Origin of the sequence: Eubacterium sp. AF36-5BH (assembly GCF_003460505.1) — a bacterium.
GTDB lineage: Bacteria > Bacillota > Clostridia > Lachnospirales > Lachnospiraceae > Eubacterium_G.
On record NZ_QTVG01000009.1, the window covers coordinates 1 to 103656 of the forward strand.

At 34.9% G+C, this 103656-nt stretch carries 71 protein-coding genes and 8 tRNA genes; 2 read left to right on the plus strand and 77 right to left on the minus strand.

Annotated features, from left to right (window positions below; translation table 11 throughout):
* Positions 1-420: 420 nt before the first annotated feature.
* From DW006_RS09900 to mtaB, 32 genes are all read right to left on the minus strand, one after another.
* A complete protein-coding gene (locus tag DW006_RS09900) occupies positions 421-990 on the minus strand; it encodes a type IV secretory system conjugative DNA transfer family protein (protein WP_118000216.1) in 570 nt (189 codons plus the stop codon).
* A 3-nt stretch (positions 991-993) separates the two neighbouring features.
* Positions 994-2106, minus strand: a complete 1113-nt coding sequence (locus DW006_RS09905) for a PcfB family protein (RefSeq protein ID WP_118000218.1) — start codon at positions 2104-2106, stop codon at positions 994-996.
* Positions 2107-2111: 5 nt separating this feature from the next.
* On the minus strand, positions 2112-2507 hold the full coding sequence (locus DW006_RS09910; protein WP_118000220.1) for a hypothetical protein: 396 nt from the start codon (positions 2505-2507) through the stop codon (positions 2112-2114).
* A gap of 9 nt (positions 2508-2516) precedes the next feature.
* Entirely contained in the window at positions 2517-3710 is a 1194-nt protein-coding gene (locus tag DW006_RS09915; RefSeq protein ID WP_118000222.1) for a hypothetical protein, read from the minus strand.
* Between the two features lie 88 nt (positions 3711-3798).
* Positions 3799-5241: a relaxase/mobilization nuclease domain-containing protein gene (locus DW006_RS09920; RefSeq protein ID WP_243002612.1), complete on the minus strand. Its 1443-nt coding sequence runs from the start codon at positions 5239-5241 to the stop codon at positions 3799-3801.
* Positions 5228-5560 carry a MobC family plasmid mobilization relaxosome protein gene (locus DW006_RS09925; RefSeq protein ID WP_118000335.1) on the minus strand — a complete coding sequence of 111 codons (333 nt, stop codon included), beginning with the start codon at positions 5558-5560 and terminating at the stop codon, positions 5228-5230. Before DW006_RS09925 ends, DW006_RS09920 begins: the two co-directional genes overlap by 14 nt.
* Positions 5561-5575: 15 nt before the next feature.
* Positions 5576-6004 carry a multidrug transporter gene (locus DW006_RS09930; protein WP_118000224.1) on the minus strand — a complete coding sequence of 143 codons (429 nt, stop codon included), beginning with the start codon at positions 6002-6004 and terminating at the stop codon, positions 5576-5578.
* A gap of 394 nt (positions 6005-6398) precedes the next feature.
* Positions 6399-7376: a DUF3991 and TOPRIM domain-containing protein gene (locus tag DW006_RS09935; protein ID WP_118000227.1), complete on the minus strand. Its 978-nt coding sequence runs from the start codon at positions 7374-7376 to the stop codon at positions 6399-6401.
* A gap of 5 nt (positions 7377-7381) precedes the next feature.
* On the minus strand, positions 7382-7921 hold the full coding sequence (locus tag DW006_RS09940; RefSeq protein ID WP_243002613.1) for a JAB domain-containing protein: 540 nt from the start codon (positions 7919-7921) through the stop codon (positions 7382-7384).
* A gap of 111 nt (positions 7922-8032) precedes the next feature.
* A complete protein-coding gene (locus DW006_RS09945) occupies positions 8033-9070 on the minus strand; it encodes a DUF5688 family protein (protein WP_118000231.1) in 1038 nt (345 codons plus the stop codon).
* Positions 9071-9259: 189 nt separating this feature from the next.
* Positions 9260-10108 (minus strand): hypothetical protein, encoded by an 849-nt coding sequence (locus DW006_RS09950; RefSeq protein ID WP_118000233.1) that lies wholly within the window; start codon positions 10106-10108, stop codon positions 9260-9262.
* A 52-nt stretch (positions 10109-10160) separates the two neighbouring features.
* Positions 10161-10871, minus strand: a complete 711-nt coding sequence (locus tag DW006_RS09955) for a class B sortase (RefSeq protein ID WP_118000235.1) — start codon at positions 10869-10871, stop codon at positions 10161-10163.
* Positions 10861-15246 carry a SpaA isopeptide-forming pilin-related protein gene (locus tag DW006_RS09960; RefSeq protein WP_118000237.1) on the minus strand — a complete coding sequence of 1462 codons (4386 nt, stop codon included), beginning with the start codon at positions 15244-15246 and terminating at the stop codon, positions 10861-10863. The genes DW006_RS09955 and DW006_RS09960 overlap by 11 nt, the downstream gene beginning before the upstream one ends.
* A 73-nt stretch (positions 15247-15319) precedes the next feature.
* A complete protein-coding gene (locus DW006_RS09965) occupies positions 15320-16219 on the minus strand; it encodes a CAP domain-containing protein (protein ID WP_118000239.1) in 900 nt (299 codons plus the stop codon).
* Between the two features lie 166 nt (positions 16220-16385).
* Positions 16386-16565 carry a hypothetical protein gene (locus tag DW006_RS09970; RefSeq protein ID WP_118000241.1) on the minus strand — a complete coding sequence of 60 codons (180 nt, stop codon included), beginning with the start codon at positions 16563-16565 and terminating at the stop codon, positions 16386-16388.
* 9 nt (positions 16566-16574) lie between these two features.
* The gene (locus DW006_RS09975) at positions 16575-17006 is read right to left on the minus strand and encodes a hypothetical protein (RefSeq protein ID WP_118000243.1); all 432 of its coding nucleotides are present in this window, start codon (positions 17004-17006) and stop codon (positions 16575-16577) included.
* Entirely contained in the window at positions 16999-17931 is a 933-nt protein-coding gene (locus DW006_RS09980) for a ParM/StbA family protein (RefSeq protein ID WP_118000245.1), read from the minus strand. Before DW006_RS09980 ends, DW006_RS09975 begins: the two co-directional genes overlap by 8 nt.
* A 29-nt stretch (positions 17932-17960) precedes the next feature.
* Entirely contained in the window at positions 17961-18248 is a 288-nt protein-coding gene (locus DW006_RS09985; protein ID WP_118000247.1) for a hypothetical protein, read from the minus strand.
* A gap of 871 nt (positions 18249-19119) precedes the next feature.
* Complete coding sequence (gene tsf, locus DW006_RS09990; protein WP_118000249.1) at positions 19120-20214, minus strand: translation elongation factor Ts; 1095 nt, start codon at positions 20212-20214, stop codon at positions 19120-19122.
* Between the two features lie 34 nt (positions 20215-20248).
* Complete coding sequence (gene rpsB, locus DW006_RS09995; RefSeq protein ID WP_118000251.1) at positions 20249-20971, minus strand: 30S ribosomal protein S2; 723 nt, start codon at positions 20969-20971, stop codon at positions 20249-20251.
* A gap of 427 nt (positions 20972-21398) precedes the next feature.
* On the minus strand, positions 21399-23468 hold the full coding sequence (topA, locus tag DW006_RS10000; RefSeq protein ID WP_118000253.1) for a type I DNA topoisomerase: 2070 nt from the start codon (positions 23466-23468) through the stop codon (positions 21399-21401).
* 23 nt (positions 23469-23491) lie between these two features.
* Complete coding sequence (dprA, locus tag DW006_RS10005; protein ID WP_118000255.1) at positions 23492-24580, minus strand: DNA-processing protein DprA; 1089 nt, start codon at positions 24578-24580, stop codon at positions 23492-23494.
* The gene (locus DW006_RS10010) at positions 24581-26086 is read right to left on the minus strand and encodes a YifB family Mg chelatase-like AAA ATPase (RefSeq protein WP_118000257.1); all 1506 of its coding nucleotides are present in this window, start codon (positions 26084-26086) and stop codon (positions 24581-24583) included. It abuts the gene before it with no gap.
* Between the two features lie 48 nt (positions 26087-26134).
* Positions 26135-26770: an RNA polymerase sporulation sigma factor SigK gene (gene sigK, locus DW006_RS10015; RefSeq protein ID WP_118000259.1), complete on the minus strand. Its 636-nt coding sequence runs from the start codon at positions 26768-26770 to the stop codon at positions 26135-26137.
* A gap of 235 nt (positions 26771-27005) precedes the next feature.
* Complete coding sequence (locus DW006_RS10020; protein ID WP_118000261.1) at positions 27006-28232, minus strand: U32 family peptidase; 1227 nt, start codon at positions 28230-28232, stop codon at positions 27006-27008.
* Between the two features lie 63 nt (positions 28233-28295).
* Positions 28296-28940, minus strand: coding sequence for an O-methyltransferase (locus tag DW006_RS10025; RefSeq protein ID WP_118000263.1), 645 nt, complete (start codon positions 28938-28940; stop codon positions 28296-28298).
* Between the two features lie 89 nt (positions 28941-29029).
* Complete coding sequence (locus DW006_RS10030) at positions 29030-29449, minus strand: endolytic transglycosylase MltG (RefSeq protein WP_118000265.1); 420 nt, start codon at positions 29447-29449, stop codon at positions 29030-29032.
* Positions 29450-29461: 12 nt separating this feature from the next.
* Entirely contained in the window at positions 29462-31123 is a 1662-nt protein-coding gene (locus DW006_RS10035) for a ribonuclease J (RefSeq protein ID WP_022165737.1), read from the minus strand.
* 80 nt (positions 31124-31203) lie between these two features.
* On the minus strand, positions 31204-31476 hold the full coding sequence (locus DW006_RS10040) for a DUF1292 domain-containing protein (RefSeq protein WP_022165738.1): 273 nt from the start codon (positions 31474-31476) through the stop codon (positions 31204-31206).
* Positions 31477-31541: 65 nt separating this feature from the next.
* A complete protein-coding gene (ruvX, locus tag DW006_RS10045) occupies positions 31542-31955 on the minus strand; it encodes a Holliday junction resolvase RuvX (RefSeq protein ID WP_118000267.1) in 414 nt (137 codons plus the stop codon).
* A 238-nt stretch (positions 31956-32193) separates the two neighbouring features.
* Entirely contained in the window at positions 32194-32454 is a 261-nt protein-coding gene (locus DW006_RS10050; RefSeq protein WP_022165740.1) for an IreB family regulatory phosphoprotein, read from the minus strand.
* A gap of 58 nt (positions 32455-32512) precedes the next feature.
* On the minus strand, positions 32513-33808 hold the full coding sequence (gene mtaB, locus DW006_RS10055) for a tRNA (N(6)-L-threonylcarbamoyladenosine(37)-C(2))-methylthiotransferase MtaB (RefSeq protein WP_022165741.1): 1296 nt from the start codon (positions 33806-33808) through the stop codon (positions 32513-32515).
* A gap of 127 nt (positions 33809-33935) precedes the next feature.
* Here mtaB and DW006_RS10060 point away from each other — a divergent pair, with 127 nt between their 5' ends.
* Complete coding sequence (locus DW006_RS10060; protein ID WP_118000269.1) at positions 33936-34163, plus strand: HPr family phosphocarrier protein; 228 nt, start codon at positions 33936-33938, stop codon at positions 34161-34163.
* A 209-nt stretch (positions 34164-34372) separates the two neighbouring features.
* On the opposite strand, the gene thiI is transcribed toward DW006_RS10060, so the two are convergent.
* From thiI to DW006_RS10160, 20 genes are all read right to left on the minus strand, one after another.
* A complete protein-coding gene (thiI, locus tag DW006_RS10065) occupies positions 34373-35551 on the minus strand; it encodes a tRNA uracil 4-sulfurtransferase ThiI (RefSeq protein ID WP_118000339.1) in 1179 nt (392 codons plus the stop codon).
* Between the two features lie 183 nt (positions 35552-35734).
* On the minus strand, positions 35735-36889 hold the full coding sequence (locus DW006_RS10070; protein WP_118000271.1) for a cysteine desulfurase family protein: 1155 nt from the start codon (positions 36887-36889) through the stop codon (positions 35735-35737).
* 1 nt (position 36890) lies between these two features.
* Complete coding sequence (locus DW006_RS10075; RefSeq protein ID WP_118000273.1) at positions 36891-37628, minus strand: 16S rRNA (uracil(1498)-N(3))-methyltransferase; 738 nt, start codon at positions 37626-37628, stop codon at positions 36891-36893.
* Between the two features lie 17 nt (positions 37629-37645).
* On the minus strand, positions 37646-38611 hold the full coding sequence (gene prmA, locus DW006_RS10080) for a 50S ribosomal protein L11 methyltransferase (RefSeq protein WP_118000275.1): 966 nt from the start codon (positions 38609-38611) through the stop codon (positions 37646-37648).
* A 722-nt stretch (positions 38612-39333) separates the two neighbouring features.
* A complete protein-coding gene (gene dnaJ, locus DW006_RS10085) occupies positions 39334-40500 on the minus strand; it encodes a molecular chaperone DnaJ (RefSeq protein ID WP_118000277.1) in 1167 nt (388 codons plus the stop codon).
* An 8-nt stretch (positions 40501-40508) separates the two neighbouring features.
* Positions 40509-42362 (minus strand): molecular chaperone DnaK, encoded by a 1854-nt coding sequence (gene dnaK / locus DW006_RS10090; protein WP_118000279.1) that lies wholly within the window; start codon positions 42360-42362, stop codon positions 40509-40511.
* A 42-nt stretch (positions 42363-42404) separates the two neighbouring features.
* A complete protein-coding gene (gene grpE, locus DW006_RS10095; RefSeq protein ID WP_118000341.1) occupies positions 42405-43031 on the minus strand; it encodes a nucleotide exchange factor GrpE in 627 nt (208 codons plus the stop codon).
* 19 nt (positions 43032-43050) lie between these two features.
* A complete protein-coding gene (hrcA, locus tag DW006_RS10100; protein ID WP_118000281.1) occupies positions 43051-44094 on the minus strand; it encodes a heat-inducible transcriptional repressor HrcA in 1044 nt (347 codons plus the stop codon).
* A gap of 305 nt (positions 44095-44399) precedes the next feature.
* Positions 44400-45233 carry a DegV family protein gene (locus DW006_RS10105; protein WP_118000283.1) on the minus strand — a complete coding sequence of 278 codons (834 nt, stop codon included), beginning with the start codon at positions 45231-45233 and terminating at the stop codon, positions 44400-44402.
* Between the two features lie 106 nt (positions 45234-45339).
* Positions 45340-45876: a TIGR00730 family Rossman fold protein gene (locus DW006_RS10110; protein ID WP_118000286.1), complete on the minus strand. Its 537-nt coding sequence runs from the start codon at positions 45874-45876 to the stop codon at positions 45340-45342.
* A gap of 230 nt (positions 45877-46106) precedes the next feature.
* Positions 46107-46487 carry a hypothetical protein gene (locus tag DW006_RS10115; protein ID WP_118000288.1) on the minus strand — a complete coding sequence of 127 codons (381 nt, stop codon included), beginning with the start codon at positions 46485-46487 and terminating at the stop codon, positions 46107-46109.
* 227 nt (positions 46488-46714) lie between these two features.
* Positions 46715-47986 (minus strand): radical SAM family heme chaperone HemW, encoded by a 1272-nt coding sequence (gene hemW, locus DW006_RS10120; RefSeq protein ID WP_243002614.1) that lies wholly within the window; start codon positions 47984-47986, stop codon positions 46715-46717.
* 172 nt (positions 47987-48158) lie between these two features.
* The gene (gene lepA / locus DW006_RS10125) at positions 48159-49973 is read right to left on the minus strand and encodes a translation elongation factor 4 (RefSeq protein ID WP_118000290.1); all 1815 of its coding nucleotides are present in this window, start codon (positions 49971-49973) and stop codon (positions 48159-48161) included.
* A gap of 12 nt (positions 49974-49985) precedes the next feature.
* The gene (locus DW006_RS10130; RefSeq protein WP_022165079.1) at positions 49986-50510 is read right to left on the minus strand and encodes a DUF4364 family protein; all 525 of its coding nucleotides are present in this window, start codon (positions 50508-50510) and stop codon (positions 49986-49988) included.
* Between the two features lie 3 nt (positions 50511-50513).
* Positions 50514-51113 (minus strand): ribosome biogenesis GTP-binding protein YihA/YsxC, encoded by a 600-nt coding sequence (yihA, locus tag DW006_RS10135; RefSeq protein WP_022165078.1) that lies wholly within the window; start codon positions 51111-51113, stop codon positions 50514-50516.
* Between the two features lie 32 nt (positions 51114-51145).
* The gene (lon, locus tag DW006_RS10140) at positions 51146-53458 is read right to left on the minus strand and encodes an endopeptidase La (RefSeq protein WP_118000292.1); all 2313 of its coding nucleotides are present in this window, start codon (positions 53456-53458) and stop codon (positions 51146-51148) included.
* 36 nt (positions 53459-53494) lie between these two features.
* Positions 53495-54769, minus strand: a complete 1275-nt coding sequence (gene clpX / locus DW006_RS10145; RefSeq protein ID WP_118000294.1) for an ATP-dependent Clp protease ATP-binding subunit ClpX — start codon at positions 54767-54769, stop codon at positions 53495-53497.
* A gap of 65 nt (positions 54770-54834) precedes the next feature.
* Complete coding sequence (gene clpP / locus DW006_RS10150) at positions 54835-55416, minus strand: ATP-dependent Clp endopeptidase proteolytic subunit ClpP (RefSeq protein ID WP_118000296.1); 582 nt, start codon at positions 55414-55416, stop codon at positions 54835-54837.
* Between the two features lie 35 nt (positions 55417-55451).
* The gene (gene tig / locus DW006_RS10155) at positions 55452-56732 is read right to left on the minus strand and encodes a trigger factor (RefSeq protein ID WP_118000298.1); all 1281 of its coding nucleotides are present in this window, start codon (positions 56730-56732) and stop codon (positions 55452-55454) included.
* A 161-nt stretch (positions 56733-56893) separates the two neighbouring features.
* Positions 56894-57439: a DJ-1 family glyoxalase III gene (locus tag DW006_RS10160; protein ID WP_022165072.1), complete on the minus strand. Its 546-nt coding sequence runs from the start codon at positions 57437-57439 to the stop codon at positions 56894-56896.
* Positions 57440-57814: 375 nt separating this feature from the next.
* On the opposite strand from DW006_RS10160, the gene DW006_RS10165 reads away from it, so the two are divergent.
* Positions 57815-58267: a CYTH domain-containing protein gene (locus DW006_RS10165; RefSeq protein ID WP_118000346.1), complete on the plus strand. Its 453-nt coding sequence runs from the start codon at positions 57815-57817 to the stop codon at positions 58265-58267.
* A 109-nt stretch (positions 58268-58376) separates the two neighbouring features.
* Here DW006_RS10165 and DW006_RS10170 read toward each other — a convergent pair whose 3' ends face one another.
* The 25 genes from DW006_RS10170 to DW006_RS10290 form a co-directional block, all read right to left on the minus strand.
* On the minus strand, positions 58377-59045 hold the full coding sequence (locus DW006_RS10170; RefSeq protein WP_118000300.1) for an ABC transporter ATP-binding protein: 669 nt from the start codon (positions 59043-59045) through the stop codon (positions 58377-58379).
* Between the two features lie 3 nt (positions 59046-59048).
* On the minus strand, positions 59049-60203 hold the full coding sequence (locus DW006_RS10175) for a hypothetical protein (RefSeq protein ID WP_118000302.1): 1155 nt from the start codon (positions 60201-60203) through the stop codon (positions 59049-59051).
* A gap of 2 nt (positions 60204-60205) precedes the next feature.
* Entirely contained in the window at positions 60206-61243 is a 1038-nt protein-coding gene (locus DW006_RS10180; protein WP_118000304.1) for an FtsX-like permease family protein, read from the minus strand.
* An 88-nt stretch (positions 61244-61331) separates the two neighbouring features.
* Positions 61332-61532, minus strand: coding sequence for a hypothetical protein (locus tag DW006_RS11975; RefSeq protein ID WP_147337650.1), 201 nt, complete (start codon positions 61530-61532; stop codon positions 61332-61334).
* Positions 61533-61680: 148 nt separating this feature from the next.
* Positions 61681-62397, minus strand: a complete 717-nt coding sequence (gene srtB / locus DW006_RS10190; protein WP_118000308.1) for a class B sortase — start codon at positions 62395-62397, stop codon at positions 61681-61683.
* A 162-nt stretch (positions 62398-62559) separates the two neighbouring features.
* Positions 62560-63924, minus strand: a complete 1365-nt coding sequence (locus DW006_RS10195) for an ABC transporter substrate-binding protein (protein ID WP_158561117.1) — start codon at positions 63922-63924, stop codon at positions 62560-62562.
* 47 nt (positions 63925-63971) lie between these two features.
* Positions 63972-87890, minus strand: a complete 23919-nt coding sequence (locus DW006_RS10200) for an SdrD B-like domain-containing protein (RefSeq protein ID WP_118000312.1) — start codon at positions 87888-87890, stop codon at positions 63972-63974.
* Positions 87891-88326: 436 nt separating this feature from the next.
* Positions 88327-90594, minus strand: coding sequence for a hypothetical protein (locus DW006_RS10205; RefSeq protein WP_118000314.1), 2268 nt, complete (start codon positions 90592-90594; stop codon positions 88327-88329).
* 76 nt (positions 90595-90670) lie between these two features.
* A complete protein-coding gene (locus tag DW006_RS10210; RefSeq protein WP_118000316.1) occupies positions 90671-92314 on the minus strand; it encodes an NAD(P)/FAD-dependent oxidoreductase in 1644 nt (547 codons plus the stop codon).
* Between the two features lie 128 nt (positions 92315-92442).
* Positions 92443-92522 (minus strand) — tRNA-Leu (locus DW006_RS10215).
* 115 nt (positions 92523-92637) lie between these two features.
* Positions 92638-92710: transfer RNA gene (locus DW006_RS10220), tRNA-Lys, on the minus strand.
* Positions 92711-92748: 38 nt separating this feature from the next.
* Positions 92749-92820: transfer RNA gene (locus DW006_RS10225), tRNA-Gln, on the minus strand.
* A gap of 8 nt (positions 92821-92828) precedes the next feature.
* A tRNA-His gene (locus DW006_RS10230) sits at positions 92829-92902 on the minus strand.
* Between the two features lie 28 nt (positions 92903-92930).
* A tRNA-Arg gene (locus tag DW006_RS10235) sits at positions 92931-93004 on the minus strand.
* 28 nt (positions 93005-93032) lie between these two features.
* A tRNA-Gly gene (locus tag DW006_RS10240) sits at positions 93033-93103 on the minus strand.
* A 6-nt stretch (positions 93104-93109) separates the two neighbouring features.
* A tRNA-Pro gene (locus DW006_RS10245) sits at positions 93110-93184 on the minus strand.
* Positions 93185-93305: 121 nt separating this feature from the next.
* Entirely contained in the window at positions 93306-93788 is a 483-nt protein-coding gene (locus tag DW006_RS10250) for a metallophosphoesterase (protein WP_118000318.1), read from the minus strand.
* Positions 93789-93792: 4 nt separating this feature from the next.
* Positions 93793-94386 carry an XTP/dITP diphosphatase gene (locus tag DW006_RS10255; RefSeq protein ID WP_118000320.1) on the minus strand — a complete coding sequence of 198 codons (594 nt, stop codon included), beginning with the start codon at positions 94384-94386 and terminating at the stop codon, positions 93793-93795.
* 245 nt (positions 94387-94631) lie between these two features.
* The gene (locus tag DW006_RS10260; protein ID WP_118000322.1) at positions 94632-96356 is read right to left on the minus strand and encodes a lectin like domain-containing protein; all 1725 of its coding nucleotides are present in this window, start codon (positions 96354-96356) and stop codon (positions 94632-94634) included.
* Positions 96334-97506, minus strand: coding sequence for a class I SAM-dependent RNA methyltransferase (locus DW006_RS10265; protein ID WP_118000324.1), 1173 nt, complete (start codon positions 97504-97506; stop codon positions 96334-96336). Before DW006_RS10265 ends, DW006_RS10260 begins: the two co-directional genes overlap by 23 nt.
* A gap of 223 nt (positions 97507-97729) precedes the next feature.
* Complete coding sequence (locus tag DW006_RS10270) at positions 97730-98014, minus strand: rhodanese-like domain-containing protein (RefSeq protein WP_022164855.1); 285 nt, start codon at positions 98012-98014, stop codon at positions 97730-97732.
* Between the two features lie 160 nt (positions 98015-98174).
* Positions 98175-98396, minus strand: a complete 222-nt coding sequence (locus DW006_RS10275) for a hypothetical protein (protein ID WP_118000329.1) — start codon at positions 98394-98396, stop codon at positions 98175-98177.
* A 537-nt stretch (positions 98397-98933) separates the two neighbouring features.
* On the minus strand, positions 98934-101642 hold the full coding sequence (locus DW006_RS10280; protein ID WP_118000331.1) for an ABC transporter ATP-binding protein/permease: 2709 nt from the start codon (positions 101640-101642) through the stop codon (positions 98934-98936).
* Positions 101643-101964: 322 nt separating this feature from the next.
* Positions 101965-102038: transfer RNA gene (locus DW006_RS10285), tRNA-Arg, on the minus strand.
* 220 nt (positions 102039-102258) lie between these two features.
* The gene (locus tag DW006_RS10290; RefSeq protein ID WP_118000333.1) at positions 102259-103506 is read right to left on the minus strand and encodes a GH25 family lysozyme; all 1248 of its coding nucleotides are present in this window, start codon (positions 103504-103506) and stop codon (positions 102259-102261) included.
* Positions 103507-103656: the final 150 nt, after the last annotated feature.

A 103656-nucleotide genomic window follows, 5' to 3' on the forward strand; every position in this document is an offset into this window, starting at 1 on the left:
TATCCTTAGGTTCCTTCTATGAGCCTGTTACCTTGACACTGCCTGTAGCAATGTATGGACTTTCATAAAGGCGGAGTCTTACTCGCCCACAGTAACGACACTATTTGTGCCACTATGCATTTCTACATAGTCCCGATATAGACCCGTACATTCGAAGTTTCGTCAGAAGAGCTTAACTCTCTTCATTCTCACCATAGATAGTTTATAGACCCCCGGCATATAGGATACACATCTCACCTCTGAAATGCTTTCGACATCTAATCTGTTTCGGTATCTCTCTGCCGACTTCACCGAGCTTCTTACACTTTAGTTTCTACTAACTTAGGTGCAAGTCGGAGGATTAGGGTTGCCTTTCAGGACGTTACTCCATCATTCGACATATCGTGTGTTTAGTTCTCCGATTTACTACTATTTTTTTATTCAATTATTAGTTGTAATCGTGCCATAGCTTTTCTCTATGGAACGTTTCGCACCTCCCTTTGGATCAGTCACGATAAATGAACACTTATCGGGCATCTGCATAAGGTTCGGCTTTACCTCATAAAATGTCTTTCCTGCACCGGAACCTCCGATAATCAGAACATTGTTATTAAGCTTTGTCTTTCTTGTATCAAGACTCATTCTGACATTCTGGCTTAAAATTCTATTTTTCCTATCATCCTTATCCCGTAGACTTTTGTTTACCTGTGACAAATTTGCAAACTTTGCCGTACCGTATTCTTTGCCCGGCATAAGATTTCTCTGACTTGTATAATACATAGTTATCATCACGGCATATATAAGAATAGCCATAAGAACTGCCTTAACCGTAGCTGCACCCTTATAGTAATCTGCAATGGGATTTGCAAGTACCTTATTGATGGAATCCATAAATTCACTGATGTTCATTCCCTTAGTCCATGCACCATTTACAAGATATCCGAAATATGCTGACAGCAAAGCTCCAATAACAAGAAGAACAACAGAAGGCTTTTTCTTCTTATCCGTCATTTATCATTTGCCCCTTCCCTGTTCTTCCATTATCTTTGATACGCTTTTTTCTGCTGACATCTTTTCATATCTCTTTCTTACTGCGGCTTCCACACTGTCATAATGTTTTGAATACAACGTGCTTCCCTTTACTGTCTCTGCCACTCTGTTATTTTTGTCATAAAGCTTGTATTCTTTTTCCGAATCAAGAAATGTAAGCAAAGTCTTTCCGTTATTAATTTCCATAATGTTCTCTTTTCTTATCCAGACATATCGTACATTCTCTCCCCATGTACCGGGAACCCTTGTCTTGACTGCTACTGTGCTTTCTTCTTTTATCAGTGTCTTTGATATTGTAATGTCCGTGAGATTCCTGTTCTTTGACATTGAAACTGCCTGAATTCTCTCTGCAATACTTCGGTAGCTTTTAATTCTTTTTTTTAAGGAATCCCTGTCCATAACTGCCTCATACTTATTCTCTGTTTCTGATTTTTCAATTGCACCGATTGTGACAAGTTTTCCGATAATCTCCTTTGCATCATCATTTCCAATTTCAAACTCATTCTTTATGGAATCCACGCTTACACTTTTATTTTCCACAGCATAAAGCCCGACCTTTTCGATAAGTCCCTGCATTATCTCTCCTGCCTTTTCAGCTTCTTCACTTTGGAATTTTTCATTGCCTTCCTTTTGTTTCTGAAAAAACTCAAGCAGTTTGTTCTTCCCATCTGTGTCACTCTTTTTTACATAATCGTCGAATGTCGTAATCTGTCCTGATTTCATTTTCTGTAGCATTACATTGATACGTGGCACAGCCTCTGAATGAAATATTATCTCCGTCTGGTTTTTATTGATGTTTGGCATTATGGAATAAAGTATTCCATATTTTTTTGCAAGCCTCTTTACCTTTCCTATTTCAGAATTATCAAACTGCAATACCTGTAAGTCTCCGCCTCTCATAAGAAGTTTTCTCATGGAAGTTCTTCCAAGATTTTTCTCATAATCAAGCATTCCCTTAAGTACAACAAACACTTTTTTTACTGCACTAAGTCCGTCGCTTCCTATCTTCATTGCAATTTCGATACCGTCATACGCCACCCTTATTATCTGTACTGCCTCTGCTATTTCATCTGCCATTTTTCTCACCTTCCCTCATAATTGTGTTCTCTTACTTTTTCTCTTATTTCATTAAGTTTTCTGTTTTCAATATCATCCCTGCTTACATTTACTCCGTATGCATTTAATATTCTCTCAAGACTGTTAAGAGCTTTTTCTTTCTGTATCCTGTACATTTCAAGAGCTGCAATAAGGGATTCTGCTTTTTGATCCCACTCAGGTCTGATACCTATCATTGCGTTATATCTCTTTTTAATATTTTCAAAATACCTGTCTTTTGATTTCAGTTCTTCAATAAGACTGTTAATCAGTTCCTTGTCGTGGCTCTGAAATCCAAAATCAAACACAAACCTCATCTCTTCCTCTGTAAGCCCTGACATTCTCTTTTGAATCCACTGTGCTGTTTCATTTATCTCTAGCATATCTGCCTCCTATCCCTGCATGCTGTTTTCAAGCTCTGCAATCTCAACTATTTCTTTCATTCTGTCTGCGGGTACCCTGCTGTTTATAATGTCCTCAAGCTGCCTTTCAGTCAGACCTTTTTCTATGGCACTTTTAATCTGAACAAGTTGGTTTATGTCAAGTTCTCCGGCTATTACAAGTTTCACAATATTTCTCCTGCTCTTTTTCTTAATGCCAAGTCTTGTAAAAAATCCTACAGTAGCGTTACTGTTTCTGCGTACTGTTCTTTCAATGTCATTACTGTAAATCCTGGTATAACTGCCACCATATCCTCTATCCTGCACTCTCTGACTTGAAGTTTCCGGATACTGTCTTTTTGCAGTCTCTCTGTCATGAGATTTTGAATATTGACTACTTGCAAACTCCCTATCCGAAGATTTCGGATATTGACCATTTGTAAATTCTCTGTTAGAAGATTCCGGATGTTGACTATTCGATGTCATATTTTCTGCATCCTCTTTACCTTTTTCCTCAAACTCCCTTATCTTCTTTTTTAGAGTTTCGTTTTCTTCTTTAAGCATCTCCACCTCTTTTCTGTTCTCTGACGCCTGCGAATAGGCTTTGTTAATCTCATCCTGCTTCTGCGACAACAAAGTGTCTTTTTCCTGATTTTCTTTAAGAACCTTGTCAAACTCCTCCTCATCCCTTCTGCTTTGCATAAGGGATTTCAGCACTTCTGCAATATCATCAAATTTTTTATCCGTATTTCCAATGCTCAAGACGACTTCCTGAATATGCTCTGCTATCTTCTTTACATACTCAGGCTCCGTTTCTGCCGCATTGTAAACACTGTCTGTCATATCGAGAATTTCCTCATAACGCTTTTTCATTACCGCTGCCTTTTCACCACTTTTGGTAATCGCCTCAATGTCCTCTTCTGGCACACCTTTTTTATAAAATTTAAGTGCCATCTGCATCTGTGCTTTGCTAAGTCCGTCTGCCATAATAATTTTGATAATACTGTCCTCATAACCGTTTCTAAGACATTCCGAATAAATCCTCATACGGTCAATATCCATCTTTTTATCTGCATACTTTGCTATCTGCTCTCTTGTAAGACCATAATCGGCATCATCACTTATCAGTGCAATTACCTCGCCTCTTAATCCCTTATTTTTAAAGCTCTGTACAATCATATTTTTGTCTCTTATATCACTGCTCATCTATAACCTCCTCATTTTGTTTTTTATTACAGCTCAGCCATCAGCTCTTTACATCTAACAGATGAACTTCAAAGCAAAAAAATACAACCTATTTTACCGGCTGTCTGTCTTTTTTCTGTATTCTGTTTTCTTCTTTTTTCTCTGCAATTTGTCTTTCAGATTTTTTACTTTCTTCCCTGATTAACTCCTCTGCAATTTTAAGCTCTCTTTTTACAACTTTTATTCTGCTTCTCTGTTTGGCATACTCACTGCCATAATAATCTTTTAACTTTCTTACTTCCTCTATGGTATATCCATGACTTTCGATTTCACCGATAAATTTCACATACTGCTCATGCTCTTCATAAAAAAACTCATCACCTTTCCTGTAGCAGTTCTCACTATTTTCTAATTCATCAATCATATTTAATGCTTCAAACAACTTCCCGGCTGCTTTCTCTGCCCTGCGTATTCTTCCAATATCTTTGTTGATACTTTTCTTTTTATCTGCAAGAACATCTGCCATATCATTTAGTCCACTAACATCTGTAATTCCATGTTTTGACAGAAAACTGTATTGGTCATGTAACTTATGCATCTTTTTGATTTCATCACGATATTTCCACGCCTGTGAATAAGGTCTCTTTTTAAGTTTTCCTGTCCGGTAAAGTTTTGCAAAGTATTTTTTCTGTAACCCGGTAAGTTCTACCCTTCGATACCTTTTAAATTTACAGTAAACAATTCTTGGTGGGCATTTTGCTGTATCCTTTCTGTAAGTTTCAATTCCTTCATTTTTGATCCTTTCCAAAATACTTTTCTTCGTATACGCATCACCAAAAGTATCAATTCTCATATACCGCTTCATTCCTTGCATAAATACCGCCATATGTTTTCCCTGCTTAATCGTATATCCTTTTTCTTTCAAAAGTCCTAGAAAATCTTCATAAGTAACTGCCTGAATAATACATGAATCGACATCTCTTATTACCATATCTCTCCATACAATTTTTTCGTCACGGTATTTGTTCCGCTCCTTATATCTTTCATTGATGCCTTTTCCATCAGCATCTATGTCTATTTCCGACAAACCATATTCACTGCACAGCCTGTTTGTAAGTGGCTGTATATGCTTTGCCCAGTCACCTTTTTCGTAACGGTATTTCTTACCTGTTTTTACGCTTACACTGTTAAATATGATATGCCCATGCTTGTGATTCGTATTATTGTGTACTGAAAATACGACTTCATAGTCATCTCCGATATACTCTCTTGCAAACTTCTCCGTTATCTCAAATGCCGTATCATCATCCACCTCACCTTCCTCAAAAGATATGATAAAGTGATATGCCTGTCTTTTGTCTGTTTTGCCAAATTTCACTTTCGTGCTTTTCATCTTATCGTAGGCAAAGTCTGGCTGACAATTAATGCCTCCGACAAGTCTCCCACCATCCGTTTTTTCAAAATCTTTAATATAATCAATTGCTGCCTTTAAATGTTTTCCGTGATAACCGCTTCCGCAGTCTCCTATATTTAATACCTTAGTAATCGCCAATCTTCTCTTCCGCTTTTCTTGTAGCGTTAATAAGTTTTTTCATATATGCTCTTAAACTATCCATGTCATCACGGCTGTAAAATCCTGCATTATTCTTTCTTGCAATCTGGTTAATGTTGTTTCCGATATGATTTACTTCATTTATCAGATTGGAAATCAGCAGCCTTATTTCGGGATAATCCAAAGGCTTCTGGCTTAAAAGAAAACGCATATAATCAGCATCCGTCATACCGTATTCCTTTGCACGATTTTTTAATAAATCCGCCTCTGCTCTGGTAAATTTGAAAGTCTTTACCACATTATGTCTGTTATCTGCCATATACATCATCCTCTCTCATTTTGTCAGAGATACCTTTTTAAAAGCAGAAGCCATTGCCTTACCGTAAACAGTCCGGTCAAACATTTTCTCTATTATCCGCTCGTCTTCTAAAAGGCTCTCATATCTTTCCTGCTTTTTGCAGAAATCAATAAAGTTATCAGGATTTTTTCTTTCCTTATCTGCTTCCGTTATAAGCTCATAATTCCAGTCAAATACCGAATCTATTACATCATCTATTGAATAATCCTCCACTATATTCTCTGTTTCGGTTATATCAATTCTCACAAGCCTGTTTTCTCTTACACCGATACCGTAGCCATGAGCTTCCATATACGAAATAAGTACTCCTGCCTCTTTATCTGTAAGGTTCATAAGAATGTCATTCTCATCAAGCCATTCAATCAGTTCCTCTGCCTTTGTAAATACCTCATTTTCATCTGCCACCTGTAATCTCACCTCCTCTTATCCGTATTCTGTTAAGCCTAAAAAAGCCTTTGTCCCCGGTAACAACCTGTCTGTCGCAAGATACGCATTTGGTATTACCAATGCTATTCTTGTTAGGGAAAAATCCCCTAAAACCCCTGATATATCCATATTTTTATAAAACCGTTGTAAAATTTTGTTATGATTCAGGCTTCCTCTTATGCTTTTTCGTTATGAAAGCCTTTTTCATATCCACTTTTTACAACGGATTTTTTTGACTGTTTTTTTGAAATTTCTTTTTTCCGTTGTAAATTTTTGTTATGATTTAGGCTTCTCATTATGCTTTTTCGTTATGGAAGCTATTTCCATATCCACTTTTTACAACGGTTTCTGTTTTCATTAAGATATGGTAATTTCACCTTGCCCGTCTTGTATATGACCGCTTCATCATTTCTTTTTTCCTTATCATTTTGAGCCAGTCATTGTAATCTTTGTAATCCCTTGGTGGTGGAAGTTCCAAAACTTTGTAGCCTTTTTTATCATACTTTTCCCTAAGTGTTGCGGATGCCTTTCTTCCCGGCTCATCATTATCAAGGCACAGCTTAATAGTCCTTATTCCCGGATGCTCCCTAAGAAAAGTTTCAAGTGGTGCGTCAGATATCATTCCAAGTGCCAGCTTGTTTGTTTCAAAATCATCATATATGTCACAGTAACTTAAAAGGTCGATTGCTCCCTCAAACACTTCAAGTTCATCGTTGCTTTCATTTACAACATTAAAACCGTATGTCTTGTCATTGCCTCTTACATCACACTTAAAAGCATGACCATCTTTATCAAACACTCCCCTCATGCTTGCAAATCTTGTGTTTCCTTCCTTATCATTTCCCTTAAATACAATGTTGTGATAACCTGATGATTCATAAATAAGCTTCTTATTAACAAAAAAGTCCACACACCTTTTGCTTATCATCCTCTCACCTGTCAGATACGAATAAAGATAGTGAAAATCTCCTGATGATGTCGGCAGTATGAACTCTTTCTTTTCTTCTTTTTTCATATCAGATTTAACCTGATGTCTTAATGATTTTTTATCCATTGTTTCATCACACCTCTTCACTCCTGCAAAATCAAGTAGCCAGAATACTGCTTCCTTAACGTCCATTCCTGCAAATATCCTTAAGAAATCTATCTGCGAACCTCCATTACTTCCCTTTTCATTCTGTCTTGACCATCGGTACCAGTTGGTTCTGTTATATATCCGTATAGAATCCATCTCCTTTAAGGTATGGTATTTTCCGATCTTCCTTACGGTATATCCAAGCGTTGAAGCCACTGCACACAGATCAACTGACTTTGCAATCCTTAATTCCTCATCCGTAAATCTTCCATCCACATATATCACCTGCTTCTTTCTTTTTCAGCAACCATGACACTGCCTTCAAACTTAAGATTGTTATAATCCTGCTCATAACATTCCCTTTCATGCCTCATCAGTTTCTTTTCCCGCATACTGAAATATTCTATGTTGTTTCCTCCAATGATAATGTGGTCAAGAAGTGTAATCCCTACAAGTCCTGTCAGTTTTATCATCCTGTCAGTAACCGATATATCTTCTTTTGAAGGCTGTAGATTTCCTGAAGGATGGTTGTGGATTAGTATCATATTTGCCGCATTTGACAATATACTTGCCTTTAACATCTCCCTTGGATTTGCTATTGACTGGTTAAGTGCTCCGATACTGACCATCGTACAGTTAATCGGTGTATTATCACTTTTAAGATTAACTACACACAGGACTTCCCTGTCCATTTCGCACAGATATTTTCCAAGTAGTTCAACCGCAGCATCCGGCGTTGTGATTTTAATATCTGAAAGAATGGAGGCATCCTTTACAAGCCTTACCGATACAACATCCAGTTTAAAATCATTGTTTATCACTGCAATCATCCTCCCACTCCAGTCTTATGATAAAATCTCCTTCTATGGAATTTATCACCTCTGCCAGTTCCTCCAATTTTTCAATTTTTATTACAACTTTCATAACATCACCTATATAGTTCTCTCTGGCGTATCGTAACGAAACTGTTCAGATTCTGATTTTCCATCGAGCCTTTTATTAGGTGCATCCGATGCAATGGTAAGTTCCCTTTTATTTCTGTCGTAATGATATACTTCATTAGAAAGTCTTTCCTCAAGACTGACCTCATTCATATTAACTTCATTTACCATTTCCTGTAGCTCACTTGCATCTTTTCCTTCAGCAGATACTGCAATAATTTCATGCACAGATGACGGGATAATATAGATATCTGAATCGAACTTTGCTGAGAGTTTATCAAGATTTTCGGGAAAAAGAATTTCAGCCGCACCGTTAATTTTTTCTCTGTTTGTCATAACATACATAGAAAGTTCATCATCTCCTTTTGCTTCATTAAGCATCTCCATTGTTCCATCCATACTCATTTCTTGACCGACAGCCATTGCTTCTCCCATAATTATCTCACATATAATTTCTTCCATTGGTTTAATGGTTGCTGGAAGCAGTTTGGGTGTGTTTTTCATCGCAGTTTCATAAAGTTGCGCCTCGCTCATTTCCATTCTCGATGCCATTTCATTCGTTATTACGGCTGTTCCCATTCCTTCTTTGTCTATGCTTACGACAGATTTATATATAATTGAAAGATCTAGAAATTCCCTGTGTGGAATTCCTTTCAGATATTCCTCATTCTGTGCTGTATTTACAAGTGTAGCAACTACACTGTCTTTTAATCTTTCAATATCTATTTCATCACCTTTCATAATTTCCGGTACATATTCATATCCTCTTTTTATTGTATCTGCCGCATGTCTGATTACATCATCAAGACTTTCTCCCTTCTTATACATTTCATAATAATTCTCAACATAAATCGTTGGTGAACCACCTGCTCTCCTGTTCTCTCCAGAAGGAAACAAATTTATCGCATCCTTTTCACAGTTCACCTTATACACCTTATGCTCCACTGCCTTGTAATTTTTGAATTCATCAGGCATATAGTCCATTAATTTTCCTTTAAATACTTCTTTGAATATTTCGTAATTCATCATTTTAAAAATTCCTCCTTAAACTAAAATAAGGGAAAATGCGAACCGGCTCACATCTTCCCTTATTTTTTTAACTTATCTTCTTTTTTCATTTTCTTTATATGCACCATTTATTTCAGTATATATGATTGTTACATTCTCGAACAATTTGGTCACATCAAAAAACCTTAAAATTCTAAGATTTTATCATTTTCAAACTTGCACTTCCCATATTACTCCATCTGGAAATTCTGGGCTTTTTTCTACACAACGGCCTACTTTATAGTTTTGAATTTCAAGATGAACATAAGCTTCTCCTTCTTTATGCACTACAGTATCTGACATTGACATAATGAATAATTCCATTTTTTCACGATAAGGCTCGTCAAGTCTATTATTAACATAGAACTCTACTTCGATGGCTTTTCCTAATTGAGATTCAAAAACTTCTTTATCTGCATAAAAATATATACATTTTTTTTCAGATGGAGCCAAACCAATTTTTCGCGAAGTTGCACTTGTCATAGAATTTGTCCATTCAAAAGAACCATCTTTCGCAATTGCGCTGTTAAAACCAATAGTTTCATATCCTGAAGAAATATTAAAAAAAGTTAGTTTTAGTCCCCATGCTTCTTTTTCTGAATATTCTCCTATTTGTATACTGAAATCATCTGGTCTCAAACTAGTCCTTTCAAAAGATTTAATTGGTGCACTCCATTCAGAAATAACAAAAGCTGGGCGTAAATCTAATCTCTGTCTTGTTATTTCTAATTGAAGAAGCTGTTCTGATATTTCATTCGCTTTTTTAGCTATATTAGATGCATCTACTGACATCTTATTTGCATCTTCAGCAATATTGTTAGCTTTGTTCGTTTGCCATATGGCTACAAGAGCAATAATAATCGTTGGTATTGCTGCAATACCATTTCCCATATAATCCAAGATTCCATCTGCGGATAGTTCTGAAGTCATAGATGGTGAAAAAACATGAATTGTAATAGGTGTTATTACCATAGTTAATACAGTAATCACTATAAATATTGTCCATAATATCTTTTTCATAATCATTCTCCAAGTTATTTTTAATAATTATAGCAAATCCGTATCACTAATTCTACCTATTCACTCCCCAAATTACAAACCTATAATCATTTCCCCTACTATTATCACAAGTAGAAAGTGTTATCATTTTCTCTCCATACTTTGGTGTAATCCCCATATCATATAAACTATACTGTTTTACCTTATCTACAAACTCATCATAATCATTTTCATCCTGTGCCATAATAAACTTCCAGTATGGGAACTCGTACTTATTAACACTAATAACAGCAAATATTTCATACTTACTCTTCTCTCTAATTGTAAAATAAATCTTCTTATGCTTCTGATAAAAACCTTCATCTTTATACTGCGTCAATGCTCCAAACATTCTGCCGCCATTGATGTTATGACCGTAAATTATCAAATTGTCCGACTTCTCTAAATCACAATACGCTGACAGATAAGGAGTACCATAAAAGCTGTAATTCCTGTCAATGTCATGATTCAGATAAAAGTCCGGATTATTTTTTGACTGCATCACCGGATAACTGATTGTTGTATCAGGGATTTCCAGATATCCTATCACATCACTGTTTCTTTTCTTTAGCTTGCTAAGAATGTCATCATCTGATCTTTCCACCACTTTCTGAATATCATTAAAAGTCCTTTCTTCCGCATAATCCTCTTTTAACAGCTTTACAGCCATTCCGGCTGTGATAACCAGAATGGCTGCTACAAATAAAAAGACTATTACTTTAAGAATCGATTTCTTACTCTTCATCCTTTCTCTTCTTTCCATGATTTACTCTAATACAAGAGTAAGTTGTAAGTCCACCAAGCATTGCAAGTAAAGCAAATAAGATTCCATATCTGCCTGCTCCAGTCTGTGGTGTATTCGGCACTTCAGGAATACGCTCATCCACTGCCTTTACCTTCCGTACTTTTCCTGTATCCTTAACAGTAATCTTTACATCCTTTGCTTTCTTATAATGCTCCGGCACCTTTGATTCTACAAACGTATATGTTTCTCCTGCCTTTAAGATACCATCAATCATAACTGCCTTATCAGTAGTCGTAAACTCATATACCTTTTTACCCTTACTGTCTAATACCTTATACTTTGCACCCGGCAACATCTTCTTTGTATCTGATGCAATCTTTGAAAACTCAATCTTTGTTGTGTCATCTTTCATTGACACTCCCTGAACTTTTCCTGTATCAGCAATGGTAAATTCCACACTGTCAGCAGTTACAAAACCATCTGCTGGTCTCTTCTCCGTCATGACATATGTTTTTCCTACAACATACTTACCTTCTGTCATATGCTTATGCTTTGTTGATGTCCACTGGTCCATAACCTTACCTGTGTCCTTATCAGTTACTTCCAAGTCACATCCCGGTACTTCCTTTTCGCCTGTAATGTCTGTCTTTGAAAATTCCACCTTTGTGGTATCATCATACATCACAACCTTATTGTTATTACTGTTAACGTAATTTCCGTTTTCATCCATAACAGAAACTTTCGTTGTAACTTCTCCCTCATCATTTACCATTTTGTCTAGTCTGAACTTGATGTCAGATGCAGTTACATAACCGTCTGCCGGCTTTCTTTCAGATAAAGTATATTCCATGCCATGCAGCAGACCATTAACAATAATATTTCCCTTTTCGTCAACAGATGCAGCTAAGTTCTCATATCCAAGTTCTTCCGCTTTTTCAGTAATTATCACAGACTCTGAGTCACCTGATATCCAGCTTACGATATCATTTCCATCTTTATCCGATACTACTAAATGACAGTCAGAAAGTTCAACACTTGATGCAATCATCATCTTATCAATTTCAACTTCTGTCTGAGTGTTTTCCATAACTGCCTCTGCTTTAATAACTTTTGTATCCTGATCCTTATATTCCACATGAACGAATATTGGTTCTTCATCAATAAAGTAACTGTCAGAGATTGATTCTTCAAGGAAAAAGTAATCGCCTGAATTTAATCCTGCATTTACATCATCCAAAACTTCTTCATCTTTTGTTTCTGTTTCATCTTCACCGGTCACAGTTTCGGTTGTTGTTTCACCTTCAGCTTTTTCTTTTGCTGCTTCACCTGTAACCGCTTCTGTCTGCTTTTCTACATTTTCATCTGTTACTGTAGTTTTTTCTGTCACATTACTAGTCCCTGCTGTAGGTGTTTCTCCTTCAACATTTGCTTTTTGATATCCTTCTGACATCAGTGGCACGGAAAATGGTACTTTTGCAATACCGTTTTCATCTGTGATTACAGTGGCAATCTTTTCTCCTGCATTAACTATAACATTTCCGTTTCTGTCATAGATATTATCTTTGGAATAGAATCCAAACACTGTACCTGGCACTGCCTTTTCTGATTTGCTGTCTTTCTTTATGATAGAAATATAAGTCTTTGGAAGTTCGTTTTTAACTTTTAAGATACCATTATCCGTATTTCCTGAAATGTCATACACATACTTCTCTGTCTGGCTGTTCCACTTAAACTCTAAATCCCATGAATTTACTTCTGGTAACACATATCCATATATTGTGTTTATCTCTTTTAATTCATATTTTCCAAGTGGAAGATTCATTGTTACATTACCTGTTTCCTTATCTACTGTATAGGAACATATGCCATTGCAGTCTTTTGTAAACTCTGCACCCTTTCCTGTGGTAATGGTTGCAACTTTTTCTCCAGCATCAAACCAGTTTGTACCCTGATTATCCTGTGTTACAATGTCTTCCTTTGCATAAAGTTCAAATACAACATCATTAAGAAAAATATCTTCATAAGTAAACTCTTTATTATTTAAGATATTTCCTTCAATGCTGTTATCCAACACATCTGTTGTTTTGATTTCCTCAAATCCAGCTACGCTCGGACCTGTCTTTTCAACGGTAAACTTACCATAAGTTTCATTGTTGAAATATTCACATTCAGCATACTTGTACTCATTACCTTCTGCATCCACTGCTGTCTTATAAGATTTGTTTGTAATCTTAATATCAACAAACTTATTCTCATTGTAAGTACCTTCCGGTCCCTGTACTTCACGGATTCTGTATAATCCTGCTGCAAGCGGCTTATATGTGATAATCTCACCGCTCTCATCCGTTACAAACTTATCTACAGTTTCAATCTTATTACCATTGCTGTAAGACTGTTTTACGATGGTTTCCTTTCCGTTTTCATCTACTTTAAAAATCTGATATGTTGTACCTGCCTTTAAGACAGTTTTCTTTGTCTGTACATCCTTTTTCACAACTTTCAAGTATGCTGTAAATGACGGATTGTTTAAGATATACTTGTATGTCTTACCGTTTTCTTTCACATCAACATAGAAGTCTGAAACATACTCTGTTTCGTCTGCACCTTTTACCTGATGAACAATATAAGTTCCATAAGGTAAATCCTTGCTCTTGGCATAACCATAAGCATCTGTCTTGAGATAATCTTTCTCTGTAGCTTTTGCCTTATTGTAACTTCCTGCACTTGCAAGATAAATCTGGAATTCTGCATTTATTTCCGGCTTTGTAATACCAACAGCACCGTTTGTCATAATCTTAGTGATGTCCACATTTCCTTTAATTACATCTTCGCCTAATTCCTGTTTTGTTTTTGCACTGTTGTACTCTGCTGTATACTGCTTTCCATCCTCATGAATTTTATAAACCTTATCATTTTTAAGGTAGCCTGTCGGCGGAGTGATTTCCTTTAAATAATAGTCAAAACCACATCTTACATAATCCGTCTCAAACTGATTATTTTTATCAGTCATATATTTTTTCATCAGTTTTGTACAGCCTGCATCTTCATACATTCCATACACTGCCCCTTCCAATGTTGCGTCACCCTGAGCCACGTTTCCCGTCTCATTATCAATTTTTAGTGCGGTAAGTTTAACCTTTTTATACTTATTTGTTACCGAAAGTTGATATGCTTTTGCATAATTACCTTTACCATTAACTGTATCCGGCCATACTCCTTCAACCTTTGTCCAACTTTTATCAGACTTGATTGTAACTGTTATGCCTTCCGCAATGGAACCATTGGCAATGATATTATTATTGTTTGTGTTGACTTCTCTCAAAATATATTTGTTGTTAACTTCTTTAAGCTGCTTCTCTAAATCTTTTTCTGCAAGTTCTTCTGCTCCCTCTTTTGTCAAATTGTTTGCATACTTGTATCCTTTGCTTTTTAAGTCATCTTTTACTTTTATCTTGTCATCTGTTGACATTTTCTCTAAATCACTATCACTGTAGTAATAGTAATCTTCTGACTGTAACTGATAATCAAACTTAAAAGTTATTCTTCCGTTTTTGTCTGTCAATACATCAGCAACAAACTTTGTATCATCATCGTCTACATCGCCACTTTCAGCATCACCCCATCCATTATACTTATATGAATAGAGTTCTTTAACATTTTTTGCCTCCAATGTAAACTCTACCTGTGACAAAGGCTTTCCATCTTCATCCGTCTTATCAAGCGTAATTCTCTGTCTGTATCTTAATTTTTTATCAATACAGTCCGGCTCTACTTCTTCATCTCCGGATGTTACCTGCATAAGTCTTTGAACATACTTTTCATCAGCTTTTCCTGAATATTTCCACTGAATAACATCACAATATACAGTTGCATCCCCTCCAAAAATATCTGAATACAGGTTATTACCTGAATAATATCCAGTATTTTTCTTTACCTGACTGATAATGTCTTTCAATCCGCTTTCGCTTGTAATACCTTCTTCGACACCCCATATCAAGCACTGTGCATATACCCATGCCATTGTAGATGATTTCTTTGTTACAGCATACCAATATCCAATCTGTGCTTTTAAGGCTGTTACTTTATTCTTGCTGTCACTTGATAATCTTTCCTCACTTGACTCATAAACGTAACCTGTGTGACACGATTTTCCTAAATCCAGACAAAAAGCTGCTTTACCATTGACTTTTGTTTTTAACCATATACCACTTTCACTCTTATTTCCTATATTTACCGTTCCAAGATTTCCTAAGTTAGAAAGGGATGCCGATCCCTGTGCCGCCATAACGTATACCTGACTTTGTGGCATTACTGTTATAATCATAAGCAACGCAAGAACTACTGATAAAATTCTTTTAATTCTTAATCTCTTCATTCTAATAATCCTCAATTTTCTAAAAAAAGGACTATTACCACTTGGCAATAATCCTTTATTCTAATCTGCTATTCTATTTTGATAGTTTTACTTTTCCATACTTGTCATTAAACTCCACAAGTTCTTCTGACGCATACTCTTCAAATACTGCAACCCAGTACCAGCACTCCCCAGAATAATATGCTGCAATTGCCCCAGTCTTCCACTTTTCATTTTTAAGTGCATTATAATGACCACTGCTGTTCTTCCATCCGTTCATGGCTTTCTTTGGTGTTTCATAACCACTTGCTATATTTTCCCCACCAAATCTTACACCATCATAACCATTTCCAAAGTAATTACAAACTGTTGTAGTGTCATGCCTATAATCTTTAGAAATCTGTTTTGCTCGAATTTTACATATTTTATACAGATTTTCATTCCACTTAATTTCAGATACACCTGAATGCTTTCTTAATTTATTCTGTATAATGAATGCTTCCTCTGCAGCAAATCTGTCCATCTTTTCAGGCTCAACTGGATTATAGTATTTATCCGTCTTAATTACATAGTAATCTTTCTTCGGCTTTATCACAAACTTCTTTGACCATTTAGAATAAGCTTTGTTCCTATAACTTCTGATACGAATTTTATAGGTAACTCCCTTATCCACGTTTGTTAGAAGATACTGTGGTTTCTTTACCGTTTTCTTACGGATACACACCCATTTTGCTCTGACCGGTGAATATCTGTAAACTTCTGCCTGATATTTCTTGAATTTCTTATCTGTCTTCCAACTTATCATAATGCCTTTTTTGTATCTAATTTTTGAAAGTTTATCAGCAGATAACCAACTTTTATAAGTTCCTGTTACCTCTTTCTTCTTAATGTTTTTGATTAAAGTTCCCTCAACCTGTACTTCCCCAATTAAATCACTACATAACAAAACTACAACTAAAAGTAAAACTATTATGTGTTTTATTTTCTTTTTCATCAATACCTACCCTTCCATAAGATGGACAGGCCTCCGTGTTATACCTAATCCGCTCTTATTTCTGCGAATTCATTTCAGTTACAACACGAGATGATAAAATTGGTTCATCCCGTATTCTGTTCATTTTTACCTCCTTGATTATACTATAAGTTACTTAACTTTACATTCATTTTCTGTGTCCTATAAGCATCACGGCAAGAAACATCTTTAATACCACTTCACAGATAAGAAATAATATGTTTATTATTGCAAGAAGCATCTGCATAATTGTTATAACTGTTTTTCCTACTATCTTTATCCCTGCCGTTCCATAATATCTGATTCCATATAAAATATTTCCTGCCATGTGTACCTCCTATTCTCCCCACATTTCTGCAAGTCCAAGCAGTGTGGTATTTTCGTTTAAATCATCATTGTCTTTATCAATAGTTTTCAAATTGTCTGCTACAATTCCTTTTGCCATATTACCGCTGAAATTTCCAAGAATAGAGATCATTTCTTTCTGTACTTCTTTCACAACTTCATTTTTAATGTTTTCTTTTAATAACTCCAGTTCACCTTTTGTAACATATGTATTCATCTTCTGCTTCTTTATATTTTCACTGTTGGTCATTGTATCATTTTCCAATGCGTTGATATAATACTCCAAAGCATCCGCAATAAACTGGTTCTTTGAACGGTACACATCTTTATTCAGGTCTGACAAAATCTCATTAATTCTTATGTGGATTGGATTTCTTCTACTCAGCCTGAAATTGTGATACATTCCGTCGTCATTTCTAGCCATTAAAAACCCCCCTTCTTGATTTTGATATCATAAATGCCTTTGCAAGATATTCAAATCCTTTGGCATTTGCCTTGACGTCTTCTATATAGGAAATATTATTTCCTTCAACATCACCATACATTTTCATCACTGCCGCCCCACCTCCAACAAAAGTTATCGGAGTAACATCGGTATTTATTTTAAACTCTCTTAACATATTCCATACCTTATCTGTAAATTTTTTTAATTCGCTTTCAATGACATTTCTGTATTTATCATTCATTTCACACATACCAGTTTTCATAATATATTCCAATTCTGCCTCGTCTATCTCGCTATTAAACTTAGCAACACATTCTTTATTGATAGAATGCATACATGTAATAAGCCCCATAGGTCTTGTATCACACTCAGAAAGTTCCGGTGTCATGTTTCTTATAGTCATAAGATCAATTGTCCATGAACCAATATCAACAATTATATGTTTTCTTCCATACTGTGAAAGCCTGTCTGATACTGCTGCATAACACTGTGGAAAAACAGATACTTTTATAATATTGATTCTGTATGTCTCCTGTTCAAACTTAAAAACTACTTCCTTTTTTCTTGATAAGTATTTAATAAAATTCTCCTTTTCAGCTCCAAATCTTGTAAGCGGAAGTCCTACTGATAAAAATATATCCACATTATAGATTCCTCTTGTTTTAAGTTCTTTAGCTATTGCTGCAAGTGTTAGAAGATAAAAATTATCATCTGTAACCTTTGTATCTTTTACCATAAGTCGCTTTCCTCCAATAGAATAGTACTTTCCTTCATATTCAAGGATATTGTCAAATACTCCCGGTTCATTTGCAATATGACTCACAGCAGTTGTAAATACTGTATTTGCAGTTTTAATATTTGACCATCCGTGGTCTATTCCAACAATCTCCAATTTATTATTCATCTTAGTATATCTCCTTGATTTCTTCGTCATTATGATTCCTTCTTTCCCATTAAATCTTTTATGCACGGAAAACAATATGTACTGTTTCTTCCATATGGACATCCATAACATTTACTTTTTTTCTTTTCTTCTTGAGCAGCTTTTTGTTCATCTGTAATCCTACCTGAGCATTCCTTATTCTTAATGCATCTGTTGTTATTTCCATAAAAAAATTTACACTGCATGCAACTTTTCAAATCACGCTCTAGCTTCTCTTTTGGATCTGTTTCTTTTTTTTGGGATTTTTTTTTGCCAGACCCTTTTATGTTAATTCCCACGTTTTCTCTCCTTTCATCTTATATTCATAGTTGTTTATCTGGTGGGGTATTAACTATGTATGTGTACATGATTTCAGTTGAAATCTCCTCATCGCCCTGTACACTGGGAATTACAAACGAGCCGCCCCGTGGCGTTCACGACGCTTCGCCTTTCGGTTCTGCTATCTCCTCTCATGCCATTTCGAGGATAGGGAATTACTCTCTTCCCTTGTGGTTTATTATCCTTCCGAGTACATTAAATCTACTCTGCATGCTACATTTTCACCCTTCGGTCCATCAACTCTCTTTGCAAGCTTTAACTGATTTTTGTCTGAGTAGGTGCATCGGAATTTTACTCCTTACATCAATATTCCATGTAAGATATGAAATTTTTATTTCATAAATCTGTAATTGCTATTCAATTTTCATTATTCATTTTTAGAGCTTTTTGCTCTCTGCATGCTTATGATAACTCAGATATTCATTTTCTAATACAGACTAAAAGTACTTATATTCACTAATTTACATACTATTCTGCACTTTTTTAATAATCTTCTATTGCCATCCTCTTCGACTACTTCTAATAGAACGTTGTTCCCTTCTGCACTTCTTCTTTTTAATCAAATCACTACTCTACCCAATATTTCATGATAACCTCTAATTTTCAAATTTTGTCTAACTACTCACAATCTAAGAATCAAGCAAACTTTTCTTTTAAAGTTGGACCATTTAATTTCGTCCAACTTTGGTCCAATTTTGGTCCAACTTTTGTGATTAGTTGCGATATTTTGTGATAAGTTATGATTTCTCTTTAAACAACAAAAAACCCTTTAAACATAGCGATTTGCCTATGTTTAAAGGGTTTCTTTATACCTTAATAAACTGTTAAAATTTATTTCATCTGTGCAGCAACTTCTTCTGCGAAGTTTTCTTCTTTCTTTTCGATACCTTCACCAGTTTCGAAACGAACGAATTTCTTAATTGCTACAGTAGCACCAACTTCTTTTGATACTTCATCAAGATACTTAGCAACTGTCTGCTTTCCATCAGCAGCCATAACGTATGTCTGATCAAGAAGACATACTTCTTTTAACTGCTTAGATACACGACCTTCTACTAAACCGTTGAAGATCTTGTTTTCCATGATTTCAGCTTTCTTAGCCATAGCAATTGAGCTTAATGCTGCCTTTGCTTCTTTTGAAAGGAAGTTGAATAAATATTTGTCATTCTGCTTTTCTTCGTAGATAGCTTTGTCTTCATCGTTGAATACATTCTGGCTTAAAGCTTCTGCAAAGATATCCTTCTGGATTGGCTTTGGAAGTGAATCTGGTTCATTTAAAGCACTGTCAATTGTGATTTCTCTCATCTTAGCAAGTTCGTCTGCTGAAATGTCGTTTCTTGAAATATACTGTGGGTTCATAGCTGCAATCTGCATAGCAATTGTCTTAATTGCTGCTGTTACAGTGTCATTTTCAGGAGCATCAGCTTCAACTAATACACCAATCTTTCCACCTGCATGAATGTATGATGCGATAACACCGTCTGATTCGATTCTTTCAAATCTTCTGATGTTCATGTTTTCTCCGATTACTGCAATCTGTGATACTAATTCGTCTTTTACAGTCTTTGTAGTATCAAGTTCCCATGGTTCAGCCATGAATGTATCCATATCAGTTGCTGATGAATCAACAATCTGGTTTGCAACGTTAGCAACGAATGTCTGGAACTTTTCGTTCTTAGCAACGAAGTCTGTTTCTGAGTTAACTTCAACGATTGCTGCCTTACCGTCTTTAACTGTTGTGTATACGATACCTTCAGCTGCGATTCTACCTGATTTCTTTACAGCTGTAGCTTCACCTTTTTTTCTTAAAACTTCGATAGCTGCTTCCTGATTACCATCAGTTTCAACTAAAGCTTTTTTACAAGCCATAACACCAGCGCCTGTTAATTCTCTTAATTCTTTTACCATTGCTGCTGTAATTGTCATATTTCTATTCCTCCTAAAATCAAAAATCTGTTAATTATTCAGCATCTGCTGCAGCTTCTTCAGCAACCATTTCTTCACCCTGGTTAGCTTCGATAACTGCGTCAGCCATCTTAGAAACAATAAGTTTTACTGCTCTGATAGCATCATCGTTACCTGGGATAACGTAATCTAATTCTTCTGGATCACAGTTTGTATCTGCAATACCGATTAACTTAATTCCAAGTGCATGTGCTTCCTGAACACAAATCTTTTCCTTCTTAGGATCTACAACGAAGATTGCATCTGGGATTCTCTTCATTTCCTTGATACCACCAAGGTTCTTTTCAAGCTTGTCCCATTCCTTCTTGATGTTTACAACTTCCTTCTTAGGAAGAACATCAAATGTACCATCTTCTGACATTCTTTCGATATCTTTTAATCTCTTAATTCTTGACTGGATAGTCTTGAAGTTTGTAAGCATACCACCTAACCATCTTTCGTTAACGTAGTACATACCACATCTCTGTGCTTCTTCCTTAACAGCTTCCTGTGCCTGCTTCTTTGTTCCTACGAAAAGGATTGAACCACCATCAGCTGCGATGTCTGATACTGCTTTGTAAGCTTCATCTACTTTACCTACTGACTTCTGTAAGTCGATGATGTAGATACCATTTCTTTCTGTGTAGATGTATGGAGCCATCTTAGGGTTCCATCTTCTTGTCTGATGTCCAAAATGAACACCTGCTTCTAATAACTGTTTCATTGAAATAACGCTCATTTTAATACCTCCTGGTTTTTAATAATTATTTTTGGTATCGTTCCGTAAACCTACGGCAAATACCATACCTTCCATCTGCTTCCCCGAATCAGACAACCCCGAGCAAGGGCACCCGCCTGTATCTCCACAGATGTGCTTAATGCAACTCAAGTATCATAACACAAAAACAGGACCGGTGCAACAACTTTTTACGTTATGTATTAGTTGTTTTTACCAGTCCCATATTTTAATTTTATTTAATGCTGCTTACATTAATCCTACAATCTTATTTAATGCTGCTCGCATTAATACTTCAATTTCATTTTTTTGCTATTCACATCAAACATGTAACTTTATCTTACTCAACTCCGCATATCCTATACCAGATACCGAAACCTGCCAGTTTGGCTCCATGACCCTCCATATCCAACACCGAGCATTGAATCTACTAATTTGTCTCCTTCTTTGGCTCTACATATCCACACTGGGCATCAGCACATGCCAACTTATTTCCTTTTTCTACCATGTAGCCACCGCACTGTGGACACTTCTTAGTTGATGGTTTCTGCCATGACATAAAATCACATTCAGGGCCGTCAATACATCCGTAGTAACGTCTGCCTTTTTTTGTCATGCGGTATACCACGTCTTTGCCACATTTTGGACAAGGAACACCAACCTTTTCAAGATAAGGTTTTGTATTTCTACATTCAGGGAATCCCGGACATGCAAGGAATTTTCCATGTGGTCCGTATTTAATAACCATTCTTCTGCCACATTCCTCACAAATTTCATCTGATTCTTCATCTGCTATCTGAATCTTTTCAAGTTTCTGTTCAGCGTTCTTTACCATTAATTCCAAATCAGGGTAAAAGTTTCTGATAATTGTCTTCCACTCAATCTTGCCTTCTTCAACAGAGTCCAAAAGTGATTCCATGTTCGCTGTAAATTCTGTATCTACGATAACGCTAAATGCTGTTTTCATTACATTGTTTACTGCTTCCCCTAATTCTGTAACATAAAGATTCTTCTTTTCCTTTGTTACATATCTTCTGCCAACAATAGTTCCGATTGTTGGTGCATAGGTACTTGGACGACCAATGCCCTGTTCTTCCATTGCCTTTACTAAAGCCGCTTCTGTAAAATGAGCAGGTGGCTGTGTAAAATGCTGATTTTCTTCAAACTTAACAAATTCTAACTCTGAGTCTTTGTCAAGTTTTGCAATTGTATTGTTTGTTACAACTTTTTCGTTGTCGCTGTCTGTGTATATTTTCATAAAACCGTCAAAACCGATTTTTGAAGTTGATGCATTAAATACATATTCTCCTGCACCGATTTTCACATTAAATGTATCATAGACTGCATTTTTCATTCTGCTTGCAACAAATCTTTTCCAAATCAACTGATAAAGTCTGAACTGGTCTCTTGGAAGCTGTGCTTTTACCATGTCAGGTGTAAGTGATACGTCTGTAGGTCTGATGGCTTCGTGAGCGTCCTGAATTTTTTTAGATGACTTCTTAGAAACAATTTCTGTTGCCATATAATCATCACCGTAGTTGCCTTCAATAAATTCCTTTACCTGTGCTTCTGCTGTTTCAGATACTCTTGTGGAATCTGTACGAAGGTAAGTAATAAGACCTATGCTTCCACGCCCTTTTATCTCCACACCTTCATATAACTGCTGTGCTATACGCATTGTTTTCTGTGTTGAAAAATTAAGTGCTTTTGAAGCTTCCTGCTGCATTGTACTTGTTGTAAATGGAATAGGTGCTTTTCTTGTACGGTTTCCTTTTTTTATGTCATTTACAGAGAACTTGCTGTCTTTTATCTGTTCGATAATTTTATCAAGCTGCTCTTTTCCTGTAATTTCTACTTTTCCTTTTTTATCACCGTAAAAACTTACAGTGAATTCTTTGTTTTTGTATTTTAAAACGGCATCCATGTCCCAATATTCTTTTGGTATAAATGCGTTTATTTCTTCTTCTCTGTCACATAACATTCTAAGTGCTACTGACTGAACACGACCTGCACTAAGTCCTCTTTTAATTTTCATCCATAAAAGTGGGCTGATGCTGTAACCAACCATTCTGTCCATTACACGTCTTGCCTGCTGTGCGTCTACAAGATTCATATTAATTTCTCTTGGATGTTTTAGTGACTCCTTAACTGCCGGTTTTGTAATTTCGTTAAATGTTATTCTTGCACTTTTTTTGTTTTCTAATTTCAAAGCCTTTGATAAATGCCATGAAATTGCTTCTCCCTCGCGGTCCGGGTCAGTTGCCAAATATACTTTGTCCGCTTTTTTTACACAGCGACGAAGTTCTGCTAACTTCTCACCCTTTCCTCTGATTGTAATATATTTTGGTTCATAATCATTTTCAAAGTCAATTCCCATTGTGCTTTTTGGCATATCCCTTACATGTCCGTTTGAAGCTACAACTTCATAATTTGAACCTAAGAATTTTTTAATTGTTTTAACTTTTGCTGGTGATTCCACGATCACAAGATACTTTGCCATAAATACTCCTTTTTGAAAAAATATCAACTCAGCCTTGAATAATAATTGTATGATGGTTGTTCCACTAGCCCTTTCAATTGTAATTGTAACAACATCTCAACTAGCTTTTCATACTTTAATCCTGTGTTTTCCATTAATTCATATATATTTTTCGGCTGTAAACCTAACTCACTATACAACATCAAAAATTCTTTTTCAAGTATTTTTTCTTCGGTATTTTTCTCATCAGCCTTATTAAATACGAAGTATTTAAGCTCAGATATTATATCATTTGCCGATGTTACAATACCTGCACCATTCTTAATTAACCTGTTCGTGCCACCACTTAATCTGTCCCCAACTCTACCGGGAACTGCCATAACATCCCTTCCCTGCTCCAACGCCCATTCAACAGTTATAAGGGAACCACTTTTTTCTTTTGCTTCAACTACAACAACCTTGTGGGACAAACCGCTTATTATTCGATTTCTTTGTGGAAAATGCCACGCTAAGGCTTTACTACCCGGCGGATACTCAGATATAATTCCACCTTTTTTCAATATGTCATTATACAATTCTATGTTTTCTGTTGGGTAGCACACGTCCACACCTGTTCCAACTACCGAAAAAGTTCCCGTTTCTCCCACAATGGCTCCTAATTGACTATATGTATCAATTCCCCTAGCCATACCACTAATTATCTGCACACCTGCTTTTGACAAATCTTCTGCAAGCTTTTTTGCCATGTTTCTGCCGTAACCTGAACAGGCTCTCGCCCCTACCATTGCCACAATTGGTTTGTTACAGTCAGGCAACCTTCCCTTATAAAATAAATAATATGGTCTGTGGTCGTAAGGTTTCAAATTTTCCGGATAATCTTCATCTTCAACGGTCACAAATTTTATGTCTTTTTGCTTTAGCTTTTCATAAAAATCTTCCTTATTAAATTTATCCCTTGATTCAACAATATTTCTTATATCTTCCGGTGACATTCTATCATCTGACATTAACTTCTTTTCGCTAATATTATATAAATTTTCCGCTGTGCCATACACTTTTAAAATCTTCTGTATTTTATCAAAATAAAAGTATTCGTTTGATGCAAGCCACGCCCAATAATCTCTCTTTTCCATTTACCCCACACTTTCTATTGTCTTAAAACTAATGGCCTCTGCCAAATCTTCTGTTGATATTTTATTTTTTCCTTTTAAATCCGCAATTGTTCTTGCTACTTTTAATATTTTTTCGTAAGCTCTCACGCTTAAATTCATTTTCTCATAAACGTCTTTTATGAGTTTCTCTTCTTTCCTGTCCAAGGCACAGTATTTCTCTATAAACTCCCCTTGTAATTGACTATTATAATTAAAGTTTTCGTATTTATACCTTTCCCTTTGAATAGCCGCCGCCAAATCCACACGTTTTCTGATTTCTTCTGAAGATTCCTGCTCTTTGTCACTTTTTATTTCCATAAAAGAAACCGGGTTCATGTGTACGCACAAATCCATTCGGTCCAGTATTGGCCCACTGACTTTTTCTAAATATTTTTTCACGTCATTTTCAGTACAGTTACATTTGTTTCTATCAGGATAGTAGCCACACCTGCAAGGATTCATTGACGCCATCAAAACAAAATCCGCCGGGAAACTGTAAGTGCCGTTTGCCCTTGAAACTACTATTTTTCTATCCTCTAGCGGCTGTCTTAAAGTCTCCATTACCGCTCTTGAAAATTCAGGGAACTCGTCCATGTACAAAACACCGCCATGTGCCAATGTCATTTCACCGGGTTTTGGATTAATGCCACCACCTGTAAGTGCCGTAACTGTTGTTGTGTGATGTGGACTTCTAAAGGGTCTTTTGGTAACAAGTCCCTCTTCTAAAATACCTGCAATACTTTGTATTTTTGATATTTCAATTATTTCCTCTTTCGACATTCTGGACAGGATTGTAGGCAGCGCTTTTGCGATGGCTGTTTTTCCTGTTCCAGGTGGTCCCACCAGTAAAAGATTATGCATTCCTGCTGCTGCAATCTCAGCGCCTTTTCTGCCCTGCACCTGACCTTTTATGTATTTAAAATCTTTGCCTGCATACTCGCTTTGGCTGTTTATTTTTACTTTATGAATTGGTTCGTATTTCCCTGTAGTCAGCATCATTACAAGCTCGTTAAGATTCTCCACTCCGATTACTTTTATCCCTTCTACAAAACTACATTCATTTACGTTTGCTTTCGGCACAAAACACTCTTTGATTCCGTTTTCAAGCCCATGCAACACAATTGGTAAAATTCCGTTTACAGAAACAACTCTACCATCCAAGCTTAGTTCCCCAACAAACATTTTACCCTCCACGTCACATTGTAAAATCTCCAAAGCCTTCAATATAGAAACTGCTATTGGCAGGTCAAAATAAGTTCCTGTTTTTCGAATATTTCCCGGTGAAAAATTTATTGTTATTCTTTTCGGCAGTATCATAAAACCTGAATTCTTAATGGCGGTTCTAACTCTTTCTCTTGATTCTTTAATATCTGATGATAAAAGACCTACCATATCAAATGATGGTAGGCCATTACATATATCAGTCTCCACAATAACCGGCAGTACGTCTACCCCTGTTATTGTGGCACAATTAATTCTGCATACCATAAGTCCCTCCTTGTTGTTTTAACGCAACATTTTGTTTTTATGATATTATCACATAGTATTTGTATTGTCAAAGGCTTTTTTTAATTTTTCTAAAGCTTTTTTCTCAATTCTACTTACATAGCTTCTGGATATCCCCATTTCTTCTCCTACTTTTCTCTGGGTTACAGGTGCTTCTCCATTTAAGCCGTATCTTTTATTAATTATTTCTCTCTCCCTTTGATTTAAATTTTTCTCCACATACTGTCTAACCCGTACTATATCCTCGGCTTTTTCTATTGCGTCTAACGCCCCTGGTTCATCCATTTCAACCACATCCAGCAAATTAATGGTATTGCCCTCTTTATCCATTCCTATTGGCTCATTTAAGGAAACTTCCCTGCTTTTCTTTTTCTCTCCACGAAGCATCATTAAAAGTTCGTTTTCAATGCATTTTGCAGCATAGGTTGCAAGACGGCTTCCTTTTCCTGCATTAAAAGTATTAACCGCCTTTATCAACCCGATTATGCCAATGGAAATTAAGTCGTCATTATCTCTATTTTCACTACTATATTTTTTGGCAATATGAGCAACCAGCCTTAGGTTCCGTTCAATTAGTATGTCTTTAGCTTCTTTATCTCCCTTTTCAAGTTTTTCTATCCACACTCTCTCTTCCGCAGGTGTCAAAGGCTCTAAAAAAGTCTTCACACATTTCACCTCGCGACATACTTAATTATATTTTATGATAGGCTACAGTTTCTCGTGCATGTCTAGAAATGTTTAGTTATTTTTTCAATGTCATCGCTAGGGCATCCTTTTAACTCTTGCCGCTTGCTTTTGGATGCCCTTTCTTGTTTTGACTTCATACAACTTTCCTCTAACACACAAAAAGGGCATCCAAACAACATATAAAAATGCCATTTGGTTGCCCTTGCTATTCTTTCTACTGTTCTTTAACTCTCAAGATATCTCCCTTACTTAATTCGATTCCAAGGTTAATCTTAAGTTTCTGTTTTGGATGTGGACAGCTTTCCATTTCGTTGCCTTCTTCGTCCTTAATTGAAACAACTTCCACTTCTATATCGTTTCCGTCAGCTTTCATTACTTCAATTTTCTGTCCCTGATAGAATTTGTTTTTCTGCTCAAGGCTGTATTCCATTTTGCCAACTTGGTCGCCTACAATTCCTAAGTACACGTAATCTCTTTCGTATACATTGCAATCGTATATCTGTGTAGTTTCATCAGGTTTTCCAAAGAAAAATCCTGTTGTGTACTGTCTGTATGTGCACTGTGAAATAAATGTTCTATACTTTGGCAAATTCATTTCGTACTTTTTAGGATCTTCTAAATAATCGTCAATTGCCATTCTGTATGTTCTTGCAACTGTGGCAACGTACAAGGCTGTTTTCATTCTGCCTTCGATTTTAAAACTGTCAATTCCTGCATCAATTAATTCAGGTATATGTTCTATCATGCACAAGTCTTTTGAATTGAAAATATAAGTTCCTCTTTCATTTTCTTCAATTGGCATATACTGTCCCGGGCGGTTCTCTTCCATTACCGCATATTTCCAACGGCATGGGTGAGTACAGGCACCTTTGTTGGCATCTCGTCCTGCCATAAAACTGCTAAGAAGACATCTTCCTGAATATGAAATACACATTGCTCCATGAACAAAAGTTTCTATCTCCATGTCATCAGGTATATGTTCCCTGATTTCTTTTATTTCTTTAATCGAAAGTTCTCTGGCTGACACAACTCTTTTTGCGCCAAGGTTCCACCAGAAATTGTAAGTACCGTAATTAGTATTGTTTGCCTGTGTACTAATATGAAGTTCCATTTCAGGCAATATTTCTTTTGCAATTGTAAAAATTGCAGGATCAGCAATAATTAGTGCATCGGGATTTACTTTCTTTAAGTCATTGAAATATGCCTTAACAGGTTCTAAATCTGCATTATGGGCTAAAATATTAGCTGTAACGTACACTTTCACTCCATGTTTGTGAGCGAAATTCACACCTTCTGCCATTTCTTCTAATGTGAAATTCTTTGCTTTGGCTCTTAGTCCAAAAACTTCACCACCAATATACACAGCATCTGCACCATATCTTACTGCTGTTTTTAAAACTTCCAAACTACTTGCTGGAACTAATAATTCAGGTTTTCTCATTTTATTTTACCTGGCAACTACTTTTTGGCACATTTTAGCACCAAATCGTGCAAGCCTTCCTTTCTATTTTTTTACTGACATTGTGATTCCATCACCAATCGGCACAATTGATGTTTCAAGCTGTGGATGATTTTTCACCACTTCCAAATATTCTCTCATTCGTTTATGAATGGTTCTGTCACGTCTTCTTACAACGTACTTTGACTGAATCAGGTCTCCTTCCTGTAAAACATTATCCGTAATTAAAACTCCATCTTTTTTCATTAAACGCAAAACTTCCGGAAGGAAATGAATATATTGTGCCTTTGCCGCATCCATAAAAACAAAGTCAAACCGGTTGCTTTCAAGAGTTGGCATTATTTCCATCGCATCGCCTTCAAGTAACTTTATCACATTTTCCCTGCCGGCTTTTTTTATATTTTCTTTTGCAATTGGAATTCTCTTATCGTAATTCTCAATTGTTATAATTTGTCCCTTTTCATCAATATATTCACTCATTAAAATGGCTGAGTACCCTACTGCAGTACCCAGCTCTAATATTCTCATCGGCTTCTTTATTGACAGCATAACCCTAAGAAAACTTTCCATTTCCTTTCTAATAATCGGCACGCCATCCTTCCTTGCCTCTTTTTCTATTTCCTCTAAAACAGGAGAATTTTCTTTTTCTAAAGAGTTAATATACGATACGATTCTTTCTTCTACTATCATATTATTTTCCTTTTTTAGACTCAATTACAATTTAAACCATTTAAATCGTTTTCTAATACACTTAAATATCCTATAAAAATCTACCAACTTTATTTAGATGATTTAGATTTTGCCTTAGTCTTTGTTGACTTTGTACTCTTTGTTTTCTCCGGTCCTTCTTTAATCTTGTTAAAAACTTCCTCTGCATTCTGAGATGTGTTAAATGTATACTGACCGGCTTTTATGCTTTTAGTATTATATACATACGCCTGCACTCTGAAAACCGTAGTGTCACTTATTATACCGTACTCTTCAAGAGTATTCGCCAACTCTTTTATGGTTGTTCCTTTTTTGATAGTAACAGTCATGTCTGTTCCCGGCTTTGCTTCAACTCCTGCTGAGTAAAATATTTTTGTTCCAAAATTGTAAGCTGCTGTTGCACAAACAATGATAATAACAGCCATTATTATATACTTGCACACTTTTATTGAAACATTAGCAAATCCTTTTGATGTTTTACTATTACTCATACAAACTCCTAACTATTCCACTTCCATAATTATTGGTAAAATCATTGGACTTCTCTTCATAGTCTTCCATAAATATTCGCCAAGACTATCTTTTACCACCATTTTGATTTTGCCCCAATCAACATTTTTGCTTTCCAAACAGTCAAGTAAAGCTTCTGTAACTACTTCTTTGGCATTTTCAATTAAATTCTCAGATTCTCTTACATATACAAAACCTCTTGTTACAATGTCAGGTCCTGCCAAAATCTGATTTGTGTATTTTTCTAAAGTTAATACAACTATAATAATTCCATTTTCAGCTAAGTTCTGTCTGTCTCTTAAAACAATGTTTCCAACATCACCAACGCCAAGTCCGTCTACTAAAACTGAACCTGCAGGGACTTTTCCTTCAACCTTAGCAGATTCCTTGTTTAACGCAAGAACGTCACCTGATTCCATAATGAAAATATTTTCTTTTGGAATGCCCATGTTCTCTGCTAATCTTCCATGTTCTTTTAAATGCTGATATTCACCATGAACTGGAATTGAATATTTTGGCTTAACTAAAGCATACATAAGCTTAATTTCTTCCTGACATGCATGTCCTGATACGTGAGTATCCTGGAATATTACTTCTGCCCCCTGCTGATACAACTCGTTTATTACCTTTGTAACCGCTTTTTCATTTCCCGGTATAGGTGTTGAACTAAATACGATTGTATCGCTAGGCTTAATGTGTACTTTTCTATGAAGAGATGCTGCCATACGTGACAAGGCTGCCATTGATTCACCCTGACTACCTGTAGTAATAAGAACTAACTGGTTGTCTGTATAACTATCCATTTCTTCTATGCTGATTAATGTATTTTCAGGAATTTTCAAGTAACCCATTTCTCTTGCAACAGAAATAATGTTTACCATACTTCTTCCTTCAACAATAACTTTTCTTTTATATTTACATGCAGTGTTGATAATCTGTTGAACTCTGTCAACGTTTGATGCAAATGTTGCGATGATAATTCTACCATCGGTATGCTCAGAAAATATATGATCGAATGTTTTTCCTACTGTTCTTTCAGAAGGTGTAAATCCCGGTCTTAACGCATTTGTACTATCGCACATAAGAGCAAGTACACCTTTTTTCCCAAGTTCACTAAATCTAGCCAAATTAATTGCATCACCGAAAACAGGTGTGTAATCAACCTTAAAATCTCCTGTATGCACAATAATGCCTTCAGGAGTGTGGATTGCAAGTGCTGCTGCATCTGCAATACTATGATTTGTTCTAATAAATTCTATTCTAAAATCACCTAAGTGAATACTCTGTCCGAACTTAACAACTTTACGCTTAACAGCCTTTAATAATTCATGCTCTTTAAGCTTTCCTTCAATAATACCCATTGTAAGCTTTGTTGCGTAAACAGGTACATTTATTTCTTTTAAAACGTATGGTAATGCACCAATATGATCTTCGTGACCATGAGTGATTACAAAACCTTTTACCTTCTTAATGTTTTCCTTTAAAAATGTAATATCAGGAATTACACAGTCAATTCCTAACATATCATCAGATGGGAATGATAAGCCACAATCAACTACAATGATGCCGTCATTGTATTCGAATGCTGTCATGTTCATTCCGATTTCCTCTAAACCACCTAGAGGAATTATTTTAATCTTCGAATTGTCGCTCATTATTTAACAAAATCCTCCTCTTTTCACAATAAAAAGGTCTATAAAAGACCTTTCATACTAACGCCCGAAATTTCAGACAACTAATCTTCTGTAGTAATATCGATATCTTCAAGTAACTCTGAAAATACTCTGCCAATGTAGTCCACCTCTGACTCATCATCTACTATTTCATATACAGCTTCTTCATCTTCGTCATTAGATATATCTTTCAAAATGTATGCTTCTGCTTCTTCGCTGTCACCTTCATCATCTGTTACAAGAAGGTAATTAACATTGTTAATTCTTGTTTCTTCAATAACATACATTTCAATTTCATTTCCGTCTTCGTCTACAAAAATAATCTTTTCTTCCATTAAAAAACCTCTTACTTTACATATTTTTCTAATTCTTACTTGTGCGTTATTTTTAGTTATTTGTCCTATCTATTAAGATAATCCTCAAGTATGACCTTTGCGGCAACCATATCCACGTAATCATATCTCTCTTCTTTTTTGATTCCCATTAAATCCATTATTTCGTATGCTTCAACAGTAGTTAATCTTTCATCCTGAAATATAATTTCCTTGCCTATTCTTCTCTCAAGCATTGAAGCAAATTCTTTTGTTTTCTCAACTCTTTCCCCTTCACTGCCATCTAACATTATAGGATAGCCCAAAATTATTTTCTCAATATTATATTCTTCAATTATTTTTTCTATCCTGGCTAATGTTTTTCTCAATTTGTTTGGGGATGTTCTTCTTACAATTTCTAAACCTGTAGCCGTAAGTCCTAATTCATCAGACACTGCTACCCCTACAGTTTTAGAGCCAAAATCCAAACCTAATAATCTCATTATTTTGCCTTTCCAATACTAATTGCCATTAATACTTCTATTTGCATTTAAGTCCTTTAATTATTCATTAAATTATTCAACTTCGGCAAAAATACATAATTATCCAATCCTTTGTCCAAAGGGCATAAACGTCCTGTAGAATAAAGAATGTCCTTTGAAAATCTACGACATTCTGCGCTCCAATAACAAAGGCTAGCACTCACCTTCTCTACAGAGCATTTCAAATCCGATATTCTAATTATTTTAACTTGTTGTTAATGTAATACTTCACAGCTTCTTCAATTAACTCATCACGTTCAACCTTCATAATAAGGCTTCTTGCATTCTTATGACTTGTAATGTAAGTTGGATCACCAGACATAATATATCCTACAATCTGGTTTACAGGATTGTATCCCTTTTCTGCAAGTGCTTCATATACCTGCTCGAAAATTTCCTCTACTCCTAATTTCTGTTCCTGTCCTACTTTAAAAAACTGTGTGTGTTCTAAATTGTTCATCTTCTCACGTCCTTTTTATGCCATTGTTGGCAGTATATTTATAAGTTTAATATAAAAACTATCTAGTGGCAAGCACTATTTCGTCATTTAGGAAGTCTTGCACAATAACTTCATAAATTTCGCCTGAAAAATCGTCATTAGTTTCTACAGCTACCTCTATATAATTTTTAGTATGGCCTAACATATAGTTTTTTCCATTAATTTTTTTGCTTTCTTCAAACAAAACTTCAATCTTTTTATTAATATAATTCTGTCTGTAAGCTTTCATTAACTCTTCACCTTGCTTAATTAAAACTTCACTTCTCTTTGTTTTAATCTGCTCGTCAACCTGATTTTCCATCACTGCTGCTCTTGTGCCGTTACGCTTTGAATATTTAAAAACATGTATCTGTGAAAATCCAATCTTCTTAGTAAATTCAACTGTTGTTTCGAAATCCTCTTCAGTTTCTCCCGGAAATCCAACAATAATATCTGTTGTAATAGCAGGATTTTCATATATGCTTCTTAACATCTCACATTTCTCAAAATACTCTTTTGTTGTGTAATGTCTATTCATTGCCTTAAGCACGTTGTCGCAACCGCTCTGCATTGACAAATGAAAATGTGGGCACATCTTCTTAACATGTTTTAATCTTGCCACAAATTCTTCTGTTATAATTTCAGGATCAACTGAGCCAAGTCTGATTCGCTCAATTCCTTCAATTGAATCTGCCATTTCTATAACATCAATTAATGTTTTATCTTCGTCTTTGTAGAAGCCAAGATTGATTCCTGTAAGAACAACCTCGTGAAATCCTTTTTCAGATAATCTGACAATTTCTTCTTTGATGTTTTCCAACTTACGGCTTCTGATTCTGCCTCTTGCATAAGGTATAATGCAATATGAGCAAAAATTGTTACATCCATCCTGAATCTTTATGTGTGCTCTGGTATGTTCTGTAACTGTAGCAACTTCAAAATCTTCGTATTCATCTGTATTATTTATATCAATAACAAATGATTTTTCTTTATCTTCAAAATATTCTTTTAAAATATTTACAATATCTTTTTTCTTGTTATTTCCAACAACAATATCAATTGCCAAATCTTCTTTTATTTTCTCTGTTGCTGTTTGAACATAACATCCTGTTGCCACAACAACCCCTTCCGGATTTTTCTTTTTCGCCTTGTGAAGCATTTGTCTTGATTTTCTGTCAGCCATGTTTGTTACGGAACATGTATTTACAATATATACATCCGCCTTATCTGTAAACGGAACTATTTCATATCCATTGTTTTCAAGCAATTGTTTCATTGCTTCTGTTTCGTAGGAATTAACCTTACAGCCTAAATTGTGTAGTGCAACTTTAAGCATTTATTTCTCCTTTATAGCAAATTTACTAATTTTTTTAATAATTTTTATTATTTGTTGTAATTGAACATTCACATAATACGTGGTATTATGTAGGCATAAGAAATTGAGAGAGTGAGGTGTTTGAAAAATGAAAACAGTAACAATCAATCTAGGTTCAATAGACAAAGTAAAATCTTTTGTAAATGATATTACAAAATTTGATAGTGACTTTGATTTAGTTTCAGGTCGTTATGTTATTGATGCCAAATCAATTATGGGAATCTTTAGTTTAGACCTTTCAAAACCAATAGATTTAAATATACATAGCGAAACAGATCTTGATGAAATTTTAAGCGTTTTAGAAAAATATAAATAAGTAATTTCTTATGTAGGCCGGCTTTTCAGCCGGCTATTTTTTATGTAATAAGAAATTCTTCTGGAATTTCTATTACATAAAAAACCTTCTTAGAAACTTCTATTAACATCCTCTCTCGAAAAAACTGTTCTTATTAACATTTCTCCACTTTAAACTAACACTTTTATCATGTCACTTATCTGTTTATTTTAAATCGATTTCTTTTAACCTTACTGAATTTTAATTAATTCTGCTGTATTAACCGCTTCTTCAAACATTCTGTCGATTTCTTCAGCTAACTTCTTTTCTGAATTTCTGATAACGTTAATGTTAGGTTTAGTTACAGGATGTTTTGCAACGAAAGTTGTACAACAATCTTCGTATGGAAGAATTGATGTTTCATATGTGCCAATATTCAATGAAATATCAATAATTTCCTGCTTGTCAAAAGCGATAACCGGTCTGAATACAGGCATTGTACAAACATCATTTGTTGCAGCAAGACTTTGCATTGTCTGGCTTGCCACCTGACCAATTGATTCACCTGTAATAAGTCCCTGAGCATTTTCTTTGTTTGCGAAATATTCTGCAATTCGCATCATATATCTTCTCATAATAATAGTAAGCTCATCGTGGGGACATTTATCGTAAATATACATCTGAATATCTGTAAAATTAACAACGTATAAATTCATTGGACCTGAATATTTTGAAACTAATTTTGCCAAATCCACAACCTTCTGCTTTGCTCTTTCTGATGTGTATGGTGGTGCATGGAAATATACTGCATCAACTACAACACCACGTTTTGCAGTCATCCAACCTGCAACAGGGCTGTCAATTCCACCTGATAAAAGAAGCATTGCCTTTCCTGCTGTTCCTACAGGCATACCACCTGGTCCTGGAATAATCATTGAATAAATGTTAATATGATTTCTGATTTCTACATTAATTTCAATGTCGGGATTATGAACATCTACTTTCAAGCCTTCAAAAGCATCTAAGATTTTTCCACCTAATTCTGCGTTAAGTTCCATTGAGTTCATTGGATAATTTTTTCTTGCACGTCTCGCCATTACCTTAAAAGTAAAATTCTTTTCAGGATATGTTTCATCAATATATTTAATTACCTGCTGTGCTAAATCTTCAAATCCATTATCTTCAATCTGAACCATAGGACAAATTCCCACAATACCAAATACATGCTGAAGTGCATTTACTGCCTCATCAAAATCATATTCAGCATTTGCTATTGCATAAATTCTTCCGTTTTCTTTTGTTACACTAAAATCTCCATCAATTTTATCTAATGCTCTTTTGGCGTTGTCAACTAAAGCATCTTCAAAAATATATCTGTTTTTTCCTTTTACACCTATTTCGGCGTACTTAATTAAAAACGATTTAAACATCTTTTCTCCTCCAACTATAAAATGTGTACTTACGCTCATATATTTCTCCTATAAAAATACTGGTATATTTGTGTTTTTTGGATTATCAAACGTGCTCTTCTTGTATGGTTCTATATGGATATATGCACTCTTATGCCTATATTATTCTTCGGTAATTTTCTGTGCTTACGTTTATGTGCCATTCTATCTACGCACGTATTTTCTCAAAATTGGTAACATTTGTTTTAACTGCTCTACGGCGTAATCAATTTCTTCTTTTGTGTTGTCTTTGCAAAAACTAAATCTAACTGTAGAACCAAGTAAATCCTTGCCAATGCCCATTGCCTTTAAAGTTTCACTAATGGCTGGCTTGTTTGAAGAGCATGCACTACCTGCTGAAATATAAACGCCTTTATCTTCAAGAGCGTGCAATAAAACTTCGCTTCTTACTCCACTAAAGCTTGCGCTTACAACGTGTGGTGCACCCTCTGCCCCTTTTCGACTGTTAATTGTCACACCATCAATTGTCTGCAAACTGTCAATTAGGTAGTCTTTTAACTCTGTCATTTTAGAAACATTTTCCTGCAAATTATCATAACAGTCTTTTGCTGCCTGTCCGATACCTGCAATTCCCGGAACATTTTCTGTTCCTGAACGCATTCCTTCCTGCTGACCACCACCTAAAATAAATGGATTAACTTTCGCATTTTTCTTTAGGTACATAAAACCTGTTCCCTTTGGTCCATGAATCTTATGACCACTAACCGTCAATACATCAATGTTGCTTTTTCTTGGTTTTATTTCCAGCTTACCAAAAGCCTGAATTGCATCAACGTGATAAATAACATTTTTATTTACACTTTTTATATACTTACCTATTTCTTCAACAGGTTCAATAGCTCCAACCTCGTTGTTTACATACATTATTGAAACTAAAATTGTATCTTCGCTCATTGCTTCTTTTAAAGCATCAATGCTAACAACGCCATACTCATCAACGGGCAAATACGTTACTTCGCATCCCTGATTTTCAAGATACTTCATTGGACTTTTTACGGAAGCATGCTCAACCATTGTTGTTATAATTTTATTACCGTTTCGCTTATTAGCTTCCACTGCACCTCTAATAGCCCAGTTATTTGACTCAGTACCACCTGATGTAAAATAAATTTCCTTTGGGTCTACCTTCAATATTTTAGCTATATTTTCCTGAGCTGTTTTTAAATATTTTTCAGCATTAACGCCAACCATATGCATTGACGATGGATTTCCATAGTCTTCCACCATTACTTTTACAACAATATCTTTTACAGCTTCAGATACCTTGGTTGTTGCTGAATTATCAAAATATGCTTCCATTTTATTCCTCCATTAAGTACATTAAAACAGCCATCACTGTCATACCCGCCGTTTCTGTACGCAATATTCTTTTACCAAGAGTTATTTCTTCTGCTCCATTGTCTTTTGCTGTTTGAACTTCCTCTTTAGAAAAACCACCTTCTGAGCCAATAAAAATTCCCACAGACATACCTGGTTCAATTTTTGAAATAATCTCTCTTGTATATACCATATTTTTTGCTTCTTCATAAGGTATGAGAATCATATCCAGTTCTTTTGCTTTTTCCACAGCCTCTTTAAAAGTATGAACCTCTGCTACTTCCGGTATAATACCGCGCTTTGACTGTTTTGCGGCACTTTCCGCAATGGCATTCCAGCGTTTCACTTTATTAGCTGCCTTCTTTGCATCTAATTTCACTACGCAACGTTTTGTTGACATTGGCACTATCTGATAAGCACCAAGTTCCACCATTTTCTGTATAATGGTTTCCATTTTGTCACCTTTAGGCAATGCCTGAAACAAAGTAACTTTAATTGGTAACTCTCTTGTTTCGCCATTAATATCTTCTATTTTTGCTGTGATTTCATCATCTGCAATTTTCTCCACACTACAAATGTATTCCTTGTCACTTCCGTCACTTATTAAGATTGTCTCGCCAATTTTCATACGCAAAACATTTTTTATATGATTCACGTCTTTTCCAACTATTACTATTGATTCTTCCCCAATTTGATTTGGTTCAACAAAAAATCTGTACATTTTTTCTCCTAAATATTTTACTGTAATTTTGCCATAACTGCGCGCCAATCGCCCTGCTTTACCACATCTGTTAATTGTAATTTTTCATTCTTTTTTACGGCTTCTTTTACATCGTCTTCTTTCATATAAATAATTCCTGATGAAATAAATATGCCGTTTGGTTTTAAAAATCTGTCAACTATTCCTGCTATTGGAATAATTACGTCAGCCAAAATGTTTGCTACAACAATGTCATATTTCTCTGTTTCAAATTTTTTCTGCATTTTTGTATCTTCCAATATATTTCCAGCAAGCACTTCCACATCGTCCATTAACATCTTATTTACTGCAAAATTTTCTCCTACAGCTTCAATTGCCGCCGGGTCAATGTCAGTCATTGTAACTTCTGCTGCTCCTAGTTTTTTTGCAACAATTGAAAGTATGCCGCTTCCGCAACCTAAATCCAAAACTTTATCTCCCGGCTTTACATATTTTATAAGCTGCTTAATACAAAGCTGAGTTGTGTCATGTTTTCCTGTGCCAAATGCAGTTCCCGGATCAATTTCTATCATTTCCATGTTCTTGTGACTTTCATCAAGTTCTTCCCAAGTTGGCTTAATGAAGAAATTATCTACTGTAAATGACTTGAAATATTTCTTCCAATTGTTTACCCAGTCTACATCTTCTGTCATAGTTTTCTCGATGGTGCCTTCACCTACATCTAGAAATGACTTTGCTTCTTTTAACTTTTCTCTCAAAGTATCAAGTAACTTTTCATTGTCCGCATCCTGTGAATCTTCCTCTGTGTAAAAACTTACATAAGCTGTTCCATCATCTTCCGGCAAATCTGCTAAATAATCTATAAATTGTGCTTTTTTCTCTTCCTCTGTTAGTTGTATATTATCTTCAACTTCCATACCTGTTATTCCAAGATCAATTAAAATACTACACACGAAATCACTTGCCTGTGTTGTAGTTTTCAATCTATATTTATTCCACTTCATAGAAACTCCAATCTTCTTTTCAATTCATATTTATAAATTATTACTATAAAACTAAAATATCATAACACACATAGAGAATTTAAGCAAATTTATCAATTTTCTTGTCATTTGTTTTCTTATCATTTTTAGATATTTTCAATCTTTCCACCCTTTTAGATTGTTATAACTTCTTAGGGGTGGATTTTCTGACATTTCTTCGATTTTTTCTTCTCATATTTTTCTATATTTTCAGTTTTTTCCACCCCTTTAGATTGTTATGACTCCTTAGGGGTGGATTTCCTGACATTTCTTCAATTTTCTCTTCTCATATTTTTCTATATTTTCAGTTTTTTCCACCCCTTTAGATTGTTATAACTTCTTAGGGGTGGATTTTCTGACATTTCTTCGATTTTTTCTTCTCATATTTTTCTATATTTTCAGTTTTTTCCACCCCTTTAGATTGTTATGACTTCTTAGGGGTGGATTTTCAGACATTTCTTCGATTTTTTCTTCTCATATTTTTCTATATTTTCAGTTTTTTCCACCCCTTTAGATTGTTATGACTCCTTAGGGGTGGAAACACCATAATACCTGCCATAACTGTATCCCCCGAGCAATAGCAAATTAAGCCAAAAGACAAAAGAATGAATAGAGCCACACAAATAAGATATAACCAAAAGAGCCGTGCCTTAACAACTCTAAATTGTTAAAGCGACAGCTCTTTTCCATCCATATTTCCTAAACTAGAAAAATTTCTTTTTCTTCTTTTTTGTTTTCTCGTGTTCTGATTTGTTATCATCAAATTCCTTTAATGAATTTCCTGAAATCTCGTCAAGTTTCTTGATTAAGTCTTTTTGTTCATTGTTAAGTTTTGTTGGAACCTTAACAACTAGTGTTGAATACTGATCACCTCTTGCATTCTGATTGTGTACATTGCATACACCTTTTCCTCTTAATCTAATGCGGGTACCTGTTTGTGTTCCAGGCTTAATGTTGAACTTAACATCGCCATCTACTGTCTTAACACGAATGTCGCCACCTAAAGCAGCCTGTGCAAAAGATATAGATGTTGTTGTATATAAATCCATTCCATTACGTTCAAATTCATTACTTGGAATTACTCTGATATCTACAAGTAAATCACCTCTTGGGCCACCATTTATTCCAGGCTCGCCTTCTCCTGTTTTTCTGATTCTCTGCATATCGTCTATACCTGCAGGGATATCAATTGTGATTTTCTTTCTTGTAGACTTGTAGCCTACTCCATGACAGTCCGGACATTTTTCTTTAATGACTTTACCTGTACCATTACAGTCCGGGCAAACCTGTGTGCTTTGCATCATGCCAAACATAGTCTGCTGACGTGATACATACTGTCCTTTACCACCACATTTGCTACATGTTTCAGGAGATGTGCCTGGCTTTGCTCCACTACCTTTACAAGTGCTACATTCTTCCTTAAAGTTAGTTGTAACTTCTTTCTTACAGCCAAATACAGCCTCTTCAAAAGTAATACGGAGTCCTGTTCTAACGTCGGCTCCACGTCTTGGTCCATTGCTAGGGCCTCTACGTCCACCGCCACCGAATAGGTCGCCAAAAATGTCTCCAAATCCACTTCCGCCAAAAATATCACCGAAGTCAAAATTGTTAAAATCAAATCCGCCGGAGCCACCTGCACCACCATCAAAGGCAGCATGACCAAACTGGTCATACTGTCTTCTCTTGTCTGCATCACTAAGCACTGCGTATGCTTCAGATGCCTCTTTAAATTTTGTGGCAGCTTCCTCATCACCCGGATTTGCATCGGGATGATATTTCTTGGCTAATTTTCTATATGCTTTCTTTATTGTTGCTTCGTCAGCGTTCTTATCAACGCCTAGCACTTCATAATAATCTCTTTTATCTGCCATGATCTATTTTAAACCTCTGTAAAGTCTCCATCTACTACATCATCTTCGGGTTTTGAACCTGCTCCCATGTCAGGACCTGCACCCTGTGCTCCTGCAGCCTGTGCCTGTTCATACATCTTTGAGAATAACTGCTGTGCAGAATTCATTAATTTTTCTTTTCCAGCCTTTAATTCTTCAACCTGAGCTTCTGTTGGTTCATTTTCACCAATTGCTGCTACTGTTGCTTTTAATGCATCAATGTCAGCCTGAACAGCCTGCTTATCAGCATCTGCCAATTTATCACCAGCTTCATTCATTGCTGTTTCTGTCTGTGTGATAATTGAATCAGCTTCGTTCTTAGCATCAATTGCTTCCTTACGTTTCTTATCAGCTGCTTCAAATTCTGCAGCTTCTTTTACAGCCTTATCAATATCTTCATCTGACATATTTGAACCTGCTGTAATTGTGATGTGCTGTTCCTTACCTGTTCCAAGGTCCTTAGCTGATACATTTACGATACCGTTTGCATCAATATCGAATGTAACTTCAATCTGTGGAACACCTCTTCTTGCTGGTGGAATTCCATCAAGTCTGAACTGACCAAGTGATTTATTATCTCTGGCAAACTGTCTTTCACCCTGTACAACATTGATATCAACGGCTGTCTGGTTATCTGCTGCTGTTGAGAAAATCTGGCTCTTCTTTGTAGGAATTGTTGTGTTTCTTTCAATAAGTCTTGTAGCTACACCACCCATTGTTTCAATTGATAATGAAAGTGGAGTTACATCAAGAAGAAGGATATCGCCGGCACCTGCATCACCTGCTAATTTACCACCCTGAATTGAAGCACCAAGTGCAACACATTCATCAGGATTCATCTTCTTGGAAGGTTCATGACCTGTTAACTGTTTTACCTTATCCTGTACAGCAGGGATTCTTGTAGAACCACCAACTAATAATACTTTGCTAAGTTCTGATGCTGAAATTCCTGCATCCTTTAAAGCATTCTGTACAGGGATTGCTGTTCTTTCAACTAAGTCTCTTGTTAATTCATCAAATTTAGCCTTTGTAAGTGTCATATTTAAATGCTGTGGTCCCTGTTCATTTGCTGTAATGAATGGGATGTTAATTTCAACCTGAGTAGCTGATGAAAGTTTCTTCTTTGCATCTTCTGCTTCAGCTTTAATTCTTTCCATAGCCATCTTGTCACCTGAAAGGTCAATTCCTGTCTTTGACTTAAAGTCTGCTACCATGTAGTCCATAACTTTCTTATCAAAGTCATCACCACCAAGTTTGTTATCACCGTTTGTTGCTAAAACTTCGATTACGCCATCACCGATTTCGATAACAGATACATCAAATGTACCACCACCTAAATCGTATACCATAATCTTCTGTTCGCCTTCGTTGTCAAGACCATAAGCTAAAGCTGCGGCTGTTGGCTCGTTGATAATTCTCTTAACATCAAGTCCTGCAATCTTACCGGCATCTTTTGTAGCCTGTCTCTGAGCATCGTTAAAGTAAGCAGGTACTGTAATAACAGCTTCTGTAACTTTTTCACCAAGATAAGCTTCTGCATCAGCTTTTAACTTCTGAAGAATCATAGCTGAAATAGCCTGTGGTGTATATTCTTTTCCTGCTACATTTGCCTTGTAATCTGTTCCCATATGTCTTTTAATTGATGAGATTGTTCCTTCTGCGTTTGTAACAGCCTGACGTTTAGCCTGCTCACCAACTAATCTTTCTCCATCTTTCTTAAATGCTACTACTGATGGAGTTGTTCTTGCTCCGTCTGCATTTGTGATAACTGTAGGTTCTCCACCTTCCATAACAGCTACACATGAGTTTGTTGTTCCTAAATCAATACCAATAATCTTTCCCATTTTATTTTCCTCCTAATAAATATATGATTATTTCAAATAAAACTAATTAGCTACTTTTACCATACTGTGTCTTACCACTGCATCTCTGTATTTATACCCTTTCTGTAATTCCTCTGACACAACGTTTTCACCAAGTTCGTCATTGTCTTCATGCATTACAGCATTGTGAAGTTCAGGATCAAATTCCTTTCCCTTCGCCTCAATTGCTTCAACTCCAATATCTTCAAGAGTCTGAAGTAACTGTTTATATATAAGATTCATTCCCTGTCCTACAGGTGATTCTAAATCTTCTTCACTAAGTGCTGCAACTCCTCTTTCGAAGTTATCAACTACAGGTAAAATCTTTTCAATAATTGATTTTGCGCCTGTTTCAAACATTGCTGTTTTTTCTTTATCACTTCTGCTTCTAAAATTTTGAAATTCTGCAAATAGTCTTTGATATTTATCATTAAGTTCTTCTATTTGCTCATCTCTCTTATCTTTTCGCTTAAAGCCTTTTTTCTTTTTCTTTTCAGTTTTCTCTTCTGAAGCATCTTCCGTTTCCTGTGTTTCATTAGATTCTTCAGCCTTCTCTTCTGAATTCTCAACTTCTTGGTTCTCTTCCACTGTAGATGTTTCTTCCACATCCACTTCCTGGTTTTCTTCCAAGTCCTTATTTTCCTTTTCCATTGGACTTTCCTTTCTAAATTTATTCTTTGTCGTTAAAGTTTTCATTTAACTGTTCTTTTACAACTCTTAATGTTTCAACAACCTTTTCATAATCCATTCTCTTTGGACCAATGATACCAATTGTTCCTTTGAAACCATCTTCTAATTCGTAAGTAGCAGTTACAACACTGCAATCCTTCATGGACTGAACCGGACTCTCATCACCGATGTAAACCTGAATTCCGGTTTCCTCATCACTTTCATTAATCAATTCTGTTAACTGTGATTTTTCTTCCAGTGTGGTAAGAAGCTGACTTGCTCTTTCCTTATCACTAAGTTCAGGATATTTAAAAATATTTGTTGCTCCTGATGTGTAAATCTTCATTTGCTCCTCAGTGGAAATGGCTTCTGTTATTGCTTTAAGCACTTCATTAACCAAATCCTCATATTCACCTGCCTGTGAAGTCAATGCTGAAATAACACCTAAGTTAATTTCCTCTAAAGTCAAACCTGCAAGTGCTGTATTGAGCGCCACGTTAAGTCTCACTATCATTTCCTGACTTACAACTCTGTCAACATTAACAATCTTATTCACTACATGGTTCTTATCGGAAACCACTGTGCACAACAACTGTTTTTCTTCAAGTACAGATAACTGTATGAATTTGATTTTGTTTCCCTGAGACTTTGGAGAAGAAACCATTGTGGCATAGTTTGTATTGTTTGCTAAAACCTTTGCCATATTCTGGAGAAGTGTCTCAACCTTGTCAACTTTTTCAATTAAAAAGTCTTCCTTCTCGCTAACCTTCTTCTCACGCTCATCTAATTCTGACATCTTATCTTTGAGCATGTGGTCTACGTAAAATCGATAACCTTTATCAGTAGGAATTCTACCTGCTGATGTATGAGGCTGAACTATATAACCCATTTCCTCAAGATCAGACATTTCATTTCTGATTGTTGCTGAACTAAGATTCAAATCTGTGTATTTAGAAATTGTTCTTGAGCCAACCGGTTCCCCTGTCTCTAAGTAATTCCTAATTACTGCATCCAGAATCTTTTCTTTTCTTTCATTCAGTTCCATAGATTACTCCTTTCTATGGTTTTAAGATTATTAGCACTCGTGTTGTTTGAGTGCTAACATCTTTTCTATGGTCTAATCTATCACTATCAATATTCTTTGTCAACACTTTATTTTAAAAAGAATTGTAAATTAAATGTTAAAAAAAGTTGTCATTATTTTAATACTCTTAAGTCCGTTAAACTATAGAATATTATCCTAACAACAACTTTCTTATTCTCTTTAACATAAACACTTTAATTGATTTTATGTTAATGCTTTATATTTTCTTATTTTCTTTGTTCTTATATAAGACCATAAACCAAGAATTACTCTGCCACATAAACAATTCCGTATGCTTCAGGTCCGATGTGTGTACCAATTGTTGGTCCAATCTGTAATCTGTCTGAAACTTCAATATTAGCTTCTTTCAATCTGTCTGTAAAAGTTTCATTATTTACAGTTCCAATTGAATACATGCTGTAAACCGGGAAGTCTGTATTAATTGTGTCGTTTGAAATCAACTTCATAATATCATTTAAAGCTTTTTTCTTTCCAATGCTCTTTGCCTTAATACCTACTTTTCCATCTTCTGTAAAATAAATTAAAGGTTTTATTTTTGCAATTGTGCCAATTCCTGCTTCGATTTTTGACAAGCGACCACCTTTATACAAATTATCCAATGTATCAAGCACTGCATACATTCTAACCTTTGGCTGAATTTCTTTAATAGCAGCAACTATTTCTTCTGCTGTCTTCCCACTGTCTCTTAGCTGAATACCATAATCAACTAAAACTTTGATAACAAAAGTAGCCGATAACGAATCAACTATATGTATCTTATCATATTCAACCATGTTCTTAGCTAATGTGGCACTTTGAATCAAGCCACTTAAACCTGATGAAAGTAAAATACATATAAGTTCGTCTCCATCTGCCTTAATTTTTTCAAATATATCAATAAAATCCTGCGGTGATGGCTGCGCTGTTTTAGGGAACTCCTCTGATTCCTGTGTTAATTTATAAAATTCATCCTTAGAAATTTCGCCGTCTCTAAAACTCTTATCTCCTATACTAATTGCTATTGGTATGTACTCTATCCCTTTTTCCTGTAACTGTTCCTTATTACAATCAGAACCTGAGTCAATTAAAAATTTTATCATTCTGTATCTCCTTTTAACCACAACAAAAGCTGTTCACAATAGTTTACTTTATGAACAGCTTGTATTTTGTACTTTACTACACATTTGCAATTTAGTCAAATTTTTATTATTTCACAATCATCTTTTCAATATCTTCAAATGTATTTGCCACGCTATACACCCTTGATAAATCGCAGTGGAACATTCCCTGTTCCTTCATTTCATCCATAAATTTAAGTAATGTATCATAAAAACCATTGTGGTTAAAAATAATTACTTTTCCTTCAATCATATACTTTTCGATTAATACAATTGCTTCAAATAACTCATCCATTGTTCCAACGCCACCTGGTAAAACAATGAACACGTCAGCTTCCGATTCAAAATGTCCTTTGCGCTCAGCCATTGAATCACAAACAATTTCCTTATCACATCCTTTGAACACGTTCATATCCTTAAATGCCTTTGGATATACACCTGTTATGTAAGCACCTCCGTCGTGCATTCCTCTTGCCATATATCCAAGTGTACTATCTGCACCCCCTCCATAAATAAGGTCGTACTTTTCTCCTAACTTCTTTCCCATATCATAGTATGGTTTTAACTTTTCTTCTGAAACGTAAGGTGAGAATGATCCGTAAATGCATATTGTTTTTCTGTCCATAATAATCCCTCTTTTCCGTTTGTAATTTATAATATGTTTTATATTATACTATCTATTCCAAAAGAATCAAAGAATTTTATTTTCGTTCTAGTGTGCATCCATAACAAATTATTTTTATTTAATAGGAGTTCCAATTTTTTTCTATTATATAAGAAGACAGCTCCAAAAAAAGAGCTGTCTTCTTATTCAAAGTTACATCATTAATCATCACAAATTCTTTGATTTATCAATTATTCCATTTCAACTATTATCGTCTTGTTTTCATCAAATCGGTCTTCTGAATTATTTGATAACATGCTATCTGCTACATCTTGGAAAGTAATATTTTTGTCGTTTGAAAGAACCACAAATTTAGACTTTTTAGCAGCATTCTTACTTTTTCCTGTTAATATAAGTCTGTAAGTATATTGTTTTCCTTCAGCATGCCATACTCCTGATTCATCCTTATAATAATCACATAACACACTGGTTTGATTTTTTGCGTAGCTTTCAACTTCCTGTCTACTTGTTGTTGCTTCTGTTCCCTTATCACTGGTATTAGTATTTCCACAACCTACTAATCCAAAAGTAACTAATGCAATAAAAATTACCAAATACTTGTATTTTTCCATCTCTTTACCTCGCTTTCTTTTCATAATATTGCTTGACCATATAGTTTCATTTCTATTTTTTCTTTCCTTAATCTACAATATCCCCCCCTATTTCTTTTGACTTTACAAGTATATCATAACCAAATTTTACCAACAACATTTATAAACAGTTATCACACAAAGTTCACAATGTAATCTTGGTAAACTTACACGAAACATAATAAGCTTACACAAAACTAAAATAAATCTTACAACAGAAACTGTGACATTGCGTAATTGCTTAAATCTACGCCTCTTTTAGTTAAACGTACATTGTCACCATTTACCTCTATAAGTCCCTGCTGCACTAATTTTTCTGTTACCTCTCCATATACGCTATCGTATTTTCTGTCAAATGCCTGATGAAATTTTTCTTTTGAAATTCCCTCAATCATCCTTAGTCCCAAAAACATAAATTCTTCTTTTTTATCCTTTTCGGTCAACCGCTGTATTTTTCCTTCTATTACAGAAATAGCATCCTCTGTTATATCCCAAATATCATCCTGATAAATAAAACTGTCGCCATAAAAATCGCTGTCCGCATCTTTGCCATCTAAAAGCAAACTAATGTATTTGTCAATATCTTCAGTGTTACTGTATCTACTGTCGTTATATAAAGAGGCTGCCCCCAGACCAAAGCCCAGATAATCAACTCTTTTCCAATAACCTATATTATGCCTGCATTGAAATCCCGGCTTGCCATAGTTTGATATTTCATAATGTACGTATCCCTTTTCTTCCAACATTTTTTCAGTTAAATAGTACATTTCTCTTTCTTCATCTTCGTCCGGTAAAATATTAATATTTTTGCTTTCCGCCTCCTGGACTCTTTCCTGCAATGGAGTTCCATCTTCAACAATAAGGCTATAAGCTGAAATATGCTCCGGTTCCATTGCCAACACACTCTCCAATGTATGCTTGTAACTTTCAACTGTCTGTCCCGGTAAAGCACTCATTACATCAACATTTATATTTTCAAAGCCTACTTTTCTTGCCAACTCATAACTTTCTTTGAATTTTGCAAAATCATGAATACGACCAATACTTTTAAGTTCCTGATCATTTGCAGACTGAAGTCCAAAGCTGATTCGGTTAATGCCTGCCTCTTTGTAACTGTTTAATTTTGCTTCTGTTACAGTTCCAGGGTTACACTCAATAGTAATCTCTGCATCATCAGATAAGTGGCAATTGTTTTTTACTGCCTCCATAATTTTTGTAATAAAATTTTCCTGCAAAATTGACGGAGTTCCACCACCTATGAAAACGCTTGTAATAACCCTGCCTTCCATTTTTTCTTTGCTTAATTCTATCTCTCTAACCAAAGCATTTACATATTCTCTTTTTGTACCTTCATCCATGCTCATTGATAAAAAATCACAATAATCACACTTTCTCACGCAAAAAGGAATATGAATATATATTTCCAACTGCTTACTGTTCATTTCTTTTCCTTCCCTGTATATCCATTCAACTTCCAACATATATGCCAATCTTCATTTTCACCTAATAAAAACACAATATACTACATTTTTACCTGATTAGCCAAAAGCTGAATTTTATAATATAACCTGACAATGCCAAAGAAAACTAACATCTAGTATTCTTTGGCACTGTAAAAATTCTTATAATTACAAATACATATTTCTATATATTTTATTCTTCATCTAATTTTAAAACTGCCATAAATGCACTCTGTGGAATTTCTACGTTTCCAACCTGACGCATTCTCTTCTTTCCTTCCTTCTGTTTTTCAAGAAGTTTTCTCTTACGGGAAATGTCACCACCATAACATTTTGCCAATACGTCTTTTCTCATTGCCTTAACAGTTTCTCTTGCAATTACTTTGCTACCAACCGCTGCCTGAATAGGTACTTCAAACATCTGTCTTGGAATTTCTTTCTTTAACTTCTCACACATTTTTCTTCCACGTTCATATGCTGACGCTTCAGGAACTATAAATGATAAAGCATCTACTTCATCTTTATTAATAAGAATATCAAGTTTAACTAACTTAGCCTGTTCGTATCCCTTTAACTCATAATCGAAAGATGCATATCCCCTTGAACGTGATTTTAAAGCATCAAAGAAATCATAAATAATTTCATTTAATGGAATATCGTATTTAAGGAGTGCTCTTTGTCCTTCTACATATTCCATGCTAATATATGTTCCTCTTCGTTGCTGGCAAAGTTCCATAATGGCACCGATAAATTCTGTTGTAACCATTATCTCTGCACTAACAATAGGTTCTTCCATATAAGCGATTTCACTTGGATCTGGAAGATTAGTTGGATTAGTAAGTTCAATCACCTCACCATTTTCTTTGTATACCTTATAAATAACAGACGGTGCTGTTGTGACAAGGTCAAGTCCATATTCTCTCTCTAGTCTTTCCTGAATAATTTCCAAATGGAGCAAGCCTAGGAATCCGCATCTGAAACCAAAACCTAAAGCGATTGATGTTTCAGGTTCAAATTTTAACGCTGCATCATTTAACTGTAATTTTTCTAAAGCATCTCTTAAATCCGGATACTTTGCTCCATCAGCCGGATACAAGCCACAATAAACCATTGGCTGAACTTCTTTATATCCCGGAAGCGGATTATCGCATGGGGCATCCGCATTTGTAACTGTATCACCAACTTTTGTATCTGACACATTTTTAATGCTGGCTGTTATGTAGCCTACCATTCCTGCCGGTAATTCATCACATGGAATAAACTGACCTGCACCAAAATATCCAACTTCTACAACATTTGCCACTGCACCTGTTGCCATCATTTTTATATTCATTCCCGGTTTTACTGTACCTTCCTTAACACGGCAAAATACAATAACCCCTTTATATGAGTCATATAGACTATCAAATATTAAAGCCTGTAAAGGTGCATTTGCATCACCGGTTGGTGCCGGTATATTTTTTACAATTGCCTCTAATACATCCTCACAGTTTAAACCTGTTTTTGCAGAAATAAGAGGTGCATCTTCCGCCTCAAGACCAATAACATCTTCGATTTCAGCTTTTACCCTGTCAGGATCTGCTGATGGTAAATCTATCTTGTTAATAACCGGAAATACTTCCAAGTCATGGTCTAATGCCAAATAAACATTTGCCAAAGTCTGTGCCTCAACGCCCTGTGCCGCATCAACTACCAACACTGCACCATCACATGCTGCCAAACTTCTTGAAACCTCATAGTTGAAATCCACATGGCCCGGTGTATCAATTAAATTGAAAATATATTCCTCGCCATCTTTTGCCTTATAAACAGTACGAACTGCCTGAGACTTAATTGTAATGCCTCTTTCTCTTTCAAGTTCCATATTATCAAGAACCTGAGCCTGCATTTCCCTGTTTGTTAAAAGACCTGTCATTTCAATTATTCTGTCTGCCAAAGTTGATTTACCATGGTCTATATGAGCTATAATACAAAAATTTCTAATTTTACTCTGATCAATATGTGCCACTTTTTCCTCCAATTACTTAGTAAGATTATCAATTACAAACTGATATATTTTTTGACTGTTGTTCATTGCTTCCCAATTAGTACACATCTTAGATGCCATGTGCTTATCAGGGGTTGAAATATTCAGCTCAATTAACGTGCTGTCACCTTCTTTTACCTGACAATGTACCACATAGTCTCCATTAGAAGCCCTGTAATAATCAGACACCGTACCTACCTCGTTTCTAAGTTCGTATCTGTTGTCAACCAAAAACATATCTATATCATCAATAACCTGGTTAGGTATTTTGTTCTCGAAGAATTTAAGACTCTCTCTCCCCTCTGATGATAAATGGTAATATGATGTATTTCTGTTTACATTTGAAAAAACAAACCCATCCTCAATAAGTTCATTAATTGCTTTCTGCACAGCAAAATAATTTGTATATTCATTTTCCAAAAAGAATTGTGCAATCTGTGAGTTAGTCAATGGAAATTCTACTTTATTTAACATATGCATAATCATTAACTTGTATAAAGTTTCTGTTTCTATTGCCATATTCTACTCCTCTACTGTACCTTTTGCTAATTCTTCTATAACCTGTAAAATTTCTTCTTTTCCCTGCTTTGTCTGAGCTGAGAATGGTAAAATCTTTGTTCCCGGAATTACATTTAATCCCTGACGAATCATTTTGATGTTCTTCTGAACCTGACTTCTTTTTATCTTATCTAACTTAGTTGCTATGATAATCGGTTCATAGCCGTTTGCCAAAATCCACTCATACATATTAACGTCATTCTTTGATGGCTCATGTCTTATGTCTATTAACAAAAACACTGCCTGCAACATTTGTGAAGTATGAAGATAATTTTCAATCATCCTGCCCCACTTTGCTTTTATTTCCTTAGACACGCTGGCATAACCATACCCCGGTAGGTCTACGAAATACATTTCCTTATTTACATTGTAAAAATTAATTGTCTGAGTTTTTCCCGGCTGAGAAGATGTTCTAGCCAATGCTTTTCTATTAACCAAACCATTTATTAATGATGATTTTCCTACATTTGACTTTCCTGCAAAAGCAATTTCCGGCATTGTATTTTCCGGTAATTTACTTGTTATTCCACAAACTGTTTCCAATTCAACATTTTTAACTATCATCTTCTCTCCTATCTTTCACTGTAAATCAAATTCTAAACTAATGCAATCTTTATAACATCATCCATTGTTTCAGCCAGAACAATTTTCATTCCGCCTGTTATCTCTTTTGATATTTCTTCAAGCATTGATTTGTTCTTCTTAGGTACTACTACAATCTTAATACCTGCGTTCTTTGCTGCCAATAACTTTTCTTTTAATCCACCAATTGGCATAACCTTCCCTCGTAAATTAATTTCACCGGTCATTGCAACTTTACAGTTCACTTCTCTGTTTGTAACAGCCGAAAGTATTGCTGTTGCCATGGTGATACCTGCTGACGGCCCATCCTTTGGCACTGCCCCTTCCGGAACATGAATATGTATGTCATGTTTTTCAAAGTAATCATCTGCCACGCCATACTTACCTGCAATGCTTCTTACATAAGAAAGTGCAATCTGTGCAGATTCTTTCATAACATCGCCTAACTGACCTGTTAATTTCAGCTGACCCTTGCCAGGCATTGTGTTTACTTCAATTTGTAAAGTTGTTCCACCAACTGCTGTCCAGGCAAGTCCTCTTACAATACCAATATCATTCTTTTCATTAGCCTTGTCATCGTCAAAAATCTTTCTTCCAAGATATTTTTCAATATTCTTTGAAGTAACCTTTAAACGCTTTTTGTTGTTTTTGATAATAAGACCTGCTGCTTTGCGACAAATCTTTGAAATTTCTCTTTCTAACTGTCTTACACCTGCTTCTCTTGTATAGTAGCGGATAATACTGTTAATTGCTTCATCTGTGATGGATAACCAGCTTTTCTTTATACCATTTTTTTCAAATTCTTTACTAATTAAATGTTCCTTGGCAATATGGAATTTTTCGTTTTGAGTATAACCTTCAATTTCTATTATTTCCATTCTGTCAAGTAAAGGTCTTGGAATTGTGCCTGCGTCATTAGCTGTTGCCACAAATAAAACCTTTGATAAATCAATTGGTATTTCAGCGTAATTATCTCTAAACTTTGAGTTCTGCTCTGAATCCAACACTTCTAATAAGGCTGACGCCGGATCTCCATGAACTCCCTGTCCCATTTTATCTATTTCATCAAATAAAATTAAAGGATTAGAACTTCCTGCCTGCTTTAGTCCTTTAAGGATTCTACCTGGCATTGCTCCTAAATATGTTTTACGGTGTCCGCGAATTTCTGACTCATCACTAACACCACCTAATGATATTCTAACATATTTCTTGTTAAGTGCCTCTGCAATTGATTTTGCAATACTTGTCTTACCTGTTCCCGGAGGTCCCACAAGACAAATAATCGGTGCCTCACCCTTTGCCATAGTCAATTGTCTTACAGCTAAAAATTCTAAAATTCTTTCTTTAACTTTAGTTAATTGGTAATGGTCTCTATTTAAAATTTCCTCTGCATTCTGCAGGTTGGGATTTTCTTCTGTTTCATTGTTCCATGGCAAATCTAACATTGTTTCCAAATAGGTTCTAATAATGTTACCTTCTGCCGGATTACCCATGGCTGATTTATATCTTGAAAGTTCTTTTAATAATTTTTCTTTAACACTGTCATCTGCGTTTAAATTATTAATCTTCTCTTCAAGCTGATCTGTTTCTGCGTCAAAGTCATCCCCTAATTCTTCTTTGATAATCTGCATCTGTTCGCGAAGAATATGTTCCTTCTGACTTTTTTCTAAACGTTGTTTAACTTTTTCTATAATCTCATTTCTAACCTGTGCAACTTCATTTTCTTTTGCAAGGAACGAATATATAGTAGTAAATTTATCTTCAATACTGTTCTGTTCCAAGTATTCCTGTTTTAATTTATATCCTACTTTTATTCTCATTAAAATCTGGTTCATTAGAGTTTCAATATTACTAATATCTAACAAACCTCTTAAACTTGAAGGAGATAATTCTCTTACCTTACCCTCGAATAATTTTAAAGTATCTCTTAATTCTCTAACATAAGCTTCTTCCTGCGCCTCTGTTAAAGTATTTTTATCTTCTTCTATAATTGAAACTTCCCCGGCAAAATGTCCATCAGCCATGTATAAAGACTGTATTTCTCCTTTAGCTTTTGCCTCCACCATAACTCTTACCACGTCATCAGGAAGTTTATTTAACTGCTTTACAACTACAACTGTTCCAACCTTGTATATACCATCAAAACCCGGTGTGTCTTCCACCGGGTCTTTTTGTGCAACAACAAACAATTCTTTATCGTCAATCATTGACTCTTCTGCTGCTGCAATTGATGCTTTTCTGCGAACGTCAAAATGAACAGTTGTTCCCGGTATAATAGTAAGGCCTCTTAATGGTATAACCGGAAAAGTTTTTAAGTTCTCTGACATGTCTTCTCCTTGTAATAGCAACTTAAATGTGGCTAATTATTTCTTTTTTGTAGTATTCTTTTTAGGGATTACCGAATTATAAATTATTTCAGGATCCGCTAATCCATTTACCACATCTTCATTTATAATACATTCTTTTATTGATTCGTCAGATGGTGTCTCATACATAATATCCATAATAACATTTTCAATAATTGCTCTAAGGCCTCTTGCACCTGTTTTTCTCTTAACAGTTAATTTGGCAATAGCGTTTATCGCTTCATCTGTAAATGTTAGTTTAACTCCATCTAACTCAAACAATTTCTTATACTGTTTAACTAAAGCATTCTTTGGTTCTGTTAAAATCTTTTCTAATGCTTTTTCATCTAAATAATCTAATGTAACTGTTACCGGTACTCTTCCGATAAATTCAGGAATCAAACCGAACTTAACTAAATCTTCCGGCATAACTTCCTTCAACAATTCATCTTCAACAATTTCAGATTTCTCAGCAATTTCAGTATTGAAACCTATTGAACTCTTATCAAGTCTTCTTTCAATAATCTTATCAAGTCCTGCAAAAGCTCCACCACAAATAAATAAAATATTTGTAGTATCAATAGGGATAAGTTCCTGCTGTGGATGTTTTCTTCCACCCTGTGGTGGAACACTGGCTTCTGTTCCTTCTAAGATTTTAAGCAAAGCCTGCTGAACACCTTCACCTGAAACGTCTCTTGTAATAGAAACATTCTCTGATTTCTTTGTAATCTTATCGATTTCATCTATATAAATAATACCATGTTCTGCTCTCTCAATATCATAGTCTGCTGCCTGAATTAATTTAAGCAGAATATTTTCAACATCTTCACCAACATAACCAGCCTCTGTTAATGTTGTAGCATCTGCAATTGCAAAAGGTACATTTAAAATTTTGGCTAATGTTTGAGCAAGATATGTTTTACCTGAACCTGTTGGACCAAGTAGTAATATATTTGACTTCTGTAATTCTACATCTAAATCTTTGTCCGCCAATACTCTCTTGTAATGGTTGTAAACAGCAACTGAAAGAACTTTCTTTGCTTCCTGCTGTCCAATAACATATTGATCCAAGAATTCTTTTATTTCTTTAGGCTTTAGTAAATTGATTTCATCACTTGCACTTTTCTTTTCATCACCATAGATTTCATCATCAACTATGCTTGCACAAATCTCAACACATTCATCACAAATGTATGCATTGTTCGGACCTGCTATAAGTCTTCTAACCTGATTCTCACTTCTACCGCAAAAAGAACAGCGCAAATTGTTATCAGTTATATTTTTATTTGCCATAATAACCTCGCATTAATCTAAATTTGAACATAAGGCACCACAGTAATTGCGGTGCCTTATTCATTCTATCTCTGTTTAATTACCTGATCTACTAAACCATATTCTTTAGCTTCATCTGCACTCATCCAGTTGTCTCTGTCAGTATCCTTTTCAACAACTTTAACGGGTTGACCTGAATTTGCTGCCAAAATGTCGTTCAATTTCTTTTTAGTCTTTAAAATGTGCTCTGCAGCTATTTGAATTTCTGTAGCCTGTCCTTGTGCACCGCCAAGTGGCTGATGAATCATAATTTCTGCATTTGGAAGGGCATATCTCTTTCCTTTAGCACCACTTGATAAGAGGAATGCTCCCATACTTGCCGCCATACCGATACAAGTAGTTGAAACATCACACTTTACATAATTCATTGTGTCATAAATAGCCATACCGGCTGTAACAGAACCGCCCGGGCTATTGATATACATATGAATGTCTTTTCCAGGATCTTCTGATTCTAAAAATAGAAGCTGTGCTACAACAACACTTGCTGTTGCATCATTTATCTCTTCTCCTAAGAAAATAATTCTGTCCTTTAATAATCTTGAGTAAATATCATATGAACGTTCACCACGTGAATTCTGTTCAATGACATAAGGTACTAATGCCATAATCTATACCTCCTTAATAAATGCTAACAAATATCTTATTTAGCTTTTTCTACTACTAACTTAGCAGCCTTTCTTGCACAGATGTCAGCTCTGATGTTCTTCTTATCATCATCTGATAATAATTCATTAACCTTATCAGCTTCCATCTGATATCTTTCAGCCATTCTCTTGATTTCTTCATCAAATTCTTCATCTGATGCTTCAATCTTTTCAGCCTTAACAATAGCTTCAAGAACTAAGCTTGACTGTACTCTTGCTTCAGCCTGTGGCTTAACCTGTTCTGTAAGCTGATCTACAGTTGTACCTGTAAACTGCATATACTGGTCAAAAGAAATTCCCTGCATAGCAATGTTCTGTGCAAATTCTTCAACCATCTGCTGGCACTGAGCTTCAATCATCTTTTCAGGAATATCCATTTCTGAATCATTAACGATTGCTTCAATTACCTTGCTTTCCTTATCAGCTTCAGCTTCCTGTGCTTTCTTTTCTTCAAGATTCTTCTTAATGTCTGCCTTGTATTCATCTAATGTATCAAATTCTGAAACATCCTGTGCGAAATCATCATCTAATTCAGGATATTCCTTAACTTTAATTTCCTTAATTGTTACTTTGAACATTGCTGGCTTTCCTGCAAGTTCTTTAGCCTGATACTGTTCTGGGAATGTAACGTTTACTTCTACTTCTTCTCCAACTTTCTTTCCAATAAGCTGTTCTTCAAAAGTATCAATAAATGAATGTGAACCAATTGTAAGTGGGTAATCTTCACCCTTTCCACCTTCAAATGCTACTCCATCAACAAAACCTTCGAAATCGATTGTTGTCTGATCTCCGTCTTCAACTGCCTTATCGTCAGCAGCTACAAGTCTTGCGTTCTGTTCCTTAACCTTATCAAGTTCAGCAGCTACATCTTCATCTGTAACTGTTGTGTCCATAGCTTCAACCTTAACTCCCTTGTACTTTCCAAGTTTGATTTCAGGCTTAAGTGTTACTTCAGCTTCAAAAATAAATGATTTTCCTTTTTCAATCTGTGTTACATTGATTTCAGGACGAGCAACGATTTCTAATTCACTTTCTGCTGCTGCATTTGCATAAGCATCTGGAATTAATTCGTTTGCAGCTTCTTCATAGAAAACGCCTGCACCGTACATTTTTTCTACCATAGCGTAAGGTACTTTACCTTTTCTAAATCCTGGTACGTTAAATTTATTCTTGTTCTTCTGATATGCTGCCTGAATGGCCTTATCAAATTCTTCTGCCGGTACTTCAATAGTAAGCTTTGCTGTGTTATTTTCTAACTTTTCTACCTGTAAACTCATTATTTTTCCTCCTTGTTATAAAAACGGGTATGAGTATCCCATTTAATTCATTGAATTTTACTCGTCATAGCCTAGTAACCTATTGACGCAGTGTATGATTATATCATATTTTCTTTTTCTTGTCACTACCTTTTAAACCACATATTTTCAACAGTATTCTACTAATTATACTGAATCTGGTCAGCTATTTTGCCACTTGTTTCCTCATCAATAAGACATGAGATTAATTCAAGTCCAAGCTCTAATGCAACTCCTAGACCTTTTCCTGTAATAATATTGCCGTCTCTTACAACACCACCGCCATATTCCTTACATTCCATCTTGTCTGCAAAACTTGGAAATGAAGTTGCCCTCTTGTCCTTCAAAATACCAAGACTGCTAAAAATACTTGGTGCCGCGCAAATTGCTGCTAACCACTTACCCTGTTCATTATACTTAATGATATGGTCCTTTAATGTTCCACACTCACTTAAATTTGTTGTTCCCGGCATTCCTCCCGGCAAGAAAATACAATCGCCCTGTTCAAAGTCGATTTCATCTATTGTCTTGTCTGCAAAGAATTTAACCTTATGAGAACTTTCAACCATTAATTCTTCCTTGATGGATACTGTAACTACATTCAACTTAGCTCTTCTAAGTAAATCCACAACCATCAAACATTCAACTTCCTCTAATCCGTCTGCTAAAAATGCATATACTGTTTTCATTTAAAACCTCCTGTTTATTTAATGTGTCAAATATAATCATTTAACCTATAATTAACATAAGTATAATAGTAAATAACCGAATTTAATTATATCATAAGGGTATAATATTTGTTATACTAAAAAATATTGTAAAAAAATTATTAATTAAATATTTTCGTAATAAATTTATTATATCTGCTGTGGGAAACATACAACATTTAAGAAAGTGCTGGTAGCCCGTCGGTTCATCAAGGCAGCGTAGTCGGCTTGATAGAACCGCTACGAGGCGGACGCAGCGGGAGCGTGCTTTCGTAATGTTGTATGTTTTCACAGCAGTGTATAAAATTGCGAAAATTTTAGGGTTACTAAGAAAGGTGGTTTCATTATAATATGGGAATGGAAATAGAAAAAAAATTTATACCTACAGATTTACCAAAAGATTTGGACAGTTACGAACATCATGTAATTGAACAGGCATATCTTAACACTGCTCCTGTTGTTAGGATTAGAAAACAGGATGATGACTATGTTCTTACTTACAAAGGTAGTGGCATGATGGCTAGAGAAGAATATAATCTTCCACTGAATAAAAAAAGTTATGAGCATTTGTTAGAAAAAGCAGATGGCAACATTATCTCAAAAGTACGCTATCTTATTCCAATTAACGACGGAAAACTTACCGCCGAGTTAGATGTATTCAAAGGAACATTTGCCGGAATGCTTTTAGTTGAAGTGGAATTTTCAAGTGTTGAACAGGCTGATGCTTTTCAAAAGCCTGACTGGTTTGGAGAAGATGTAACATATAGTAAAATATATCACAACAGCTATTTGTCACAGATTAAGGGATAATAAAAAAACAGCACCAGCAAAAAATAAATAAGATTAATATACTGATGCCACTAATCTTTTTTATTTTTCATCAAACTGGTGCTATTTATTATTCTGTTTTAATATTTAGCTATTCTATCTTTCCATCTTTTATTGTTATTATTCTACCGCATTTTTTTGCAACGGTCTCATCATGTGTAACAATAATCACCGTTTTTCCTTCTTTATTCAGAGACGATAGTATTGACATGATTTTTTCAGCATTTACCGAGTCCAAAGCCCCTGTAGGCTCATCTGCCATTATATATTCAGGGTCACATACCAATGCCCTTGCTATTGCTACCCTCTGTTTTTCGCCTCCTGATAAAACAGATACCTTTTTGTTTGACAAATGTTCCACTCCTACTTTTTTCATTTTTTCTAAGGCTACTTCTCTTATTTTTTTCATAGAAGTTCTACTTAACATTAACGGAAGAGATACATTTTCCATAACAGTTTCGTCCTCAACCAATCCAAAATCCTGTAATACAAATCCAATTTTTTCATTTCTAATTTTAGCCCTTTGTTTATTAGTAAAATCAGATATGTCTTCACCATCTAACTTGTAGGTTCCCTGATTGCATACATCCAACAAGCCTATTATATGTAAAAGGGTGGATTTGCCTGCTCCTGATTTACCCATTATTGCTATCATTTCGCCATCAGCAATAGTTAAATTGACACCATTTAACACTAATTGAATTTCGTTGTCTCTATTTATTTCATATTCTTTGTATATATTTGAAAGTTCTAATCCCATTTTCTATTCCTTATTTTTCTTATATAATTCTATAATGTTACTTTTACCTGATTTTTTTATAAAGTCAAAAGATGAAACTGCATAAATAAAGCACAAGTTTATAACAACCACTATATACATCCAGTTTTCTATCCTACCTACTCCTTTAGGTGATGTTATTGCCGCAATTTTTCCACCAAATATAAGCATTGTAATAGCAGAAATTCCGATTACTGAAAATGTATTAAGTGTTTCAATTAACATTCGTTTATTCTTGTTCATTCCCAACATAAATAAAATAGTATAAAACTTATCATTATTTTTGCTTTGAATATAATTTATTCCACCTATCCCTGTCATTGTAAGAAACAAAAATACTATTCCTACAATTCCATTTGTAAAAAGAAATTCCCTGTTACTTTTGTTATAGTTTTCCTGCATTTGTTCTACAGATGTAATAGCACCATAATCACTTAACATTTTTATAGCACTTTGATATTTCTTACCATTGCAATATATCATTTGGGAATCCTGCGGGAAATCCATTTTTACAATTTCTGAATTGTTATAATAGCTACAATTTGGCCCATACGGCATAATTAAATCACACCCTCTTACCGTCGCTAATATTTCTTCTATTGAGGATTTTCCTGAAGACGCTGACGCATTAAATCTAACTACACTACTATCCTCTGAGATTTTTCCTACAACTTCACAAATTTGTTTGTCCGACAATACTATTGTATCTCCAACTCTAAATCGATTTCCCATAGCAATTACCGGAATATTATCACCTGTATATGACGATATATTTTGCCCTCCTATAATATTTAATTTTAACTTCTTCATAATGATGTCATCATATCCTATCACTGCTATAGCGCTATCACTTTTTGATTCTATCTTCAATTCATGCATTTCACAAACTTCTACATTTTTAAAACCTTTTTGACTAAGTAGCTCTTCAGCGGAAAAGTCATCATAGTATGTATATGGTGAAAAATAATATATGTTTTTTCCATCAAAAGAATATGCCAAATCTTTTGTCTCAAAGTAATAAAAGATTTTTCCTAAAGTGGATAATATAACTATAGAGCATATTATTATTTCCACAGTTAATAAAAATAATGACCATTTTCTTTTTTTTGTTAATCTGTATGCAATTCTTAATGTATTCATAATCACTCCACTATATTATATATAATCTCTGACTTTGTTGCCTTTTTTGCCAGAATATATGAAAAGCCTACCAAAAGAATAATTACCACCCCTGATATAATTATGTATGGCAAATAATTTTGTTGATATACTATCTCATATTTCCTTATTGTCATCTTTAAAATGGCAAACAATATATTTCCCACTAAAACTCCACTGAACATAAGAATTACCGTTTGAGTTAACGCAATATGGATTATGTCTTTTTTAGTTGCTCCACATATTGCATAGATTTTGAACTTTCTATTAAATGTACTTAACCATGCATAAGTCATACATAATACATTTATTATAACCGCTGCAAAAATCAATAAAATTTGAACAAAAGCTCCCATGAAATCTTCTGATAAAAATGGTGTACTTCTTTTCATATTATACTTTTTTACTATGGTATTTTGCGCAAGTGTCTTTTCTATTTTTGAGGAGTTTTTCCTATTATTATACTTTATCATAATATAGTCAGTAGGATAATTGTTAATATAATAATAAACAGGCAAAATGTAATTATCATATTGGGAATATGGAATTATCCCACCAATTCTTATTTTTTTTCCACCTACTTTAATGTTTTTACCTACTGGTTTTTCGTATCCTTCAATATTATCAACTTGATATTCAGCCATTAATAAATAGGGTCTATTGTCATTAATACTATAACATTGTCCTACCAGCATATGCTCTTTCCATGTTTTATTGTATTCACCTATAAGCTTACCTTCTGATAACTTACCATTTGACACACACATATCTGATATATCCTTTTCTTTTAAAGACAACTCCTCAATCACTCTAATAATATCCGAACTCTGTGTTGATTTCTGTAAATAAATTTCCACCTGGTTTTCAGTCTGCGATTGGTAATAATCGTATAAAAAATATCCTGAATAAAATAATATTCCTAAAACCGATAAAGTTATACTTGTAAATATTATTAACATCATTATACTTTTATTTTTTAACATCAACCTTATGTTATTAATAGCTAAATATACTTTTTTCACTTTATTTCCTACTTCTTCCAAATTGTATTTTTTGTTGATACCCACTTATTGTTTGTGTTATATGTTTTTGCCTTATGAGTCCAATACTTTAACATAATATATTAATTTGCGAACCTAATTTTGAACAAACTATATATGGGTCTTGTTCTCTCTTTATTGCTTTTATTAAATCTTCTTTTGAATTATATTTGTGGAATACTATATTTTTATTTAGATTTGACTTTAGAAATGTATTCTTGATTTGTCTTACATAATCTTCATCATGATTGTATATTGCTATGTTTATCATATGTTCCCCCTTTAATTTTGTTTCATTTTTCAAGACCTCCATAATTCTATCACAATTTACAGATTGTGTAAACATTAGGACTACAAAACCTCTCTCATTTATAGAACAACAAGGAATGTCCTTTAGAACATTCCTTGCCATTTAATAACTATTTTTTCTTCACTGCTACTACAATTAATCTGCCATCTTCATCCGAACCGTAGCATGTAGATAATGTTAATAACTGCTGACCAAACTTAGGTTTTACTCCTGTTGTATAAAGTGCTTTTTCCATAATTCCTGTAATATTTTTCTTGAAATTTTTGCTATTTGGTGCATCAATGAAGTTGTACCATTCATCATCCTGTTTTAAAGTAACAACAGCAAAAATCTTATAAAAATTGTCTCCGTTTTTTGTTTGGAATTCTACCTCCGGATGTTTTTTATAATATGATTTATCTACATACTGTTTTAGGGAAGCAAACAGCTGTCCATTACGCATATTATGTCCATACAATATGCAGTTACTGCTATTTATTGTGCAACGTGCATCTAAAAAAGGAGTTCCTGAACTACTATACTGTCCGTTAAAATTTTTATACAAATATTTCTTAGGATCATTAGGTGTGTGCATTACAGGGTAATCTATGGCTGTTTTCTTTATGCATACCCAGCCAATGCACTCTTTATTTTTCTTAAATAAAGCATCTAAATCTCTTCCCGATTTACTTTCATTAGAGATTTCTTTTGACAATTCTTTAAATCGTTTCTGTGCAACTTTATGACTGAAAATTTCACGACCAATTATAATTCCCGCTACTACAATAATTAATAACAATATTAAAATTATAATCCATTTAATACCTCTGCTTTTTTTCTTTTTCATTACATTTCTCCTTTTAATCTGTAACCAATTTTAGGAGAGGATTGATTACATATTTTCACACCTGCACACAGTATATTTTTAATGGTGTGCATGCAAATCATATACCTTCCCTATAGAAAGTATAGGGATTGTCATACATCATTCATATAACAATCCCTAATATTATTCTATAATTTCTTTATTGTCTCTTCCTGCTAGAAAAGCTACCCAAACAGTATCTTTGCTTATTGGCACTATGTTGTTTTCATTTGCAAAAAACTTTTCGAAACAATCATAGAAATCTTCAGCGTCCATACCATTATTTTCCTTGAAAAATTTCTGAGCATCGGTGCCGCCCATCATATCCTGATATGCACCATAGGCAACAGTTATGTCATCGTTAAAACCTTTTGGAACTTCTTCTGTTCCGTAATCTTTTTCAGTGGTTTTAACCCCTTCTTCTTTCAACTTTTTAGCCAAAGCCTTGTAAATGTTTTTGGCTATTGCAGAGTAGTCATGACCAATTGTTAAACTCTTTGTTTCATCAAAGTTTCCGCTATCCAAATATGAATAGTAATTTGGTTTAACGTAGGCATTTGTCATTCCGTCTGAATAAATCCCCTCTGCACTTGTTTTCTTGAAAAATTCTTCACCTTCTACTAATTTTCCAATGGCGTTTTTTGTGTCCTTATTCTTAATGTTAAGCTTTAAGAACCAACCTGTTTCTTTGCCATACTCGTAAATATCATAGGCTTTGTTCTTTTTTATTGCATCTCCATGCTCATCTTTATTAAATAAGAACATGTCATAATCCTGTGATTTAATGAGCCTTGTTTTGTCGCTAAAATCAGCAGTTTTTATTGTGACTGTTTTGTATGAACAATTACCATTTTTACCAGGCTTTAATGTAATATTATCATACGCCTTAACCGAATCAATAACATACTTTCCTGTACCTAACGGATAATCGTTTTCCTTTAGTGACTGATAAATAATAGGAATATTAAATATTGTAATATTTCTACTGTCAACAGTGTTAAAAGTAAATACTAATGTTTCATCATCTGTAACTTTCACACTTGAAATTCTTGTAAGCAAATCTTTGTAAGAATTGTCCTGTGATCTAAACCACCTGTATGACTGTGCCACATTAGAAGCTTTTACTTTTTCGCCGTCACTGTAAGTTTTATCAGTATTTAATTTCACTACGGCTTCCCTGCCTTCTTTGTTGAAGGTAATAGATTTTGCATTGCAGTAAGTAATTTTGTAATTACCGTCAATATTTATTAATGGTTCGTAAACAAGTTTTTTTAGAACTGCTGCTGCCTCATCATCATGACTGTATGGATGATTGTCAGCTATGGAAGTTGAAACCCCAATGGAATATGTATCTTCTCTATCCTGTTTTAAATTAACCTTAGATGAATCACCTTTGAATACAACGTGTGATCTCTGCCCTTTCCCGGCAAAAAACGCTATGATTAACCCTATTACAACAGCAATAAAAAATACAACTATCAGGGCTATAATTTTCTTTTTTTTATCCATTTTAAAATTTTTCATGTTCTTAATAAAGAATAAGGGGAAAAATCCCCTTATTCTACTTCCTTTCTTCTCTTTTTACCGAATATCAATAATATTGCACCTGCAAGCATTGCTAATACCATTGGTACTAATGCCCACCAATATTTCATGTCTAAGCCGGTCTGAATCTTATCAGATTTCTCTACTGGAGTAAATCCAAGATAAGCGTTCTTATGATTGTAACCATCAAGCTCATATTTAAGCTTGTAGTAGCTCTTAGCCTTTCTTGGAATTGCCAATGTAATTGTTGGAGTAATACCTGTTGTTACCTTGTCCTTAGCACCCTTAGAAGTGTCAGGAGCAAGAATATTAACCTGTTTGCTTCCAAATATTACAAAGTCATAATCCTTAGTAAATGAACGTTCATCCGGTTTTTCCATTGTCAAACGATATTCATAAGGTTCATTATTTTCATCAAGAACCGGAAGATTTTCAAATTTGAAGAATCCTCTCTTATCTGTAACAGTTTTTCCACCTGGATACTTAACAAACTTGTCATCAGATTTCTTCTTGTATAATAAGTAAACATCTTTGTTTTCAAATTTCTGTTCACCCTTATCAATAATACCATCTGCATTAGCATCTTCAAATACAATACCTGCAATGCTTCCTACTCCGTAAGGAATAATACCTGCATCAAGTGATTCTACTGAGAATCCGTATGAAATATTATAGCCGTCTACGTTGTAATCAGCCGGTGTTGTGTTATCAGCTTTATCTGCTAAAATCATCAATGCCTGTTCTGTTTCCAGATAGCCTGTCTTTTCATTCAAGTCACTCTTGTTTCCTTCAGCTTCAACATGGAATTTTGTAACTCCATACTGACTTGGGATTTCTGAAACCTTAACACGATATCCGTATACTACATGTTTTTCATCAACATTTCCGTATAACTCAAGGTTATCGAACTTGTATTTTCCATCCTTGCCAGTCTTCATTGTTACAGGCTCTTCTTCGTCTATCTTAACCCATTTTCCATTGTTAAGATATAACTTTTCAAGTGTAACAGTAACGCCCTTAGCGTATTTCTTTTCATTACTAATTCCATCTCTGTCTTTGTCAACCCATACAAAACCTGAAATTGAGTAAACACGTTTTGCTACAAATCCGCCGTTATACTGTTCGCGGTCAATTCCCTTAACAACATCATAACCTTCGATTATGTATGGTGTGTTAGGATTTTCATCATTGTCAGCTTTCTGTGCTAAAACAATACAACCCTTGAATAATTCTTCTCTGCCATCTTCTTTCTTAGTAATTTCGAAAGTATCGCTTCTAAGTGAACTATCTTTATCACCATTGTTCATCTCGTACTTAGTTGTCTGTCTGTCAGATTTGTCAATTACATATACTTTATATCCATACATGTAGTTTGTTCCATCTTCATTAACAAATGTATCAAGATTATCGAACTTATAGTTACCGTCTTTATCAGTCTTTGTCTTAGCAAAGAATTCAACATCTTCTGTTGTTCCTGTTCCTAACTGACCTGTTGTATTTTCCGGAGCAAGCATCCATTGGCCGTCCTTGTATACAAAACGCTTTAATCCGATTTCTACATTTTCTAACATCTTATCACCATCGTTTATTAAACCATCGTAATTTACGTCATCGAATATAGAACCTGAAATAGCTGCTTTCTTAATTTCAGTGTAGCCACCATTTTGCTTCTTACTATGTTCTGCAAGAATTACGTTGTAACCTTCAACCTTGTAAAGATCATCAATTCCCTTAACATTAGTATCTTCTGTAATCTTGCTTGCGATTACAGTCTTTCCATCAAGCATTTCATCGATTGATGTATCAGCCTTAATAATGTGACCACTTGTAAGCAAGTAACTGTCATCACCGTATCTTGTTACGGCATATCCGTCAGGATCTTTAATTACCCATACTTCATAACCGTATAACTTATTAGATCCTTCTTCTTTCTTGTGTGTGTTCAAATTACTGAACAGGTATCCACCGTTGGCATCTGTTGTTGTAGTACTTATGAAGTCTTCCTCATGAGTTGGTACCCACTGACCGTCTTCATATACAAACTGTTTAAGTCCAACTTCAAATCCTTCAAAGAACTTGTCGTTTTCGTCAATCTTGCCATCGTAATTTACATCTTCAAAGATTGTACCACTTATTGAACCTCTCTGTTCTTCAACATAGCCTGCGTTGTAATTCTTATCATGTTCTGCCTTGATTACGTTGTAACCTTCAGCCATGTAAATATCATCAACGCCCTTCTTATCTTCAGCAGTTGTTGCCTTGTGAGCAACTATTGTCTTGCCATCAAGGATTTCATTTAAGCTTGAATCTGCCTTTAATATGTGTCCACTTACAAGTAAGTAACTGTCATCACCATATCTTGTTACGGCATATCCGTCAGGTCCTTTTACAACCCAAACTTCATAACCATATAACTTGTTGACTCCGTTATCTTTCTTATGAGTATCAAGATTATCGAATATGTATCCGCCATCCTTGTCTGTCTTAGTTGCACTAATGAATTCGTCATCATGAGTTGGTACCCACTTGCCATCTTCGTATACAAACTGTTTCAAACCAAGTTCAATGCCTTCAAAATACTTATCGTCTTTATCAATCTTGCCGTCGTAATTTACGTCATCAAATACTGTTCCGCTTATTGAACCTTTTTCTTCTGCTACATAGCCTGCGTTGTAGTTCTTAACGTGTTCTGCTTCAACTACATTGTAGCCTTCTGCAAAGTAAACATCATCAATTCCACTCTTTTCGGTATCATTTGCAACCTTGTGAGCTACTACTGTCTTACCGTCAAGGATTTCATCAAGCTTTGTATCAGCCTTTAATATGTGTCCACTTACAAGTAAGTAACTATCGTCACCGTATCTTGTTACTGCGTAGCCGTCTGGATCTTTTATTACCCAAACTTCGTAACCATATAACTTGTTGACTCCATTATCTTTCTTATGAGTATCAAGATTATCGAATGTGTATTCACCATTCTTATTTGTCTTTGTGGTACTGATAAATTTATCATCATGAGTTGGTACCCACTTGCCATCCTCATATACAAACTGTTTAAGTCCAACTTCAAATCCTTCAAAGAACTTGTCGTTTTCATCAATCTTACCGTCGTAATTTACATCATCGAATACTGTACCACTTATTGAGCCCTTCTGTTCTTTTACATAACCTGCGTTGTAGTTCTTAACGTGTTCTGCTTCAACTACATTGTAGCCTTCTGCAAAGTAAACATCATCAATTCCTGTAACGTCATCCTCATCTGTAACCTTATGAGCTACTACTGTTTTACCATCAAGGATTTCGTCAAGCTTTGTATCAGCTTTTACAATCTGTCCAGTTACAAGTAAGTAACTGTCATCACCATATCTTGTTACTGCGTAGCCGTCTGGATCTTTTATTACCCAAACTTCATAACCGTATAACTTGTTGACTCCGTTATCCTTCTTATGAGTATCAAGATTATCGAATGTATAATTTCCATTCTTATCTGTTGTAGCTTTTGCTATGAAATCACCTTCATTTGTCGGATTCCACTTGCCATCTTCGTATACAAACTGTTTAAGTCCGACTTCAAAGCCTTCAAAGAACTTGTCGTTTTCATCAATCTTACCATCGTAATTTACATCATCGAATACTGTACCGCTTATTGAGCCTTTTTCTTCTTTGATGTAGCCGGCATTATAATTGCTTGCAACCTCTGCCATAATTACATAGTAGTCATTTACATTATAAGTATTATCAATACCTGTCATGTCATCCTGGTCTGTAATCTTATGAGCTACAACTGTCTTACCGTCAATTATTTCCGGTGTATCTGTGTCATTCTTAAGGATGTGATCGTTAACGAGTAAGAAGCTATCCTTACCATATTTTGTCTTAGCATAACCGCTTGGATCTTTAGTTACCCAAACTTCATAGCCGTACAACTTGTTCTCACCATTTTCGTTTACATAAGTATCAAGATTATCGAATACATAATGACCATCCTTATCTGTTGTTGTCTTAGCAACATACTGACCTTCATTATCTTCTTTCCATTTTCCGTTTTCGTAAATAAAACGTTTTAGACCAATCTCAACACCTTCGAATAATTTTTCATCACTATCAAGTTCACCGTCGTAATCCTCATCATCAAATGCGATTCCTTCGATTATACCTTTTCGTAATTCTGTATATCCTGCATTGTAATCTTTAAGGTGTGACTCACGTACAACGTCATATCCTTCTACTACATACAAGTCATCTAAACCACCAAGAGTTTCTGAACTTGCTTTTCTTGCAACAACTAACTTGCCATTAAACATTTCATCTAATGAAGTGTTCTTCTTAATAACCTGACTGTTAAGTAATACTGCACTGTCATCAGTTCCATTATTACTCTGATATCTTGTTATACCGTAACCTGCCGGTTTGTTAACAACCCAAACTTCATATCCGTAAATATGTTTGTCTCCGTTGTCTTCAACAAAAGTATCAAGTCCGTTAAACTTATAATTTCCATCTGCATCTGTTACTGTTGTTGTGTAGTAATCATCGTCTCCCTGAGATAATTTCCACTGTCCATTTTCATAAACATATCTCTTTAAGCCAATAGTAATATTTTCGAATTTACCATCATTCTTATCAATGATACCATCTACATTCTTATCATCGAATACACAACCTTCAATGCTACCCTTTGCGTACTTAACAAATCCAAGATTGTAGCCCTTACGTGGAATGCTGATTGTACAATCATAATTTTCCACAATATGAGAACATTCAGAATCAATGTCTGTAATCTTCTTAGCAATCATTGTGTTTCCGTCCATTAATTCGCCAAGTTCAAGGTTTGGATTCTTATCACCCTTAATAACCTGCATGCTATTAGCAATTAATGCACTGTCGTCTTTATCGTTATTTGCCTGATAATATGTTGCAGCCAATGTCTGCCCTTCATCGTTTACAGGCATTTCTAATAACCATACTGTGTATCCATAAAGAATTGGATCATCTGTTGTATCTTCATGTGATGGCAATTCTTTAAATGCATAATAGCCATCTGCATCTGTTACTGTTGTAGCGTAATATGTGTCTCCGTTTTCGTTTGGTGCTTCAACCCACTTCTTAGTTGCAACATCATACTTATAACATTTAACGCCAATCTTTACACCACTTAGTAACTTATCCTGTTTTGTCACGTCAGTTTCATCTGTATCGTACTTACCATTGTTATTGTTATCCTCAAATGCAATACCATCAATATATGAATGGTCCTTGTCATGAGCAACAAGTCCCATATTGTACTGCGTTAAATCTCTTCCAAGTGCAATATCATAATCACCGATTATTGTTGCACTAGCAGGTTCTGTTGATGGTTTTGCTGCTATAACATAGCCATCCATTTCTTCTTTGTCAGTTCCTGCGTATGGGCTGCTTGCAATAGTCTTGGTTATATCATATTTTCCACCATTCTCTTTGATTAACGCATTACTATTCTTAACGACTCCGTTAGCCTTATGTTTAGTAACATGATACTCATCAGGAATAATATCCACCTGGAGTTTGTATCCAGCAAGGTAATTCTTATTATTAATTGTTACCTGTGTTGGAACTTCGATTTCATATTTTCCGTCTATGCTTGTAGCATCAACTATGTCTGTATATGTAACAGCATTGCCGTTTACGAGATACTGTTTCCACTGACCGTTATCATAGTAGTATGTTGTTGCTGTAACAACCATCTGTTTGTTACCAAGAGCATCCTTAATTTTCTGTGTAAATTCGTCTGCCTTTCCATCATCACTACTATTAATAATTCCATCATAGTTGTAATCTTCAAATACATTACCTGTAATTGTTGATTCCTCGAAAGCATGATATCCTGCATCGAGTTTTTCATAATCCTTAGATGTTACAAGATCATAATATTTATCCCTATAGTCTGTAACATGTGCTAATTCATTTACTTTCTTTGCAGCACTGCTTCCATTAACTGTTCCCTGACCGCTAACATTACCACAACTGTCTGCAACGATAATATAGTCATCGTCCTTTGTAAGTTCCTTATTCTTAAGATCACTACCACGCTGTGTGTCAGGATCATATGTTCCATACAATGTAGGTCCATAGGTTGTATTGTCAGGATCTTCTGCCATATAAACCTTGTATCCTGCAAGATAATACTTGCCGTCTTTATAAACAAATGTATCAAGATTATCTAAGTTATATTCTCCATTACTATCTGTTACTGATACAGGGCTTGTATATGTAGTATCTTCAACCCAGTTTTCAGTTCCACTTGAAACACTGTCAAGATAGAAACGTTTGATAGTAACTTTCTGTCCAACCATACCTAGTTCATTACTATCCATAATTCCATCATAGTTGTCATCCAGCCAAACCTTACCTGATACTGAGCCTTTTTCAAATCTAACCAATCCGGCATCACTTCCATCATGGTCTGTTACCTTGTTTACATCAAAGTAACCAAGGTCATTGTGAATTAAATATTCACTCTGGTTATTAAGAGATGCGTCTCCGTATTCACTCTTAACATCCTTATCCGGTATCTTCTTAGCAGTAATAATGAATTCATCATTTTCATTAAGCATTAATTCATCATCTGAATTCTTCCACAAATCACTATCTACATCTGCTGCTGCATTTCTGTATTTTGTTATGCCATAATGTAAGTCATCAATATTTGTATTAACTCTTACCTTATAACCAACTATACATTCTGTTCCGTCTGCCATTGTTGCTGTAGACTTCACATCAGTAAACTTGTATGCACCATCTGCATCTGTATTAGTTGTAGTTGTGTATTCACTAAACTTGCCTGCATCCTTTAAGTCTGCATCCTGAAGTTTCTGCCACTTATTGTTGTAGTATACATATGGAACAAGCTGTAATTCAATATTTTCAATTCCAGGCTCGTCAACTTCGTTGCCGTCGTCATCTGTATACTTATCCTGCTTACCGTTATAATTCTTATCTTCCCAAACAACACCGTCAATTTCAGCATCATCTTTTGTTGTTAAGCCTGCATCGTACTCTGTAATAATAAGTGCATCTGAAATATCATAATCTTTTCCATCTGCTGTAAATTTATAATCATCTAAAGTGCTGTCTGTAGCTTCACCTGCCGGTACAACGATATCATCTGTAAGATATCTGTAGTTGCCTCCTGTAAGTGGTAAATCACTGTCAGATAATCCGTTGTTCATATAGAACTTAGTTGGGATGTATTTCTTACCTAATGTGTCAGAAACCTTATCAACACTACTCATATCTAACTTAACCTTGTATCCACATAAGTATCTGTTATCACCAATCTTATATGAAGTATCAACAATAAATGTATATGATGAGCCCTGACTTTCGACTACATCATCGTCATCATCATTTATTCGAATCCACTTACCATTGTCGTAATAGTATTTCTCAAGTACCAACTTAATTCCGTCAATACCCGGTTCTGAAACAAGTAATCCATTTTCATCAATGTACTCATTTCTAATACCATCGTAGTTCTGGTCTTCAAATATGTATTTACCAATAGCACCAACACCTGCCGGTACATAACCGAATCCTAATCTATCGTATGAACCATATCTACCATCTACACAATTTCCCATATCGTAGTCATCTGACTTTGGAAGAACTGAGAATATGTTAGTTGTATTCTTATTAAGATTCTTGTTGTATAGTAAATCGTTATCCTTCTCATATTGAAGAGCCTTGGTACTTAATGTTACCGGTGATGGTTTGAGTATGTCATCAATCTTACCTGTGTCAGCAATAGCTATGTAGCTTCTGTATGGATATAACGTTGTACTGAAATATCCATTACTGTCTGTACAAATAGTTGTCTTATTCTTAGTGCTTATCTCGTTACCATTCTTATCATATGCCGGTACCATTGTACCATCGGTCTTAACTTCATAAATATAAATATCTACATTTTTAAGTCTCTTTTCGGCATCATCCATCTTACCATCAATGCTGTCTGTAATTGTCTTTCCAGCAGCATCATACTGAATATCCATCCATGAATATCCACCGTATTCAAATGATGGGGCAACACCTAAATCATAAGATGTCATCTTTTCATCATAATCCTGATAAGTTGACTCATCTGTACCAATAGCATCAATTTGAATTGCATCTTTTGTCTGGATAGTTAATGATTCAACCTTTGCACTATCACTTGGTTCATCACCTTTGCCTGTTACTCCTAAATCTGGAAGGGTATCATTTGCCTCTCCTGGACGGTATACGTCAACAGATGTACCTGTAACACCTATACTTCTAGTTGTAAGAGCATATTGATTGTATTTACTATCCTTAGGGAATGTGTAACGTAATTTATATTTTCCCGGTTTAATATTTGAAATAATGAAATATCCATCATTACCATAAACATCTTTTTCTGTTGTATACGACATTGGTCCGTATGTTGTATAAATTGATGAACCCATAGTATCTGTTTTAATCTTACCTGTGCTTTCGTCAATTACACAATACTTGCCGTCTTTTTCTACAACAGCTTCACCTAAACGGTTTACTGGATATCCGTTTTCTGTAAGAAGTTCAACTTTAACTCCGTTAATACCCGGATCATCAATTTCACCGTCATAATCTAAGTCTTTTGTCTTCTTCTCAAGTAACCATCTACCCTTACCGTCACGCTGGTAATAATCTGCTTCGTCTGTAAACTTAGCATTATAGCTTTCATCCAACCAAACATAATGTCCGATATAACCTCTGTCAGATGGAGCTGTTAAGCAAACACCTGCATTTGGTGATTCTGTAACCTTGTCATCTCCTGACTGAGCTGTGAAACTATTCCAACTATCTGAATCTGCTGTATCCTGTAAGATTGTTTCTGATTCTTCAGAAATACAATTCTTGCTTAATGGAAGGTTAAGTGGTGCCTTCAAGTCATATGATACAGACAACTTAGCCTTTGTACTTAAATAGTAATCATCTGTAGGCTCTACATAAATTGCCTGTGCATGTTTTTGAAGTTCCTCAAACTTCTCAGGATCAGATGTCTTTAACTTAAGTAAATCTGATAACCTTACAAAATACCTCTTCTTTTCATTAATAGCAGAAGTTGTTTTACCTCTGATTGATTTATAGAAATTAACTGATGATGTTTGTTCCAAAGTTGGTAAATCTGATATATCAGTCTTTTCTATAGTATTTCCATTGTACTTAAATGGTCCTATCCAAACATTTACATTGTTTCCATCTGTCATTGTACTTGACGAGCCATTTGCAACTGCTTCAATCTTAATTGATTCAAGATTTAACCAACCACGCCAGTCAGTTCCTCTTGATGTAGAGAAGCCTGTAGGTGCATACAATTGCGTATCGCCTACAAATGGAAGTACATCATATATAATCGGTTGCCTATACCCCTTCTTACCTAATACCGGTTCTGGGTTATAGATAGATGATGTAAAGCTGTACTTCGTACCTTCAGGAACAAGTGCCGGTCTGTCAGCTCCGGTTCCCTTTTCAGACATACCGTAACCATATTCAGAGAAAGCTCTCTTGTTTCGGTTAAATGCCTGTGTACCTGCGAAACCTACGTTATTTACAGATACAGTAATTGTATTTTCAATATTGCTTTTACCATTATCGTTAACATCACGAGTGTCAATTTCATATGCATAATTCTTAACGTTCTGTGATACAGGAATTGATGGTTCAAATGCACCTGACTTAAATCCGTAACCTTTTGAGCTTAATAACTCTGACTCAACCATTGTATTTTCATCAGTAGCTATAGGTAACATATAGTCAATTACCATTCTCTGACCCGGTTCAAGCTGTCCATCTGCTGTCCATCTTATAAATCTTCTCTGTCTCTCATACTTAATTCCGGCAATCTTTTCATACATATTCATTGATACTGAAGATATCTTACATTTGTCTTTGCTAACAACATTGCCGTCTTTATCTTCAACATGCCATGACCAAACTGCCTGTGAGTCATCGAATGTTTCCGGTGACTTAAAGGTTGGAGCTAAGGAATTCTTCCATTCATCACTACCATACTCTACTTCATGGAAGTATTTGTATACCAAAGGATCCTCTGATTCTACTGCTGAACTTAAGTTTTGAATAACTGGTAACAATGCAACAACCTGTGGGTTAGATGCATAGTCTTCTTCAACCTCACCAACATCTGTTTTTGCGATTTCCTCATTATCCAAGTTCTTTAATTCAATGCTGTACTTAAGCATATTAGATGAATTGTTAATTGTTATGTCGTTACTCCATCCAAACTCAATGTCATTTGTATCTTTGTTTCTTGAAACCATGAAGTATTGATTCTTCATATCAATTTCCATTACCGGAAGTTCTTTTGCTATATAATATCCTGCTCTTGAGCGTTCAGAATCTGCACACAACTGTGTATCATCATATTTAGCCCAACCTGTAGCAAAATGATTTACATGTCTTCTGGTTTCACTTAAGTGGCTTGCAGGCATCATAACAAAGGCTGCATTACCAATCTTGTTCTCGTCATCATATTCATCCTGATCGTTAGCTGTTGATACAACTGACTCTGGAAGTGGATCTAAGTTGTTATGTTCAGGATCAACATCATTCATTTCCTGCTTACCATCTGTATCCGAATCAGCATCAATATCTAATCTAAATCCCTTAGGAACAACATATTCATCTTCATCAGAAGAAATAATATAACGTACCTGATATATTCTCTTACCTAAAGAAGTTCTATTACCATAAAGTTTCTCAGATAATTTTCTAATATCAATAATTGTGTTTTTGTCGATGCTAACTCCTTTATCCGAAGTTCCAGCAATCTTTTCATTATACAACTGAGTTAAGTTCAACCACTCACCTGCATTACTGTTCTTAACATCCTGATAAGTTGCACCATCTGCTGCATCATCTACATTATCATTACATAATGCAAGTACCTGTACTTTCAGGTTCCTCTTTAGTGCTTCTCTGTATGCTTCATCGCCACAGTTTTCAGGAATTTCCCAAACACCTGTACCTATAGCATATATCTGTTTTGATATACTATCTTCATTTACAGGTGCTTCTTCCTTAGTTGCTAAGAAAGTTGATCTAAATGGTATACGCCAATCTACTATGAACTCTCTTACAGCACTACCTTCATTTACAGCCTGATCCATATATACAGACAGTCGAACTGAGCTCTTTACTATTGGATCATCAATTGTTCTATGTGAACCACCTAATATATCAGGGTTATCCACTTCTCTACGCTGAACTGATGTATCAAGTCGTACTGTTGAATGTGGTTTTAATAATGTTACAATAGCTGATTCATCTTTTGCGTATTTATCAGAATAATCGCCATCACTATCATAATCAACTTCGTTATCCTTATCATCCGTAGCTTCTCTTTCATATAAGATACCGCCATCATCTAAATCAGTTAATGCATCAAAACCACCATCCGGATTTGTATCTTTTAAGTAGTATCCATCTGCATCATCAAAAGTTACATAACCATCAGCCTTAAATTTATTATCCCATGCGGAATCATTCTTCCAAGCTTCATCTGATGTTTCTATTTCTGAATCATCAAGAACATTGTTTCGTACCTGTGTTTTAACACCTACTACCAACGTATCTTTGTATGCAAAGTAACCTGGTAAATGTTTTCCATGTACATAATCACTATAAATTGGCAATTCATCTGTATCTTCATAATCTCCAGCTGTACATACCTCAAATGTAATAACCTGTTCCTTATTGTCATTGTAGTGTTTATCTACAACTTTCAATTCAAAACCATGTTTTTCAGCTTCGTCTATATTCATCTTAACAACGGTGCCATCAGCCTTCTTGTATATAAGATATACTGCGTCGCCTTTTAACGGTACTGCTTTTACAATAGATGGTAATACTACTGTAACCTTCATCTTAGCATGAGAAATATTTCCTTGATAATAATATTCATCATCTTTTACTTTATCTGCGCCATTTACAACTTTTACATTGTAATAAAGGTCATCCATGTACTGTACAGGTTCATCTTCTGAAGGATAATACTCATAAATATCATCCTGCCATTCAGGTGAACGTGCTCCTAAATTGTCAACCGCATCCGCTGCATTTTTAGAAACAAACGTCTTATTTTCAATAACCGGATATTTTACCCTAATTCTATTCGATGTCATAACACCTGCATTTGAATCTACACATCCATTATCTAAGTCTGCACCTTTATCTTCTGAACGCAAGTAAACGTTTTGTCTTAATTCCGGATAATCTTCAAGACTTAATTGGTCTCCATTTATTTCCTGAATCTGATTATCTTTCTCATAGTATCGTTTATTACCTAACTGATCTGTTGCATCAATTGCTGAATCACTACCAAGATTACTTGCTGTTGGTACCTTTGGTAACACTGCCTTAGGTGTACCTGACGGCATATCATTGTAATCTCTGTTTGTTTCTGCAATATCAAGTCTTGAATCTTTTAATGTACCTGTCCAGTGATATCTGTCCTTCTTGTTGTATTTATATACATATGAGTCAACAACTTCATTACCTACATAGTAAGGATTTTCCATTCCTGTTGATTCAGCAACCTGCTTGTTTTCAACATCTGAATCAATCTTAAACTTGAAGTTATTCATTTCACTGGAAATGAAAGTTCTATTTGACTGATATTGTTCTCCTAGTCTTTCATCCTTTGTTCCATCTTTAGTATTCAGATCAGGATTATCTGCTGTAAAGAACTTAAATGAAAATACTCTTGATGATTCTGAATCAATCTTAACCTTCTTCTCATTTCTGATGCTTACTTTTTCCTTCTGCTTAAAGGTTATCTTGTATCTTCCTTCCAGAGTACCATCTTCACCTTCTAATTGAATGTATTCAACAGTAGCTTCGTAAAGTTCCTGTTCTTCCTGATATTCTTTTAAGGTATCTAAGTCTGCGCCGTTATAATCTGCACCTCTTAAGGTCCAGTCTAACTTCTTCTTAGCATTTTCCTTATTATCAGTAGTAAACAGATTTCCATCTGTATCTTTTGGTACTATACCTGCCGGTAAAATATTTGTAACTACAGGATGATATAGCGTTCCCATATTTCCACCGTCTGTTGCATAAGTATGTCTTACCTTAAATGTCTGATACGTTGTGTAATTCAGCAACCACTCTGGTGCTAAAGTATTAAGCCAGTATTTATTTTCAACATGAATGTTCAATGTTGATGTTTCACCTTGCGGATCAACATAATAATCTTGTGACTTGCTACCGTTAATATTATCTTCACCAACTGTAGTCCAAGTTCTTATCATTGGTTTTCTCATATGAGCACGGGTTCCTGTACTTGCATAAGTATTACGAACACCGCTTGAGAAAACTTTTCTCTCCTCTACACTAGCGGATGCTGCACTGTCTGCATCTTTTCCCTGACTTGACACCTCTCGGTTCGTAATATTCATACCGTTAATGTAAGGTGTGTTTGGGGAACCGTTAAGGAAATAGTAGTTACTATCTCTGTGATGGTCATCATGTACATAGTATGTATTCCACATAACGTCCATTCCATATTTTTGTGTACTTACCGGTTTTGGCATGTCTGTCAAATAATTATTTCCCCAAAGTGAAGTTGTATCATAAACCTGATAGTAAAGATCCTTAGTTGTATCAACAGGTTTAACCATTACTTCGTCGTACCAATATTCATTCTTAGGTGTAGCATACACATGAGATGGAATATTTACATACATTGCATAACCTGTTTCATCACCTCTATTAAACCATTTTTTAAGTGGCTTAGTTATTGTTATTCTAAGAACCCAAGAAGTATGTTCATATTCACTATAATAAGCATCTTTATTTTCATAACTGTCACCACTATTATTCATAGTTGATGTACTAAGAAGTGGATCTCTCATAATGTTTGGTGTTAAGTAACCTTGCTTATTGTTTGGACTTTGAATTACTTCTACCTTAACATCATTTTCAATATCAATATCACTATATACAGGATTCTTACTTGTTCCACTGCTTAAAATTTCAGCCTTTAAGTCACTAAAATCAGGATTACCGTCCTTGTCTAATTTAGGCTCTATACCCTGTGGCATTACATATGTAAACTCGAGACCACTTTCAATGTCCCAATCACCGTAGTTATATGCTCCAATACGTGTTGTGAAGTCCTGATCATATTCCAATGTTGTAATGGTATCATCATTTAAATTTCTTATATAATCATTAAGCTGGTTGTGATCCGAACTATAATACCATTTATAAGCTGTATAGTGATCATCCCACTGTCCTTTACTATAGTTTGTTGGCAAATACTCCTGTGATTTCAAATAATCATCATCACCAATCATCTGTGAACTTGCCAGCAACCACGCTGTCTGCAGATGAAGTCTTGATTCTGTCCAAATAACTACATCTTCATGATTTCCCTGCCAGTTCTTATCTCGCACTCGCAGTACCATAAGCTTATTATAGTAATCTCTGGAGTAACCAGTAACTGAACCATTTCTATAGTTTTCACTTACAGGAAGTTGATTGTATTTACCTGTTGTACGTGTTGGATCATAATATGTCATCTGCTGATTATTAGCAGTACGCATATCCTGATCTTTAAGATAGCCGTTGTTTCCATATTCGTCATTACCGTTACTTGTATCCGTTTCATTTGACCCAGGCATATAGGTAATAGATTCCTTCAAATATTCATACTTGTCAATGTTCTTATTTCTTGTACCACTAACACCTACATCATGATAGAGATAGTTCATGTCCATCATATCATTTTGATTAGCAAATCGTGTGCTTAATGAACCAATAGTCCCAATATATGGATATGAATAACTATATGACCAGTAGAAGTTCTGCCACTGGTAATACTCACCCATCTTTGGATAGTAATCCACATAAGTTTTCTGAGTACCATCTTCATTATTACGTGTTGTATAAGCTAAAGGCAAATCTTCTTTTCTGATTTCTGCCTCATAATACACTTCTAATGTTTCACCAATTTCTAAGCGTGAACCATCATCAAACTGTATCTGATATACGTTAAAGTCAATTGATGTTGTGTCTGTGTTTTTCTTAGTTCCATTAAATATCAGATCTGTGTATGCATGACCGCTACCTGTATTAGAAACTCCGTCATTGTAATTCTTTGTAGTAACAAAATCTCCACCATAATCTGCTGCATCACTGAATTTTGTTTTCGTAATAGTATACTTTGGTATTTCCGAATCATCTTTCAGTGTACCATCTGCATTATACCATTTTATCTTAATCTTATTTGCATCAAGACCTGAAGTAGTAATGTATTCAGGAATCTTGTCAAACAATGCAGGATTCAATAATGCCCCCTGCTGATCAGTTTGTCCTCTCTTATTGTTAATTACAGTTGTCTTATACCAAACTTTGTCACCAGGTCGATAACCTTTTATCTGTTCAGCATTAGCATTGTATTTAACTGCTGCGTCATCAGAATTTTTAAATATTTGTGTGTGAACTGTAAGTATTGGTCTTTCTCTTGTAATTACCGCTGTTGTACTTCCGTATATTGTTGCTGTAGAAGTATCTTCATATTTAGTATCTGTTGTTGTTTGATTTTCATCAGTGTTGCTAATGTCTTCATCATGTAAATGTTCAAACGCACAACTTGCTGATACTCCTATAGTGAACTTGTCACTGGCAGTTGTGTTTTGCTTCTCAGCAGCATTTCTAGTGTCACGATATCTACCAATACCATGAAGTTCGAATGGCTTATCTGCTGTAGCAAATGTAATTTCTTCTGCTGGTACATCATAATATGTCCATCTAATAGATACTGCATCCTTTAATAAGAAGTAACCTGCATCTATCTGAGCTTGTGTGATTGTATCACCTGTTAATACTTTATCAGCCTCTACCCATTGAGATGTATACTGTTTATCTGTATAAATACCAACATCTGTTCCTATTGTCTTACCTGATAAATCCTTGTAGAAACAATATTCAACCTTAGCCTTCTTAGTTCCTGTAGAATCCATCTTTTCAGGATAAGCAAATTCCGGTTTTTCTGTTAAATCAAATCCCTTAAACCATCTACCATCTTTTCTACTATTAGTTAAGAAAGATGTTGTATATGTAATAGATGATAATTTATGTGTTGTGCTATTAGTTACAGCTCCCTTATTTGGACCATACAACTTAGCAATCATAGGTCTTTCATCTATGTGTGGATTTGTATCTTCATTTCTACCCGGTGTCTCATATCCGTCAACATATACTAATTCAGGTGTCAATGAGCTATTGTAATAAGTTATGTCACTCTTAATAGTTCCAACATAAGAACTTTCATTATTATAGAAAGAACCATAATAGCCACTTTTACCATATAATCTGCCATATGTTACATTATCCCCACTATCCTTGTAATATAATGCATGCTGTGAATATGTATGTTTTGGATGTGTAGTAACATATACATTTTGTACAATATTCTTACCTTCAAACGGTTTTACTTCCTGTGTTAATTCAGTTATGACAACAATCTTAATATTTTTATCTTTAGTTATTTGATTGTATTTTTCATCTTTTGTTAAATCACCACATGAAATGTTTAACTGTTTGTAATTTGTATCTGTATTATCACTTGCCTTATAGTAACGCTTGTCCTTAACTATACTTACTGTGTTGCTTCCACTGGTTGCCTGTGCAGTGATATCTTCATTTCCTATATCAGAGTCATTCTCTAATATGTACCAACCAATAATTCGCTGACCATTTGGTACAATGAATCTTACATCAGGATGATATACAGGAATTGCTGAATCATCTGATGCTCCTAAACTAATCTGGTACTCAATAAAGTCATCAGGTAATAATTGATTTTTATTTAATGCTACTTTAGTTTTACCATCAATGTCGTAAGCGAATGAATTTGTACTATCTGAAATTTTTGTTTCACGTTTCATTGAAACTTCAAATGTACTTACAAGGTTCTTTACAACATATTCCGTGTATGTACTTGTGCCTGTAACATATCCTGACCATCTCCATGCATCAGGTTCCTGTGTTGTAAAGGTTGAACTTACATAGTTACGTGCATGTGGCCAACTTGTTGTAAAACTATCAGGACTATTAATTATTGTTGGTGTTGAATCATATGTCCATGCATTAGCTTCAATGTCATCCTTATTTCTGTCAACATAAACACCATCATAAGAGAATGTGCTTTGAGCATTAGCTAATGTAACGTCAGCCAAATTCTCTTTGTTATCATTTAAGAAATCACCACCATCTAATATACCTTCTCCTACACCTTTGAACTTAATTACAAATGAATCTACAAATTCTTTATAATACTGTGAACTGTCTTTCTTTGTATTATTAGGTGTAATCTTTGTTAATGTATTAACACGATCTCTAACATATTCATTTACATCAAATACATACTGCTTATTTTCACTGTCATAGCTAAAATATTTATGTTCAGTATCTGTAAGCAATGTTTTCAATTGTGCCAATGTGTATGTAGTGTCACCTATCTTTAAGTAATCTACATTAAACCAATCACCAGTTATAAACGCCTCTGGTATATAAATATGTTTAAGACGATAGGTTGAGTCCATACTATTCGTAACAGTGGCACTATCTATTTCTGCGGATCTTCCAGATTCACTATTTGTATCCTGACGGTTCCAAACTTTAATATTAAATTTAGCAAGGTTAGGTGTCTTGTTGTCACTCTGATAGTCATATATAGTATTGCTTTTATTTCCTACTGAAATATTAACACCCGCCTGGAACGGTATTCTATAGGATGTAATCAAAGCACTGTCATTATTAGAAGTATATGGTTTTGTGCTTTCCTGCATATAGTTGTCGCACTTCATATTGTTCCAATCATTAAATTTGCCTGATGTTTTAATATTATCATCAGTAATTCTATATATGTCACCACCAACGTATATATCAGGTAAAGTGTCTACCCCATGATTATGTGAATCAAGCAAATCCTCCATATCCTTCAACTCTGCTGCATAGTCAACATCACCGCCTAAATCTTTTAGGTGAATTTCATATTTTGTAATATATTCATCATCACCTAATACGATAGAACCTGCTGTATTTCCTGTAACCTGTGATGAGCTACTGCTTTGTGGATACACTACAGGTATTTCATAAAATGTTCTACTTGCTGTAGTATGTACCTTATGTTGGTCACTTCCATCAACCCGTCTATTATTATTGGTTGTGTTTTCTTTTTCAATATCTTTCCCCTGTATAGTAATTGTATCCGTTAAGTTAGTATCAGTCACATTGCCATCTGTATCTAATGTTGACTTCTTCTTATATACAACCACCTTGTCAATATATTGTTGTAAATCTTCTGAAATAAGAATCTTCTTTGCTAAGAAACCATAATAGTTTGAATCACTATCAGGTCTAACGTACGGTAACGTATCTGTTAATACAACTTTATCAGTAAAGGAATGTTTTCCTGTCCAGTTGTATGGGTCATTATAAATCGAATAGTCATCTGAATGACCTGTTGACCTATGTTCATCCATACAATCTTGTGATGCTCCATACGGAGTTTGCACAAAACTAACTGAGTATTCATTGTATAATGAGAACTTAGCCTTTCTGTCCGTCTTGGTCTTTGGTGTTTCATGTACACCTTTCACAATACTGTTCTTTTCCGGATGTACATAAACCTTTGCTGTAGTAAACAAATGTCCCGATTTATAAGCTGCATAATTATGTACACCATATGACATACATGTTTTGTAATAATCTTGCCATGACCAAAGCGAACGATAAGCTGCATTTGCCGCATCAATACGGTTAACTATGCCATTTCCGCCTGCCAAATCTGACGAAGCAATGCTAGTATTATTCATTCCATTTGGCTTTCCTTCATCAGTTCTCTTCTTTGCCTGAGAAAACTGACGTTCAGTATAACCGCCAATATCCATCTTTGTGCTTGCTGTAGCATCAGCCACACCTGATTTAAAGAAACGACCCGTTATCTCAAACATATACTTAGTCTTTTCATCATTAAAATTATACCAAGTACCATAGTCTGCATTTTTAGCAACTGTTTCACCATTTTTCTCTTCAGAAGCATCTCTGTTAATTTTTAGAGCAATGACGATTTTGTCTACAGCCTTATCTGTCTTATAGTCAATCTTAGGACTTCTATATATACCATATTCATCACCCAATTTACAAAGATTTAATCTATAATAAGAATCTTTTCCATTAGTTCCTGTGATTTTTTCTATAGAATCTTTCCAGTCGGACTCTTTTACTGTAGTCCAAGTATCATTATCGTCACCTTCACGATGAATTTTTATTTCCTTAATATAGTCATATGCATATGGATGCACCTTTAAATAATATGCTTCAAATGAATTCGATGGCAAATTAACCGTCATTTCAACATCTACTGCTGTGTTCATTGACTGTGTATACACATAATCATTCGGAGTACACTTTGCATTAGATGTATTTGGTACCATATCATACAATTCCTGATGATTTGCATCATTCGGATAATTGCTTCCCGAATTCAAATATTGTCTAAAGTCTAATAAATATGAACCTATTGCTTTATAACCAATATCTAATTCATCATTATCTGGATATTCATCAGTCCATCCATAATGAGAGTGCTCCAATCGCATATGCTCATATGAATCACTCACTGAGTCAAATCGTTTACCATTATCGTTATTGTCTTTATATCCTGCAACCATTGTTGTATCAAAATACATTTTACTAACTAATGCCTTTGCAGTATCACGTGTTGTAAATATATAGTCATCACCACTGTCTCTGAATTCAGATAAGTAGTTCTTTCCATTAACTTCCATTTCATTCCAAGAATTAATCTTAGAATCTAAATAACCGTATAATGTAACTCTGTGTTTTTCATCAGCCGGTGCTTCTCTTGTGGCTCTGAAGCCCTTGCCTGTAATAATCACTTTCTTAAGATTCTTGATATTCATACCGAACTCAGTATATATCTTTTGTTCATCTATATAAATATCTCCGTCTACAACCACGCCTTCAATTACACTTTGACCGTCTTCAGATATTAACTTGCCGTTTTTATAGTCTATATTAAAGACTTTTCCCTGGTCGCTATCTGCATCATATAATGTAAGCTTTTCTAACTTTTCGTACTGACCTACTAATTCTTTACTAATTCTAATTCCTGTAGTGTGGAATCCTGTGTTAGCTTCATCACCCTGTTTGTTGTCATTAACAGGCAAGTCAATAATAACATCAAAGTCATCTAATTTTGATTTGCATGTATTTCCTATATCAATTGTATAGATGAAATCTCTGTCGTATGGTATACCTAACCACTTATCAGTTTTATCTCTATTATCTGCATCAGTTTTTGTTGTTCCATCTAAATCATAGTAATGAACATCTGCATGTATTTCCGCATATGGTTCCTGAATGTATAAACGATTTGTTAAATCTACAATGCTCTTTGTATCTGCCTCCACCTGCATTGTCTTATCATCAGGTGTGAAGTTCATAACAGCATCAAGATTATTGAACCATTCTGTTCTACCATCAATTTGAATTTCCATCTCAGGAGTATCTTCGTCCTTGCCTCCTAAGAAGTTATTTAAATCAATAACCATATATTTCAAATATTCAATCTGAGTATAATCTTTCAACTCAATTGTAATTGTTCCATCCTGTGATACAGTCATGCTGTCAAATGGAATAGTAACATCTGCATTGTCTGCACTTGGATCTTTGTCCCAATTCCAGAATCTAATCTGTTTAATGTCTGCCACATCTTTGAAGTTCTTAATAGTAATTGTTTTTGTTAAGAAGCCTCTTACATCATTAGACCTTGTTTTACTTCCAACACTACTTGATAAGTCAATTGAAATTTTTGCTTCTTCTGAATATGATGGTGTTGCATTACTAACAAAGAATTTGTAACCAGCATTGTCAATTCCCTTTGGAACTTCAATCTGATTAATCTTATCCTGTTCCTTAGCTCCACTTGCCTTGTTTTCATCTGACTCAATATGCTGTCCGTTTTCAATATAATCCTGACCATAACTTATGCCTTTAATAACAGGATTAATATTTTTAACGATTAGTGTTGCTTCATCTTCATCACTTACATTCAAATCCTCATCTTTATATTTAGTTGTAAATGTACCTTTGACTATTGTGCAGTCATACTTTTCTTCCTCAGGTATGTCCTGATCATCTTTTTTATCGTCATCTTTTTTATCGTCATCTTTTTTATCGTCATCTTTTGATGTATCTTTCTTTACCTTAGGTGAAACTAAATTTGCAATTCCTTCTAATAATATGTAAACATCTTCGTTATCCTGAGTTATTTCTATTTTGTCTAAAAAGCTCTTCATGTCTACAGTAACATTAATAAGTTCGCCTTTATCTTTCCAGACGCTTTTATCTATATAGTAATTTCCGTCTGCATCTTTACTCAAATCAGATACCTTTAATGTAATGTCAGGATTTGTGTCTGCACTTGTGTGAAGTATTATAGAAGATATCTTCGCCACTTTATCTACTAATCTCTTCGACAAAATAACCTTGTCTGTAATAAAGCCCTTTACCTTTCCAGCTTTATCATTGTATTTTGCCAGCTCACCAGAATCAAACTGTCCTGGCATAATCTTTGAAACACTGTCGTTACCTAACTGATAATAAATACCATAGCCTTTTGTGTTAACAGGTACTTCCATAGGATCTTTTTTCTCATATCCTGTATCAGTTTTCTTAACAACTTTTGTATCAATCTTAGGATCAGCAACTATTGCCTGAATGGACGCTGTAGATTTATCTAATTCTTTTAAATCTTTTTTGTATCCATCCTCACCTTCTTCTGAACGTTTGCTTGGATTACCAACCCATCTTTCATAAGAAGTAACTAAGTCGTTTGGATATTTTTTACCTTTACTTACAACACCATTGATTGCCACTCGACCATCAAAGCTTTCTCCTGCTTCAATACGTTTTTTGAATTTCAGTCGGAAGTGATAGTTATATACACACTTCTTACCTGTTGCTTCAACCTTCTGTATATAGTCATCAATTAAGTTTCCTAACTGTAAGCTCCATGCTTTGTGTGTTGAATCTGTCAAATCCGCATCTGGTTCCATTTTACCTAAAGTAACATACTCTGACTTTGGATCTCCTGTACCGTTAAGATTATCATAAGTTAGGAATTCAAACTGAACTGTATTATCCTCATCAAACCAATCTGCAAGTTTCGGTTCGTCCTTGTCAGCATCTACATTGAATATTGCAGATATTTTGTTTAGTTCAAAATCTTTATCAATGGAGTCAGTTGCCATTGCATTGAACACTGGTATATTTCCTGTATTTTGGAAATGTCCAAGATAGTAATCTACGGTATCATTAATAGCAACTTCTTTTTCGTCTTTTTCAACCTCCTGTTCTACACCGTTTACTTCTTCCGTTTCTGTAACAAATTTCTTGCCTTGGAAGTCATCAACTGGTGCTATAAATCCCCAATTAACATTTTGACTAACTTTTGTCCAAGTATATCCCTCACCAAAAGCTATAGTGTTATATACCTTAATTGGAATTCTAGATAATTTATCACTAGGTATATCTGTGCTCATAGGAAGTGATACATAGAATGTACGATGATCATATCCTGATGAATCTTCATGCTTGTTTACTCCGGCTCCACTGTAAACCTTACCATTTTTTTCAAAATAAATACCTCCATCTTTTTTGAAATAATATGGCATTGTCTTTAACTCATTTCCCTTATCATCTGTGATGTTAGTGAAATTAGTCATATCCCATTTTTCCATCGCAGCCTGACCTGATTCAGTAGACTCTAGTTCAGTAACATCATAAATCATGATGCCACCCTTGCCGGGAACACCTACCATAAGTTCATTAGCGTTTTCCCAATTGTCCCATTTATTATTAGCAGTCGGTGAGCCGTTGTTGTACAGGAACTTTGCTGCATTCTCTACATGAAGTCCGCTTTCCCATCCGTCTACGGTTTCAAAATCCGTCGGTGCTTTAATTTGGAAGTTGGAAGAATCATAACAGGAATCCGTATCCTTAGATGTATTTTTTATTGTAATTTTATAAGTTACATAATTGTATCTATCCCAAAGAACATTCTTAGGTGCAACTCCTACGATACTTGTTGTCCACTCTAAGTTACTACAAATCATAGTAAATGTAGCAGCAGTATCTGTTACTGTAGTTGCATCCTTTTCGTAACCATCATATATATTTCCACTATAGTCTCTATAGGTTGCATAACCGCCACCCAGCTTAACTATACTCGCTGAGTTTTCAGGCATATTTCCTTCAAACCACAAGTTCACAGGCAGTACCGCCTGTTTTCCTGCAACAACATTACCTGTATTTTTAACCCTTACCTTAGTTCCCCAATAATGTTTGTCCTGAGCATAATCCCAATCTAATGGTGTGTCAGATGTAAACTCTGCCATAACCCTTATAAGACTTTTATCATTTTTAAAATCTTCATCAGTTAGCTTTGCGGCCTCCTCTGATGGAATGAGTGTAAGCTTGTCATTTACAATACGAAATACCGGTAATTCCAATTCAAAGTACATTCCTGAAGCTCTACCGTTACCATTCAGGTTTCCTACAAGGTTTACCTTAATATGATTCTCATATCCACGTCCTAACAACGCTTTGTTCTTACCTTGCAGACTATCCGATACTTCATTGTCTCCATTCGTATTATCCTTATCTGCGTTAATACTACTACCACCTGACTGGTACACCATTGAGAATTCAATTCCCGGTGTCTCCCCTTTACCATTGTTGGAAGCAGCGTATGTGATTGGTGTGGATTGTCCAAACATGGATGTTACCATTGACAATACCAATAGCCAACCTGTTATTCTTCTCGCTATCTGTTTCATAATTCTTCCTGTCCTTTCGTGCTTTATCCTAAAGTTTAGTATTCTTCAAATTTATTTTTTCTATATAATTAGTAAAATCAATTTATTCAAATATGGCATTTTGAGTCAAAAAGACCCACTTATCCACTTTGTTTTACTTTTATTTTATCGGATTCGTCAATTTTTTTCAATAAAAGAACATATACCGTTCACTTTTTTGTCACATCTTACAATTTTGGCATTGAAAAAACGTTGCAAAAAAAATGTTTTTTATTATTTTTTATTATTTTTTATTTTTGGGGAAACGTTTTTCGTTCTTTTGTATATTTTTTAGATATTTTTTTGTCTTTTCTTGTCTATTTTTTCATTTTGTTTTAACGAAAAAAGCCTGCGCATCTATTACTATTAGATACGCAGGCTATTTAAGCTTAATATACTATTCTATTGTTCTCTAGAGTTATTTCCAAAATACCAGCATCTGTTTAATATAATAAAACAGTACTGGCGAATCATATTTTATATCGCTCCATTCCGGAGAGATTGCAACCATGGCTGTTATTGCAAAAGATGCTATGGCAAGACCAATCATTATTTTTGTTACATATCTTTCAATGCCTTTTTCTCTCGCCTTGGAATACATGATAAGAACCACATATATAATAGGAAGAAAGAACATCCAGGCATAATCAATAGAATATCGAAGTGACGTTCCACCCATTGTGGTTGTTATATAACACATTGCGAAAGCAACTACCAAAGTTGTCATTACGAAGCCTCTGTTTCCTGTTTCTTTTACGATTCTTCTGCCGGTCCACGGAATCAGAGCAAGCAGCCACATAATAGGATAAGCAAATATTCCCATACAAGCCATGCTGTAGAAGAAGCCCATGTAATTACTACCTGTCATTGTCGGATTTAAGTATGGAAAAACCGAACTTACGCTTGGTGGCATTAACAAGCCTTTGCTTATTGCCACAGGAAGTTTTCCAATATCCGTTATATGGTAGTAACTTGTATCGTACACAGTTAATTGATACTTTGCTCCAAACTCTGTAATACTTCCGAAACGAATATAATTGTAATACATTAGAGCAATTCCAATCACCAAATATGGCAAGGCAAATGTTATTATCTCTTTTATATTTTTTCTGGAAAATATTGCCTTAAAATAATTGCATTTTTTTTGTTCATTTCCACTTGTCTTTCCAACTTTATTTATTCTATTATATCCACCGTTTGTTGCCAGTCCATTTAGAACTATCGGCAAAATAATAATTGACGCCAACACAAAGTTTGGTCTGCAGCCTACTGCCAGTGCCATAAAAGTCGCTCCAAGCAGAAGCCTTTTCTTTTTTATTCCTTTTTCGGTAAAGGCATTAAGTATGCAATCAATCCCCATCAAAGCCGAGGCAAGTGCAGATATTGATGCCGCCTCATAGAACTTGCTTCCGTTAATACTATATAATAGGAAGGAGCTGCTAATGAAGCACACAACCAAACTTGCGATTACCCACACATTAACAGGCTTTTTCCAACGGTTGACTATCGTCATTATTAGATTGCACATAAGAAACATGCAAATAACGCACATCATTAATACATATATTTTCGTGCTAATCAGTGCGCCCGTTACCATATAAATAGGAAGATATACAAACAGCACAGGCACAACACCAAAGTAGCAATAATATTTTCCTTTGTAAAAAGCTCTGTCCCACTTGTATTTAATATTGCTTCTTTGCTTCCATTCGTATGGGTTCTTTAACTTGTTAAGTTGTTCAATCTGACTTTGCACAAAATAGGTTCCACTACTACTAACACCATTTATGTCTACTTTTCCATTTGCCAGCGCCACTGTTAATTCCTGATAAGCGTCCATATCGGTGCTAAAATCAAATCCGGTTAGCCGTCCTGCATAATCAAAACAAGCATTAGTCATGCCCGCTAGCAGAACCACAAATCCAACCTGAAGAATCATTATTGTAACGAGTATCTTCCTATTATAATGTATATTTTTTGTTTTATTTACAAACTCAACGCTTCCTGTGAATCTTATAAGGGTAAAAAGCATAATAAAAATCATCATAACTATAGTTCTAATAGCATTAAATTTGAAAGCCTTACTATAATTTACTTTCACATATATTTTACTTATAGAAGATTCTACCGGAACCTCTAAGGTTAGTTTTACAGAATCTGTTTTCCCTGCAAAATGAGTTTTTATATGTCCTGTAGATGCAAGTCCATTTACAAGTGTTACATTGCAGTCGGCTTTCGCGTATTCTACAGTGTTCGCCTCGTCCTTATAATAGACCTTACAGTCAGCAGTTTTCTCTGTCCCATCCATAGATAGGTCCAAATCTTTAATCGCACAGTCGGCATACACAATAACAGAATACAAACGTGTTTCCCCTTCCTTGCTTACTTCCACGTTTCCGTTTTTCGCCTTATTCTTTTCTACTATTTCATTGCTATCTGAAGTTACGGTGTTTCCAAGTGTATTAGTATCAAACATTACAGCAAACTTTGGATTATTGTTTTTCTCATAGCTTGTGAAATTAAAAGTAAAAATTTCCAATACCACTGCTGCAAGCAATGCCTGCACAACCCAGAACATATATCTGTTATATTTTTTTAGTTTAATTGATTTCTCTATTTTTCTGTTGAAAATTTTGATAATAAGAACCCCCAAGACAATTCCTATTAAGAACATTAAATATTGCATTTTTGCTCCTTATTGTTTCTGTAACAATTTTACTTTTGTTTGGATTTCCTACCCATTGTCATTCTATTGCTAATGTTTATTCTTTTGTTTCGTGATATTCTTTGTCTGTATTCACATTCCAAATATTGCTTTTGTCTTTAATATTATTCACAATATTTTTTACAGTTTCAAAAGATGTAACCATTGAATGATCCATATTGTTATATCTGTGCTGACCGTTTCGACCCACGCAATACAAATTGTCAAAAGTATTAAGGTAATCAATAATTTCATTCATATTTGCATAGCCATCAAAGTATGCCGGATAGGCTTTCTTGATTTTTTCTCTATGAGCATCAAGCACATCCGCTGTCTTAATCACGTCCATTTTGACCAGCTCATTAATTGCAAAATCAATACATTCCTTATCACTCATATTCCAGAATTCATCGCCTTCCCTGCAAAAATATTCCAGTCCTATCCAAACATATTTGTCCGGCTCCTGAACCATGTAAGGCGACCAGTTGTTAAACACCTGAATTCTTCCCAGCTTAACTCCTGTATCCTGAACATAAATCCAGCAATCAGGCACAATATTATTTAAAGTTTTTAATTTAGTTTCGTTTTTCAAATTTAATTTGTCTAAAAGCAAGCCAACTGTGACGAAATCCCTGAAAGGTAAATCTTTTGCTGACTCTTCAACTACCTGCGGTATTTCACTGCCCTTTATGCCTGCCACCAAGTCATTAACGGGCATTGAAGAAATAAAAATATTTCCTTCATATTCCACTGTCTGTCCGTTTTCTATGCAACAAACACTTTTTACTATATTATTTTCCGGATTATGCACTTCTCTGTTTTCCTGATTATGTACTCCGCTACTTTCCTTATTATGCGCTCCTTTGTTATCAGTTTTACCACCATCTTCCGTATTAATTGTTGTAACCTTGCTGTTAAAAACAATGGTACCGCCCATTTCTTCTATTTCTTTGGCAACCATTTCCCACAACTGGCCTGGTCCATATTTAGGATATATGTATTCTTCAATTAATGAAGTTTCTACTTTTTTGTTTTTTCCACTTGGCATAATCTTGCTGAATACATCTTTTAAAACAGCAGATATTGAAAGTCCTTTTACTCTTTGCGCTCCCCAATCTGCCGAGATTTCCCTAGGGTGTCGGCCCCAAAGTTTCTCTGTATAGCCTTCAAAAAACATAGAATACAAAACTCGTCCAAATCTGTTTATATAGAAATTTTCCAAATTATCTTCAGGCAGTTTTCTGAAAACGGAATGTAAATAACTAAAGCCAGCCTTCATAGTTGTAGCAAAGCCCATGTTCTTAATTGTCGCCCATTTAAGAGAGACCGGATAATCAAAGAAATGCTTTGCGTAATAAATTCTTGAAACTCTGTTTCTTACAAGCATTACCACATCTTCTTTTTCAGGATCAGGTCCGTTTGTAGCGTAGCTTTTTTCTCTTCCTAAAACCTTATCGTCGTATGATGGTTTCCCCTGTATTGGCATTATATTGTTCCACCAATTATTTACTCTGTCATCTTTGGAGAAAAATCTATGGCCACCAATGTCCATTCTGTTTCCTTTATATTTTACAGTCTGTGAAATTCCCCCTATTCTGTCCGTTTCCTCCAGAATAGTAACTTCATATCCTTTTTGTTTTAATAGTTCGTATCCTGCTGTAAGTCCTGCCGGGCCTGCACCAATAATAATTACTTTTTTCATTTTACTCTCCAGTCTTTTCTTCACTTTGTCATTGTTTGCACACAACTCTATAATTTTATCATATTTCGTATTTATTTACTAGCAAAAGAAAAAGTCGAACCTCAACAAGAGATTCGACTTTCTTAAACTGCGGGTGACAGGACTTGAACCTGCACGGTCTCCCACTAGAACCTAAATCTAGCGCGTCTGCCAATTCCGCCACACCCGCGGATATTAACTTGTGCACATTAGTACATGAACCTTAATTGCTTCACAGTAGCTTATGCGCTGGTATTTGCATACCCTGTTAAAATCAAAAGGTGCAAGTAAAACTTGCACCCTAGTGAGCCACTGGGGAATCGAACCCCAGACAACTTGATTAAAAGTCAAGTGCTCTACCATCTGAGCTAGTGGCCCGTATTAATTATTTTTCTTAATGAGTCTAACCCATCTAACTGGGCTAGCTGGATTCGAACCAGCGAGTGCAGGAGTCAAAGTCCTGTGCCTTACCGCTTGGCGATAGCCCATTGTGTAAGGTGGCTAGAGGGATTCGAACCCTCGGCCTCCAGAGCCACAATCTGGCGCGCTAACCAACTGCGCTATAGCCACCATGCCATGCTCTGGTTTAATCCAGAAGTGTGCCCAAAGGGATTCGAACCCCCGACCCACGGCTTAGAAGGCCGTTGCTCTATCCAGCTGAGCTATGGACACATACCCCATATAACTATTGCTATATAGAAGCGGGTGATGGGAATCGAACCCACATATCCAGCTTGGAAGGCTGGTGTTCTACCACTGAACTACACCCGCAAAACATCGGGGTGACAGGATTCGAACCTGCGACCTCCTGATCCCAAATCAGGCGCTCTAGCCAAGCTGAGCCACACCCCGTTCTGTGTTTTTGTGTCGCCTTGTGTTTCACAACGCAAGAGTAATTATAGGGTAAGTGCCAAATAAAGTCAAGCGTTTTTTTAATTTTTTTTCAAAAATTTTTTTAACCTGATTTCTACGGCTAAACATACTGTATTCTAACGTCCAATTTTCCACTGTCATCTACCGTCAAAATTCCATAAGTTGGCTTGTGATTTAATTGTCTTGGTTGGCTCACACTGCCCGGATTTACTACGATTATGCCACCATAGACAGAATTTGCCGGATAATGAGTGTGACCATACATTGCAATTTTGCAGCCCTCTTCTTCTGCTGCGTAACATAATTTTTCCACGCCAAAATTTACACCAAAACAATGCCCATGAGTTATAAAAATTTTATTTTTTTCAACTTCTACAACATCAAAAAGTGGATTTTCTGACATTAAATCACAATTTCCTCTTACACATTTTATTTCACATTTGCAAATTTCTTTTAGTAAATCATCCTGTCCAATTAAATCCCCAAGATGAATTACCATATCATAATTTTTCTCTTTTTCAACAATTTTTCTAACATTATCTAAATTTCCATGTGAGTCGCTAATAATTATTACCTTTTTCATAATCTTAAAGTTTTCCTTTCAAAATTTCTTTCATTTGTTCTAATGCTTTTCCCCTGTGACTAATACTGTTTTTTAATTCAGGAGTCATTTCGCCTGTTGTCATCTCAAATTCAGGCACATAAACAATTGGATCATATCCGAATCCGTTTGTTCCTTTTTGCTCGTATGTAATCAAACCTTCAATTACGCCCTTACAGGTCGAAATTTCGCCATTTGGGAAAGCTACAGCCATGGCACAAACAAATCTTGCACTACGCTCTTTTCCCTTTGCATCTTTTAATTTTTCGATAATATAGTTATTTTTTATATCGTAGCTGGTGTCTTCCCCTAAAAATCTTGCAGAATAAATTCCCGGAGCCCCATCTAAATAATCTACTTCTAACCCTGAGTCATCGGCAATTGCGATTTCTCCTGTTATTTCCATTATCGTTTTCGCCTTAATAATGGCATTTTCCTCAAAAGTTGTCCCGTCTTCCACAATGTCAACATCCACTCCTGCTTCTTTCATTGTGCAAAGTTCTACATCCAGTCCATCCATCATCATTCTTACTTCACGAACTTTATTTTCGTTTGTAGTTGCAAAAATTATCTTTTTCATGCTTTGTTCCTTTCTCGTATTATACGTATTGCCACCGTCTTTAAATCAGTGACATTTGTCAGAAACAAAGGGAACTAGGTTCATTTTGTTTCTTTCTATGTAGCAATTATGTATATTAAAGCTTTTAACACGTAATATTTCGTCCAAAATTGCTCATATCACGTGTTTTTTTACTTTATTCTAACAGTTTTGTACATAATGTGTTCCAGCCTGTTTTGCGGTTTATATTTGGGGAATATCCCCGGTTAATTTGCCCCATAGGCTTTTAAACATATATTACAACCCTGATTTTCGGCAGACTGCCAATTAACACCACTGGAGCTAAAATAGCCCTCCCCATCTGTTAGGTCTACCTTCCCTTCCATTGATTTTGTTTGCATTTCCACCGGTATCAACTTAAATACATTATCATTGTTATTGTTGGTTACTTTTATAATAATGGCAAATTTCTGATTTTTCTTCACAGCATATTCTTTGTCCAGCTCAATTGTGTAAAAGCCTTTATTTGTCAATTTTCCCCTTGCTGCAACATGACTACGCTCGTTTAATGAAGCATTATTTTTGTAGTCTGTGCATACAAATACTTCATATTTCAAATTAGTATCTGTGCCGTAAAAACCAACCGACTTAATTTTATCGTCAGCCTTTGCCTTAAAAACATTTGAAAAATACACTGTAGGCTCATTTTGAAAGCCCATGGTTCCCGTCCAGCCACACAAATCGCTTTGGTATATACTCTTGTAATTATCAGTGTCTTCTACTTTTGTGTAACAAACGTTATTTTTTCCAATAAGGTCATCATAATAAGAAACGTAAAAAGTTCCCTTATAGCCAAAATCTTCTCCCCAACTGTTCATGCAAATAAAAGCCCCGTCACCTTTTATTGACGTATCATTAAACAATTCTTTTGAATAATTATCATCCCAGCCAATTATTACAACATCGTGATTTGGCTTATTATTTCCCTTGTAACAATAGGCATGTTCTGTCTCGTTATAATAAACTGACGACATATCAGCATTACTCATTGACATGTACATTGAAGTTTCAACACCGCCATATTTGTAAACCATTTCTTTTATCTGTTCGTAATCCTTTTCGGGAATAATTTGAGCCTCCTGAACATGCTTTACAACTTTGGCATTCTTGTTGTAAGTTTCATTTCCATATTTGTCGTCTTTTTCTAAAACAGGGCCTTTCCATGCCATTAAATATGACATTGCCATCATATAGTCACCCCCGTCCTGAATGTCATTTCCTAAGTCATTATTGTATACCAAATTATTCTCAGAAAAATCCAATTTTTCTTCAGGCATAAGTGATGTTTCAAGAGCCGTCAAAGTTGCAAAAGCCCAACATGTTCCATAATTTCCCTGGTCCTTAACTTCCACCGCTCTCTTTTTGTCAATGTAACTATATCTTGCAGGTAGCTTTGAATCCTTCACTGCCCTGTCATTCATAAACGCCTTATTTAGATGGCTGTCCCATGTATATTTATAATTAAAATAATCCTTAAAAATATTTGCAGGTATGTAAACTGTTCCATTTTTTCTTACGACTTTATCCTGTAATTTGTACTGGTTGTCGTTAAAAATTATTGTGTCTTTTCCAATATACATAACCGCAATGTTTCTGCCTTTTTCAACTATTACCCTTTTGTTATCATAAATATTTTGGGAACAGTCAAAAACATCCATTATTATATTAATTGGAATCATCAGATTCATGTTGTCACTCATATAAAGCGTATAATCTTTCGATTCTATTTTTTTATTATCAACCTGTAAATTAATTACTTTTTTGTTGGAGCTTTTTGCCATTACGGCATTCCAATTTTTTATTTTAGCTTTTTCATAATCTGCTGAATTTCTTTCAACAGTACCGCTTGTAATTATAAAATTAGCAATTCCGATAATACAAACCAGTCCAATTCCCCAAATAATTAATTTAATTATTTTCTTTCTTTTCATTCACTTTTCCTTTTTTAGGTGGTTTTGGTCCCATAAACTGGTAGAAATATGTTTTCAACATTCCATTATATATCTTACGGTTTTTAGTTGCTTTTATTCCCATATCCTTTTCTGCATCCTCGTAAGATGTAATAATAAACGCAGACCAACTGTCCAAACTCTTGTATCTTTCCCCTATGGTTCTGTAAAGTGGTTTCAAAGCAGACTTCTCCTCAAGTCTTTCGCCGTAAGGAGGGTTTGTAATTATAAATCCATATTTCTTGCTGTGACTTAATTTTTCCACAGGTCTTGTCTGAAAATGAATTAAATGGTCCACACCTGCATTTTCTGCATTTTTACGTGAATATTCCACCATTTCCTTATCAATATCGTACCCCTGAATGTCTACCTGTATATCATCGTCAATTAAATCATTTGCCTCATTAATTGCCTGATACCAGTCTTTTTTGTCTATAATATTTGTCCATTCTTCTGCTGTAAATTCCCTATTCATTCCAGGGGCAATGTTAGCTGCAATCATGGCTGCCTCAATTGGAAATGTTCCACATCCACAAAAAGGATCAACTAAAATTCTATCCTTGTGCCATGGAGTAAGCATAATAAGAGCTGCTGCTAATGTCTCTGAAATAGGTGCCTTAGCTGTGTACTTTCTATAACCTCGCTTGTGCAACGACTCACCTGTACTGTCAAGGGCAATAATTGCCTCATCCTTGTAAAAGAATACTCTAATTGGGTACTCACTTCCATCTTCGTCAAACCAATTTACTTTATAGTCTATTTTCAGACTTTCAACAATTGCCTTCTTCACAATTCTCTGTATGTCTGAAGGGCTAAAAAGTTTGCTCTTTACAGTACTTGCTTTCTTAACCCAGAACTTTCCGTCTGCTGGAATAAAATCTGACCAATTAAGCTTTTTTACTTCCTCAAACAGTTGATCATAACTTGTTGCCTTAACTCTTCCAATTTGAATTAAAACACGTTCTGCCGTCCGCAAAAAAACGTTTGATCTGCAAATTGCAAGGCTGTCACCTTTGTATGTGATTCTGCCATCTTCAACCTTGATTATTTCATATCCTAAATCTAAAATTTCTCTTTTTAATACTGATTCAACACCAAAATGACATGGTGCTACTAATGTTAAATTATCCATTTATCTTCCTATCTTTGTTGTATTTTTTTAATTGCCTATTAACTTTTTTTCGCTACTTCTTCAATAATAATAACAATAGTTTGCGATGTCAACTTTAACAGCCGAAGTGACATTCTCTTACAGCCACAATAACATTCCGCAACAATGCAGGAACATTATTCCCATGAACCACAATAGTATCATTCCTTAATCCTGCCTATATTTAGTAACCCAAGTTCTACTTTTACTCCTTGTAACCGCCCACAACAGCCAGTACCTTATATCCGCAATCTGATAATTCACTTGCCAGTTTGAAACTTAGACTACCTCTTCTGCAATATAGAATCCATGTGTAATCTTTCTTATTGTACTGTGCTATTTTTTCAACTGTTGGATTCGGAACGTTAATGGCATTGTCAACGTGTGAGTAATAGAATTCCTGGGGACTTCTCAAATCTGCGACAATATATTTTTCTTCCATCGCTCTGGTTCGTGCTTCTTCTAATGATATATAATTGAATTTTCCCATGTTCATATCCACTAATAATTTATATAACTATTATATTTCAAAATTCAACAAAGTTGCCTGACCATTTGGCATTTGGCATTTTATATTTACTGTTGTACTTTATTTCCCAGTACGTAAAAAGAAAACCTACAACCTGTTAAAGATTGTAGGCTTTCTTTTGTTATCTACAGTTCTTGCAATCACTTGCATCATCTGATGCTTCATCATTGTAACTATCTGTTGATGCCTTGTTGCCATAATCATTCTTTGCTGATTCTGATGAATAAGAATTCTTGCTTGAATTTTTAGCTGAGTTCTTACTTGAAGCTTTGTTTGTATCAGCTTCATTTACAGAATCATTACAATCATACGCATTCTTTGAACTTGAATATTTCTTTGCCATAATAACCTCCTAAAAAAATGTTTAATACATTTTGCATTAGATATTATGGTTACATATTTCTTTTTTATTCATGCTATAATTGCAAAACTGTTTTCCCCCATTATTTTTTCCTTTTTTCCTTTTAGTTAGCACTTTCGGTTTTTCATACTTTTCTTTTTGTTGTTTTCTTCATTTTTATTTTTCATACTTTTTTGTTATTAAGTTTTTCATATTTTTATCATTTCTTTTTGTTCTGCATTTCCAATGTCAGCAATCTTAATTTTCCTGGAAGCCTGTTTCTTTATGAACTGACTAATACCGCTTGTTCTGTATGCTGCAATTCATATTACAATCAGCATTAAAATAATGAATAATTTTTAAAATCTTCTTTTCTTGCGGCGTCGTCTTCGGCGGATGCCTCCACCAAAGATTTCGCCTCTTGAACTTTGACTATAATATGTGTGGTCCATTAATGTTCTCCAATTAAAGTTTATCGTTTTTCTCTACCGTTTTTATCTGCCTTATTATTTTTCTAAATTATCTGTATTCAATTACAGTTTACTTATTTCTAATTGCCTCGATTGGTTTCTTTGATGCAATCCTGTAAACCGGTATGAAACTTGCAACTACTGCAACACCTATACTAATAATGAATAATAGTGCAATCTGTCTTATACCAAAATTCAAAACAGTAATTAAAATTCCTACCCTGCTTCTAAACAAGCCGTTTAAAATTGCTGTTCCAACTCCCGTTGCTGTACATGCTAATACAAAATTAACCATTGCAATAACAAAACTTTCTGCAAAGAAAATTCTGAATACATCATTACTTCTTGCACCAATGGCTCTTAAAATACCAATTTCCTGCTTCTTGTATGAAATACTTGTTGCAATAAAATTAGAAAGCATAATCATTGCAAACAAGGCAAATCCAAGTCCCACATAGAAAAATACCTTTGACATTACTTTTAAAATTTCATCAACTGTATCTAATTCGTATGTTACCGAGTTCTGCATCTGGTATTTAACACCATCTCTAATTGTGTAGCAATATTTTACAATATCTTCTATATCAGAAGTTTTTTTAGGCATTGCTGTTACTGCAAAATCATAATCACCTTTTCCTTTTGTCCACTCTTCGCTGTAACCAAATATATTCTCAGGAACAATGTAAACGCCCTGGTATTTATCTTCGCCCTTGCTATAATCTAAAACACCAACAACCTTACATTTTTCCAGATTCTTAGTATCCTCATCATCTCCTGTATAAACAGTAAAAGTATGTGTTTTTAAGTATTCTAATTTTTCTTTAAGAGTTGTCTCATCGTTTTCATCAAAAGTAAAGCTCTTAATATCAACAATTATTTCGTTGTTTGCAAGCTTATCTTTCTTTCCGTCAAGCCATGTAACATCATTTAAATCTATGTCGTCAATTGTTCCAATATACTCACCATCTACTGAAGCCTTATCATCAAATACATTTAAGTATGAGTTCATCATCTGAACAAAATTAGGAACATCGTTTTTGATTTCAGCAAACTTTTCGCTACTTACAACTGCCACAGATGAAAGACTGTACTGTTGAATTTTTCCAAGTTCATTTCCTAACGCATACAATGCTAAATTTTCTGCAGATGAATTTCCTTTTAAATCCCCTGACAAATCTTTGTATCTATTTAAATCAACCTGTGTATCAAAAATTCCCACAACTTTATATTTTGATTTTCCGATAGCAATTTCTTTTCCAACTAAATCATTGTAATCATTAATCTTTATTGTCTTATTTCCATTTACATAACCAGCTTTTTTGAAAGTTTCAAAAACATATTCACTTAACGCAATGTCGTTGTTCTTTCCTTCTGGTAGTTTTCCCGCAATCATTTTGTAGTTGTACTCTTTTAATTTCTTGTTATCAAGAGTAGTAAAACCTGACACTGAATTTGCATATGCACAATATGAATCATTTTTAGTTAATTTTACATTTGTGTCGATGTTACCTAAAGTCAATTCTTCACTTGGTGTTATAACCCCTGTGAAATTCAAACCTGTCTCTTTGTTGATTTTTTTCAAATCACCTTTTGATAAATAGTTTCCGTATTCGTTCCAATAGCTGTATGTGCCATCGCCTACTTTAATTGATTTGGAAACAGTAGCGTATTTTATTTTTGAATCAACAATTGATTTTGTACATGTTTTTATATGGTTATAATTTCCAAAAGTATCAGCTAAAGCAAACAATGTAAACGCCACAAATGACAGTAAAATTGTAATTGTCAATCTAATCTTTTTGTGTTTTAAACTACTTGCACCAATTTTAAATGCATTTTTCAAAGGTAGTTTAGATTTGATTAACTTAAATTCTCTGTCCTGATATTTAATTTTACTTTCGTCTGTTTTTACAAACTCTCCTGTGCTACCGCCCTGATTTTCGTTAGCAACCTTAATGTTTAAATTGCTATTAACTCTATCAATATATTCGTTAATTTTTATCCTGTCATCTTCAGTTAAATGATAGCCTTTTTTTACAACAACTGTTGTGTCGTTAAACTGTAAATTATCTTCATTTATTTTACGTTGCTTTGCTACAATCTTCACCGACTTTTCCATATCTTCAATGATATTTCCATCTGCCAATTCGATAATTCTATCACCATAAGTTTCAGCAAATTCTCTGTCATGTGATACAACAATTACCAGTTTTTCTTCTGACAATTTCTTTAATGTATCCAAAACCTGTTTTCCTGTTTTAGAATCCAAAGCTCCTGTAGGCTCATCTGCCATAATAATCTGTGGATTCTTTACCAAGGCTCTTGCTATAGCCACTCTCTGTTTCTGTCCACCTGACAATTCGTTTGGCTTTCTATCTCCGTACCCCTCTAAATCAACCTTTGTTAAAATTGAATTGATTTCTTCATCAGATGCTTTTCGTCCCTGAAGTTCAATTGCCAATGCAATGTTTGCTCCAACGGTAAATTCTTCTAAAACGTTGTATTCCTGAAAAATAAATCCAACGTATGTATTTCTGTAAGAATCGAAATGACTTTGGTTAAAGTCTTTAGATGAAACACCTTTAATAATTATTTCTCCTTCATCGTACTTATCCAAGCCACCTAATAAATTTAAAAGTGTAGATTTTCCACTTCCTGACTTTCCTAAAAGAAATACAAGTCCTTTCTCCGGGAACTTAATAGATACCCCGTTTAAAGCATTAACAGAAACACCTTTTTTTGTTTTGTATACTTTCTTTAAATTTTTTGTTTCTAGCATTATACTTCCCCTTTATTTTTTTCTTTTCCTCTATTGTATTACTCGTGTATTGATTGTACTATTCTGATTAATACAAATAGTTTATAACACATTTTATTCCCTCCGTCAACAAAGTTTTTGTTTTTTATTTTATAACTTAAGTATTTATTACATAAAAAAGAATGTCGCTTGCGACATTCCACACACCAAGTACGTGCCCTCCCACAACTATTTTCTTCTCGCACCAGTGCCCCTCCCTTGTGGAACGTTTTTATTTAATAAGAAATTCCTTTAGAATTTCTTATTAAACAAAAAAAGAGACTCAAATCATGAGTCTCTCTTATGTACGTGAAAGGATTCGAACCCTCGGCCTTCTGGTCCGTAGCCAGACGCTCTATCCAACTGAGCTACACGTACGCACAAGTCACATTTTAGCGACATTGCTTATTTTACATCATATCCTTTTCTCTGTCAACCAAAAATCAATAAAAATACGAAAAGGTTCAAAATAGGTAAATATATGAAAATTCGAGAAGTCCTAACTCAACCTTCATAAACTAAAACTTAATAAATATACGGACTTTTATCAACTATAATTTAATCTGACATGAAAAATAATATCAAAAGAATATGAACACTATTTTATTATATTCCAATTCAAATCTACTCTTGAATTAATACCCCTTACAGTTCCTCTATCAGAATACTGCCACATTTGAACATTTGGAATACCACCATCATAAAAATTCTTTGTATTATGTGTCCATCTTGCAAGCCATACTCCATAGTCAGATATCTTTTTGTAATACACTGAATATTTCAAAAAGTCCATGTAAGAATACACACTGGTATCATAGCCTCTATTTTCCAAATAATCGCAATATGTTTTGATTATATTTGTATTGGATTTCTTGTACTTTCGTTTATTTCTATATCCATTTTCAAAGTCAAAAGCGATTGGATAATCAATGTCGCCATAACTTTTTAGCATTTTATATGTAAACTTAGCTTCATTTTTTGCTTCCTTGTTATTGTCAGCATAACTATAAAGGTATAAACCTATCTTGATTCCATTTTTCTTTGCATTCTTATAATTGTAATCTAGCTGCTTATCAACAATGCCACCTTTTTTTGTTCCATAACCAAGTCTAATCATAGCAAAAGAAATTCCAGCTTTTTTAACTTTTTTCCAGTTAATTGTTCCATTATGATATGAAACATCTATACCTTTTAAATTACCGGTATAAGATGATTTTGTATAAGCACTTTTATAAATAGTATCGTTTATGTTTTCTACCACAGCAATTCTATACTGATACTTTTTTGACTTTGAAGCATCATAATCCTTATAGGAGCCGTTGTCATCTGCTAATTCCGTTATGTACTTCCACTTACCACCACTTTTTTTTCTATATAAAACATAACTTGACGCACTATCATTTAAATCCCATGTTACAAACTTATAGTCTTTAAAATCCACAACACTTACGTCCTTAACCCCTAGAGGTTTTGCAACTATTTCTGCTGAAACATACGAGTAATTTCCATAAGCTTTTTTGTTATGCTTTTTATACTTTAATGGTCTGATTTTATATGTATATTTTTCTCCTGTCTCTATATCATCATCTATGTATTCTAAAGAAGTAGTATAATCGACGTTTTTAAATGTTCCATTATTTACGCTTCTATAAACAATATATCTGTCATATTTCTTTTTAGACTTCCACTGAAGTTTTGTTCCCTTTGTTGTTGTAGAAAGCTTAGTAATTGTAACATTTGTCTTTAATTGTTTTCCATAAGCTTTTGCTGAAGTGCCAAACACTAAACATGTCATAGTTAGCACTCCGGCTGCCGTTGCAATTCTTCTTAATAGTTTATTTTTCATTTTTCTCTCCTAATTTATTAAAATAATTTACGTGTATTGGCGACAACTCGCATCCATAGTAGATTTTGTGTAACAATAAATTTTAGAGAATTTCCTATTACACAAAAAAGAGATATCACATAGGTGATATCTCTTATGCCGGTGACCGGA

Bases quoted from the DNA above. Each gene is read 5' to 3' on its own strand.
- DW006_RS09900 (WP_118000216.1), bottom strand. From the start codon at position 990: ATGACGGATAAGAAGAAAAAGCCTTCTGTTGTTCTTCTTGTTATTGGA.
- DW006_RS09905 (WP_118000218.1), bottom strand. From the start codon at position 2,106: ATGGCAGATGAAATAGCAGAGGCAGTACAGATAATAAGGGTGGCGTAT.
- DW006_RS09910 (WP_118000220.1), bottom strand. From the start codon at position 2,507: ATGCTAGAGATAAATGAAACAGCACAGTGGATTCAAAAGAGAATGTCA.
- DW006_RS09915 (WP_118000222.1), bottom strand. From the start codon at position 3,710: ATGAGCAGTGATATAAGAGACAAAAATATGATTGTACAGAGCTTTAAA.
- DW006_RS09925 (WP_118000335.1), bottom strand. From the start codon at position 5,560: ATGGCAGATAACAGACATAATGTGGTAAAGACTTTCAAATTTACCAGA.
- DW006_RS09945 (WP_118000231.1), bottom strand. From the start codon at position 9,070: ATGATGAATTACGAAATATTCAAAGAAGTATTTAAAGGAAAATTAATG.
- DW006_RS09950 (WP_118000233.1), bottom strand. From the start codon at position 10,108: ATGAAAAAGATATTATGGACAATATTTATAGTGATTACTGTATTAACT.
- DW006_RS09955 (WP_118000235.1), bottom strand. From the start codon at position 10,871: ATGAAGAGTAAGAAATCGATTCTTAAAGTAATAGTCTTTTTATTTGTA.
- DW006_RS09960 (WP_118000237.1), bottom strand. From the start codon at position 15,246: ATGAAGAGATTAAGAATTAAAAGAATTTTATCAGTAGTTCTTGCGTTG.
- DW006_RS09965 (WP_118000239.1), bottom strand. From the start codon at position 16,219: ATGAAAAAGAAAATAAAACACATAATAGTTTTACTTTTAGTTGTAGTT.
- DW006_RS09970 (WP_118000241.1), bottom strand. From the start codon at position 16,565: ATGGCAGGAAATATTTTATATGGAATCAGATATTATGGAACGGCAGGG.
- DW006_RS09975 (WP_118000243.1), bottom strand. From the start codon at position 17,006: ATGGCTAGAAATGACGACGGAATGTATCACAATTTCAGGCTGAGTAGA.
- DW006_RS09980 (WP_118000245.1), bottom strand. From the start codon at position 17,931: ATGAATAATAAATTGGAGATTGTTGGAATAGACCACGGATGGTCAAAT.
- tsf (WP_118000249.1), bottom strand. From the start codon at position 20,214: ATGACAATTACAGCAGCAATGGTAAAAGAATTAAGAGAATTAACAGGC.
- rpsB (WP_118000251.1), bottom strand. From the start codon at position 20,971: ATGAGCGTTATTTCAATGAAACAGTTATTAGAAGCAGGTGTTCATTTT.
- topA (WP_118000253.1), bottom strand. From the start codon at position 23,468: ATGGCAAAGTATCTTGTGATCGTGGAATCACCAGCAAAAGTTAAAACA.
- dprA (WP_118000255.1), bottom strand. From the start codon at position 24,580: ATGGAAAAGAGAGATTATTGGGCGTGGCTTGCATCAAACGAATACTTT.
- DW006_RS10010 (WP_118000257.1), bottom strand. From the start codon at position 26,086: ATGGTATGCAGAATTAATTGTGCCACAATAACAGGGGTAGACGTACTG.
- DW006_RS10020 (WP_118000261.1), bottom strand. From the start codon at position 28,232: ATGAGAAAACCTGAATTATTAGTTCCAGCAAGTAGTTTGGAAGTTTTA.
- DW006_RS10025 (WP_118000263.1), bottom strand. From the start codon at position 28,940: ATGATAGTAGAAGAAAGAATCGTATCGTATATTAACTCTTTAGAAAAA.
- DW006_RS10030 (WP_118000265.1), bottom strand. From the start codon at position 29,449: ATGAGTAATAGTAAAACATCAAAAGGATTTGCTAATGTTTCAATAAAA.
- DW006_RS10035 (WP_022165737.1), bottom strand. From the start codon at position 31,123: ATGAGCGACAATTCGAAGATTAAAATAATTCCTCTAGGTGGTTTAGAG.
- DW006_RS10040 (WP_022165738.1), bottom strand. From the start codon at position 31,476: ATGGAAGAAAAGATTATTTTTGTAGACGAAGACGGAAATGAAATTGAA.
- ruvX (WP_118000267.1), bottom strand. From the start codon at position 31,955: ATGAGATTATTAGGTTTGGATTTTGGCTCTAAAACTGTAGGGGTAGCA.
- DW006_RS10050 (WP_022165740.1), bottom strand. From the start codon at position 32,454: ATGAACAATTTAGAACACACACAGTTTTTTAAAGTAGGACAGGAACAG.
- mtaB (WP_022165741.1), bottom strand. From the start codon at position 33,808: ATGCTTAAAGTTGCACTACACAATTTAGGCTGTAAGGTTAATTCCTAC.
- DW006_RS10060 (WP_118000269.1), top strand. From the start codon at position 33,936: ATGAAAACAGTAACAATCAATCTAGGTTCAATAGACAAAGTAAAATCT.
- thiI (WP_118000339.1), bottom strand. From the start codon at position 35,551: ATGTTTAAATCGTTTTTAATTAAGTACGCCGAAATAGGTGTAAAAGGA.
- DW006_RS10070 (WP_118000271.1), bottom strand. From the start codon at position 36,889: ATGGAAGCATATTTTGATAATTCAGCAACAACCAAGGTATCTGAAGCT.
- DW006_RS10075 (WP_118000273.1), bottom strand. From the start codon at position 37,628: ATGTACAGATTTTTTGTTGAACCAAATCAAATTGGGGAAGAATCAATA.
- prmA (WP_118000275.1), bottom strand. From the start codon at position 38,611: ATGAAGTGGAATAAATATAGATTGAAAACTACAACACAGGCAAGTGAT.
- dnaJ (WP_118000277.1), bottom strand. From the start codon at position 40,500: ATGGCAGATAAAAGAGATTATTATGAAGTGCTAGGCGTTGATAAGAAC.
- dnaK (WP_118000279.1), bottom strand. From the start codon at position 42,362: ATGGGAAAGATTATTGGTATTGATTTAGGAACAACAAACTCATGTGTA.
- grpE (WP_118000341.1), bottom strand. From the start codon at position 43,031: ATGGAAAAGGAAAATAAGGACTTGGAAGAAAACCAGGAAGTGGATGTG.
- hrcA (WP_118000281.1), bottom strand. From the start codon at position 44,094: ATGGAACTGAATGAAAGAAAAGAAAAGATTCTGGATGCAGTAATTAGG.
- DW006_RS10105 (WP_118000283.1), bottom strand. From the start codon at position 45,233: ATGATAAAATTTTTAATTGACTCAGGTTCTGATTGTAATAAGGAACAG.
- DW006_RS10110 (WP_118000286.1), bottom strand. From the start codon at position 45,876: ATGGACAGAAAAACAATATGCATTTACGGATCATTCTCACCTTACGTT.
- DW006_RS10115 (WP_118000288.1), bottom strand. From the start codon at position 46,487: ATGGAAAAATACAAGTATTTGGTAATTTTTATTGCATTAGTTACTTTT.
- hemW (WP_243002614.1), bottom strand. From the start codon at position 47,986: ATGTTGGAAGTTGAATGGATATACAGGGAAGGAAAAGAAATGAACAGT.
- DW006_RS10130 (WP_022165079.1), bottom strand. From the start codon at position 50,510: ATGGCAATAGAAACAGAAACTTTATACAAGTTAATGATTATGCATATG.
- yihA (WP_022165078.1), bottom strand. From the start codon at position 51,113: ATGATAGTTAAAAATGTTGAATTGGAAACAGTTTGTGGAATAACAAGT.
- lon (WP_118000292.1), bottom strand. From the start codon at position 53,458: ATGTCAGAGAACTTAAAAACTTTTCCGGTTATACCATTAAGAGGCCTT.
- clpX (WP_118000294.1), bottom strand. From the start codon at position 54,769: ATGGCAAATAAAAATATAACTGATAACAATTTGCGCTGTTCTTTTTGC.
- clpP (WP_118000296.1), bottom strand. From the start codon at position 55,416: ATGGCATTAGTACCTTATGTCATTGAACAGAATTCACGTGGTGAACGT.
- tig (WP_118000298.1), bottom strand. From the start codon at position 56,732: ATGAGTTTACAGGTAGAAAAGTTAGAAAATAACACAGCAAAGCTTACT.
- DW006_RS10160 (WP_022165072.1), bottom strand. From the start codon at position 57,439: ATGAAAACAGTATATGCATTTTTAGCAGACGGATTAGAGGAAGTTGAA.
- DW006_RS10165 (WP_118000346.1), top strand. From the start codon at position 57,815: ATGGAAATAGAAAAAAAATTTATACCTACAGATTTACCAAAAGATTTG.
- DW006_RS10170 (WP_118000300.1), bottom strand. From the start codon at position 59,045: ATGGGATTAGAACTTTCAAATATATACAAAGAATATGAAATAAATAGA.
- DW006_RS10175 (WP_118000302.1), bottom strand. From the start codon at position 60,203: ATGAATACATTAAGAATTGCATACAGATTAACAAAAAAAAGAAAATGG.
- DW006_RS11975 (WP_147337650.1), bottom strand. From the start codon at position 61,532: ATGATAAACATAGCAATATACAATCATGATGAAGATTATGTAAGACAA.
- srtB (WP_118000308.1), bottom strand. From the start codon at position 62,397: ATGAAAAAGAAAAAAAGCAGAGGTATTAAATGGATTATAATTTTAATA.
- DW006_RS10195 (WP_158561117.1), bottom strand. From the start codon at position 63,924: ATGGATAAAAAAAAGAAAATTATAGCCCTGATAGTTGTATTTTTTATT.
- DW006_RS10200 (WP_118000312.1), bottom strand. From the start codon at position 87,890: ATGAAACAGATAGCGAGAAGAATAACAGGTTGGCTATTGGTATTGTCA.
- DW006_RS10205 (WP_118000314.1), bottom strand. From the start codon at position 90,594: ATGCAATATTTAATGTTCTTAATAGGAATTGTCTTGGGGGTTCTTATT.
- DW006_RS10210 (WP_118000316.1), bottom strand. From the start codon at position 92,314: ATGAAAAAAGTAATTATTATTGGTGCAGGCCCGGCAGGACTTACAGCA.
- DW006_RS10250 (WP_118000318.1), bottom strand. From the start codon at position 93,788: ATGAAAAAGGTAATAATTATTAGCGACTCACATGGAAATTTAGATAAT.
- DW006_RS10255 (WP_118000320.1), bottom strand. From the start codon at position 94,386: ATGAAAAAGATAATTTTTGCAACTACAAACGAAAATAAAGTTCGTGAA.
- DW006_RS10260 (WP_118000322.1), bottom strand. From the start codon at position 96,356: ATGAAAAGAAAGAAAATAATTAAATTAATTATTTGGGGAATTGGACTG.
- DW006_RS10265 (WP_118000324.1), bottom strand. From the start codon at position 97,506: ATGGATAATTTAACATTAGTAGCACCATGTCATTTTGGTGTTGAATCA.
- DW006_RS10270 (WP_022164855.1), bottom strand. From the start codon at position 98,014: ATGGGAAAATTCAATTATATATCATTAGAAGAAGCACGAACCAGAGCG.
- DW006_RS10275 (WP_118000329.1), bottom strand. From the start codon at position 98,396: ATGGCAAAGAAATATTCAAGTTCAAAGAATGCGTATGATTGTAATGAT.
- DW006_RS10280 (WP_118000331.1), bottom strand. From the start codon at position 101,642: ATGCTAGAAACAAAAAATTTAAAGAAAGTATACAAAACAAAAAAAGGT.
- DW006_RS10290 (WP_118000333.1), bottom strand. From the start codon at position 103,506: ATGAAAAATAAACTATTAAGAAGAATTGCAACGGCAGCCGGAGTGCTA.